The sequence below is a fragment of the Gluconobacter sp. Dm-74 genome, from assembly GCF_018256135.1.
Classification (GTDB): Bacteria; Pseudomonadota; Alphaproteobacteria; order Acetobacterales; family Acetobacteraceae; genus Gluconobacter; species Gluconobacter cadivus.
The window spans coordinates 10238-120876 of the sequence record NZ_JAERLX010000009.1 but is presented as its reverse complement, the minus strand read 5'-3'; the positions used below and the strand labels follow the sequence as shown (position 1 = coordinate 120876).

At 58.8% G+C, this 110639-nt stretch carries 121 protein-coding genes and 3 pseudogenes (1 of these 124 cut by a window edge); 61 read left to right on the top strand and 63 right to left on the bottom strand.

Annotated elements, in window-relative coordinates:
• The 3 genes in view from JK208_RS12580 to JK208_RS12570 are tightly spaced (at most 35 nt apart) and all read right to left on the bottom strand, a layout consistent with a single transcriptional unit that may run on beyond the window.
• Positions 1-965: the 5' portion of a hypothetical protein gene (locus JK208_RS12580; protein WP_211503453.1), read on the bottom strand. 721 nt of this gene lie to the left of the window's left edge; the window shows 965 of its 1686 coding nt (coding positions 1-965); it begins with the start codon at positions 963-965; its stop codon lies beyond the left edge, outside the window.
• A gap of 21 nt (positions 966-986) precedes the next feature.
• A complete protein-coding gene (locus tag JK208_RS12575; RefSeq protein WP_248845612.1) occupies positions 987-2123 on the bottom strand; it encodes a hypothetical protein in 1137 nt (378 codons plus the stop codon).
• 35 nt (positions 2124-2158) lie between these two features.
• Positions 2159-2731, bottom strand: coding sequence for a hypothetical protein (locus tag JK208_RS12570; RefSeq protein WP_249198572.1), 573 nt, complete (start codon positions 2729-2731; stop codon positions 2159-2161).
• Positions 2732-3248: 517 nt separating this feature from the next.
• On the opposite strand from JK208_RS12570, the gene JK208_RS12565 reads away from it, so the two are divergent.
• From JK208_RS12565 to JK208_RS12425, 29 genes are all read left to right on the top strand, one after another.
• Positions 3249-3986 carry a hypothetical protein gene (locus JK208_RS12565; protein WP_338085340.1) on the top strand — a complete coding sequence of 246 codons (738 nt, stop codon included), beginning with the start codon at positions 3249-3251 and terminating at the stop codon, positions 3984-3986.
• Positions 3986-4633 (top strand): DotI/IcmL family type IV secretion protein, encoded by a 648-nt coding sequence (locus tag JK208_RS12560; RefSeq protein WP_099287111.1) that lies wholly within the window; start codon positions 3986-3988, stop codon positions 4631-4633. The genes JK208_RS12565 and JK208_RS12560 overlap by 1 nt, the downstream gene beginning before the upstream one ends.
• Positions 4634-5560: a DotH/IcmK family type IV secretion protein gene (locus JK208_RS12555; protein ID WP_099287112.1), complete on the top strand. Its 927-nt coding sequence runs from the start codon at positions 4634-4636 to the stop codon at positions 5558-5560.
• Positions 5557-6804, top strand: a complete 1248-nt coding sequence (locus JK208_RS16155; RefSeq protein ID WP_338085341.1) for a DotG/IcmE/VirB10 family protein — start codon at positions 5557-5559, stop codon at positions 6802-6804. The genes JK208_RS12555 and JK208_RS16155 overlap by 4 nt, the downstream gene beginning before the upstream one ends.
• Positions 6805-6861: 57 nt before the next feature.
• On the top strand, positions 6862-8088 hold the full coding sequence (locus JK208_RS12545; protein WP_249202141.1) for a hypothetical protein: 1227 nt from the start codon (positions 6862-6864) through the stop codon (positions 8086-8088).
• Between the two features lies 1 nt (position 8089).
• On the top strand, positions 8090-8635 hold the full coding sequence (locus JK208_RS12540; protein WP_062106755.1) for a hypothetical protein: 546 nt from the start codon (positions 8090-8092) through the stop codon (positions 8633-8635).
• 53 nt (positions 8636-8688) lie between these two features.
• A complete protein-coding gene (locus JK208_RS12535) occupies positions 8689-9090 on the top strand; it encodes a hypothetical protein (RefSeq protein ID WP_062106757.1) in 402 nt (133 codons plus the stop codon).
• Position 9091: 1 nt separating this feature from the next.
• On the top strand, positions 9092-9634 hold the full coding sequence (locus tag JK208_RS12530) for a hypothetical protein (RefSeq protein WP_082780044.1): 543 nt from the start codon (positions 9092-9094) through the stop codon (positions 9632-9634).
• Entirely contained in the window at positions 9634-12792 is a 3159-nt protein-coding gene (locus tag JK208_RS12525; RefSeq protein ID WP_244901429.1) for a type IV secretion protein DotO, read from the top strand. The genes JK208_RS12530 and JK208_RS12525 overlap by 1 nt, the downstream gene beginning before the upstream one ends.
• Positions 12793-12806: 14 nt before the next feature.
• Positions 12807-13760: a TrbG/VirB9 family P-type conjugative transfer protein gene (locus JK208_RS12520; protein WP_244901430.1), complete on the top strand. Its 954-nt coding sequence runs from the start codon at positions 12807-12809 to the stop codon at positions 13758-13760.
• On the top strand, positions 13757-14671 hold the full coding sequence (locus tag JK208_RS12515) for a toxin co-regulated pilus biosynthesis Q family protein (RefSeq protein ID WP_211503457.1): 915 nt from the start codon (positions 13757-13759) through the stop codon (positions 14669-14671). Before JK208_RS12520 ends, JK208_RS12515 begins: the two co-directional genes overlap by 4 nt.
• Entirely contained in the window at positions 14668-16356 is a 1689-nt protein-coding gene (locus JK208_RS12510) for a pilus assembly protein PilN (RefSeq protein WP_099287117.1), read from the top strand. The genes JK208_RS12515 and JK208_RS12510 overlap by 4 nt, the downstream gene beginning before the upstream one ends.
• On the top strand, positions 16353-16967 hold the full coding sequence (gene pilP / locus JK208_RS12505) for a type IV pilus biogenesis protein PilP (protein ID WP_099287118.1): 615 nt from the start codon (positions 16353-16355) through the stop codon (positions 16965-16967). Before JK208_RS12510 ends, pilP begins: the two co-directional genes overlap by 4 nt.
• 7 nt (positions 16968-16974) lie before the next feature.
• Positions 16975-18171: a type 4b pilus protein PilO2 gene (gene pilO2, locus JK208_RS12500; protein WP_099287119.1), complete on the top strand. Its 1197-nt coding sequence runs from the start codon at positions 16975-16977 to the stop codon at positions 18169-18171.
• A gap of 70 nt (positions 18172-18241) precedes the next feature.
• Positions 18242-19885, top strand: a complete 1644-nt coding sequence (locus tag JK208_RS12495) for a GspE/PulE family protein (RefSeq protein ID WP_099287120.1) — start codon at positions 18242-18244, stop codon at positions 19883-19885.
• Positions 19882-21006 carry a type II secretion system F family protein gene (locus tag JK208_RS12490; protein ID WP_099287121.1) on the top strand — a complete coding sequence of 375 codons (1125 nt, stop codon included), beginning with the start codon at positions 19882-19884 and terminating at the stop codon, positions 21004-21006. The genes JK208_RS12495 and JK208_RS12490 overlap by 4 nt, the downstream gene beginning before the upstream one ends.
• Before the next feature lie 75 nt (positions 21007-21081).
• Positions 21082-21588 carry a type 4 pilus major pilin gene (locus JK208_RS12485; RefSeq protein WP_099287122.1) on the top strand — a complete coding sequence of 169 codons (507 nt, stop codon included), beginning with the start codon at positions 21082-21084 and terminating at the stop codon, positions 21586-21588.
• 6 nt (positions 21589-21594) lie between these two features.
• Positions 21595-22071 (top strand): type IV pilus biogenesis protein PilM, encoded by a 477-nt coding sequence (gene pilM, locus JK208_RS12480; RefSeq protein ID WP_099287123.1) that lies wholly within the window; start codon positions 21595-21597, stop codon positions 22069-22071.
• A complete protein-coding gene (gene pilV, locus JK208_RS12475) occupies positions 22068-23582 on the top strand; it encodes a shufflon system plasmid conjugative transfer pilus tip adhesin PilV (protein WP_099287124.1) in 1515 nt (504 codons plus the stop codon). The genes pilM and pilV overlap by 4 nt, the downstream gene beginning before the upstream one ends.
• Positions 23579-24370: a DUF1796 family putative cysteine peptidase gene (locus tag JK208_RS12470; RefSeq protein WP_099287125.1), complete on the top strand. Its 792-nt coding sequence runs from the start codon at positions 23579-23581 to the stop codon at positions 24368-24370. Before pilV ends, JK208_RS12470 begins: the two co-directional genes overlap by 4 nt.
• On the top strand, positions 24367-25074 hold the full coding sequence (locus JK208_RS12465; RefSeq protein WP_244901431.1) for a transglycosylase SLT domain-containing protein: 708 nt from the start codon (positions 24367-24369) through the stop codon (positions 25072-25074). The genes JK208_RS12470 and JK208_RS12465 overlap by 4 nt, the downstream gene beginning before the upstream one ends.
• Before the next feature lie 5 nt (positions 25075-25079).
• The gene (locus tag JK208_RS12460) at positions 25080-25517 is read left to right on the top strand and encodes a DotD/TraH family lipoprotein (RefSeq protein WP_099287126.1); all 438 of its coding nucleotides are present in this window, start codon (positions 25080-25082) and stop codon (positions 25515-25517) included.
• Complete coding sequence (locus tag JK208_RS12455; RefSeq protein WP_099287127.1) at positions 25510-26445, top strand: type IV secretion system DotC family protein; 936 nt, start codon at positions 25510-25512, stop codon at positions 26443-26445. The genes JK208_RS12460 and JK208_RS12455 overlap by 8 nt, the downstream gene beginning before the upstream one ends.
• Positions 26445-27578 carry a hypothetical protein gene (locus tag JK208_RS12450; RefSeq protein WP_211576408.1) on the top strand — a complete coding sequence of 378 codons (1134 nt, stop codon included), beginning with the start codon at positions 26445-26447 and terminating at the stop codon, positions 27576-27578. Before JK208_RS12455 ends, JK208_RS12450 begins: the two co-directional genes overlap by 1 nt.
• The gene (locus tag JK208_RS12445; protein ID WP_086649709.1) at positions 27575-27937 is read left to right on the top strand and encodes a hypothetical protein; all 363 of its coding nucleotides are present in this window, start codon (positions 27575-27577) and stop codon (positions 27935-27937) included. The genes JK208_RS12450 and JK208_RS12445 overlap by 4 nt, the downstream gene beginning before the upstream one ends.
• Before the next feature lie 2 nt (positions 27938-27939).
• Positions 27940-29049 carry a type IV pilus twitching motility protein PilT gene (locus JK208_RS12440; protein WP_249202147.1) on the top strand — a complete coding sequence of 370 codons (1110 nt, stop codon included), beginning with the start codon at positions 27940-27942 and terminating at the stop codon, positions 29047-29049.
• Positions 29049-29297 (top strand): IcmT/TraK family protein, encoded by a 249-nt coding sequence (icmT, locus tag JK208_RS12435; protein WP_086649711.1) that lies wholly within the window; start codon positions 29049-29051, stop codon positions 29295-29297. Before JK208_RS12440 ends, icmT begins: the two co-directional genes overlap by 1 nt.
• On the top strand, positions 29294-29665 hold the full coding sequence (locus JK208_RS12430) for a hypothetical protein (protein ID WP_211576406.1): 372 nt from the start codon (positions 29294-29296) through the stop codon (positions 29663-29665). The genes icmT and JK208_RS12430 overlap by 4 nt, the downstream gene beginning before the upstream one ends.
• Before the next feature lie 441 nt (positions 29666-30106).
• Positions 30107-32356, top strand: a complete 2250-nt coding sequence (locus JK208_RS12425) for a type IV secretory system conjugative DNA transfer family protein (protein WP_211576405.1) — start codon at positions 30107-30109, stop codon at positions 32354-32356.
• 41 nt (positions 32357-32397) lie between these two features.
• Here JK208_RS12425 and mobF read toward each other — a convergent pair whose 3' ends face one another.
• From mobF to JK208_RS12400, 5 genes are all read right to left on the bottom strand, one after another.
• On the bottom strand, positions 32398-35601 hold the full coding sequence (mobF, locus tag JK208_RS12420; protein ID WP_211576404.1) for a MobF family relaxase: 3204 nt from the start codon (positions 35599-35601) through the stop codon (positions 32398-32400).
• Entirely contained in the window at positions 35598-35876 is a 279-nt protein-coding gene (locus JK208_RS12415) for a hypothetical protein (protein ID WP_061928996.1), read from the bottom strand. The genes mobF and JK208_RS12415 overlap by 4 nt, the downstream gene beginning before the upstream one ends.
• Before the next feature lie 101 nt (positions 35877-35977).
• Positions 35978-36808, bottom strand: a complete 831-nt coding sequence (locus JK208_RS12410) for an IS5 family transposase (protein ID WP_194261973.1) — start codon at positions 36806-36808, stop codon at positions 35978-35980.
• 91 nt (positions 36809-36899) lie between these two features.
• The gene (locus JK208_RS12405; RefSeq protein ID WP_086649715.1) at positions 36900-37283 is read right to left on the bottom strand and encodes a type II toxin-antitoxin system PemK/MazF family toxin; all 384 of its coding nucleotides are present in this window, start codon (positions 37281-37283) and stop codon (positions 36900-36902) included.
• On the bottom strand, positions 37273-37509 hold the full coding sequence (locus JK208_RS12400) for a BrnA antitoxin family protein (protein ID WP_231100982.1): 237 nt from the start codon (positions 37507-37509) through the stop codon (positions 37273-37275). The genes JK208_RS12405 and JK208_RS12400 overlap by 11 nt, the downstream gene beginning before the upstream one ends.
• 302 nt (positions 37510-37811) lie before the next feature.
• Between JK208_RS12400 and JK208_RS12395 the strand changes: the two genes are divergently transcribed.
• The 4 genes from JK208_RS12395 (at position 37812) to JK208_RS12380 (ending at position 41057) form a co-directional block, all read left to right on the top strand.
• Positions 37812-38693, top strand: coding sequence for a hypothetical protein (locus JK208_RS12395; RefSeq protein WP_202258774.1), 882 nt, complete (start codon positions 37812-37814; stop codon positions 38691-38693).
• Positions 38694-38785: 92 nt separating this feature from the next.
• Positions 38786-39595, top strand: coding sequence for a hypothetical protein (locus tag JK208_RS12390; protein ID WP_237469137.1), 810 nt, complete (start codon positions 38786-38788; stop codon positions 39593-39595).
• Entirely contained in the window at positions 39592-40416 is an 825-nt protein-coding gene (locus JK208_RS12385) for a hypothetical protein (protein ID WP_211576403.1), read from the top strand. The genes JK208_RS12390 and JK208_RS12385 overlap by 4 nt, the downstream gene beginning before the upstream one ends.
• The gene (locus tag JK208_RS12380; protein WP_249202140.1) at positions 40413-41057 is read left to right on the top strand and encodes a hypothetical protein; all 645 of its coding nucleotides are present in this window, start codon (positions 40413-40415) and stop codon (positions 41055-41057) included. The genes JK208_RS12385 and JK208_RS12380 overlap by 4 nt, the downstream gene beginning before the upstream one ends.
• 161 nt (positions 41058-41218) lie before the next feature.
• Here JK208_RS12380 and JK208_RS12375 read toward each other — a convergent pair whose 3' ends face one another.
• Both JK208_RS12375 and JK208_RS12370 read right to left on the bottom strand, forming a co-directional pair.
• The gene (locus JK208_RS12375; protein ID WP_211576402.1) at positions 41219-41440 is read right to left on the bottom strand and encodes a hypothetical protein; all 222 of its coding nucleotides are present in this window, start codon (positions 41438-41440) and stop codon (positions 41219-41221) included.
• 92 nt (positions 41441-41532) lie between these two features.
• Positions 41533-42189, bottom strand: coding sequence for a hypothetical protein (locus JK208_RS12370; protein WP_202258770.1), 657 nt, complete (start codon positions 42187-42189; stop codon positions 41533-41535).
• 249 nt (positions 42190-42438) lie between these two features.
• Here JK208_RS12370 and JK208_RS12365 point away from each other — a divergent pair, with 249 nt between their 5' ends.
• Positions 42439-42606 carry a hypothetical protein gene (locus JK208_RS12365; RefSeq protein WP_167383468.1) on the top strand — a complete coding sequence of 56 codons (168 nt, stop codon included), beginning with the start codon at positions 42439-42441 and terminating at the stop codon, positions 42604-42606.
• A 348-nt stretch (positions 42607-42954) separates the two neighbouring features.
• On the opposite strand, the gene JK208_RS12360 is transcribed toward JK208_RS12365, so the two are convergent.
• The 12 genes from JK208_RS12360 to JK208_RS12310 all read right to left on the bottom strand — a co-directional run bounded on the left by JK208_RS12360 (position 42955) and on the right by JK208_RS12310 (position 49790).
• On the bottom strand, positions 42955-43131 hold the full coding sequence (locus tag JK208_RS12360) for a hypothetical protein (protein ID WP_158093569.1): 177 nt from the start codon (positions 43129-43131) through the stop codon (positions 42955-42957).
• Positions 43132-43283: 152 nt separating this feature from the next.
• On the bottom strand, positions 43284-43409 hold the full coding sequence (locus JK208_RS16090) for a hypothetical protein (RefSeq protein WP_255376059.1): 126 nt from the start codon (positions 43407-43409) through the stop codon (positions 43284-43286).
• On the bottom strand, positions 43402-43680 hold the full coding sequence (locus JK208_RS12355; RefSeq protein ID WP_211576401.1) for a hypothetical protein: 279 nt from the start codon (positions 43678-43680) through the stop codon (positions 43402-43404). Before JK208_RS12355 ends, JK208_RS16090 begins: the two co-directional genes overlap by 8 nt.
• Positions 43681-43708: 28 nt before the next feature.
• A complete protein-coding gene (ssb, locus tag JK208_RS12350; RefSeq protein ID WP_086649723.1) occupies positions 43709-44203 on the bottom strand; it encodes a single-stranded DNA-binding protein in 495 nt (164 codons plus the stop codon).
• Positions 44204-44943: 740 nt separating this feature from the next.
• Positions 44944-45759 carry a hypothetical protein gene (locus JK208_RS12345; protein ID WP_237469133.1) on the bottom strand — a complete coding sequence of 272 codons (816 nt, stop codon included), beginning with the start codon at positions 45757-45759 and terminating at the stop codon, positions 44944-44946.
• A 744-nt stretch (positions 45760-46503) separates the two neighbouring features.
• On the bottom strand, positions 46504-47214 hold the full coding sequence (locus JK208_RS12340; RefSeq protein ID WP_086649731.1) for an HD-GYP domain-containing protein: 711 nt from the start codon (positions 47212-47214) through the stop codon (positions 46504-46506).
• 54 nt (positions 47215-47268) lie between these two features.
• Positions 47269-47688, bottom strand: coding sequence for a hypothetical protein (locus JK208_RS12335; protein WP_086649732.1), 420 nt, complete (start codon positions 47686-47688; stop codon positions 47269-47271).
• Between the two features lie 2 nt (positions 47689-47690).
• Positions 47691-47999, bottom strand: coding sequence for a hypothetical protein (locus tag JK208_RS12330; RefSeq protein ID WP_099287131.1), 309 nt, complete (start codon positions 47997-47999; stop codon positions 47691-47693).
• Entirely contained in the window at positions 47983-48270 is a 288-nt protein-coding gene (locus JK208_RS12325; protein WP_086649734.1) for a DUF2312 domain-containing protein, read from the bottom strand. The genes JK208_RS12330 and JK208_RS12325 overlap by 17 nt, the downstream gene beginning before the upstream one ends.
• A gap of 10 nt (positions 48271-48280) precedes the next feature.
• Positions 48281-48757 carry a transcriptional regulator gene (locus tag JK208_RS12320; RefSeq protein ID WP_086649735.1) on the bottom strand — a complete coding sequence of 159 codons (477 nt, stop codon included), beginning with the start codon at positions 48755-48757 and terminating at the stop codon, positions 48281-48283.
• A gap of 78 nt (positions 48758-48835) precedes the next feature.
• A complete protein-coding gene (locus tag JK208_RS12315) occupies positions 48836-49366 on the bottom strand; it encodes a hypothetical protein (protein ID WP_086649736.1) in 531 nt (176 codons plus the stop codon).
• Between the two features lie 70 nt (positions 49367-49436).
• On the bottom strand, positions 49437-49790 hold the full coding sequence (locus JK208_RS12310) for a hypothetical protein (protein WP_202258760.1): 354 nt from the start codon (positions 49788-49790) through the stop codon (positions 49437-49439).
• 991 nt (positions 49791-50781) lie between these two features.
• Between JK208_RS12310 and JK208_RS12305 the strand changes: the two genes are divergently transcribed.
• A complete protein-coding gene (locus JK208_RS12305) occupies positions 50782-52122 on the top strand; it encodes a hypothetical protein (RefSeq protein ID WP_202258756.1) in 1341 nt (446 codons plus the stop codon).
• Between the two features lie 68 nt (positions 52123-52190).
• Here the strand turns inward: JK208_RS12305 and JK208_RS12300 are convergent, their stop codons facing one another.
• The 7 genes from JK208_RS12300 to JK208_RS12270 form a co-directional block, all read right to left on the bottom strand.
• The gene (locus tag JK208_RS12300; protein WP_349291993.1) at positions 52191-54212 is read right to left on the bottom strand and encodes a UvrD-helicase domain-containing protein; all 2022 of its coding nucleotides are present in this window, start codon (positions 54210-54212) and stop codon (positions 52191-52193) included.
• On the bottom strand, positions 54205-54888 hold the full coding sequence (locus JK208_RS12295) for a hypothetical protein (RefSeq protein ID WP_211570510.1): 684 nt from the start codon (positions 54886-54888) through the stop codon (positions 54205-54207). Before JK208_RS12295 ends, JK208_RS12300 begins: the two co-directional genes overlap by 8 nt.
• 10 nt (positions 54889-54898) lie before the next feature.
• The gene (locus tag JK208_RS12290) at positions 54899-55870 is read right to left on the bottom strand and encodes a DUF3991 and toprim domain-containing protein (protein ID WP_211576400.1); all 972 of its coding nucleotides are present in this window, start codon (positions 55868-55870) and stop codon (positions 54899-54901) included.
• Positions 55871-56304: 434 nt separating this feature from the next.
• Positions 56305-56571, bottom strand: coding sequence for a hypothetical protein (locus JK208_RS12285; protein WP_202258750.1), 267 nt, complete (start codon positions 56569-56571; stop codon positions 56305-56307).
• Positions 56568-57395 carry a DNA/RNA non-specific endonuclease gene (locus JK208_RS12280; protein WP_194258314.1) on the bottom strand — a complete coding sequence of 276 codons (828 nt, stop codon included), beginning with the start codon at positions 57393-57395 and terminating at the stop codon, positions 56568-56570. The genes JK208_RS12285 and JK208_RS12280 overlap by 4 nt, the downstream gene beginning before the upstream one ends.
• A gap of 80 nt (positions 57396-57475) precedes the next feature.
• Positions 57476-57721: a hypothetical protein gene (locus JK208_RS12275; protein WP_086649742.1), complete on the bottom strand. Its 246-nt coding sequence runs from the start codon at positions 57719-57721 to the stop codon at positions 57476-57478.
• Between the two features lie 90 nt (positions 57722-57811).
• Positions 57812-58051: a hypothetical protein gene (locus JK208_RS12270; protein WP_086649743.1), complete on the bottom strand. Its 240-nt coding sequence runs from the start codon at positions 58049-58051 to the stop codon at positions 57812-57814.
• 282 nt (positions 58052-58333) lie between these two features.
• Between JK208_RS12270 and JK208_RS12265 the strand changes: the two genes are divergently transcribed.
• Entirely contained in the window at positions 58334-58852 is a 519-nt protein-coding gene (locus JK208_RS12265; protein ID WP_086649744.1) for a hypothetical protein, read from the top strand.
• Here the strand turns inward: JK208_RS12265 and JK208_RS12260 are convergent.
• The 15 genes from JK208_RS12260 to JK208_RS12190 form a co-directional block, all read right to left on the bottom strand.
• On the bottom strand, positions 58834-59367 hold the full coding sequence (locus JK208_RS12260; RefSeq protein ID WP_211576399.1) for a hypothetical protein: 534 nt from the start codon (positions 59365-59367) through the stop codon (positions 58834-58836). The two genes, JK208_RS12265 and JK208_RS12260, sit on opposite strands and share 19 nt — an antisense overlap.
• Entirely contained in the window at positions 59364-59612 is a 249-nt protein-coding gene (locus JK208_RS12255; RefSeq protein ID WP_086649746.1) for a hypothetical protein, read from the bottom strand. Before JK208_RS12255 ends, JK208_RS12260 begins: the two co-directional genes overlap by 4 nt.
• A 34-nt stretch (positions 59613-59646) precedes the next feature.
• Complete coding sequence (locus JK208_RS12250) at positions 59647-60102, bottom strand: DUF3085 domain-containing protein (RefSeq protein WP_086649747.1); 456 nt, start codon at positions 60100-60102, stop codon at positions 59647-59649.
• A gap of 77 nt (positions 60103-60179) precedes the next feature.
• The gene (locus JK208_RS12245) at positions 60180-60356 is read right to left on the bottom strand and encodes a hypothetical protein (protein WP_158093570.1); all 177 of its coding nucleotides are present in this window, start codon (positions 60354-60356) and stop codon (positions 60180-60182) included.
• Between the two features lie 246 nt (positions 60357-60602).
• On the bottom strand, positions 60603-60977 hold the full coding sequence (locus tag JK208_RS12240) for a hypothetical protein (protein ID WP_143412435.1): 375 nt from the start codon (positions 60975-60977) through the stop codon (positions 60603-60605).
• Positions 60978-61047: 70 nt separating this feature from the next.
• Positions 61048-61662 carry a hypothetical protein gene (locus JK208_RS12235; protein ID WP_211576398.1) on the bottom strand — a complete coding sequence of 205 codons (615 nt, stop codon included), beginning with the start codon at positions 61660-61662 and terminating at the stop codon, positions 61048-61050.
• Between the two features lie 68 nt (positions 61663-61730).
• Positions 61731-62399 (bottom strand): LPD29 domain-containing protein, encoded by a 669-nt coding sequence (locus JK208_RS12230; RefSeq protein WP_158093571.1) that lies wholly within the window; start codon positions 62397-62399, stop codon positions 61731-61733.
• Positions 62400-62759: 360 nt separating this feature from the next.
• Positions 62760-62900 carry a hypothetical protein gene (locus tag JK208_RS12225; protein WP_158093572.1) on the bottom strand — a complete coding sequence of 47 codons (141 nt, stop codon included), beginning with the start codon at positions 62898-62900 and terminating at the stop codon, positions 62760-62762.
• A 170-nt stretch (positions 62901-63070) separates the two neighbouring features.
• Positions 63071-64930, bottom strand: a complete 1860-nt coding sequence (locus JK208_RS12220) for a ParB N-terminal domain-containing protein (RefSeq protein ID WP_211576397.1) — start codon at positions 64928-64930, stop codon at positions 63071-63073.
• A gap of 41 nt (positions 64931-64971) precedes the next feature.
• Positions 64972-65397, bottom strand: a complete 426-nt coding sequence (locus JK208_RS12215; RefSeq protein WP_086649752.1) for a hypothetical protein — start codon at positions 65395-65397, stop codon at positions 64972-64974.
• Positions 65398-65587: 190 nt separating this feature from the next.
• A complete protein-coding gene (locus JK208_RS12210; protein WP_211576396.1) occupies positions 65588-65896 on the bottom strand; it encodes a hypothetical protein in 309 nt (102 codons plus the stop codon).
• Positions 65893-66234 carry a hypothetical protein gene (locus JK208_RS12205; RefSeq protein ID WP_211576395.1) on the bottom strand — a complete coding sequence of 114 codons (342 nt, stop codon included), beginning with the start codon at positions 66232-66234 and terminating at the stop codon, positions 65893-65895. The genes JK208_RS12210 and JK208_RS12205 overlap by 4 nt, the downstream gene beginning before the upstream one ends.
• Positions 66231-66866, bottom strand: a complete 636-nt coding sequence (locus JK208_RS12200; protein ID WP_099287143.1) for a hypothetical protein — start codon at positions 66864-66866, stop codon at positions 66231-66233. Before JK208_RS12200 ends, JK208_RS12205 begins: the two co-directional genes overlap by 4 nt.
• Positions 66867-67001: 135 nt before the next feature.
• A complete protein-coding gene (locus tag JK208_RS12195; RefSeq protein WP_211576394.1) occupies positions 67002-72143 on the bottom strand; it encodes an Eco57I restriction-modification methylase domain-containing protein in 5142 nt (1713 codons plus the stop codon).
• A gap of 122 nt (positions 72144-72265) precedes the next feature.
• Positions 72266-72535, bottom strand: coding sequence for a hypothetical protein (locus tag JK208_RS12190; protein WP_228120869.1), 270 nt, complete (start codon positions 72533-72535; stop codon positions 72266-72268).
• A 333-nt stretch (positions 72536-72868) separates the two neighbouring features.
• On the opposite strand from JK208_RS12190, the gene JK208_RS12185 reads away from it, so the two are divergent.
• Positions 72869-73366, top strand: a complete 498-nt coding sequence (locus JK208_RS12185) for a MucR family transcriptional regulator (RefSeq protein WP_194263244.1) — start codon at positions 72869-72871, stop codon at positions 73364-73366.
• A gap of 2 nt (positions 73367-73368) precedes the next feature.
• Here JK208_RS12185 and JK208_RS12180 read toward each other — a convergent pair whose 3' ends face one another.
• Positions 73369-74184, bottom strand: coding sequence for a phosphoadenosine phosphosulfate reductase family protein (locus tag JK208_RS12180; protein ID WP_249202139.1), 816 nt, complete (start codon positions 74182-74184; stop codon positions 73369-73371).
• Between the two features lie 151 nt (positions 74185-74335).
• On the bottom strand, positions 74336-74713 hold the full coding sequence (locus tag JK208_RS12175; RefSeq protein ID WP_211576414.1) for a hypothetical protein: 378 nt from the start codon (positions 74711-74713) through the stop codon (positions 74336-74338).
• A gap of 341 nt (positions 74714-75054) precedes the next feature.
• Here JK208_RS12175 and repA point away from each other — a divergent pair, with 341 nt between their 5' ends.
• Positions 75055-76269 carry a plasmid partitioning protein RepA gene (repA, locus tag JK208_RS12170; RefSeq protein ID WP_211576412.1) on the top strand — a complete coding sequence of 405 codons (1215 nt, stop codon included), beginning with the start codon at positions 75055-75057 and terminating at the stop codon, positions 76267-76269.
• Positions 76270-76411: 142 nt separating this feature from the next.
• Positions 76412-77467: a plasmid partitioning protein RepB gene (repB, locus tag JK208_RS12165; RefSeq protein ID WP_211576393.1), complete on the top strand. Its 1056-nt coding sequence runs from the start codon at positions 76412-76414 to the stop codon at positions 77465-77467.
• Here the strand turns inward: repB and JK208_RS12160 are convergent.
• Together JK208_RS12160 and JK208_RS12155 are read right to left on the bottom strand one after the other, a co-directional pair.
• Entirely contained in the window at positions 77464-78489 is a 1026-nt protein-coding gene (locus JK208_RS12160; protein WP_211576392.1) for a replication protein RepA, read from the bottom strand. The genes repB and JK208_RS12160 overlap by 4 nt on opposite strands.
• A gap of 484 nt (positions 78490-78973) precedes the next feature.
• Positions 78974-80422, bottom strand: coding sequence for a site-specific integrase (locus tag JK208_RS12155; RefSeq protein WP_211576391.1), 1449 nt, complete (start codon positions 80420-80422; stop codon positions 78974-78976).
• A 112-nt stretch (positions 80423-80534) separates the two neighbouring features.
• Between JK208_RS12155 and JK208_RS12150 the strand changes: the two genes are divergently transcribed.
• Positions 80535-80981, top strand: coding sequence for a hypothetical protein (locus tag JK208_RS12150; RefSeq protein WP_211576390.1), 447 nt, complete (start codon positions 80535-80537; stop codon positions 80979-80981).
• A gap of 67 nt (positions 80982-81048) precedes the next feature.
• Here the strand turns inward: JK208_RS12150 and JK208_RS12145 are convergent, their stop codons facing one another.
• Entirely contained in the window at positions 81049-81789 is a 741-nt protein-coding gene (locus JK208_RS12145) for a hypothetical protein (protein ID WP_349291995.1), read from the bottom strand.
• 801 nt (positions 81790-82590) lie between these two features.
• Between JK208_RS12145 and JK208_RS12140 the strand changes: the two genes are divergently transcribed.
• Positions 82591-82932, top strand: a complete 342-nt coding sequence (locus JK208_RS12140) for a type II toxin-antitoxin system RelE/ParE family toxin (protein ID WP_062268948.1) — start codon at positions 82591-82593, stop codon at positions 82930-82932.
• Entirely contained in the window at positions 82929-83225 is a 297-nt protein-coding gene (locus JK208_RS12135; protein ID WP_062268946.1) for a DNA-binding transcriptional regulator, read from the top strand. Before JK208_RS12140 ends, JK208_RS12135 begins: the two co-directional genes overlap by 4 nt.
• Before the next feature lie 148 nt (positions 83226-83373).
• On the opposite strand, the gene JK208_RS12130 is transcribed toward JK208_RS12135, so the two are convergent.
• Together JK208_RS12130 and JK208_RS12125 are read right to left on the bottom strand one after the other, a co-directional pair.
• On the bottom strand, positions 83374-83538 hold the full coding sequence (locus JK208_RS12130; protein WP_349291991.1) for a zinc-binding dehydrogenase: 165 nt from the start codon (positions 83536-83538) through the stop codon (positions 83374-83376).
• A gap of 125 nt (positions 83539-83663) precedes the next feature.
• Positions 83664-84653 (bottom strand): NADPH:quinone reductase, encoded by a 990-nt coding sequence (locus JK208_RS12125; protein WP_211576389.1) that lies wholly within the window; start codon positions 84651-84653, stop codon positions 83664-83666.
• On the opposite strand from JK208_RS12125, the gene JK208_RS12120 reads away from it, so the two are divergent.
• Both JK208_RS12120 and JK208_RS12115 read left to right on the top strand, forming a co-directional pair.
• Positions 84643-85107 carry a helix-turn-helix domain-containing protein gene (locus JK208_RS12120; protein ID WP_349291990.1) on the top strand — a complete coding sequence of 155 codons (465 nt, stop codon included), beginning with the start codon at positions 84643-84645 and terminating at the stop codon, positions 85105-85107. The two genes, JK208_RS12125 and JK208_RS12120, sit on opposite strands and share 11 nt — an antisense overlap.
• Positions 85108-85319: 212 nt before the next feature.
• On the top strand, positions 85320-86402 hold the full coding sequence (locus tag JK208_RS12115; RefSeq protein WP_211576388.1) for an IS5 family transposase: 1083 nt from the start codon (positions 85320-85322) through the stop codon (positions 86400-86402).
• Positions 86403-86620: 218 nt separating this feature from the next.
• Here JK208_RS12115 and JK208_RS12110 read toward each other — a convergent pair whose 3' ends face one another.
• The 3 genes and pseudogenes from JK208_RS12110 to JK208_RS12100 all read right to left on the bottom strand — a co-directional run bounded on the left by JK208_RS12110 (position 86621) and on the right by JK208_RS12100 (position 89957).
• The gene (locus JK208_RS12110) at positions 86621-87178 is read right to left on the bottom strand and encodes an NADPH-dependent FMN reductase (RefSeq protein WP_211576387.1); all 558 of its coding nucleotides are present in this window, start codon (positions 87176-87178) and stop codon (positions 86621-86623) included.
• 194 nt (positions 87179-87372) lie between these two features.
• Positions 87373-88327 (bottom strand): annotated as a pseudogene (locus tag JK208_RS12105) (IS481 family transposase).
• Positions 88328-88928: 601 nt separating this feature from the next.
• Positions 88929-89957 carry an amidohydrolase family protein gene (locus tag JK208_RS12100; protein ID WP_211576386.1) on the bottom strand — a complete coding sequence of 343 codons (1029 nt, stop codon included), beginning with the start codon at positions 89955-89957 and terminating at the stop codon, positions 88929-88931.
• A gap of 161 nt (positions 89958-90118) precedes the next feature.
• Here JK208_RS12100 and JK208_RS12095 point away from each other — a divergent pair, with 161 nt between their 5' ends.
• The 3 genes from JK208_RS12095 (at position 90119) to JK208_RS12085 (ending at position 93674) form a co-directional block, all read left to right on the top strand.
• Positions 90119-91042 (top strand): LysR family transcriptional regulator, encoded by a 924-nt coding sequence (locus tag JK208_RS12095; protein ID WP_211576385.1) that lies wholly within the window; start codon positions 90119-90121, stop codon positions 91040-91042.
• Positions 91043-91564: 522 nt separating this feature from the next.
• Positions 91565-92470, top strand: a complete 906-nt coding sequence (locus tag JK208_RS12090; RefSeq protein ID WP_211576384.1) for an NADP-dependent oxidoreductase — start codon at positions 91565-91567, stop codon at positions 92468-92470.
• Entirely contained in the window at positions 92460-93674 is a 1215-nt protein-coding gene (locus JK208_RS12085) for a TCR/Tet family MFS transporter (RefSeq protein ID WP_211576383.1), read from the top strand. The genes JK208_RS12090 and JK208_RS12085 overlap by 11 nt, the downstream gene beginning before the upstream one ends.
• Positions 93675-93902: 228 nt before the next feature.
• Here the strand turns inward: JK208_RS12085 and JK208_RS12080 are convergent, their stop codons facing one another.
• The gene (locus tag JK208_RS12080) at positions 93903-94439 is read right to left on the bottom strand and encodes a TetR/AcrR family transcriptional regulator (protein ID WP_249202137.1); all 537 of its coding nucleotides are present in this window, start codon (positions 94437-94439) and stop codon (positions 93903-93905) included.
• 138 nt (positions 94440-94577) lie between these two features.
• Between JK208_RS12080 and JK208_RS12075 the strand changes: the two genes are divergently transcribed.
• Positions 94578-95633, top strand: a complete 1056-nt coding sequence (locus JK208_RS12075) for an aldo/keto reductase (protein WP_211576381.1) — start codon at positions 94578-94580, stop codon at positions 95631-95633.
• Between the two features lie 186 nt (positions 95634-95819).
• On the opposite strand, the gene JK208_RS12070 is transcribed toward JK208_RS12075, so the two are convergent.
• A complete protein-coding gene (locus JK208_RS12070) occupies positions 95820-96398 on the bottom strand; it encodes a TetR/AcrR family transcriptional regulator (RefSeq protein ID WP_249202136.1) in 579 nt (192 codons plus the stop codon).
• Between the two features lie 71 nt (positions 96399-96469).
• Between JK208_RS12070 and JK208_RS12065 the strand changes: the two genes are divergently transcribed.
• Positions 96470-96871 (top strand): nuclear transport factor 2 family protein, encoded by a 402-nt coding sequence (locus JK208_RS12065; protein WP_211576380.1) that lies wholly within the window; start codon positions 96470-96472, stop codon positions 96869-96871.
• 384 nt (positions 96872-97255) lie between these two features.
• Here the strand turns inward: JK208_RS12065 and JK208_RS12060 are convergent, their stop codons facing one another.
• The gene (locus JK208_RS12060; RefSeq protein ID WP_211576379.1) at positions 97256-97891 is read right to left on the bottom strand and encodes a hypothetical protein; all 636 of its coding nucleotides are present in this window, start codon (positions 97889-97891) and stop codon (positions 97256-97258) included.
• 601 nt (positions 97892-98492) lie between these two features.
• Here JK208_RS12060 and JK208_RS12055 point away from each other — a divergent pair.
• Complete coding sequence (locus tag JK208_RS12055; protein WP_099287325.1) at positions 98493-98834, top strand: type II toxin-antitoxin system RelE/ParE family toxin; 342 nt, start codon at positions 98493-98495, stop codon at positions 98832-98834.
• On the top strand, positions 98831-99127 hold the full coding sequence (locus JK208_RS12050) for a DNA-binding transcriptional regulator (RefSeq protein WP_099287326.1): 297 nt from the start codon (positions 98831-98833) through the stop codon (positions 99125-99127). The genes JK208_RS12055 and JK208_RS12050 overlap by 4 nt, the downstream gene beginning before the upstream one ends.
• A 157-nt stretch (positions 99128-99284) precedes the next feature.
• Here JK208_RS12050 and JK208_RS12045 read toward each other — a convergent pair whose 3' ends face one another.
• Positions 99285-99854 (bottom strand): cytochrome b, encoded by a 570-nt coding sequence (locus JK208_RS12045; protein ID WP_061276397.1) that lies wholly within the window; start codon positions 99852-99854, stop codon positions 99285-99287.
• Between the two features lie 196 nt (positions 99855-100050).
• Here JK208_RS12045 and JK208_RS12040 point away from each other — a divergent pair, with 196 nt between their 5' ends.
• The 5 genes from JK208_RS12040 to arsH all read left to right on the top strand — a co-directional run bounded on the left by JK208_RS12040 (position 100051) and on the right by arsH (position 103615).
• Positions 100051-100746 (top strand): VIT family protein, encoded by a 696-nt coding sequence (locus JK208_RS12040; protein WP_035379753.1) that lies wholly within the window; start codon positions 100051-100053, stop codon positions 100744-100746.
• 77 nt (positions 100747-100823) lie between these two features.
• Positions 100824-101177, top strand: a complete 354-nt coding sequence (locus JK208_RS12035; RefSeq protein ID WP_003618728.1) for a helix-turn-helix transcriptional regulator — start codon at positions 100824-100826, stop codon at positions 101175-101177.
• The gene (arsC, locus tag JK208_RS12030) at positions 101174-101596 is read left to right on the top strand and encodes an arsenate reductase (glutaredoxin) (protein ID WP_061487225.1); all 423 of its coding nucleotides are present in this window, start codon (positions 101174-101176) and stop codon (positions 101594-101596) included. Before JK208_RS12035 ends, arsC begins: the two co-directional genes overlap by 4 nt.
• Positions 101596-102891 carry an arsenic transporter gene (locus JK208_RS12025; protein WP_099287327.1) on the top strand — a complete coding sequence of 432 codons (1296 nt, stop codon included), beginning with the start codon at positions 101596-101598 and terminating at the stop codon, positions 102889-102891. The genes arsC and JK208_RS12025 overlap by 1 nt, the downstream gene beginning before the upstream one ends.
• A 25-nt stretch (positions 102892-102916) precedes the next feature.
• A complete protein-coding gene (gene arsH / locus JK208_RS12020) occupies positions 102917-103615 on the top strand; it encodes an arsenical resistance protein ArsH (protein WP_061487227.1) in 699 nt (232 codons plus the stop codon).
• A 94-nt stretch (positions 103616-103709) separates the two neighbouring features.
• Here the strand turns inward: arsH and JK208_RS12015 are convergent, their stop codons facing one another.
• The 4 genes and pseudogenes from JK208_RS12015 to JK208_RS12000 all read right to left on the bottom strand — a co-directional run bounded on the left by JK208_RS12015 (position 103710) and on the right by JK208_RS12000 (position 107107).
• Entirely contained in the window at positions 103710-105035 is a 1326-nt protein-coding gene (locus tag JK208_RS12015) for a HAMP domain-containing sensor histidine kinase (protein WP_062020861.1), read from the bottom strand.
• Positions 105032-105700, bottom strand: coding sequence for a response regulator transcription factor (locus JK208_RS12010; protein WP_062020857.1), 669 nt, complete (start codon positions 105698-105700; stop codon positions 105032-105034). Before JK208_RS12010 ends, JK208_RS12015 begins: the two co-directional genes overlap by 4 nt.
• Positions 105697-105894, bottom strand: a pseudogene (locus JK208_RS12005) (efflux RND transporter permease subunit); the annotation flags it as partial. The gene JK208_RS12010 and the pseudogene JK208_RS12005, both read right to left, overlap by 4 nt.
• A 133-nt stretch (positions 105895-106027) precedes the next feature.
• Positions 106028-107107, bottom strand: coding sequence for an IS5 family transposase (locus JK208_RS12000; protein ID WP_099287329.1), 1080 nt, complete (start codon positions 107105-107107; stop codon positions 106028-106030).
• 72 nt (positions 107108-107179) lie between these two features.
• Between JK208_RS12000 and JK208_RS11995 the strand changes: the two are divergent.
• The 5 genes and pseudogenes from JK208_RS11995 to JK208_RS11975 all read left to right on the top strand — a co-directional run.
• Positions 107180-107875: pseudogene (locus JK208_RS11995) on the top strand (IS3 family transposase); the annotation flags it as partial.
• 42 nt (positions 107876-107917) lie between these two features.
• Positions 107918-108499, top strand: a complete 582-nt coding sequence (locus JK208_RS11990; protein WP_058989288.1) for a DJ-1/PfpI family protein — start codon at positions 107918-107920, stop codon at positions 108497-108499.
• A 26-nt stretch (positions 108500-108525) separates the two neighbouring features.
• Positions 108526-108849: a ribbon-helix-helix domain-containing protein gene (locus JK208_RS11985; RefSeq protein ID WP_099287330.1), complete on the top strand. Its 324-nt coding sequence runs from the start codon at positions 108526-108528 to the stop codon at positions 108847-108849.
• 372 nt (positions 108850-109221) lie between these two features.
• A complete protein-coding gene (locus JK208_RS11980) occupies positions 109222-109704 on the top strand; it encodes an Hsp20 family protein (RefSeq protein WP_099287331.1) in 483 nt (160 codons plus the stop codon).
• Between the two features lie 79 nt (positions 109705-109783).
• Positions 109784-110125, top strand: coding sequence for a hypothetical protein (locus JK208_RS11975; RefSeq protein WP_143412438.1), 342 nt, complete (start codon positions 109784-109786; stop codon positions 110123-110125).
• A 48-nt stretch (positions 110126-110173) separates the two neighbouring features.
• Here JK208_RS11975 and JK208_RS11970 read toward each other — a convergent pair.
• On the bottom strand, positions 110174-110639 hold a 466-nt coding region (locus tag JK208_RS11970; RefSeq protein WP_249202135.1), incomplete at its 5' end, for a phosphate-starvation-inducible PsiE family protein.

Here is a 110639-nt window from a genome sequence, read left to right as displayed (position 1 = left end):
GCTGGCTTCTTGGTCTCCTGAGGCTCTTCTTTTTCCGCCTGATCGGCCTTACTCTGATCGTCACGATGTACCGTACGATCTTCCTCTGCAGCACCTTGTGACCGTGGCGCTTCCATTTCTCCCTGCGACCCAGAAGGGGAACGGTCGCCCTCGAATTCATCATTTTCCCGAAAAGGACCGGCCTCTTCCTCAAGAGACTGTAGATATCCTTCGTCCTCAAACGGGTCATTCGGAGGAAGGCCAGGCTCTAGGATCTCGCGCTGCCTCTGGGGCGCTTGCTGAGGCTCTTGTGACTCGCTCTCGCTTTGGGCACCAGGAGGCTCAGGCTCCGTCACAGTCGGCTGTGGCAGTTCAGCGGAAGCCGGTGGCTGAACTTCAGGAGAAACTGTCCCCTCCGGCGCGGGCTCCGGCGCCAATGTCCCTGCTGGCTCGGACGGCTGCGCATCCAGGCGAGGTGACGGCTCTGGCTCGATCTGTTGCGCACGGGCGGGAGTGCCCGACAGTGACATGGTGATGCGATAGTCCAGAACGGCAGCCAGCCGTGCAGCCGCAACGGAAGCCTGTTCTTCCGGAGACATTTCGGACATCTCAAGCGCTGTTTTACGGAGATCACGGACGAGATCTCGATCTTCAAGCGAGCCAGCCTGCGCCAGAAGGGCTTTGATTTCTTCGTTCTCCAGCCCCGGCAGATCTGTGCCATGGGCCTTCAGGCCAGCCGCGAGAATGGGCGGGATCTGCGGCTCTGCACCGGTTCCGCTCAGAGCCTTCCAGTCCTGGACAAGCCAGGCCACCTGAACCGTGAACTTTGGATCGCTTTCCAATGCAGGGTTTTCCTGCAGTCGTGCCGTCAGGTCAGACAGATCTTTCGCAAGCCCGCGCTCAGCTGCGGGGATGGTGGACTGATGAGTATCAAGGGCCTGCAGGACGTAGCCTAACGGCCCTTGCTGAGTAAGAGTACCCGACATGGTCATTCCTATTCGAGACATTCAGGGGAGTGTTGTGGTGGGAACTGGCAGAGGCGAAACCGCCCGAAGCCTTTGCTCAGCGGAGGTCGCGAGCCTGTTGGCCTCCATCAGCGCCCGGGTCTGGTCCAGTTTGAACTGCTGCCAGGCAATCCAGTTACGCTGCGCGTCCAGCAGCGCGATCTGGACCAGGACCGATTTGTCGGAGGGCATCGCCTGCAGATCTGCCTGCCAGTCAGTGCCACTGTATTTCCGGTTGATTTCCAGTTCAGTGGCTTCGCTTTCGGAGCCAACCGACGTGTTGGTGTAACCCTCACGGACTGCCTCTGCCTTTTGGGCAGCACTCAGCGTCACGGTGTTCGCGTGCCACCCGATAATGTCGTCTCCGACGTGATGGGCGAGCGAAATGGCGGCATTATAGGCACGGCGACCCGGAAGGGCGGACTGCCCATCCACAGAGGTCAGGGCGCTTCCGCGCAGCGCGGCAGGCGCAACCGGCTGGATCAGTGTCGTAACATAATCATTGGCGCGGTCGATCGAGGCCTGATCCTGATAAGCCGGGGGCGTTAACAGGCTGGTGGCGTCCTGATCTGCATTCTGCTGGTCTGCGGATGCGAGCGAACAAACACCCGCGTCCGCTTCTGCATCCGAGCAGTAAAGCGTGAAATGGCGGTTATTATTGGCCTGTGCGCCCTGCCCTGCACCTTCCCAGGACGGCGTTCCTTTACCGGCCTGTGTCCGCTTGTCCTTGCCGCTATCAAGAGCCGTCGCGACGGCCGCACCATTTCGCGCCGCGACAACGGCAGCCTGCCCTCCCTCCAGATTGAGGCAATCCTGTCTGTTGGTCTCATGGTTATCGCGTTGCTGAGCTGCCCGAACGTCTCGGGCAAGTTCGGCCTGAACCATGTTGTTGGCGTCAGCTATCTGTTCCTGCGCGCCAACCTGCGCCTTCATGTAGTTGCTTAGCTGCGTAAAGCCGTCTCCGAGACTGCCGTTAATGAGGCCGAGCGTGCTGTTCAGGACTTTCTGGGCCGTTGTTATGACGCTGTTCATCGCGCCCTGGAGCGTGCTGATTGCGCCCACGATCGCAGCTGAATCAAAAAAGGCGTAAGCCGGTTTCGGGGCAGCAACGGTGGCGAGCGTGAAAACAAGAAGGCTCACACCCCCCAAGCGTCCGGCTCTTTCAAGGAGGCGCGTCATTGGGTCACCTGGGAGATGCCAGTGCTCGAACCAATCGCTTCAAAACTGTATCCAGACGGAAGCTGGCTCTGCCCGGTGACGTCCCAGCTCTGGTTACCGGTCGTATTCGTCCCGGCATTAATCAGGCTGTCGCCGCCGCCGCCAAAATTCAGGTTCGGGCAAAAGCTCCCGGCCCCAAGACCAAGATTGAAGTTCGTATCCAGCCCCGTCACAGAAAGACCGCAATGGGCGGAACTCTGGAGGCTGTCCCATTCTGATGAAAGCTGCGAGCAGATCTTGCCCATTGCCGCCTCAGCAAGAGATGCGACGTTCAATCTGTTCGTCACAACATCCAGCCCAACGCCGTTGAAGAAGTTCCCAAGGCAGGTGAACTTCGTTACGGATTTGGGCTGATGGATCGTTGCATCGTCTGCTTTCAGGTCTGCAGCAAGGCCGGTTGCCCCTGCTTGCACCAGTGTCTGGCAGCCTGTGGAAGAGTCCGCCCCGAATGCCGGAGCAATCAGACGGAAGCCCAAAGCTGCGAACAGCGGTACATAAGTTAGACGTCCACGCTCTCGACCGGCTTTCATTGCGGCGCAATCCGAGGTGTTCCTAAGGGACGCTTGTTCAACTGCGGGGCAGGCTTGACGATCGGTGCAAGAATTTGCCTTGCGGTATCTGCTGTCAGCCACCCTTTTTTGGGATTTTTCGGCTCTTTCGTCTCACCAGGCACTTTGACCCTCCAAAGCGGTTTCCATGTGAGCGACTTTAATGATGCGAGATGTGAGTGCGCGCCGCACCGTGGCGTCCACAGGTGACTGGTCTGGCAGTGGAAAACATAGTCGCGAGACGTTCCGTTTGCGTCACAATCGAGGCCAAAAACTGAAACGTGAGCTATGCAAAATGGGAACGGGGGTATTCCCAGAACGCGGACGCGGCCATTTTCGGTACTCCGCTGCCCGTTCCACGCACTGTTGCAAAAATACACAGTTCCCAAAAAACGCCGCTCTTGCGGTAACATTTTGAGACGCATCCGGTTAGGCTGAATGACGATAAATTAACGATCTACCGGATGTATAGAATACCATGCAGGCAAGGAATAACGAAGTGACGTTCCATCATAGCATGGTTCTTCCATGGGCTAATGTGCCTACCGAAAGAGTATCTCGCCTACTGACAGGTACAAAAGTATTAATAGAACGTAAAAAAACTTCGTTAAAGCGCTCGAACACCAGAAGGTTATGGTCTCAGGATGAGACGAACGCGCTCGTAAAATGCTATCCGACCGACACGGCGATCACAGTCATTGCCGAAAGGATCGGAAGAACTCCGCAGGCTGTCACGAACAAGGCAAAGCGCCTCGGGCTCCGGCGTCCGCTGACGCTCAAGCGCCAACGTGCGGCAGAAGCACGAAAAAACCAGCTTATTGCTCCCAAGCTCGATCAGGGTCTCGCATCTGCAACATTAGGGGTCTTCCCGAAAACCGCGTCTGGGAGAGCCATCTGGAACACCCATTCTCTGCATCTTCTGGCCGATCTCTGGAAGCGGCTCTACTCACCAGCCTTTATCTCTGAATACTTCGGCCTGAAGTATAATACTGTCTGCATGGCTGCGAAGAGAGCAGGCCTTCCAAGCCGGGCCGGTTTCACTTTGTTACGGAAATCTCCCACCGAAAATCCATTTTCTGTTGCCGAAAATGCAACACTCGCCAGTCAGATGATCGCGCGGACCTGTGGCATCACGAACACAGTTTTCTTCCAACACCCGAAAGACCGTCGCCAGCAGCATTACAGCTACCTTGGCAGTCGCCTCGTCGAAAAACGCGCATCCGGATGCTTTCACTGATGCGTAATGCGTCTGCTGCTATCAGCCGAAGACTTCTTGATCCCGAGTTTCTTCAGCGCGTCATCAAACGTGGACTCATCGCGTTTTCAGGAAGTCTCGTGCTGAACGTCATTCTTGGATTGGCGCTCACGGTGTTGGTAATGAAAACACCGCATGTTCGCTACATTTACCATGACTCACTTGGGAAACCCCGCGAGCTAATCGTCACGGATCAACCTTATTTTTCGGATTCCGAGGTGATCAATTGGGCCGCCAGGAAAGTCACCAATCTCTATACGATGGATTTCGTGAATTATGCGAAGCATCTGGACAACTCTGCCAAAGACTTCGACCTTCCCGCATGGAATGCCTGGGGCCAGTCCTTCTCCGGGCCGGGTAATATCGAGTTTATTAAGTCCAAACGTGTTTTCCTGACTGCCACACCGAAGAGTGCGCCATCGATACGTTCCGAAGGAAAAACAAGAACGGGCGACTATGAGTGGCATGTTTCATTTCCGATGCTGCTCAAATGGGAAAATGCGTCGGGCTCGACCACCAATCTTCTGGCGGTTGACGTAACCATCAGGCGCACCAACAGTCCCGAGCATCCTGATGGGCTTGTCATCACCGAACTCAATGCGCCTCGCGCCGCCGATAACGGGGGCTGAATGCACGTCGCAATCAAAATGGTTCTCGGGATTCTGCTACTAGCGGTTCCCGACACGGTGGTCTGCGCACAGACCACGCGGGACAGCAATGGAGCGCCACGGGTTGATCCCATTTATGAGGGTTTGCCGCCACCGCCGAGTGCGATGCAAAACCTCTATGACCGGTTCGATCAGGGCCAAAGAAACCTTGATGCGCAAGACGACCCGCATCGGCTCGCCACTCCGGCATCCCGTTCGGTTCGTGTGTCCCTCGCTCCCGGCGCTCAAACCAACATTATCAGAATTGCGCAGGATTATCCCGCAGCGATCACGTTTCTTGATGAAACAGGCCAAGCATGGCCAATTGCGTGGAATATTGCCACCAACAAAAGCGGTGGCTGCGATGCACAGGGACAGGGGCAAAACTCGGCCGTGCGGAGTGTGGGTATCAACGCCTGCGTACCGGAAGCGGGGTCTAATGTTCTGCAGCTCACGCCCATTTCGCGATATGCCCACGGTGGTCTCCTGGTCAACCTCAAGGGAGCCCCAAAGCCAATATCATTTATGGTTATCAGTGGCACGGGAACCTACGACGCGGACCTGACTGTGCGGGTTGCTGCACGCGGACCAAACGCAAAAGACGCCCCGAACCTTGAACCCGACGCGCCCGCCACAGGTGATCGCAATCTGGACGCGATGCTCGATGGCGCACCGCCCGCTGATGCTGTTCCATTAGTCGTTTCTGGCGTGAGTCCGGATCGGATCAGAGCGTGGAAGCTGGGGGACAAAATGTACCTCCGCACGGATTACACGCCGATTTCTCCAGCTCCAACCGCTCATGAATCTGAATACGACGTCGGAATCTATGAGATCCCGCAGACATCAAAGGTGCTGTTGTCCTCAGGTGCCCGGATTGTCTCAGCTACACTTTCGGAGGATGGCCCGTGACCGACGCCCCATCAGGACCGAGCTCGGCCGCTCGCGGCTTTGCAACCAGTATCAAGTCCTCCCGCCGCCCCGCCTTTGCGGCTGCGGGCCTCCTGCTTTTCGCCGCGGGCGGGTGGTACATCATGAGCCACGGATCTGCGCCGAAACCGAAATCGGCAGCGTTGCAGACCCCGAACCTTGCGCCACCTGCGGGAGGCAATAATCATTCCGACAAGCTGGACAGCGCGACGCTCCAAAAAGAAAAGGCCGATGCCGATGCTGCTAAGGCCCATGGAAAATCTTTTGCGAGTGCGCTGACAACAAACAGGCCTCTTGGGGACGATAAGGCGCCACTTTTGAATGGGATGCCCGGTACGGGTTCGGCAACACAAGCTGGCGTCACCCCGCCTGGTACAGCCCACACGTCGCCACCGCCCGCAGTGAACCAGTTCACGCGCGCTCCAGCAGGAACAAAGGCCGCCCCAGCACCACCGGCCAGCCGTGTGCGGCGACCGGGAGAACTTTCCGAAGCGCAGGAGGTCGAGCTTTTGGCAGCATGGAGCGGACGGGCGGGCTCATTGGACATGGAACTTCCGGCCGAATCTGTCGCAGCGAGCGCCCATAAGCAGGCGAACGCCTCTTTTACCCAAGAGCCGCAGTCCTCTCCATCAAGCGCAAGTGCTGCACAACAAAATGCGGCGACGGTAAAACCGGCAACCCACAGGCTCCTTGCCGCAGGACGAGGCGTCTATGGTCATTCCGTACTCGGCATCAATAGCGACTATCCCGGCACGCCCGTACTCGTCGAAGTTGATTCAGGACCACTGGCCCACGACAGGCTGTCTGGCTCCTTTGAACGCAAAGACGAACGGCTGGTTATCAAGTTCGATAAACTTATGATCGGGGACAGCGATCCTTTGCCGGTCTCGGCTTATGCTGTGGCACCCGACACCATGGAAACGGGCCTCGCTTCGGAAGTTCAGGAGCATCTCGCGACGCGCATCTTTCTTCCGGCCGCTGCTGCTTTTGTCGAAGGTCTTGGCAACGCCATGCAGAACTCAAACACAAACAGCGTCACAAGCGGGCTTGGCGTAAGTTCGTTTACGCATCTGACGTTGCCTCAACAGCTTGCCGTCGGTGCCGGACGGGCCGGACAGGAGATGGGCCAGCTCCTGCAAAAACAAACGCCGCAGAACCCCACGGTCCTTTTGCACAAGGACGATCCTATCGGAGTGATTTTCACGGACCCCGTCGACGTCCCCTGACTGCACTCACAACGGCCTCTGGCATCCTGCAATCACGATACAGGAGGGACCATTAGCATGCGAGGAAACGCAATGCGCCGTGAGGACACAGGAGGGGTCGTTGAGATGCTGCGGCCCCAGAAGCGCTCCCCAGACCAGCCCGGCACACAGGCCGAAGACGCCCCGATACCACAGGAGACGGAGCTGCCGGGTACCCGGGCGCATGCGCCAGAGGCAGCGGCAGAGAACGGCCGCAAGCCTCGGAATGCGCAAAGTAACGAGGAACATCACGTCACGCGCGCGCCACGAACTCGGCTACTTGTCGGAACGGCGCTGGCGTTGCTCGGGACAGGAGGTCTTCTTGGCGGTGCTGTGGCCGTCGGTGCGCATTTCGGCGTTCCAATCCCTTTCGTAAATGACACGGCACGCGTATCGGTACCCTCCAGATCGAACGTGCCTGCCGTGGCTTCTGCTCGGAAGGAACCCTTGGCGCTGACGCCACCAGCGCTCGGCACGCCCGATGTGTCAGAGAAACAGGCCCAGGAGCCATCGGTAGCTCAAAGCGACGACCCTTTCGCAGGCGAGGGCATGTCAGCCCCTATCGACCCCCCTGCCGCCCCGAAGCCTGCGGCAGTCAAAGCGGCTCCGACCATCTCCACGACGCCCGCTGTCGCGGACCAAACGCCGAACGCCCCAGCGGTTCCCACGAGCCAGGCGGCACCTGCGCCTCAGACACAGCCAATCGTGTCAGTAGCTTCGGCCACAGCACCCGTGCCTTCTGTCGCGTCACCTGCATCCTCGTCTCCGGACGCAGCTCTCGAGCTCGAGATGGCCAAGCAGCTGAAGGCGTTGGACGATCATGTCGCGGCCTTGCAGAAAACCGTCGATGCCATGCAGGACAATCTGACGGGGGCGCTAAACCGCGGTCTTGGCGAGTTCAAGGGACGTCTTGACGAGCTTCAGCATCACGAAGACCAGACAGATCGCGCACTCCAGGCGAGCCAGTCCGCGCTCCTCCATCCTGCTCATGACCACAGCAACGCCGCACCCATTGCGTCTCGGGTCGTAAATGTCGCGCTGCCTCACCCTTCCGCCGAACCCAGCGCGCCGAAACCCGCCCCTGTTCATCTGCCCCAGTACACAGTGCAGGCAGGAGCGCCAGGAATTGCCATTCTTCAAGATGAACAGGGCAATGCCAGTCGCGTCGAGGCCGGCTCCGTTATTCCCGGTTGGGGACCCGTCATCACGATCACGTCTTCAGGCTCACGATGGGTCGTGCGCACTCCAAAAGGCCTGATCCACTAAAATGGAAGGGCTCTTCGACTTCGCTCAGGATCTTGGTGCCGCGCTGTCCTGGCTGCTCCCGTTTCTCTGCTACGTCGGCGGAGGCTGCTTTCTTCTGAGCGGCGTTATGGGCATTTTTCAGCGCTCATCCATCAGTAACGGATTACTCTCCAAGGGCGTGGTTCCGGAGATGATGATCCTTGTCGGTGCGACTTTCCTGTCGTTTCCCGAGTTCCTCAATATGGGAAACCGAACCCTCGGTTTCGAGGGCAATGCGGGCATCGGCACACCGACCAAGATGAGCTTCTCTTCAGATACCCTGATGACGGCGGCCCAAGGCGGCCCGCTGGCTGCCCTGACGGCCATCCTCAATGTCTTTCATGTCTATTTCGCAGCCTATGGCGCGCTGATCGTCTATTTCGCGATCGTGCGTCAGATGGGCCGGGCGAAAGGCGCGAACAACAGTTCCACCGGCCTGAACATGGTCATGGGAATAGCGGGATTCCTCGTGATGAACGCAGACGTCCTTGGTCCTGCACTCCTCAAAGAACTGAAGCTTGTGCAGTGACCCCACACCTTCACCCTACAGTTGACGCCGAGAGCGTCTATTCCGGAGTCATTATGACACAGACCTCCCACACACACCTGAAGCGTTCCCTGATGGTCGCGGCCCCTTCGCTTGCCGCATTGTCATCTCTTGCTTTCGCTTCCGCAGCCCATGCTCAGGCTATTGACGACATCACGCGTGATGCAACCCAGAAGGGGATGAACGCCTTTGGCATGGCGCTGAACGCCTTCTGCTTTATTGGCGGTGGCATTCTGCTTGCGATGGCGGTTTTCGGCTGGTGGCAGCATCAGCGGAATCCGAACGCAGGATCAAAGCCGGGCATGATCATGGCTGGCTTTATCTGCGGTGGCATCCTGCTGGCTTTTCCGTTCCTCGCCAAGACTGCGTCCTTCACGATGTTTGGTACCGCACCGAGCGTCACAGGCGAGCAGCAGCAGATGAAGTTCGACAAGTAAGATGCCGTCGTCCCGTCCACTCGTCTCAACCGGCAAAAACAAGCTGATGGTCGAGGACCTGAAGGCACCATCTAGCGGGCACTGCACCTGCTGCGAGCACATGCTCGCGGTAGTCAGCGTGGCAGGCAGACCCCTCTGCCTGACCTGTGCTCCGGCCTTTGCCCTTGATGAGCCAGGTATAGACGATGTTGCGACCCTGATATGGCTTCCCCACCTGGATCAAGGTGCTCTGGGGCGTTGCGTCACAGCGCTTCATGTAGCGGCAAGAGCAACTGACCATACCGTACACGACCAGTCGCTTACTGGTCAGGCGCTCAGCGCAAAGCGTGCCTTCGAGGCGCTTCTCTCCTGCCGCCTCGGGGCCGTGGAGAAAATCGGAACGGACCGCCCGTCTCTGTATCGATCCGCTCTGAAGAGCCTCTCTCGTAACCCTCTTCCGGAAGCCCATGAAACAGGACTGCGGATCCTCATGAAGGGCACGTGGTTTCCAGATAATCCGCGCCGCTATCTCGACGCGGCTCAAGAATGGGCAGTGGCACGCTGATGTTACGTAAAAAACCTGCGCACTCAGACGAGCAGGAAAGCCCCCGTCTTCCCCGGTCCAGAGCCTCCTTCCTTGATGGTGTCCTGCGCTGGATTGCCGCCGCCTCTACCTATCTGCACCGGGACGTGACATCGTTCTGCGATCTGGCAACCTGCGATCAACGCGGCCTGATCACGTTCCAGGGCGATTACGCCACCGTCATCAGCCTGCGAGGAATGCGGCGGATTGCCAACGGCGCTGAAATCGCCGCGGCATCCTCGCGACTTCGTCTGGCTCTAGGTAGTCAGTTCAGCCGACCCGGGCATGCGTTGCAGTTCTGCTATGTCGCCGATCCTGAGGGTGTCGGTGAGAGCATCCGGCGAAACCTCGATGAACGACGGACCGTTGCAGGTGCGCTGAACGCCGATTTCGAAGATATCTTCACGGAACGACAGAAGGTGCTTCCGCCCTTCATGCGTCAGGAGCGCACGTATCTTGTGCTCTGGACAAGACCTGCATGCCTGTCATCGCAGGAGGTGTCACAGGCGAAGCGCGAGCGGGCCAACCGCCTCAAGGGTCTGCCGCCGCTTGGTGATGCACAGAACCCACTTTTGGGAAGCCTCGAACTCGGCACCATCCATCAGACCTTCGTTCAGGGCACTTGCGATGCTCTGAGTGCTGAGGCTGTGCAGGTCGATATTCTCAGCCCCGAAGAGGGTCTTCAGGCCATTCGCCACGAACTCTACCCCGATACGATAGGCTCTTCGTGGACCCCCTCCACGCCGCTTCGCAGCCCGGGTGAAACCATTCCGGAGACTGAAGCGCCCCCTGATGCGTCGGCGGCCTTATGGCCCCCGTTGCGCGAACAGCTCTTTCGTGACGATGCTGCCACTCCTGATTTTTCGACCGCCCGAATAGGTGTGTTCGACTGGAGCCCCATCGAGCTGACGCGTGTACCCGAAATGCCGGTGCCGGGCGTCAGCAACAAGCCGGTTCCGACTTTTACCGAGCTTGCGGCACGTCTGTCGGGTCGTCGCATACCATGGCGCGCGACAGCTTTGATCGAAGGCGTGCGACCGGGTTACATGATGTGGAAGGATACGATCGCTCAGTTCCTGAAATTCGGCTCCAACACCCCCATCAATTCCGGGTTCGAAGAGCTGAAGGCCATGCGTAACAGCCAGAGTGACAGCATCGTCAAGCTGCGCATGGCCTTCGCCACCCGCTCGAACGCCGGTGACACCGAGACACTCCGCACCCGCGCCTCAAGGCTGGAGCAGGCCATCCAGTCCTGGGACAGTGCTCAGGCCAGCCGCGTGTGTGGAGATCCGCTTGCGGGTGTGCTGTCTTCCGTCCTCGGGATCGCCCTTGCCTCGACCGCACCTCCGACCCCTGGCCCGATGTCCCAGATTCTGACGATGATGCCATGGGCCAGGCCAGGGATGCCCTGGGCCGACGGCGCAATGCTGTTTCGTGCGAACGACGGCACCGTGGTTCCTTATGACCCTGCTGGCTCAGGGCGCGAGGCGGTACTTGACCTGTTCGTAGCGCCTTCTCGTCGCGGCAAATCCATGCTGGCCAATGCCCTCCTGCTGGCCACGGTTCTGAGCCCTGCTGCAATGACAGCTCAAGGCGCCAAACTGCCCCTGATCGGCAAGATGGACGTTGGAGATTCGTCTTCAGGGTTTATCGATATGGTCAAGGCCGGCTTGCGACAGGAAGACCGGCACCTTGCAATCCATATTCCGTTTCAGCTGATTGACGAACACGCTTACAATATTTTCGATACCGAAACATGCTGCCGGGCACCGCTGCCCTATCACCGCACGTTTCTGACCAATTTCATCGCGCAGATCTGCAAGCCGCTGGATGGCTCAGACTTCGAGGGCATGAACCAGCTGATCGACGCGCTCATTACGGCCGCGTATGAATACTTCTCTGACACGGGACCCTCTGTGCGGCCAAAGATGTACCGTGAGGGCGTTGATCGCTCGGGCATCGACGCGGCTCTTGCGCACCATCGTCTTGTGGCGACGCGGAATACGTCCTGGTGGGAAGTTGCAGACCTGCTGGCAAACGCCGGCGACATGCGCATGGCGCACCGCGCAACACAGTTTGCCGTTCCGGTTATCGGCGATCTCGTCGAGGTCGTGCGTGAAGAGCGCATCCGCATGGAGTTCGACAAGACGAACCCGACAGGCGGCGCAGAGTCCTCCATTGACGTCTTCCGACGATACCTCAATCACTTCGTCGCAAAATTTCCAAGTCTGACAAAGCCCACACGTCTGGATCTTGGAGATGCGCGGATTGTGGTCATCGACATTGACCGGGTCGCGCCGGAGGGTCAGGGAGAGGCACAGCGCCAGACAGATCTTATGTATCTTCTGGGGTTTCAGATCGCTTCGCGCAACTTCTTCCTACATCCAGAGGATGCCCAATACGTCCCTCTCCATGTGCGTCCGTATCATCGCAAGCGTTTCGAGGAGTTTCGGGAAAGCTTCAAGCGGATTGAGTGCGACGAGTTCCAGAGAACCGCAGGTGCCCCGTTCGTGCAAAAGCAGTTCGAAGAGGCGGCACGGCGCGGCGCGAAGCTCAACGTAAAAATCGGCCTTGCCAGCCAGAAGCTCGCCGACTTTGGGGACTATCTCATCTCTCACTCGACCGGTCGCTTCATCCTGGGGGCAGGCGACGAAGACGAAGCCAATGAGATCTGCACACGGTTCCGCCTGAGTTCAGCTGCGCAGGCCATCGTACGCAATGGACTGAACGGCCCTCGCGCCGATGGAAGCGGTGCCCCACTCATCTGGCAGACGCGCGTAAATCACGAGCTCTACGAGTTGTTCGTTCTCAATCTCATGGGGCCGATTGAACTCTGGGCTCTCTCCACCAGTCCAAAGGACACGGCGCTGCGCCGCCGCCTTTATGACGCGTTAGGAACGACGGAAGCACGTCGACGCCTCGCAAGGGTTTTCCCACGGGGGTCGGCCGAGCAGGAAATCGAGCGTCGCGAAGACGTCCGGATGAAAGCCGGTCAGGATTCAAGCACCGCCCTCGGCGGCGTGATCGAGGACATTGCCAGAGAACTCAGGGATGGTGTTGGGCTGGGTACGGTCATCCGGATGCCTTCTGAAGACGAACTGTCCGCACTCACAAAGGAGTCCGCCACACTAACAGCATGAAGAACGCTCTTTTCATGCTTCCGCTCGTCGGTCTTGCAGCGCTCAGCGGGTGTGCGGGTGAGAATACCGAGACCCCGGTGACAGTCGATGTTCCGGGGATGCCGTCACCCGAGCTGGCCCTGCAAAAAAGCCTTGATCGTATCAACGGCTTTTTGGGGAGCCTGAATCAGAGGATCGATACGCCGGTTCGACAAACAACCGCGCTTGCTGTCACGCCCTCCCACCCGATCAATCTCGCGCCACAAGCCCAGGCATCTTCGCCGCCGGTAACATCCCCACCGGCTGCATCGCATGAAGCCAGCCCGCTTGCTGGCAAAGCGGGCCTGACGTGGTTCGCTTACGGCGATGGCTATGCACGGGTGCGCTGCGCGCCAAGTGCCCTCTGCATTCTTCGCCTTCAGCCGGGTGAGACAGTCGCAAGTGAGGCCCTTGCTGTAGAGCCAAAAGCCGGATGGCGGACAGATCTTGTGCGTGGAACACACGGCATTCACGCTGCATGGGCCGTCGCACTCACGCCTGACCCGGCCGCCAGGCAGTCCATCCTGCGCTTCTCGACCAGTCGACGCTCTTATATCGTCATTCTTGATCCCGTCGGCCCTTCAATGCGCAGCATTGCCTACAGCTATGCTTCGGGCGATCCGCAGACGCAGCCCGAGCCGCCGCCGTCGCCAGAGGCGCTGGCCAGGCGGAATACGCCAGATTTTGACTTCCACATGACGGGCAGCAGCCCGGGATGGAAGCCTCTGCGGATCTACCGCGAGGGCGATCATACCTACATTCAGTTTCCGCCCGGTGGGATCAACCGCGCCCCTCGTCTGGTTGTGCTGTCACCCTCCACCACCGCAACCCAGCCGTACCGAACGGTCGGTGACTCTTACGTCGTCGATCTACCCGTCACTGACGCCCTGTTGATCGGTAACGACCCCGGCTCTCCTACAATTCGCATCTCTCATGGAGGAAAGGCATGACGCGCCGTCCTTATGCTCTCACAGTGGCGTCGCTGCTCGCTTTCTTGAGCGCTTGCACCGAAGTTCCGCCGTCACAAACGTCCCACATCAGCGGAGCGGGCTTTCGAGACACGTCCGCCCTCACCGTCTTCATTGCGGACATCCTTGCACATAGTCTGGATGCAGGGCGAACAGTCCTGCGCCTCGCACCCTATATCGGCCCGGATGACGCTCACGCCCAGACCCTGCTGACGGACACCCTGCGCGAGCGGGGCTTCGCTCTCTCACCACAGGGCATGCCATATCCGGGGGCGCAGACCGTGCGCTATGCCGTCTCTCCCCTAGGGGCGGATCTTCTGGTGGAACTGGATGTCGAAGATGCTGTTGCCACCTGTCTTTACGGACATGACAACGCCGGAGCTTTGAGGCGCAAGGGCAGCTGCAGCCTTCGGAGCGGTGCGTCCCTGACGCTCCAGATCCCTGAACAGGACGTTCTGGTTTCGGGGCCGCCTGCCCCTGAAAAACCTCAGCAGACGCCACTACCCGGTCCAGTCCAGCTGGCCCCACAAAACCCCGTCATTCAACCCCATCCGGATGAGGTCGAAGCCAAGCCACTCCCTGTCCGGGCACCCGTGGATCCGGAGCATCCGGCGCTGGTGAAGCTTCAGCCCCCTGCGGAAGTCTGGACGCTTGTGGAAGGGCAACCCATCCGGGACCAGATGATGGCCTGGGCTGACCGCGCTGGCTGGAAGATCAGCTGGCCAGCCTCCCTGAACTGGATGGTGCCGGCCATGACGACCTTCAACGGTGATTTCAAAACCGTCATGTCGTCCGTCATCCAGACAGTATCGGACGAAGGGAAGTCCATTCGGGCGGAGTTCCACACCCCTAACAGATACCTCGTTGTAACTTCGCCAGGAGGCGGCCGATGAAACTACGCACCACATTCCTGGCAACACTGGCAGCCGGCACACTTCTCTCCGGATGCCAGGACTTCCAGGACGCCCAGCATCGCGAAGCCGATGTCATGAACACGGCCGAGCGTCAGCACGTCCCGAACATCCCGGTCATTTCAGAGAGCGACAAGCCCTGGCTTCTTGGTGACGCGATTAAGGATGTCGATCCCATTCCAGACCTCCTGAAACATCCCGCCGCCATAACGATCGCGCGCCCCACGTCGCTTCGGGACGCGGCCATTCTGGCCAGCCGCCTGACAAGCGTTCCTGTCAGAATCATGCCGGATGCGGAGGATGCTGACGATGGTAGCGAGATCGGTACGGCGACACCACAATCCGTCAGTTTCAATGGAACCAATCTTCCCCCTCCCCCGGTGATGTCTGCCATGTCAGCCGCTTTGGGAAACAAGGGAAAGAGTGCCAGGCAGAGCTGGAACGGTAGCGGCGACTGGCTGAAGTATGACGGCACACGGGAAGGCGTATTCCAGGCTCTCGCCACGCGCTTTGGGGTGTGGCAGCGCTTCGTCGACGGTCATGTCGAGTTTTACCGCACGCTTACCAAGACCTTCACCGTGCCTGCCTTTGCGGGCGACACACAGGCAAACACGTCCATCATAGCTTACACGGGTGGTGGCTCGGGATCGTCAGGGTCATCGTCGGGAAGCTCGGGTGGCGGCGGGGCATCTACCGGCTCGGGAAGCTCGTCGGGTCAGTCTTCAGGACAGTCTTCTGGTATCGCCTCGGTATCGAGTACCAGTAAGACCAACCGCTGGAAGACCATCGAACACACCGCGCAGATCGTGTCAGGAGGAGCAAGCGTGGTCGCGGATGAAGGCCTGGGCACGCTGTCCGCCACTGGCACGCCCGACCAGATCGCGCGTGTCGACGACTGGATGAAGAACCTGAACGATGGCCTGATGAAGCAGGTCGCCGTCGAGGTCCATGTCTACACTGTCAAAGTGTCGCATGAGAGCAACTACGGCTGGAGTCCGCAGCTTGCCCTCAAGAATTACGGCAAGGCGTTCGGAATGGCGGCGATGCCTGCTGCAATTCCGGCCCTGCAGAGTGCGGACACACCATTCAGCTTTGGTGCGTCCATTCTCGATACGGCGACCGGAGCAACAGGACAGTTCTCAGGGACCAAGTTTGTCGTCCAGGCGCTTCAGCAGCTCGGAAACGTCACCGAACAGTATGATCGGGGCGTGGTGACGACCAACGGCGTTACAGCTCCGTTCCAGAACGGTATCAACACGACATATCTTGCGAATACGACGACGACACTCGCGACCAATGCCGGATCTGCCAACTCGCTGTCTCCTGGGGTCATCATGTCCGGCTTCATGGGGTCGGTGACGCCAAAGATCGTCGATAACCGCATTCTTCTGAGGGTGAATTTCCTCCTCCAGACGCTTCTGTCGATTCAGACCATTACGTCCAATGGTTCCAGCCTTCAGGCGCCCAAGAGCTCGAACACGTCGCTTGATGACACAGTGGCTCTACAGAACGGCTCAACCCTCGTCCTGAGCGGCTATGTCGACGATGCAACATCCCGTACGCGCAACGGTGTCGGTTCAGCCCTGAACTGGGTCACAGGTGGCGGAGGCGACGCCCAGGTTTCCAAAACACATGTTGTCGTCACAGTCGAGGCTCGCACCCTATGAAACACCTCATCGCAGCAGCGGTCGCTTTTACTCTGCCCGGCCTGGCGCAGGCGGCGACACTGGATTGCGCAAAGCACCTCAATGAGCCGGCCGCTGGTGAGGTTCTGAGTATGGCTCAGATTGATCAGAACAATGCCTGTCTGACGTATCTTCAACAGGCAAAGGCAGCGTCTGACCTGACAACGGCTATCGCTGCGAACGAGCGCAAGCAGAATGAGAAACAGGTGCAGGGACAAGCACCCCGGGCGGCGCTTGATACGCAGCTGGCACCGCCCCTCTCGCCACCTCCGCGTGAAGGATCGAACGACGACCATCCTCTCCCAAAGAGCCTGCCCAAGCCTCCCACCTATGACGCCCTGCTGGTTGATCCTTACAATCACACGGCGTCTGCCATTCTCAGGTTTGCAGACGGAAGCACCTCCGAGGTGTCAAAGGGGGTTACACTTCCGGACGGAAGCGTCGTGCTCGCGGTGACATCTTCGGGCGTCCAGATCTCTTCCAACGGGTCCAGAAGCCGCCTGAACGCAACCGGAAGTCAGCCGAGCGGCACGCAGATCATTGCCATTCCGGGCGGGTCGAACACGCTCCCTCCACCGACGTACTCGCGCTGAGGGTCCGATGGCATTCTTTATTCGCAACGAGAGACGGGTCTGGGTCGGCGATCTGAGATGGCGCAGCTTCGAGCGCGCCCCGTCCCTGCTGACTGTCCACAAGGTGGCTGCCGAATTCAGCAGCAATTACTATGTGCAAAGCCGGACTTACCCTCAGCACGTTGGGTTCCTGTCCGCTGAGACCGTCGATACCAAAGAGCCATTTCACAGCCTCGCGCTGGCCATCAGCGAGAAATTCGGGGGGAGATACTACGGCGAATACGAGGTCGGGATTGACCAGTTCTGGATCATTGCCACCGACGAAGAAGGGCTACCTCTGCCGGGGTCAGACGGCGTCTATCGTGAAGAGGCGATCGAAGCTGTTCGCTCGACCTTCTCCGGCTATCCGTTCGACCAGAGAGATCTTCTCTCGTCCCGCGAATTTGAAGCGCTTTTAGAAGATCTGCCAGACGCTCCTCTCAAGGTCCGGTCAACCTCGCTCGCCCCCATTTATACGTCTGCGGCCGTTGTCATCGGCCTTCTCTTTCTTACCGGCGTAGCATCGTATTTCTACCATCTGCACGTTCTGGACCAACGTCGGGAACTCGCCCGCAAGGCTTTGATAGAGAGCGCGAAACGGCTTCCCAAAGTCGTCGCGAAGCGTGAGCCCCCTCCATCGGAATGGATCGACGGATGCGTGTCGATGATCCCCGCCTCTCCGTATGCGTCCGGCTGGACCCTGGACCATGCGTCCTGCAAAGGCGACGTGATCGATCTGCACTGGTACCGAACTGGCGGCAGTATGGCTGATGCCCCAGAGGGTGAGCTTATGGACAACGGAAACGCCATCGTGACGCACCGTCCCCTGTCCTACAGCTTCAAAAAACGGCAGGACACGATAGCGGGCTATAATGAACGAACGCTTATCGGCATCCTGCAGCGCAGCGGGGTCATTCCGGCGCTTAACTCGTCAAAGCTCAATCTTCTGGTGAACGGAAGACAGGTGCCAACAGAGACCACCCGAATGTCCTTCAGCCTTCAGACTGATCCGCGGGACATTCCTTGGGACGCCTTTGAGAACCTTAGGGTCACATCACTTTCACGGACTGTCTTGCCCGCCCAGTCGGCGTCGCAGACGGGTTCCTGGCAGATGCAGGTTTCTTTTACGCACACGCTTGCGCCTGTCACTGCCACGCCAAAGCCATCCCTCCGGACCTCGAACTAGGTCACAGGAGCGGGGCCGACTATCGCCCGGCCCGCACCTAGCGCAGCGCCAGACCTGAAAGACCATTGAAATGCTCGCTTTTCTGAAAAAGACAAAGCCAAAGAAAGTCGGGACATCGTCGAATGTTCTGACAATTCCAACAGGGTTGCGAAGCCAGATCCATCTCGATCCGGTGAATCAGGCTGTCTATGTCAACCAGAGATTGCAGCGTTCAGCCGACGCTCTCGACTGGATTGCCAATACGCGCAGGCATCCCCAGCTGGATTGCCTGAAGGTTATCTGGGAGCCGATCAGTGACGTGACGGCCCGCATTCAGAACGCCCATGAAACAGGAAGCCTTTCGGACACAGAAGAAAGTGAAGACGCCGAAGTTCGGGATGAGGCGCTGGCTCTTCTTCGCGAAGGAGCCGAAAGCGGTGTGTCTGATATCCACCTCCACCGCAAAGAGCGCCACACCGAAGTCCAGTTTCGAATCAACGGTTCACTCGTGGTTGCCCATGAGCTGACGAACGAGCATGCGGATCGTCTTTTGCGGGCGATGTACACGATGGCGACCTCCCGTGACAGCGCATACAGCGACCTGTCGTTTCAGGACGCGGCCATTGCTGGCGATATTCTCAAGGGAACAGGGCTCGCCAACGTCCGTATTGTCAAAGGCCCGTGCCTTCCGGTTTCGGAAGGTGGAAAGTTCATGGTCATCCGCCTTCAATACGTGAAATCCGGAGGCAATCGCCGTAGTCAGCCGCAGCAGCAGACTACCTTCCGAACTCCGCGCAGACCTGAAGGTAAGCTCAAACTGCTCGAATACGGCTTCACGCAAAGCCAGGTCGACCGCATCCTGAACATCGCCGTCTCGCCTTCAGGCGTCCTCATTTGTACCGGCCCCACCGGATCCGGGAAGACGACCCTGCTCTACGAGATCGCATTGCACAAAGCCCGGACCCAGCCGGAGCGGCGCCTGGTCGAGATCGCCCAGCCTGCTGAGTATCCCATGCACTGGGGTATCCAGCTTGATATTTCGAATGCCCTGACGTCCGAAGAAGCGGGTCGTGAGTTCCGTGCACGCCTACGGACCGCGCTACGTATGGATCCGGATGACCTGTCCATCGCAGAAATGCGCGATAGCGAAGTCGCGCTGACCACGTTTGATTCCGCGCAGACAGGCCATTTCGTGATGAGTACGCTCCATGTGGACGATCCGTTCGATTACCCTCTGCGGTTTCAGAACATGGATTTCGAACGCCTGAGTTTCCGCACGACCTGCAATGCCTCCATCGTCCGGGGCGTCGTCGCGCAACGTCTGCTTCCTGTCCTCTGCAAACACTGTTCGCTTCCATGGACCGTCGCTGACGAGAGACTGCCACGCAGGACCTGCGAAGCTGTCCCGACATGGGGCGAGGATCTCAGCGCGGTCCGCAGAAAAGGGCCAGGATGCCCTCATTGCTTCGGTACTGGCATCTCCGGTCGAACCACGGTTGCCGAGGTTGTCGAAACGGACGAGCAGTTGATGTCTGACTTCGTCAATCATGGCGTAGCCATCGCCCGGCATCGGTTCAGAGCCCGGCCCGATGCCGATCCGTCGATGGTCGAGACAGCAATGGGCCGTGTCTTCCAGGGGCTTGTCGATCCATTTGCCGTGACGGCAACCGTTGATCGGATCCGAACGCGTGACGCCGTCATGAGCGAACGACTGTCAGGGGCAAAACTGCCATGAGCCTTCGGATTGTCTACACGTCTGCGGCGGCTGAAAAGCCGCGGCTCACCCAGGACCTTGCACAGTGGATGGATATTCACGTCGCCTTTACATGGCGGACACGGGCGCGACTGTATCGGATGATTGCCATCAGGCTCAGGCAGGGATCGGAGCTGGAACGCATTATGCTCCTGTATATCCGTCAGCAGGAGCGCAGGAAAAAGACCTCCGTGCCACGGATCCTGAACAAGGTGCTACATAGAATGGCCGCTCAGGGTATGAGCTTCGCCGAGGCGCTAAGGCCTTACGTCCCTCATGACGAATACATGATGATCCTCTCCGGCGAGAAAGGAGACGACATCGCCTCTGCAATGGACCTCCTGTGCGATATCAAAACCCGGGTGGGACGCATCATGCGGGCGGCGAGGAGTGCGATTGGCCAGCCCCTGATGTATGTCGGGATCATCTTCGCGTTCCTTTATACGATCGCGAAAATGGTCATTCCCTCGCTACTCATGAACGGCGGCATGAAGATGAAAGCGAGTACGTCACAGGATATGCTTGTTTTCGCCAGTAGTCTCGCGACCGGCCTGAATGGTGTCCTGATCCTCAGTGGGCTGGTTGGGGCATTGATACTGCTCTGGCTTAGTCTCACAAAGCTGACAGGGCCTCTTCGGGTGTTCCTTGAGCGCACAGCGCCTTGGTCCATCTATCGCAATATTCAGGGTTACATCTGGATCTCGAGTTTTATTGCCCTGGTTCGGGCCGGGATGACAGATACCGAAGCCCTCACCCATCAGATGCAGGTTGCCACACCCTGGCTTCGTGAACGTCTCGAAGCCATTCTTGACCGTCTGGGTCCACGGGGCATGTCCCTGCCCGAGGCTATGGAAGATTCCGGGTTCGCCTTCCCGTCCCCGGAAGTCATTGACGACATCGAGGCAAGCTGGGGCGGCACCGGAGCTTATGACCGTCTTCTGCAGTCAAGTCGCGCCTGGGCTGATGAGATCGAGTTCACGACCCTGGAGCAGGCGGCAGCAGCGAAAGGCTTTGCGAACGCAATGATGATGCTGATTGCCGGTGCGTTGATCGTAGCGTCCAACAACATCGGTTCAGGCATGAGCGATATCGGCCCGATGTAAATGATATCCCGATTGCGTCCGCACTCACAAAGACCCGTTCGATAATGCTCCCAGGACTATATCAGGGGAATTATCATGGATCAGATTGTATCACTCCTCATCAAAGCCGGCGCTGTCCTACTTGCGCTAATTGCTGTTCTGGTGGGTGGTTATGCCGTCTTCGCCAAAAACAATGGCAGCACGGCCGCCGCGGAGCAAAGTCAGCTTGCTACCAACATCAGTGGTTACATCAATGGCGGGATGACCACCCGCAACTACACAGGGCTGGACAATTCCGTCGCCATCAAGGCGGGCCTGGTTCCGAAATCCATGCAGAATGGTGATGGAACGACCATTCTTGGCCCGTGGGGCAATTCCCAGGTGACGATTGCCCCATGGAACCAAGGGCATTCCGAAGCCTGGACGAATGTTGACGGAGACGCTTGCGCCACGTTCGCCCGGAGCCAGAATGCGTACGGCGTCACTATCAATGGTACCGAAGTCATTATGTCGGACTCTAATGCCGCAGTGAATATCGCGAATGACTGCGATGCGTCATCCGGGACCACACAAGTCAATGTCACCTTCGAATACTCGAACTGAAGGCGTATGGCCTACGTCATTCTGGCATTGGCTCTGGTGATCATGGCCGCAAGTTCAATGGATGGCCTTAGGGTCATCCAACGACAGAATCTGCCGTCCCCCCTGGTGTCAACGACCGAGACTGCGCAGGCCTGGCTTGCCTACAAAGCGGCCCTGCTTCTCTACCTCGAAAACCATCCGGCAACCCGATCCTCTGTACCTCTCAGCGCGTTGACCCTTGGGAACAACGCGGCCCTGGTCACAGCCGCGCAAAACAGCATCACGGGCACGGGCCAATCGGTCTCGGTCATTGCCTGGATGCCTATGGAAGCCGCCGACATTTCGCGGGCAATCCTGCTCGCGAATGGCGATCTTTCCCTTGGAACAGCGCGAAGCGGGCACTGGTTCACCCCAGCGTCAGGTGACATGGGAGCCCTTCCGGTCGCAGTGCCAGATGGCGACGCCGTTTCCTACATCAGCCTGAGCGGCACGGGATATCAATGAACACAATCGTCGCACTGATGATCGCCACGGTCATCGGAATCATGATCCTGCCGCGCTATTACTCCATGGTCGAGAATGGCACGCGTCAGGGAAGCCTTGCGGTGACCGCTGGCCAGTTTCAGGACCTGATCCGGGCGGCCGGACAATATGAAAACGCGCACACCAGCGAACTGACGGCTGCTATTCCGGTCGGCGGGACCACGCAGATTGCGCTGTCAACGCTCATCAGTGAGCACGACCTCCCGCCTGCATTTACGGCGACAAATCCGGATGGACAGGCCTGGAGCGTCTATATTCAGCAACCCACCTCCGGTGTGCTGAGTGCTGTCATCGAGAGCAGCGGCGGTACATCCTACATCCCAAAGGACGAAGTCTCTGTCGCGGCCATGACTGGCCATCAGGGTGGCTTTGTTCCCTATGACGGCATGCTTGGTGGACTGACGGCTGACACGGCATACGGCGCGAGCGGAACCTGGCGTTTCAATATGGCGGGCCTCCCCAACCCTGGCCCCGGGCATCTTGTCGGTCTGGTCTCTGCCAGTGCGGGGTCATCGGACGCTGGCGTGACGACGAACGACTATCTGTATCGGACCGCTGTGGCCGGCCACCCCGAGCTGAACACGATGCGGGCGCCTCTCGATATGGGGGGCAATAACCTAAATAACGCCAATGATGTCAACGCAACGCGAGGCGTCTTCGCTGGTGGGAACCCGAACGGTGGCTATGGCGGCGTAAAGGTGGCGAGTGCGTATCTGTATGGCGATGACACCAATGCCGCCGTGCGAACTCCAGGTGCTGTCTATCTGCAGCACTATGACGGCTCAGCAGCCAATCTGATGGCAGGTGAAGGGCATTTCAGCTCCAACATTGGCACTTACGGCCTAGATCCGTATGTGGGTCTGCCAAGCGGCTGGGGCGGCGGCGTTCATAGCTGGGATGGTTACTACGAAGGAAGCTTGGGCGTCGGTACAGGTGGAGGTGTTCGTACCTACATTAACAATCAGGGGTACGTGAGCATTGGCGACCGCCTTGATGTTCAGAACTCGGTTCGCGTGGCGCAACTGGGATGTGCCTTCAACGTCGGCAACGCGTGTTTTTATGGAGACAATGACAACGTAGCGATCCGAGCGCCCGGAACGACATACATTCAGCATGCCGACGGCAGTGCGGCCGATCTTGGCGCGGGAAATGTTTCAGCTACCACTGTCAGGCTGGGGACCGATAATGGCAATGCGTGGCCAGGAAACGGGTGCAGTCCGAACGGCGCGTTAGCGACCAAAAATGACAACTCGGGACTGCTTCTGGTGTGTCAAAGCGGTGTCTGGCGTGCACCACAGGCCCAGATCTCAGGTTATGTGCCGACCACAACAAACGGCTTTTCCGGTTACAACCGGACAAACAGCATCACGGGCGGCTACAGCTGCCCAGCCGGCACAGCAGACCTCGGGATCGAGACCATCTGGTACGGCAATTATGGATACTCAACCCTTCATCTGTGCAGCGCCCAATGAGCAACGCCCTCACGCTGCCTGAGACCGTGAACACGCCTGTGGTTTCAGGCGTGAAGAGCGGAACGTATGACTTTACGCCGGAACTCTTCATGTCCTTGCGCACAACCCTGCGTCGATACAAGCATCGACGTTCTTCCAAGATGCCGAATTACGGTGTCAGAACGATTGGGGGGCATCGAGTCAAGCATGTGATTCCTCTTGGAACACACTGTCTGCCAGCAACCATTCTCCGGAACGCCGACCTGCGCACGGGCGCGCTGCCCTTCGACTGGGTCCACGCAACCCCCGGGATGATCCGGCACTGTCTTGAAACCGATTTCGCAGATTTTCTTCCAAAACCGGGCGAAAACGGTCACGCTGCGTTCCGTGATCGCTTCGGGGTGAAGGACATGTTCCCCCATAAGGATCCGCAGGCCCCGGAAGATCGCAGATACTATACGCGGTGCATCGACCGGCACCGGCGTTTGATGAGGTCAAGAAACGGAAAACTGTTTGTGATGATCTCCCGGCCTTCCAATCCCATTGGCTGGCATTTCAGGGAGCTGGTTGACCTGATCAGCCGTCTCACGCCCAACGCCGAGCTTCTGGCGATTCAGCTTCTCCCGCAGCGCGGCAACGGTGAAAGCGTGGGCCTTGAACTGTCTCAGGAACAGAATGGATCACGCCTGTATGACTTCAGGCCCGTGTCCGACGAGAGCGCTCTTGGCTATTTCCCTGACGTTCTCGACGAACTCATGATCCTGCGGCTGATCTATCAGTATCACCTGCATCCGATCGCTCTCCCGTGACAGCGCTTCCGCCCTGTGCCGGACTGGCCGCACACGCCTATAGCGTGCCTATCGCCTCCATTGAGCGTGTCGTAGATCATGCGTCGGGACCCGGCCTTGGTGTCATGAAAATTGACCCTCGCTGGTTGCCGATTCTTCAGCGCGCCGGATTTGATCCCGAAGAGGTCCGATCCAAGGCCTGCATGAATATTGCGGCCGGAGCATGGATCCTGGCATGGGCCGGCACAGCCCGTTCGTCGCCTGAGGTTCGGGAACGGGACCAGTCGGCGTCACCCCCTGCCACGGGCTTTACGGGGTCTCTCGGGGCATGCATCACCCATGCAGCCAAACAGTATCATCTGCCCGAACTCCTCTACCGAGCCATTTTACTTACTGAGGGCGGTCGGGTCGGACATATCAGCCGAAACACGAACGGCACCTATGACATGGGCCCTGCCCAGGTGAACTCGATGCACCTGCCAGAACTCGACCGCATGGGGATCACACGCGATCAGATCATTAATGATGGCTGTCTGAACATCCACATCGGTGCCTGGGTTCTGGCAGGTGCACTGGGAGGCCACACCCCGGACAATGCCGCAGAGTTCTGGCGTCGGGTCGGCAACTACAACTCCAGCACTCCCCGATACAACGTCGCGTACCAGCGCAAGGTCTGGAAAAATGTGCAGCTCGCTGCGCACTCACAAACGTCTCCGCCATCATAGGCAGCATGTGGCAAAACCCTCTCTGCCGACCTTTCGGCCTTACCCTCCTGCTACTGTCAGGCCTCTGTGCCTGCAGCGAGCAGCCTCGGCCGCCTGTGCGCCCCTTCGATCAAGACATGAATCATATTCTGTCCGCCTTAGACCAAATTGGCGCCCTCCGTTTTCCTCTCGTCCGGGCGGGTTCGGTTCTTCCAGCCGAGATGAACCGGCCTGTCAGCTGGCACTGGCAGGGTCCGCTCGATGAGGGCATCAGGCTAATTGCCAGGCGGGTTGGCTATGAGACCGAGATTCCGCCATGCCCTGCACCACCGATCATAGCTGTGGATCAGCAGGCGACCACGTTCGGTCGCTTGCTGGACGAGATGGCCTCCGCGTCATCCGGCCATGCCGACATCTGGGTTGATATCCCTCACCACGTCATAAGGATTACCTGGAATGCATAAGCCTCGGCACTCCGCCTGTCGGGTTGCCCTTCTTGCGGCCTCACTCTGTGCGTTCAACGCCTATGCGCACGCCGAGCCACCTCAGGATCTTCCTGTTCCGGAAATACCCGAAGGAAACCCGGAGGCAGGTGACGCCATAAATACGCCCGTCACCGGGGCTGTCGAAGCCCCTGATATCCCAGACGTGGACAGGCCATCATCACTCGAAGCGATGATGGCCGTGCGTCCCGGCTACTCCCCCAAACAGGAAAGCGGGAATGGGCGCGACAGTGCTGTCCGTAGTGCGGCGTGGGCCTATGGCGCCCAAGGCGGGCGGGCCGCAGAGTCCTACGCAATCAATGAACTCCTGCGCCGATATTCCCATATTCTGGACCAGAAAGTGGATTTCCGCACTCTGGTGCTCCCAGCTGGGAACGGTCAGACCCTTATCCGACCACCCGTGGTCACAGAAGCGCAAATGGCAGTCGCTCTCGATCCAAGTGGCCAGACTGCCCGGGAGACAGGCACGATTTACCAGATTACACGCCGCGCTCAGCTTGTGACGGCCGTACCGCAATGGCGCACATGGCTTGTACGCACTGTTTCACCCCCTTCTCCGCCCGCCGACGCGGTCCGGCCGCGCACCCCGCATGAAGTTGAGGTCTGGCGATCTGGCGTTGCTTATGGCTGGGCAGCAGGACAAAGGCAGGCCGTCGAGATCTTTCTTGATGACCTGTCGCGCATGGAGCGCGATGTCATGGGCATGGGTCGTTACAGGGTACTGCTGCGGGCCGGAAAAGTGGCAGCCCCGGAGGTCTCCCAGCTGCACCGCGACGTTCAGGGTGGAGCTGATCTGATGCGCCTTGATGACAGAGAGCTTCGCATCCGCAGTCAACCTGGCCTCGATGCCAATCGGGCTCACTGGCACGTTTCCGAAGGAGATCAGTGATGCCAATTAACCCTGCTCCCAACACGAGATCTCACGACCCAGAGCGTATTGCCAGCCTTCTCATTGGCGCATGCGTCGGCATTGCTCTGTGTTTGTTCCTGCTCTGGTTGAAGTTCCACACCCAGATCGTCGAAGCCGTCTTGTTCGTGCAGGGCTATGAGCTACGGCTGATTGGACTTTGCACACCGCGTTATGATGCAGTCCTTGCTAATCTCGGAGAGGCCATCCCCGAACGTGTCTCTGCATCGACACTTTGGGAACTCTGCACGCTGACCGGGTCGGTTCTCCGATGGCCGGCTCTTGCTCTCATTATCATCCTCGCAGCCCTTTGCCTGACCCGCGCTCCGTTGGAACGTCACCGCAGGCGGTTCGGTCTCGAAGGTATGCAAAAAGCACTTGCTGAGATTCATCCCCTGGGCGCGGCGTGGCTCGGCAAAGGATTGAAGCTAATACGCCCCGCGCCTCCTGAAGCGCCGTTGGCGCCTCTCGATCCGGCGTTGAACCTTGAGGAGTGGAGGGCACGGTACGTTCGTGGAACATCATTCGCCGAACGGCGCGAGACCACCTTCCAGGCACTTCAAGCGCAGCTTGGTAGCCCGTGGCGTGGCCCTCTGGAGGCGACAGTGGCGGAGAAATGTCTATTTCTCTGCTTCTCGCTCTATATCCAGAGACGAAAAGTAGAAGCACAAAGCGTTCTGGAGCGCCTCTCAGTGCAGCTACAGGGTTCATTGAAAAATGGGGCGCCGTCCAGCTTCGCGAACCTGTCGAAATCCTTCGTCTCTACCATTGATAAGCAACTGAAGAAGGAAGGCTTTCGCTCGACCTTAAAGATCACAGAGCAGCACGCTTTCACACGACCGGCGCTCCTCTCTCTTCTGCAGGAAGCGCGCCTCAAGGCAGGGGTCGTCAACCCGGGCCTTTTCGCAGCCATTCAGTTCCTTGACCGCGACCTCTGGCTCGTTCTGTCAGCAGCGTCCTACCCGCGCGACGGACTCCCACCTTACGTGATGGCCATCGCCGCCTGTCCGGAAGCCGCAGCAGCACTGGCACACTGGAAAGCAGAATGTCTTGCCGGACGCCCACTGACGCCCCCCCAAATTTCCAGCCTTCTCGAGACCTTCTGCAGACCATGACTGATTCCGTAATTTTCGCTCTCATGCCCGATTTTATCCGCGCCCGCATTGCGGCTTACACGCTGCGGGACTGGGTGGCAGAGCACTATGCCGTGCCAGCCCTTCAGCTCGATCGGGCGATGACCCTGACGCTTGTTCAGCTCGACCATGTGGCGTCTTGCAAAACCTATTACGGGTATGACGTAAGCCGCGCGCCGTCTTCTCTTTTAGAGCCGATCTCGGGGTACATGGAGGCACTGCATCAGAAGCACGGTCCACAAGAGCAAAGCGACAACTTCCCAAAGACTCTCGTAAGGACCCATCAACAGGTCATCCACGAATTCGAGACACTGAATCGTCTGGGAAACAAAGCACGGTGAGCATGTTCTGGCCGCATGACGGAGAAGCTTTGCGGGGCAATACGCTGGATCAGTTCCTGATCTGGTGTTCCGAAACCGAGTGCTCCCGTGTCGAAATCCAGTCTGACATGCCCGTCATGGTGCGTCTGCATGGTGAAAACCATCAGGTAACGCGAGATGTCAGTCTGCCGGGTGAAGTCGAGGATGCGGTTAACTACATCTTTCGCTCGGCGACGGGGGTGACGAACCTCAAGAACGGGGATCCGATCGATGTCGGCCATACAATCTGGCCAGATCGCAAAAAGAGGCGATACCCGTTCCGCCTGAATGCCGTCAGCTCGCAGGTTGGTGCCGACGCAGGCATTTCGATGACGTTTCGACCCCTCGTTGACATCCCCCGACCGCTGGAGGACCAGCAGGTCGAGCCCCAACTGATGGACGCGCTTCATGGAGAACAGGGCATTTTCCTGATCTGCGGCGCCACGGGCTCGGGGAAATCAACGCTGATTGGCGGCATCAACCGGGCCCGGCTTGAAGACCCGGATATTCACTGCAACCTGATCGAAGCCTCAGCCCCCCTTGAGATCCTTTATGATCGCGTTTTGCGCCGTAACTCAACGGTCACGCAGCTCGAAATTCCGCGTAACCTCAGGAGTTTTGCCGAATTCGTCCGCGCGTCCATGCGCCGAGAACCAACCGACATCGTCGTGGGCGAGTGCCGCGATCCCGAGACCATGGAAGCGTCAATCCAGGCCGGGATCTCTGGCCATCGCCTCCTGAGCTCTCTTCACACGAACAGCTGCTCTTCAACGGTCCGACGTGTTCAGGCACTCTGCCCCGCTGATCAGCGGGACAGCCTGACAATATCGTTCGTCGAGAACCTCCGTCTTCTGGTGAACCAGAGGCTTCTCAAATCAACCGATGGCAAGAGGACACCCGTTCGGGAGTTCCTGCCTGTGACCCGGGCCATTCGAAGCCGTCTGCTGGATGCACCCCGGGATCGCTGGCCGAACATCACACAGGCCGCCGTCGAAGAACACGGACAGACTTTCGCTCAATCCATCGCGGCGGCCGTGAAACAGGGCAGAATCTCACCAGCCGTCGCCGCAGATGCCATGAAAGAAGAAAACTGATGTGGCGCTTTACCGCGGATCCTGTCCGCCTTCTCATTATCGACGCCCGTGCGCTTGCACCATTCGCCCTGTGGATCGCCCACATGCGGGAATGGACATTCATCTTTGCCGTTATCGGAGTGCTTTTCTTCAGTGTGCTGGCATGGCTCGGCCTCACGCTTCCTGTAGCCGTGCGGATGTTCCGGGTCATTCTGTGTGGCCCCGTTCGCCCTCGTCTTCCCTCCTGGAAAAAGCGTGATTACGCATGAGCGATCTTGATGACCTGGTGCGATGCTGCACCGCTCTTATTGAAACACAGGGATACCGTTTCGAGACTGGCATTCCAGGCGTTGGCGCTCTACCGGCATGGCGTGTGAGCCAGACAAACGTGTTTCTTCCGGTACTGCTCAGGCTCGCAGAAGAGTTCTGGCGATCAGAGACAAAAGGGGCGGGCTTCGGGCTCAAGCTCGAGCCCGATACTCTGAGTATGACGGGCTACACGCTGACAGGGCTTTACCATGTCCCGCTGTCGATCGCTCTGCTCGCGCTCAATGCGGTGCTCAGAAGAACTGCCGATCCTGAAGGCTGCATCACCATAGAAGCTCTGACGACCTACGCCCAGACGGCCACGACCTGATCTGCACTCACAAACGCCTGTCGGATACTGCACAGGCGTCTAATTGTTGAGGTCCGCAATGATCATATCTGTTCCACCTGACACACAGTCCGTTTCTATTCGTCGTGAAGGGGAACGGACCATTATCGTTCTTGACCAGGACATTCTCTCAGAGTTATCCGCCAGTGCCTGCCCTGTAGAGGCGGCCCCCATCACCAGCGTAAGACAACCGCGCAGAGCTAGACGCTTCCGCCTTCCTGTCCTCGTCGGCGTCTGTGTGATTGTCATAGGGGCAGCCGCAGGCCACCGGCTATGGGCTTCCGCCAAAAATAGCCAAGCGCATCCTGTTGCTGCACTGCAAGTCCCTCAACTGGTGGGCCCTGCTCCCGCGACCCGACGTTCCATTCCGGCCGCGTCGCAAGCCGCGCCCGTGCCAAACAACGCGTTCGGGTTGGAATAATCATGGCGATGATCAGACGCCGTATTGACGGGCCTCAGGACTTTCACGAGCAAAAGGGGGGGCTGGCATTCCGCGATACCCGCGGCGTGCCACATCAGGTCGCAGAAATCCTGCGAACCGGGTTCTCGTCCATCGGGCTCGTTGCAATGGCTGGCGTATCCGTCGCTGTCCCAGCACTGACAACCGCCATTGTGCCGCTGGCCATCGCCTATGCAGGCTATGTTCTGACACGGCCGGTGACGTTGCCTCTGCGCTTGCCGGCAAACGCGAAGGGGAAGGACTACGGTAATCCGCAGCCAGACCCCAAACGACCTGGCGTCGAAATCCCGGGCAAGCCTTCGGGAGACTGGCTGCTCGGCTGGGATGAAGTCACCGCCCAACAGGTGTGGCTATCGGGCAATGATATGACGATGCACGCCATCCTGCCTGGATCCACAGGATCCGGCAAAACGCAGTTCATCTACAGTCTTCTGTGCAATGCGCTGGCACAGGGGGGCGGGTTCACGATTGTCGACGGCAAAGCCTCGAACAACCTTGCCTTCTCCGTCGCGGCCATGGCGAGACGGTGGGGTCGGGAAGCCGATCTGCGCTTTATCAACATGATGGTCTCGGCTGGTGACAGAAAGACCAACACCTGGAATCCCTTTTCCTCCGTCAACGCTGAAGGCATGACGGAGCTTCTGCTCACGCTTTTTCTTCCGGAGGACAAGAAAGGCGGCGGCGGTAACTCCGCGCATTTCCGGGACAGGGCCGAGGCGCTTATTCGTGGCATGTCCTATGTCTTTGTCTGGGTCCGGGACAACCTTGGCATTCCTATCATGTCCGAGACGATCCGGACGATGTTCTCTGATATCGTCAAACTGCGCGATCTCTACCAGGATAAGATCTTCACCTACTATGATGCGGACTCAGGCGAGGCGCGCAAAGTCGAACTGCCTGCAGAGTTTGACGGTACTCTACTGAACCCTGTCCGCGACTACGTGACGGAAACAGGCGGCTTCTCGAACACCAAGAGCGTGGGAGACCAGGACAAAGTTCGCGAGCAGCATTCCTATGTTGTGGGTGGTTTCGGCAAAACGTTCACCCAGATGAGTTCCACACTGGGACATATCTTCCGGTGCAACATCGGCGACGTGGACTTCCGGGACGTCATTTTCAATCGACGCATCCTCGTCGTGCTTCTCCCCTCGCTCGAAAATCACCCGGACACGAACGCCGCACTCGGCAAGGCGGTCATCACGGCGCTGCGTTACGCACTGGCGGCAGCACTCGGAACCTCCATCGAGGGTGACTATGAGGATCGCGTCGTAAATCGTGCGTCGTCCTCTGCTGTGCCCTATCCTTTAGTCTTGGACGAGGTCGGTCAATTCGCGACACGCGGGATCGACGCAATGATGGCGTTGGGGCGTGAACTGAATATTTCCCTGCTTCTGGCTTTTCAGGAAGTAGGCACTCTCGAAGCAACGCTCGGGAAAGACCTAACCGTTCCGCTTCTCGGCAACCCAAAGCTCAAAATCTTTGAAAATGTAGAGGACGCTGGTCCTACCCGGGAGTGGATCGAAAAGTCAGGCGGAACGATGCCCGTCAGCGTCCTTCCCGGCTTCGACAGTTCCAACCCTCTCGGCGTCTATGCAGACCAGCAACGCGCAGACATTCGGGACGTCAAGCGGATCTCCTGGAGCGATGTACAGAACCTCCGCCCCGGGCAAGCCATCATTCTCTTCCGAGGCAAGCGAATTTACACACGATTATTCCACGCAGGAATCAAACCAGAAGGCGTGAACAGGGTGTTCCCCACAGTTTCAGCGGCTCCAGCCCTTCCGGCACCCGTATCACAGGAGCCGACTACAGAAGCTGCCGAGGTGGCTCACCGGCTTCAGGAAGGGCGCGACCGGATCGAAAAGGCTGATCTCCGGCCATTAACCGGAGTTCTGGGAGATCTGTATCAGCGCCTCGGCGTCGTTCTCAAGACGGAAGGTACGCCCTTGCAGGACGCACAGGAGCTCCTGACCCTGCTTTTCCCTGATGAGACCCCGGCAGACGACAAGCCTTTCGCAAAGCTGTTTGAGACCCTCGTCCCTCCGTCCGCTCAGTTGCCCCGAACAACGGAACCGCTTCATCCGCATCTGGACAAAGCATTGCTGGCAGAACTGGTTGCGTTCGAGACAACTCTCGGACAGGACGAGCGTGCGGCTGTTGAGACCGTCACGCACGCCCTGAATCTTTACGCGCGTGGTCAGGAACTCGCCTGATATCTGAGGCGGCATGTCCCCAGCCGCCTCTGTTTTCCAAACTACATACCGCGTCCTGCACCACGAACCCGCGTGCGATCGCGCTCCCGCTCTTGTTCCTGTGCAGCAGCGCGAGCCTGCCGCAGCCGGTCTTCGGCCTGCTGCGCTCTCCGACGCTCCTGCAGATCTTCAACCCGCCGCGCTGCATTCAGGGCGTCCTGCGCGGCATAGCCGGCCTTACGCAGCTTGCGACTGACATCATCCCATTGCGCGCGCGGCACATCCCGGATCGGGGCTTCCTCAACCTGACGACGCACCTGACCGCCCGGTGACTGCCCCTTCTGGCGCGCGCGCTCATTGACGTGGTTCTGTCGGATCCAGCGCGTATTGGCTTCCTCATGCACGAGACGGGCTTTCGCAAGATCGACGGCCAGGGATTTGTAGGGATGACGGCCCATGTCAGACGCCAAGCGGTCATACAGATCGGTGACCGTCACCGGCCGGATGTCGCCAAGAGCCCGCGAGAACGTCTCGGCCTCCCGGAGAGAGCCCTCCGATACGGCCGTCCAGCAGCGATGAACATGCCGGCTTTCGGCAACATAGGACGTAAAGCCTGTCATGGCCGAGGATCCACGCGGCATGGCGTTGATATGCTCGTCGGACGTCACACCCTGCGCCGCATCAACTGTCATAGCGTGACCAAAGCCCAGACGGATGCGTCCGGTCTTCGGGTCGGCCAGCCGGGTCCAGGGCACGAGCCCTTCCCGTCCCTTTGCGTTCTGTAGAACCAGTCCCTCATCAGACCAGCCCCTGACGGTCGTGAAGTCACCATTCGAGCCAAGATCACGCCAGCGGCGCCCATGGGGGGTGTCCACCCGGACGCTGGTTTTTGCAAACAGCCGAACCCTGTCACCGACTGCGAGAGGCAGCTCATAGGTGACGCCACGCTGATCGATGGCGGCCTTGACGATCTCCGCCTGACCGATCTCGCCACGCTTGCGCAGCCGGTCGCGGACGGCACGGCTAAGATCCATAACGTCTTCGTTCGTCGGCGCAGACATGGTGATGCCCCGTTGCGATCCGGCCTGGGCCAGCATGTCGCGGCGTCGAAGATACAGGTCAGCGATCTGCTCGACGACCTGATCATGATCGCCGCCCACAAGTCGGATGGTGCCGTCCTTGCGCTTCATGTCGATTGCTTCACGCGCCCGCGCAATATCGGCTTTCTTCTGCTCGTCCTCAGTCTGGCTCAGATCGCGGCCGGGACTACGGAACATGCTGGCGATCTGCCGACCGCGCGCGGACTTCTGGCGGATTGTGCTCAACAGCTCCGGACGCGCTTCTTTGGGCATGACACGCAAAAGCAGTTCAACAGCATCACCGGCCTCGATCGCCTGGGCCTGTTCGCGGTCGCCCACCACCCGGAGGGCAAAGCCCTTCTCCTGCTGAAGCTGGAGGATCTCGAGCAGCTGACGCGGGGAGACCTGACTGACTTCATCAAGAACCAGAACGGACTGCCGATCGAGGACGATCTTTCCCTGCGCAAGGCCGTCCAACAGAGGTGTCATCGCGTAGGTCTGGGAAATGCCCGCATCCTTCAGCGCATCGGCCTGACGCCAGGCAATGGCCGCGCCAATGACGGTGCGGCCATCCTCCTGCCAGGCATCGACCAGAGGCTTGAGAAGCGTCGTTTTGCCGGAGCCGGCGACACCAATCAGGAAGCCCAGTCCGCCCGCCTGACCAAGCGCATTGATGGCTGCAAGCTGCGCAGCGCCGTGTGCCGGTTCGCGTGTGAAGTCGAGACCCGACCGGGCAACGGCAGCGGAAATCTGCTCGTCACTGAGCGCGCCGTCCCGCGTCCGCGCAGACAGGCCGGCAAGACGGGCCATGTCCTTTTCAAGGGCGATCTGGGCACTTGTCGCGACCCGGAGGCGGCCATCCTGCTCGCGCTCAAGGAAGCGGACCTGTTGGCCGTCGATCTCAATGCCGCGCTCCTGGATCAGATCGGCAATCCGCTCGATGTCCCGCATGTCTTCAATGCCAGCCGCAATGAGACCCCGTGCGGCATGGGTCCGGAACGTGTCCCGGTCGAGAACAGCAGCTGTCCGAAACTCCTCAGCCAATTTCTTAGCCGCAATCGCATAGGCCTGCTCGTAGCGCTCAGCGCGCCCTAATGGCTGGACCTTCTCATTGGTCAGGACAGTATCGTGATACCACCCGATTTCGTGAGCCTGCTCAAGCCAGAACTCCCTGTCGTTGCTGCCACTGTACTTCTTTGAGCGGTAAGCGAGATTTGCGTTGTGAAGGATTGAAAACTTCCGCTCGGCCGACAAATCGTTCCAGTCCAGGCCCTGCCGTTTGGCATAGGCTTTTCCCATTTTCTCCGCCTGGGAATGCCGCTTTGAAAAAAGCTCACAGGCTTCTCGCGGCACACTATCAATCGCGATTGCGCGGCCACTCTCGTCGACGTGTACCGCGATACCGAGCTTGCGAAGTTCGCTTGCAAGTTCCGCCTGAAAATACGCCCCGAACATGAAAGACGTCGCACTGGTAATGCGAGCACTGTCCAGCGAACCCAAATGGCCGCTTTCGGTCGCTACGGCATTCAAAAGCAGATTGTGAATATGCGCCTGTGGGTCCCCCGGCACCGGAACTTCCACCGCCGCCGTGGGGCCTTTTGCGCCATCCTGAATCTTCATGACCGGTCGTGCCGTGTAGTGCCGGAACGATACCCACGCGACTTCCCCCCGTTCCAGCGTGGCTGTCTTTCCTGACCCTCTGCGCGCCACGCCAACCTCTTTGGCAATAAACGCCATAGCCTTGTCGTTGGCCTTGTGAATTGCGCTCCAGATGAGCGCCCGCTCGGCATCCGTCGACGCAAATTCAGCGGCAAGCGTCACTGATTTATCGGGTGACGCTGTGAAGTCGATGGCCGAGTGCTCACGCTTCCGGCCTGTGTTGGCCCATTTTTCACCTGTGTCAGCGCGCTTCGCTTCGAACAGATTGGCCAGCGCCTGGTCTGTCGGCACCTTCATGACGTCAATGCCTAGCGCATCAGCGATCCGGGGGCCCATATCTGGCGACCACATTCCCCGCCCATCACGTCCGGTATAGTAGGTTGTCAGCCGGTCACCGTTTTCACGGGTCGGATCACTCCGTTCCCGTTCAAAGCGAGCATCCTTCTCCGGCTCGGACTGATTCTCTCTCAGATAAGCGACGATCAGCTTACCGGCACCTGCCGCAGAAATCTTCCGGTAAGTGATCATCTTCCAGCCGGTGCAGAGAAGGTGGAAGCTTCAAGCCGGCCAAGCTGCGCCGAGATTGTCTCAAGGGCGGCACCCTGCTGTTCCATGGCCTGAGCCATGCGCGCGACGACCTCGACCAGGCCCTCGCCTTCTTCTGCTTTCTCTGGAGGGCTGACCATCTGGTGGATTTGGGCGAGCGTCTCCCCGATCTGATCCAGCCGTTGCAAAACGAGGAGTTGAAACGGCGCTTCGCGATCTACCGGTTGCGGGAGGTCAAATACGTTTTCGTCTGGCATGCATCGTCTCCGTGGGCAAAGGAGACATTTTGCTCGAGGTGGTTGTGAGTGCTCGCCGACAAAAACTGTCGCTCCGAGCCCACATCGTCTCAGAGCCTGACTCAAAAAGCGGTCTGAGTGATTTTTCGCAGCAATCTGCGGATATGAGCAACGATGAGCCATGCTTGTGAGGCTTGGAGTGTTGCCTCGACATCTCGGTTGAGACGGCGGCATCTTCCGAGCCATGCGAATGTCCGTTCCACGATCCATCGCTTTGGCAGCAGGACAAAACCCTGAGCACGGTCTGAACGCTTTACAATGTCCAGCACCCAGTCTCCCATTCGTGCCAGAACCTTTTGCAGTTTCTCCCCTGCGTATCCTCCGTCTGCGATGAGACGACGAAGCCAGGGAAAGAGTGGCCTGATTTTTTCTGCGACCAGAGGGGCTCCGTCGCGATCCTGAATATTTGCGGCATGCACAACCGAGACGATTAGATGCCCCAGGGTATCTGTCGCAATATGCCGTTTTCTGCCTTTGATTTTCTTGCCTGCGTCATAACCTCTGGGGCCGCCATTTTCCGCAGTTTTCACGGATTGGCTGTCAAGAATGCCGACGGAAGGCGTGGCCTCACGGCCTTCCTGTTCGCGTGAAAGCATCACAAGAACATGATTGATGGCCTCCCAGCGCCCTTCGCGCAGCCATGCGTAGAAATACCCCTGAACGGTCGTATAGGGTGGGAAGTCATGTGGCAGGGCACGCCACTGGCATCCCGTCGAGACGATGTACAGCACCGCCTCAACAACCCGCCGGAGTTCCGTTCTTCTGGGACGGCCATACCGCTTTTGGGGTGGCATTAACGGTGCCAGAAGCGCCCATTCCCGATCACGTAGATCACTTGCATATGTCAGATCATCGCGACGATACTGACGACGGGTGATTTCAGTCCAGGCCACAATTCACTCCTTCTCTTCGCAAAGACGGAGGAATCACAAACCACTGAAATCACTCAATTCATTTTCGGTCAGGCTCTCAGAGACTATCTGCCTAGCCGTCGCATCCCACCAGGAGCGCAATCTGACGTCTGATGGCAGCAAGCTGATCAGATCTCACTTTGCTGCCTGTCACGGTGACACGTTGCTTGGATGTGGTGGTGAGCAGAGCACTGACCGCCCAACAGGGTTTAGAACAACCGTTCTCGGATGTTGGGTCGATCCGTACTGCCAGATCCGGAATGACGAGGTTCTCATCGTCGGTCAGCGGCACAAGCATCACGTTCGGCCACTCAGGCGGAAAGAGGTCGTCTTCGACAACAACAGCCGGCCGACGCTTGTTGGGCTCCTTCGGCAGCGCATCGCCGCGCCAGTCTGCCAGCACAATTTCTCCAGGCGAGAAGATCGCTGCCATGGCGACCGGCCGATCAGGAGCCATGGGTTCCGCCAGCCTCTTCAAAAAGCGCCTGGGCGGAAGGCGTCGCAGCGACGTAGCGGGCAACACGCGCACTGTCCCTGCGGATACGGTCTCGGCGCGCACTCTTTGCCCCTGTCTCCAGAAGATCACGGATGAGTTGGCTCAGAGGAATACCGCGTGCTGTTGCTTCCTGCTCCAGGTCGGTGCGCAACCGCTCGTCCAGACGGATCGAAAGGGGGGATGCCATGACACACTCCATACATTCAGAACGTCATTAATGTAGCGCACTGTCGTAGTGCAGAACAACATATTTGGCAGAGCAGAATGCGATGAGAGGTCTTCAGCCCGGGTCAAACCCTGCCCCGCCGGATGCAACACCCGCAGGGTGGCGCGAAGCGCAAACTGAAAGTTTGCATTTGTGTATGGAAAAAGAAAAAACCTGCAACGATCTTGCCTCGATCTTAGGACGATAGCGCAGCGGTAACGGCACGATCTTTGACACGATGTGCCGCTGGTGCTAGGCGTAGCTCAACGAGGAAGGACGTAGACATGAGTGCAGCGATGGCGATGGGGGGAACCGACGGCGCAATGTTCACCGCATTGCTGGGCTGTCAGCGCGGAACGTGGGCACACTCGCCGCTGTACCAGTGGATGACGAACAATTACGAGGCGATGTCGAAGGCCATCACAGGTAAGAAAGTCCGCTGGCAGAAGATGAGCGAAGCAGCGGAATCCGCTGGCCTGATGAACGTGAATGGGGAGCCGCCGAAGCCTGCCACGGTCCGCAGTACGTGGTATCGTGTTCGCAAAGCTGTCAGTGCCATGCACAGCGCACAAGAAGACGCCCGCAACAAGGCTTCTGCGGCTCGTGCCGTGGCCCGCGCTGCCTCTCAGGCACACAAATCAGATGATGCGGATGGACGGGAGACACTGAACCGTCGCATGGCAGAAGCTGACGCGGATCTGCGGGAAAAGCAGTTACAGGACGCCCGCGATCGTAGCCGCTCAGTCCTCTATCCCGAAACGACCTCAGACGTACGGAGTGACGCCGCCCCGTCAGAAGAACGTGAGGCCGCACCTGCCGTGAAAATCGGGAGGGTGGCCGAGTTCATTGTCATGAGAAAACAGGCGCCACGCTATGGCAGGGATCAGGATATTCCTCTGCCACCGCCCTATGTTGGTCCACGTCCCGCAGGAATGCCGAAGGATTTGCCACTTGAAGCCCTCATGCCGCTTGATGCTTCTGGGCGAACTCCCGAGGGCAAACTCGACTTCGAGCAGATGCCGGGTCTGCCGCGCCGATCCTTCTTTGACAGAGACCGGGAATGGGCACTTGCCTGCCTACCCATGATTGAGGTCATCCCCCCGCGCGAACGGAGTAAACCTCTCAAAGCGATGTTCTGTCTTTTAAAAATGAAGATCGGACGCTAGTCCGCGTCCACCTGCGCTGTCTGCACTCACAACGGGATCTGGGAAAATGATCGAGCCGTCTCTGGCGGATCATTCAATGTCAGGAATCCAATGTGACCGAAAAACCAAAACGCCTTTCAGCGCCTGAGCTGCATGAAGCGATTACGAAGTCTCTCGAACTACGCTCCCTGATCAAGGCCGGACGTGGAAATCTCGGTGGAACGACTTGCCTCGCTCCGCTTGCGGAGCGGGCCATTTTTCAGGGGCGACCTCTTCTTTTGGGGGACGGAGATGTTCGTAACCCCGGCATTTCCCTGTTCAAGGAGATTTATAAAACTCACGGGCTTCCTTGCCCTTCGAATGAAGAAGCCGGCCACCTGAAAGAGTGGTTTGCCAACAGTTTCAACGAAGCGGCGATGCGCCAATCATCCTTGCTAATCGACATTGGGGGTGGTGACAGAACATTGGAGGAATGGGCGGCCGAAGATGACATCATCGGTGCAGCGGATGCCGTCGGTGTTCCGGTAACAGGCCTGTTCATGTGTGGCTCCCAGCCCGGTGACATCGCCTATCTTGAAAAGCTGTGGGCCAGCGGTCAGTTCCGGCCCCGCCGTGGCATCATCGTCCTCAACGAATGGACCGTTCCAGCCGGACATAAGCCGGACACTATTTTCAATCCGATCATGAACGATGAGCGCCTTATGAACGTGGCGGGGATGGAAACAGAATTTCTGCGGATTCCAAAGCTATCCTGCATGAAAGAAGTGCTGGCGAGTGGCCTAACCTTTCATGACGCCGCCGCGGGTAAGCCGGGACAGGACGGAACGCCCCTCGGCCCGATGCGCCAGTGGCTTGTCAAAAACTGGCTGGAGAAAATCGAGGAAAACATTTCGGATGCGGGCATTGAAGACTGGCTGCCATGAGAAGGAGCCGCAAATCCGAGCCGGATCTGCTCGACCGGCTAAAAACAGGCGCCAATCCCTTTGGAGGGATTGGCAACCGGAGATTTCTCGACCTCCTCGCTGACGGAGAGCAACACTTCGTCTGTTACAATGCGGTGGGGGAAGCTGAGCATCTTGATGTGACCGATCTCGGCGTCACCATCCGCTCCCTCTCAACCATCCGGTTTCCGGTGGGGGTATCGTTCTGGGAGTGGGAACCCAACGGAACGGAGCGGCTTCCGCCGCTTCGAAAAAACAGAGTGCCGACCCGGTGTGGATTTCTGGTGATTGCGGATCAGTCGGGGCAACGCGGGATACTGCACTACGCGGACTATCGTCCGCGCATGAAACTACACGGCAGACCCATGGCCATAGTCTATCCTGTCTCGTTGACGTTCGATCTTCGGGACGACTGCGCTGCACCGGACACGCCACTCTTTTTTGGCGATGAAAGTCACTACGCCCATCAGCCCGATCTTCCTCCCGAGGCCCTCACGGCTTTCGATGTTGAGGCAAGCCCGAAGGATGCGGCGGCTCTGATGAGCCATTTCGGGGCGATGCCCTCCCCGCTCTACAAAAATAATCCTGAGCAGGCCTTCCCTCAGGATGTGTCTCTGTTCTCGTCAAAAGACTGGGAGCTTTTCCAATCCTTGGCCAATGACCTGATCCATGAGGCCACGCCGTTCATGTGCATGCAGCTGCTTATTCGTGCATCGCATGTCCGGAGCTGGACCACTGAACAAGGCACGGGGATGGGGCTTCGGAAGATTACGCTGTACGATACTGAGGTCCTGACGACATGAGTGAGTTCACAGACAAGGCAACTTTTGACGGACTGGCCGAGGCGGGTCGGTTGATGGAAGAAGCGGCCCGGCTTGATGGCATTGATGAACATTCTCCCCTTGGGCGGTGGATCCGAGCCCAACGCAAGGGCATGGATGCTTTTGCGCGGGTTGTGCTGTCATGCGCCTCTGAAATGCAGGATTTCAGGGGAGAGGCCCGCGGCATTATCGAGATGGCCAAGCAGGAACAAAGCACTCTGCGGGACCAGTACATCGAAAGCCGCAGGCAGGTTGAAAAGATGGGGGAAGTCGCGGAGCGGAATATCGAGAAACAGGAACTGTTTCGAGACCGCGAATTACAGGCCACTCTCGGGCGGATTGTCTCTGGCGTGACGTCGGAACTTCGCGACAAGGTTTTCGATCAGTTACGGACAGAGATTCCGACGCATGAGCGCCAGTTTTACAAGGAAGCGCGATGGCGCGCCTATGTACGGATGGCGCTGGCCGGTGCGGTCCTTATCGGTCTCGGCTTTGCCTCTGGTTACACGTATGACGGTTATGCAGCGCAGGTCGGACGTTATTGCGAGGAGCATCAGGCGTTCGACACGAAGGGCGCATCATGGTGTCAGATCGTCCCGCCGCCGATCCTGCCGAAGTCCTGAGCAGGCTCTTGCGTACCCGCTCCAGGGCGAAGCCCTGACGCAACATACGTCACAGCCGCGCCTGCGCGGTTGTGTCCATTTTGGCGCGGTCTGACCGGACAACAAAAAAGGCGGCTCCCCAGGGAGCCGCCTTTTGCGTGTGTGGACCTGGCCGAGGCCGATCAGGCGAGGCCGTTCGACGCGGCCCGGATCTCGTCAGGGGTGGCACCAGCGGCGCGCGCCTCTTCTGCGGCCTTCTCGATGCTGGAATCGAAGCGGGTATTTTCCAGAAACGTCATGAGGGCGTCCGCGATGGCGAAGCCCCGCGCAAGGTGCTCCAGCCGTCTCAGGGGGAAGCTCTTGGCGCTGGCGTCGGGGACATAGGGGGCGAGTGCGTGAGACATGGGACAGGCTCCACGACCGGGCGGGGCCGGTCGCTCTTCGATGTGCAGAGGGACAGGAAGAGGCCGCGCCCTGTGGGCGCGGCGGGCTTGACTTAGAAGCCCATGGCGTCCGCCTGAACGGCGGCGACGTCACGGGAGAGGCTGCGGCCATTGTCGCGGGTGTAAGGCTTCCAAGCCTGACCCATGAGTTCTTCATAGGCAGCGCATGCGCCAGAAGCGACGCAGGCCAGCGCGTATGCCTTCGCGCCGTTCTCGGCGGCAATACGGCGCAGGCCGTCCACGCGGTTTTCTCCACCGTCCACGCCCAAGCGGTCTTCGTCGCGGTCGGCGTTCTTGAAACTGTCAGCCGCGTCAATGGCAATCATACGGCGGTTTTCGTAGAAGTTCGCGGCGCCATAGGCGGAACGGATGAGGCCATCCACCACGCGGTCAAGGTGCATCCGCAGACCGTTGAAATTCTGCTCGCCCCGAATGTGGGTCACGAGGATGGGAAACATCAGTTCGTATTGCTCGCGCACCATGTTGGACCCTGCCCCGGTCAGCTCGTCAACGTCACCCGCTTCGACACCGAACGCGGGCACGATTTTTGACATCTGGTCGTCAGAGGGAACAAGACGGAGAATGTCGGCCAGAGACGGCGCGGCAAGAGCCTTGGTGCGGCGTTGTGCTTCACTGAAGCGGCGAACAGCGGCGGGGGAATAGTTGCCCTGAGAAGCGTTCTGGGACATTGTGTTGGATGCGTCGGACATGAAAATTGCCTTTCTAGTCTAGCGAAGTCCCGTTCGGTGGTAGGACACCGTTCGGGGCGCTTTGTCTTGAGGGCCAATCCCTCTCGACAAGTAAAAGATAGCCTTTCCAGCCTTCTATGACAAGATAAAAAGCGCATAAAACCGCCATAAAACGCGGTTAATTTTCGCATGACAAGTAAAAAGATTACTTGATTACTTTATGAAGACCTGTCGTTTTCCTAGACCCATCCTGCCCGTGCGGCGAGCACATTGACGGCGACGAGAGTGGAACGACAGTGGCGTTTTCCTGAGCCCATCCTGCCACCGGCCAAGACGGGCGACGGGACAGGCCGTCAAGCCCGGAGCGTCCTGAGCAAGGGTGGCTGGCCTGCGGCTGATGCGGGGTCGCGTGCGGCCCTGCAGCAGACGCGGGCCTGACACCTGAAGCCGAGGGTCGCGCAGAGGCTTTACGGACTGGCACGGCGACTGTCAGACTGAACGCTGGATGCGAGGACGCTGTCGTGGAACGTCCCTCCCGGGCGGTCCTTCAGGACCGTTCGGGAGGGACGAGGAGCCGTCTCACGGTCGAACGTGCCAGACCAGAACCGTCCGTTCATGGAAAAGGATGCGGGTGAACCGTTACCCGGACGGGCCGAGACGCGGGGTCCAGACGCCCGGTTGAGGGCGGCTGGACGCTGTGGCTCGGTCGAACTTGGCGACGCAGGAGCCTAGTGAGATAGGGTGAACGAACCCTTCAGGGCCGCCCCGACCCTTCCTTTGCTTTTTCTACCTACGGCCCTGATTTGCGCCGGAAGAGTCCCGCGTCAGGAAGAACACACCCCCACCCACGGCAAGTACCAGCAGGCCTCCCCGGATTGGATGCAGAAAGCCCTGCCAGATCAGGAGAAGAATGGCGACCTGAATGATCAGCGCACTGATGCGAATGACGGTTTGTCGAGACATGGAGCCAGTCTAGTCTTTTTTGCTGTCCTGGCGCAGCCCCCCTGTGGGGGGCGAGCACTGGGGGCATCAAAGCTCGCGCCGTCGAGGCGCGCCCGCCTGACTAAACCGGGCGAGCGGACAAAAAAAAGCGGCCCGGAGGCCGCCTGTCGGTGTCACTGATGGGACGTTCGCAACTTTGCGAGCCGGGTGGCAATCGGTCCGATCGCAAGGCCCAGACCGATGGTGAAAACAGCGGCAGGAAGAAGAATAAACAGGATACTCTGGGTCACGTTATCCATTGATTTTCGCCTCCGTCTTCTCCTCAGGATAGGGGATATAGGCCAGAAAAGTCAAAGAAATTGCCTCAAGCGCGGCTCCCAGAAAAAAGCAGGTGACGGCACGCATGGGGGTCAACGGTCCTGTCCCGGAGATGAGTGGGGTCACGATGCCGAGCCCCCACGCGCTGAGGGCGAATGTCTGAAGGACGCTGGCAATCGCCTTGTAGCGGTCTTCCTTGTGTTTGGAGCGCTGCGGCGGGGGCAGCAGCGCCATGAGGCGGTCTTTGTTCATCTTACGCTATGCCCCTTCCCCCCGGCCCTCAAAATGGAATTTCGTCATCGAGGTCGTTCCCGCCCGGTGCGTCCCAGCCCGCATTGCGGTTTCCGTTGCCAGACGATCCCCCAGACCGGCCGCCACCGTTTCCACCACCAAAGCCGGCATCGCCCTCATCGCCATTGCCTCGGTTGCTGTCGATCAGCACCAGCTCACCCCGGAAACGGTCAATGACAACCTCTGTAGTGTAGTGCTCCTGACCGCCCTGATCTGTCCATTTACGGGTGCGGAGTTCGCCTTCGATATAGACCTTGCGGCCTTTGCGAAGGAACCGCTCCGCCACGTCACCAGACCGCTCATTGAAGATGACGACACGGTGCCATTCGGTGCGCTCACGGCGCTCGCCGCTCTGGCGATCGTTCCATGTGTCGGACGTCGCCAGAGGAAAACTCACGATCTTGGAACCGGACTGCGTATGACGGACTTCGGGGTCTTTACCAAGGTTGCCAACGAGAATGACTTTGTTAACGGAACCAGCCATAAGAGCCTCCAAGAAATAGGGAACGTATCAACTGGACTGTTTCGGCGTTATTGCCTCCGTCCATGAATAGATATTAGGTTTTTACTTGCTCACGGTCAACGAAAAACCGCAGGAAACCGCCGTTTTCGAGGAAATAAACTCTCCAAAATTGAAGGTTTACTTATTGAATACTTAATAGACATTTGATGTTTTCCTAGACCCATCCTGCCCGTGCGGCGAGCACGCCGACGACGACGAGAGTGAAAGGGAGGTGGCGTTTTCCTGAGCCCATCCTGCCACGGGCCAAGACGGGCGACGGGACAGGCCGTCAAGCCCGGAGCGTCCTGAGCAAGGGGGGCTGGTTTGCGTCTGATGCGGGACCGCGTGCGGCCCTGCAGCAGATGCGGGCCTGACACCTGAAGCCGAGGGTCGCGCAGTGGCTTTACGGACTGGCACGGCGACTGTCAGACTGAACGCTGGATGCGAGGCCACCTCCATGGAACATGCCTCCGCGGACGGTCCGAAGGACTGGCCGGGGAGGTTGAGGAGCCGTCTCACGAACAGATCCCTCAGACCAGGACCGCCCGTTCATGGAAAAGGATGCGGGTAAGCCGTACCCGAAAGGGCCAGACCCGAGGTTCAGACGCCCGACTGAGGGCGGCTGGACGTCGGGGCTACGCGGAGCTTGGCGACGAAGGAGCCTAGCGCAGTAGGGCGAACGAACCCGTCAGGGCCGCCCCGATCCTCTCTTCGCCTCCCCTTCACATCACCCACGGGTCAGTCTCGAAGAAAGAAAACACTCTATCCCCTCTCTCCCCCTCTGCTTTCTTCATCTTCCTTCTCAAAACTCTGCGCTCCTGGCGCGCTTTCCTCCTTTTCTTTTCGCTTGCCTTCCACCAGCCCCGCAGGACATCACGCAGTTCCGGGCACTGTGCGCTGATCTGCCCATAGGACTGACGCCGGAACCGGGCGACGCCACCGAAGCGGTCGATCCCGGTCAGCAGGGTGCTCCTGCCGATCTCCGGATAGAAGATCACGCCAACGCCATCCTGCGCATCTGGTGTTGAGGGCAATCGAAGGAAAAGGGTAGCGAAGGCGTCCGTTGTCTCAACCCATCGCGGCACCGGTCCTGCCAGTTGGCGCAAAGGCATCAGGTCAAAGTGGGGACAGTTCTCGGCTATGGCAGTCGCGAGAGGCGGAGACCTGTGCCAGAAGCTGGCGCTACATCCCGGCCAGTCTTTTGTGGCGTCAGTCGGAAAGAGGATTCCGAAGACTGTGATGAGATCCGCTTCATAGACAAGCTCGCCGCCCTGCCATTTGGCAAAGGCCGGATCATCGAAGCAGTCGAAATACTCCATTCCCCGGATGCTGACGTCTGGATATTCGTCAGACAACCCCAGCCCATGACCAAGAAATGAGGTCCCGATCCCGCTTTCGAGGGTCATCACGAGTGTTGTTTCATCCTCCCACGTCATGTGTTCGGGTGCGCAGGTCCGGTAGGCGCGCTCTCTGGCGATCTGGCGCAAACGGTCCTGTGGGCCGGTGAGCGTGAAGACTGTTATGACGGGAGTAGCCATGGAGAACATCCTTTTTCATTTTCTGGATGCTTTCCTGCCGGCGCAGACGGCTGGCCGGGACAATGGCGCGCCCTCCAGGGCGCGGGCCGCGTGCGGCCGGACCATTGTGGCGGCCAGACGGCCTGTGGCTGGCCCCGTTTCTCTTCTGACCCTCCCGGCCTCGCGCTGGCGGGGATCTCATTTTGCCTTGAGCACTGGCCCATGGGGCTCAGAGCGCCCCGACTGCCGTTCGACAACCATATTCCATCCCGGAGTGCCTCAGTTCAGAGACGAGGAGGCTCATGACTGTGAAGGCGTTGCCCGCTCAGGGCAGGAAACTCTAGAAATCATACAGTCATATGCCGGAGACATCAGTGCGATGTTTAAAGGGACACTTGCCAGATAGAAGGAGCTCCAGCACCAAATGACGACGTTGTCCAGAATTGTCCTCGACACCACGAACATGATGCTCAAGATCCATGCAGCCTACCGACATGATGACATCTGACTGACGCCCTCCAGAAGGACGTCAGTTATCCAACCTCGTATTTCAGACCGGTTGAGCGCCTCAAATCGGTCCTCGACCCTACGGCAGCTGGCGCCCGGACAATGCTACATCCGCCTGAACATAGAGTGCCTCAATCACGCACAGACCCTCCTCTTTCCGCTTTTCTGTAAAGAGGCGGTCGGCAACGTCAGCGAGAAGCTTCAGGCGCTCCGTGCAAGACGGGGCGGTGTTAGCTGCGGGCGGAAGAGTAAGAGGCATCATGGTGTCTCGTTTCGAATTTTGAGGCTACGAGATGTTACGGGGGACTGGCCGGGGACGGGCTGATACCCGTGAACGGGCTGCGCAACCCCACGACGGATGGTTAGCAAATCATCAAAGAAGGTAAGCGCATGCCCCACCAGATCGGGATCAAACGCGCCGCCCGCATGCTCCTGAAGAAAGGCCTTCACCTGACGCGGCGACCATCCTGCCTTGTAGGATCGGGTAGAAAGCAGGGAATCAATTACATCGGCGAGGCCGATGATGCGCGCAGCCAGAGGGATGGATTTTCCCTTCATTCCGAACGGATAGCCGTCACCGTCGTAACGCTCATGATGCAGGAGGACAGCCTCATGAACGACAGTCGGAATATCTTCGGACAGATGAAACAGCGCTCCGAGACCAAGGGATGGATGCTGTCGCATCACCAGCGTCTGACGGGCATTGAACACGCCCTGATGATGTAAAAGGCTGTCCGGCAGGAGCAGTTTGCCCGCATCGTGCAGTCGGCCTGCCAGTTCAAGGGAGCTGGACGAAAGTCCACTCCCTGCCAGATGGCCGAGCAGACCAGCGAGGCGCCCGACCCTCTGCCCATGTCCGTCGTCACCCTGAGCAATCTGTGCCAGGAGCGAAGTAAGAGGCGGACCCTGCCGCTGATAGGACGCAGGCAGTCTCACGACCTCTTTCAAAAGTGTCTGCAGTTCAGGCATTTTCCCTCTGCCGGTTGTGTAGGATCACTTTAGGAGCGGCCAATGTGAGTCCGATTATCCCGGATGGATCATGCTGCGGACGAGGCCGCCAAGTGCCATGGCAATGCACGCAACGAAGAGTTTGATCCGCGCCTTGGGGCCATAACCATGACCGGACACCATCCCTGCGGTTCTTTCAGCGACTTTCGTAAGACCGACAGTGCCAAAGGCCAGAGCCATCCACTGCCAGAACGAAAGCGTCAGAACGGGCTGACCCAGCCCGGACATGCGCCAGGCCCCCTGCCCTGCAAACTGGTCCAGACCGAAAAATCCATCGGCCGCATTCACCAGAAGGAAGAGACTGACCCCTGCTAGGAACCTGACACCCGACGCGCGACGAAGAACTGTTTCAGCAGGGCGGGCCTGCCCCACCGTCGACCGGTATCGGACACGGGCAATCAGGGTCGGGGTCCAGTCCGCCGAAAAAAGGGGCATAGTCAGAACCCCACCGGCAAAAGACGAAACACAGAGAGCACCAGGCCAAGTCCGGCAAACATTATGCCGCGCCTGCGCTCAAACCCGTAGTCGCGGCCATTGTCCCCGATCTCGGGAGCTCCCGGCCCTATCATCGTTGCCAGGCAACCGGCGACGATGAAGACCGGCCCCATGACGGCACCAAGCCGGGGGATGACGAAAGCGAAGAGGAGAAGTCCCACACTTGGCCAGCAAACAAGGATATCCCCGGCTGTCTCTGCGAGACGATGGCGCAGCGGCGTATCCTGCATCGTGTCAGAACCCCAGCGCACGGCGGTAAATGTCCAAAAGAGTTTCCTGTTCCTCGACCTCTGAAGGATCCTGCTTGCGCAACCGGATGATCATCCGAATAACCTTGACATCGAAGCCGGCTGATTTGGCTTCGGAGTAGATGTCCTTGATGTCACCACTCAGCGCCTTGCGCTCTTCTTCGAGGCGTTCGACCCGCTCGATGATGGATCGCAGTCGATCGGCTGCGATGCCGCCTGCGACAGCACCCTGATTGTCCTGAGAGCCATCGGGGAAGGATACGCGTTGCAACATGATTAACCTTTCAGAAATCGGGTGAGAAGCAGATGGGAGGCAAGGGGCGGAGCAACTCGCGATGACCATCCGCCAGGGCTTCGAGCCAGCGGGACTGCCGCTCCGGGAGATATCCCTGTTCCTCAAGGACGCGACGAAGGGCGGTTCGGTGTTCACCGAGGCGCTCTGCAAGTGTGCGTTCAGACCAGCCAATGGTCAGAAGGGCGCTGGTCATCGCGTAACCATTCAGGGGAGGCCTGTTGCCTACGGGCGGAACGGCCCGTGCCAGCGGATGGCTCAGACGGCGATGCAGCATCCCAAGAGCCGCGAGCCACTTGAGAAACTCCGGGTCAGGAATACCCTGCCCCGATTGCCAGCGCAGGATCCGGTCCTTTGAGACGCCGGAGCGACGGGACGCCTGACGCACCCCCCATCCGATTGCCGAGAGCTCACCGGAGATCGACAGCGCTGCACGCCTGTGCCCCGGACGAACGGACCGTGAATCCACATGTCCTGCCCGTGGTTGCCCACAGCGCTGTCCACTGGTTTGGGGGATAACCCGCAAACGCAAGGCCTCGGTCATGCGTCAGCCATGCCGAGCGATGTCGGTGAACGTCCTGTCCTGCGCACCCTGCCGGATGTGTTTGGCCATATGTGGCGAAACGATCCGATAGCGGTTAGGTCGGCGCGGATCCAGTCGTTCTTCGATCAATCCCGCCTTTTCCAGGGCTGCAAGGGACTCCCGGACCTGACCAATGGCAAGGCCGAGCCATGTCGCAATTTCACCGGCTGTTTCGTGTTCGGTCAGAGAAGCAAAAACAAGATCCTCGATCGGCGACGTCTTGACGGTTCGTGTCGCCGGCATCCAGGGCACCCGGGCATAGACACTATGACCGAGGGCCGCGATTTCACCGGCCTGGGCCAGCGTCGTCAACGCCATCGGCAATGCGCCAGCCTGCTCCGGAGTCAGGTTCGCGCGAAGTTCGAGCACATTATATGGCCCCCGGTTGAGGCAGGTCCGGACGTGTTGAAGCACGGACTGATAGACTTCACGCTGCGTCTCCGCCTTGAGCTTGCGAAAGACCCGCGCCTTAGGTTGATGACCTCCAAATTTCACTGTGATGCCCCGTCGTCCATAGCCACGCGGTCACTATGCGTAAGGCTGTTGTGAGTGTGGTCAGGCGACGTCACCATTGGCCTGCCGCTCGCGTGCAGTCATAGGCTTTCTGGAGATTGACCAGTCCGATAGCGATCCAGAGCGGCACGAAGACAAAGACATACCAGCGCGGAATGAAAGCCTTCGTCTTCCACAGGCGCATGATGTCGACGAACAGCACGGTGATGCCCAGGGAGAACAGGATCGCCTGCGCAAGCATGGTCCAGACCATCTGGATGTCGAAAGGAAAAACAAGCCAGCCAAAGCCGAGGAGCATGGTCGCGAGGACGCCCACGCCCCCAAGCAGCCAGGGGGACGATAGAGAGAGAGAAAGGGACGATTTGGGCAGATCTGACTGCCCGATGGAAAGTGTGTGCTCGGTCATACCGCGCAGTATGACGACAGCGTTTGTGAGTGCAGTTCAGAGGATGAACCGGAGGAGCTTGAAACGACAGACCCGACTTGACGTCTACAGACCATCAGCCCGAGATCTGACAGCTTGTAACGCCGCGTCGGAACGCGCCTCACTACAGCATTACCCTCAACATCCGACGGAGATAGCAGGCCCTCTGATGTGGATCCCTCGGGACGGCAGTCCGCATCCAGATCGACGTGAAACCTTTCGATCGGGCTCACGGCATAGACACGGTTGTCTTGCAGGAAAACGAAAGGGGGGTCTCTACCTTAATCGGTCAGCGTTTTAAGCGTGCCTTGAACAATACCAGCACATCCGTTCATGAAACGCACGACTGCCTGAATCTGCTTCTACGTCGGATCTTCATAGCGCAAAGGCCGAGCCTGCCTGCTCTATTATGACGTCTCTTATTCCCGCACGCGACTCACTCAGTCTTCGCCGTGGCTGATCAAATCCTCCCGGATGTGACTCTAACCCACTCCCGTCCGCCAGAATAAAGGTTATGCGCCGCAGAAGGACTTGCGTGCGTGTTTGCCCGTTTTTAGTGTCCTATAATGTGCCATTCTCTTCCCCTAATCCGACACTTTTCTGACCGTAGAGGTCACAAGAAAGCTCAGGTAGCTACGCCCCGCTTACTAGCTAACCTTGGGCATCATCCCTTCAAGGTAGACACCAGCCGCGATCCGCAGGAAGAGAAGGCCTACCACCGCTTGCGGCGCATGGTCCGTTTTGGCCGATCCTTCGACAGTGTCCCTCCCCATCGTGCCTGCAACAAGCTGCTCACAGCGCCTTTTCATAAGAAGGGCCCCTATCACGCGAAAATCGACACCCCGTCCGTCACAGCCATCAAGGCGTGGTGCGGTAAGCCTGTTTCCAACCTTGATAGTATCCCCGAAACCATGCGTTTGAGAGGTCACTACCGTTTTTGGCGCAGTTCCGGGCGCCAAGTAAAGGAAGTTCGATGAGACAGACACCACACCAAAAAGAGGTTGCGCTTCTTCGCGAGGTTATCCTTGGTATAAGAATATTGCCGCCAATACAGCCTGATCATCTTACACAAGAATTTCTTCAGGTTGAGGAGATCGGCATAGCTCAGCCTGAGATAGATCGGCTAATAGTTGTCCTAAAGCAGTCGTCGAGCGCTTTTTTTGATTTTCTAGAAAACGTAGCCAGCCGTTTTCCTGCGATGGCGCGCGGCACGATTGTGTATGATATTCGCACAGCACTGCTAAAGGCTTTAGCGGACTATGTTAACAGAGATGCGGCGTCGATTGGGCCACGCGACGTAGAGGCCATAGAGGCTCAACTTGTGACTTGGTTTGACCGGTTATCGACGCCACGGCGTGTATTTGTCCCTTGCATAATTTCACCTTGGCGTGCGCCACGGTTTTCAATCGGGCCAGCCGACTTCGTCTTTATCGATGACATTCAGCGCAGTGATTTCTATCCGAGAGAAGATGACTGGTTGGGACGTTCACATTTCGATAAGATGATTGGAGTGATGAAGAAGGGCCGCGCCAACTGGCTTGCTCGCATTTCTGTCGAGGGATGTGAGCGTTCCAAGGCAGAAGAGATCGGCAATGTGTCAGCGGCGTTGGCCGTTGTTGCCATTCAACTCACTGTTTCCCCGTCTTTTGGAACGAGGAACATGGGTACGCTGGACACACACAGAGGTTTAACAGTCCGCACGACTATTTCGGAAGCGGACGGGTATTATTTCGCAAAACGTTCCAACGTAGAACCTGGCATGCCGATTGGAGATGGGACACTGGCCGTCTTTCTACGAAATGCGAAACCCGCGATTAAGGCTGTCGGCCGTCTCGTGAATTCATTCGCAACTGGCAATTATCAGCTCCCAAAGCTCGAACGAGCATGGTGTGATGCGGCTTACTGGCTGCACGAGGCGCTCGCCGAGAACACTGATACTGTTGCTATTGTAAAACTTGAGACGGCGCTAGAGGTATTAACGAAAGCAGAAAGTACCAGCGGGAGCCAAGCTCGTGTTGAGGCAATTCTTTTGACTTTTTACAGCCTGAAACCAAACGATCCCGTCACAAGCGATTCAGTAGTAACGGCCAGGCAGTTCGCAAAGCAGATCGTCCGTGATCGTTCTCAAATTCTCCATGGTACATATTCAACGCTCCATTCAAATATGGAGATGAGCCGAAGCGGCGCTGAGACGTTCGTTATAGGGGTAATTCGCCGCGCTGCCGAGGAGCTGGAGCTTTACGCGAACTCGCTGTCACCAAGTGATGATATATCCGGGTTTCTTGCATGGGTAAGAGCGAAACAGGAGTCTTGATTGAGCCAAGGCTGACCTTCCTGTTGTCAGCCTTGGCAGTCGGCATTACCGGTACGATCTGCTCTCAGTCAAAACCCCATCGCCTCTCTCTGAGCCTGCCGATTGAAAACCGTTCCCCGTTGGAACGCGGGACGGCGCTTGAGATCCCGTCCCCAGCCATCCCGCCGCGCCTGAAGCGGGATCTCGTCAATAAAACAGCTCGGATTGGCCTGCTCTCCTCGACGAAACTCGCACCAGGACACACTGACGCGCTGGCGGCCGCGGGTCAGTGCGACATAGGCCAGTCGGCGTTCTTCAGCCGGGTCAATGTTCGTGCGTGACGGAAATAGCGTGTCTTCCCATCCGATCAGAAAGACATGCCCGAACTCAAGGCCCTTTGAGCCATGAATCGTCATCAGCTTCACCCGACCGACACTGTCATCATCCCGGCTTTCCGACCCGAGGGCCGCATGATCGAACAGCTCTTCCACCGAGGTGAACTCGTTGGCGAGCGACAGAAGCTCGTGCAGATTTTCCAGCGCCGTGCGTCCATCCTCCCCGGCCGCCTGATGCATCGCGAGATATCCACTTTCTTCAACCAGAACCCTCAGACGTTCACCCAGACTTGGTTCGTCGCTACGTGCCCCTTTCAGAATGACGTCCAGGAAGCCGCGCAGCTTGTCAGCAGCCTTGCCCGTGCGTCCCTGCACCGTGCGCTCCGCTGCATCATAAAGCGAGATTGCCTCATCGTCCGCGACCTGCTCGAATTTTGCCATGGCTTTGGCCCCGATCCCCCGGGCGGGCTGATTGACAATCCGTCGGAAGGCCTCGTCTGACTGCCGCTCATACGGAAAACACGTCAGACGCAGGAAGGCCAGCGCGTCTTTCACCACCGCGCGCTGCCAGAAAGCGGTGTCATTGACCAGCTCATACGGGATCTTCGCACGTAGCAGAGACTCTTCCAGCAACCGGGAGAGATGGTTGAACCGATACAGCACCGCCATGTCCTCATAAGGCACGCCTTCCAGGGCACGACGTCCGATCTCGGCCGCAATCCCGGAGGCCTCATCCTGACTGCCGGTATGCCGCAGAATATCCACTGGCGCGCCATCTCCAGACGCGGTATAAAGCGTCTTCTCCAGACGGCTCGTGTCATGAGAGATGACCGCATTGGCTGCGGACAGGATATGACCGGTCGAGCGGAAGTTCTGCTCTAGGGCAATCAGACGTCCGGTCGGAAATTCCTTGAGAAAGCTTCGGATAATCCGGACATTGGCCCCACGCCAGCCGTAAATTGACTGCGCATCGTCACCCACAACGAAGAGCTCGTTGTGGTCTTTGGACAGGCATTTCAGCCAGAGAAACTGGAGCCGGTTCACGTCCTGGAACTCATCGGCCAGCACGCAGTCAAACCGGCCCGCCCAGTCGCGCCTGTAGCGTTCATCGCGCAGCATGGTCACGGTAGGCCATAGCAGCAGGTCTGCAAAATCCGCGCGATTGCTTTCGCGCAGCATCGCCTGATACGCAGGATAGAGCACGGCCGCATCCCGCCAGACCATGATGTCATCACCCTCAGTAATGGCATCCGTCGCAATCCGTCCCTCGACCCAGGTGACGGCGTCCGGGGGAAGCACCATGTTTTCCTTGAGCATGGCAATGCGCGAGCTGACGGACTTCACACGCTTGCGGAATGTCTCTCCATCGTCAGCATTCATGACGCCAGCTTCAATCGCCTTTTCCAGAAGGCGGCGCACGATCTTGGTACTGTCTTCGCTGTCACAGACGTCGAAGCCCGGACGCAGCCCGGCAATATCCGGATCGGTGCGCAGCTGGCGGCGCCCGTGCGCATGGAAGGTCCCCACCCAGTACGGCGCCTGCGCGATGTTCAGCGCCGCCGCGATCCGCGTCTTCATCTCCCCGGCCGCCTTGTTGGTGAACGTCACGGCCAGAATGCGATCCGGGGCCATGCGACGCTTGACGACACGATCGACGATCCCAGCCACCAGCGTCTTGGTCTTGCCAGTCCCGGCACCTGCAAGAACAACAACAGGCCCCGTCTGACGTGCGGCCTCTGCCTGGGAGAAAGTCAGTCCGGAGAGATGCTTATCCACGACCACGTCCCTGCTCCCGGGTGCCATGAAGAACTTCGCACCGGCTCGCACGGCGGCCATCGAGGCTCAGGACCATGTCCGGCTCCACCATCAGATCAAACTCACGCCCGAAGTCCCACGTTCCGTCTGCCAGAACCGTTCCCCCGACGATGAGGCCGCGCAACACGTCGCCGCCGAATGCGACCTCGGCGTAGGTCTGCGGAAAGGGCGGCTGATTGTGCAGCAGGGCCCAGGTATGCCAGACGCGGGTCGTCTCGGCGTCGGCATGCCAGGCGGCGGTCAGTTCTGCGACATGTCCCAAGAGTGTTACGGCATCCGGACGGTCAGGATGACGCGTGCTTCCGGGAACGGTGCCGATCAGAACAAGCTGCTGCTCTCCCGCCTGACAGGTCAGGAACCTGCTGCTTCCGGTCGGAGACTGAACGAACAGGACGATGCGTCCGGAGAGATCCCAGCCTGCGGCACTCCAGCGTCCGCCAACAACGAGACCCTGGCTCCGTTCCCCCTCAGGACCGTATTCCACCAGAGCCCAGGGGATGCGACATCCCAGGTCTGGCATCAGGCGCAGATAATGGTCCGCATCCGGGTGCGCCAGAAAAGCCGCTCTCAGGGCGTCATTTTTTTCGTGGCCGGGAAACAGAGCCTCCATTTCCCGTCGTGCCTTGTCATTCGTCATCAGTCTCTCCTCAGGCAGCGCGGGCGGCGGCCACAACAGTCTTAAGGGCGTCGTTGAAATCTTTGCAGCCCCCGTGGGGAATACGGCGGATCACACGGACACCGGCTTCACGGCCCAGCTCTGCAAGGCGCGCGGCGTAGCGGTTGCCGGCCTCATCATTATCGGTTGCGGCCACCAGAACGGCTGCCGGATCTTTTGCCATCTCAGTCAGTTCGGCCGTGAGGGCTTCGACCGTCTCCGGTCCCATGCCGCCTGCGGTCGAGCAATAAAGAGTTTCGCGCGTGCGCTCACTGTCGAGGGCGGCATAGGACAGGGCATCAATGGCGGATTCACTCACCACCAGACGGCGGACCGTGCGCGCGAGGCCGGGCTGAAACCGGAACAGCGTTTTGACCGTACCCGACAGACACATGCCCTTGGTGTCCGGACCACGTAGTTCCGCACCACAGATGGTCCCCCTGGCATCGCGGTGGCAGAACCAGGCGGCGTGGTAACCATCCCGAACGCATCCGGTCATGATGGCACGACGCAACACCCATTCCGGGAGGCAGCGCTCCTCTGTGAGATATGCCCACACCTTCGTGCCGGACGTCAGTTCCTTCTTGCCATGCCAGCGCTCAGCCGGGGCAGCATCTGGCGTTTTGGCCTGGCGTTCACGGACATATTCTGCCCCCTTCGGCGCAATACCCACCAGCTGACCCAGCTCACGGCAGGCCTCATGAAACTTCAGACCGGGTGTCAGGCGCTGGATCAGGGCGAATACATCCCCTTTTTCGTCCGATCCCGTATCCCACCAGCCGCGGCCTTCATGGTTGACAATGATGGTCTCACCCTTGCCCGCCCGGTACTTCAGAGCGTTGCGCGTGCTTTCGGGCTTGTCGAGAAGATAGCCATGGCGCTCAAGCAGCAGAGCACAGGAGACACCTTTGACGATGTCGGTCCGGTCACTATCAGACAGTCTGAACGGCTCAAAGCGTGCCATGATCGTCATCCTTTTCGTTTCGGGACGGCGCAACGGTCAGAACCGGCCTCAACGCCCCTGTCATCTGGGTTTAATTTAGGAAAAATCCGCAAATATTGCAAGTAAAAACGGCTGTTTTCTGCGGGTTTATAGGGTTTTATTTGCCGTGACCTTGCGCCACACAAACATCATCTCCACAAACTTAACGAATACTTAAACAAGCCTTTCGTTCGACCCGTGCCGGAGGCAAAAGGGGCGAAAGCAAGCGCAGCGACGCCTTTCGTCCCGACACTTTCAGGTCCGTCACAAACGCAGCGCAGGACAGGATGCCTTCTCAGGGGACCCGGCTGCACGGAGCAACCGAAGGGCGCGGAGGAAGCTGGGGTGGAAGGTCGTCTTGTCCGGAGTGAGGCTTGTGGCACTCCAGACCTTTCCCGTAAGGAGCCCCCAAGCCGTCAGGCACAGTTCCGATCCGTGAAGGGACTGGGCATCACGCTCATCTGCTGTGCGCTCCGCACCCGCTCGGGGAGATGCGCCGATCCCTCTAGCTCGTGCGCAATGGCGTCGATCTGAGCCTTCAGCGCCTGAATATCCTGCAGGCCAATCCGGTCCCTGCGAATTTCAAGGCGCCCGTACACGGCAATGCGTTCCGCCCCGTTCTCGATCGTCAGATCATCGATCTGAACGCTTTCGCCTGCATCCAGGAAAGGAATAAAGCTCATGGTGTGGTCTCCAGCAAAGGACCGCCAGAGGCGGGCCGGATACGGACAGCGTAGGGACTTTTCAGAGGGCGGGGCAGCGACATGGCCGTCTGGCGGATCTCATCTGGGAGCGACGGGAATGGATCCACACCGGTCGCTTTGGCCAACGCGCCAATGCTGATGATCGTACAGGTGGGCTGGCTGGTGTTTTGACAGAAATACGCGCCCGCTCCGTCTTCGGCGGGGTCGTAAACAGCCTTCCACGTCGCCACCGGCACAAAGACCTGATGTGCACCAATGGTATTTACCGAAGCTCCGAAAGCCGGTCCCGTGACGACATAAAGTTCTCCATCTCGTCGTGCGAGACGACGCACAGCCATTTCCACGCCTGTCCAGATGCCTTCGTTCAACTCAGGCGTCTGGGGGACAACATTGGCGAGCGAAAAACTCTGCTCCTGCGCCTGCAGAGTGGGCTCGTCAGCAGAGCACACCATATGGCCCCGGTCGTAGTCCGATCTACGGTAATCACTCAGCTCGGCCCGGTCTTCAAAAGACAGACGCGGATCGGCATGAAAAAACCGGACGACCCGCCCAATCTGCATGCTGCGCTCCAGATCTTCCTCGGTCAGGTGTTCGGCCGTCCATAACGGGCCATGACTGATGCCCGAATGCAGCACAGCAAAAGCGTCATTGCACAACAGCACGGTCTTCTGCCCAAGCGCCGCGTTAGTCAGAACCGGGAGCTGATTATCTCCTCCAAAAGCGGAGCACTCTGCAGCCGCTGCGTGGGTTATGCCTGCCCATAGCAGGCTCGCCAGGGTCAGCCCTGTCATCGGCAGTCGCATGGCCCATCCTTTTCTTCCCGAAGGCTTCTGTCTCACGGCGCAGGATGGCACGGCCTGTTGTGAGTGCAGGATCGCGCCCGTCAATGGGAGACACTCATAAGTGTGCGCTGCGCTGAACGATGGGCAGCGCTGGCATCACGGCGCAGTGCGGCGCGTAACGCCGCTCCAAGACGATCATCATTCGCGTCGTCAGCGAGATGATCTGCTTCCGCGTAAAAGCGCCGTGCGCGGCCAATGGTCTGGCCTGTTGAAACCGCCCTGTGAAAGACAGGCGCTTCAAGTACGGGAAGAAAACTGGACGCGGGCGTATCGCTCTGGACCTGCATGGTGCGGTTCCTTTCTATTTGTTTGCCGGATGCGGGCCGCACTGCGGCCCAGATATTCGTGGAGGAAGGAGGAGATCGGGAGGCCTGGTCTCAGTCCCCGGTCCGAGGCAGGGGAGCGCGCTTCACGGCCATCCCATCACTTGCAAAACAGAGCATTCCGTTGTGCCGGTAATGATTGCGTCGCACCTTGCGGTACACGCCTGACAACTCCGCACCGCCTATGCAAAACGTCTCGTCAATCTGGAGGTCTGCGAACAGAACCGTGTCCGGTCCGAAGACTTCTGCCTTTTTTCGGGCTGCTGTCAGATCCGTTTTCCTGCGCTTGGACATACTCTGCCTCTCTCGGATTATTTCGTTCCCGATCGGCAGCCTCGTGGGGCGGACGGCGTGGCAAGGGCGGCGCTATGCGCCGGGAGCGGAGCGACGCACCCTTGCTGCGACGCCTGCCCCATGAGAGCCCCTTCCCTCCCTCCTCTTTCTCCTTCCCGCGCGTCTCCTTTCAGCCCCCAAGAGGTTTTCGCGAGGGCCTAATAAGGCCAGTATCTCATTGTTTTTGTTGACTTTTATTTATGGTGCGCTTTACGCTTGCACCACAACAAAAGGAGGACGCCGATGAGTGCACAGACAGATCAGACCGCCACGGTGATCCGCTTTCCACAGGAGCGGCGTCGCGCGCCAACCCTGGACGCGCTGACCGACGCAATCCTGCCCGAGACGCAGTTGCGGTCGCTTGCAGAAATCCGCGGCGTGACACCGCCCCGACAGGTTGAGCGCCTCCACGCGTTCGGACGTGAGAGAGCGCGACAGATTTTTGGAGCCACGGCGTTGCCCGAAACCCGCGAGGCCCGTCAGCACATGGCGTCTGACTGGCTGACCCTTCTGGTCAGTCGGGCCCTGGCCCGGGTTGCCGACGCACGATCTCTCACGGAACAGGCGGAGCGCCGCGAGATCGAAGATCCGCAACGCGACGGCATCTATGACGATCTTGCGCAGTCACTGCGCGCCGAGATCGTCGCCTGGGAGACGGCCCAGAATATTCTCGGCGGATGGGAGGTCGTCCAGGCACTGATTGACGATCCGGACTCCTGCGCCGTCACAGACAGCGCAGCGTGTCAGAGCAGACCCATCTGAACAGGCTGCTGCCGGGACAGAGGTGCAGATAGCGCCGGAGCCAGTGAAATGCGGCCTGCATGATCGGCCGGCACGCCGTGACGGTCGAGCAATCTGCGCAACAGCGCCTGTTCGCCCCGGAGCGTTTCCTGCCGCAGTTCAGCGCGATACAGGTCAAGCACCTGATGCTCGACCAGAAGTGCCGCGATCCGGCTTTCCACGTCTGACCAGGTCCAGGCGGGAAAGCCGATCCCGCCGCGCGCGACGATCTGATCGAGGAAGGCGAGACGCCCCTGCGTCGAGCAGAAATACCGTCCCGCAAAGCCGTCCCGGTTAAAGCAGGCGATAAACCCCCACATCTGGCTGACGCGCTGGTACAGCGCCTTGCTGAACCCCTCCTCCGGCAATCCTTTCGCAACAAAGGCGAGGATTGCATTGGCCAGTTTGGCTTTCTCCTGCGGTGAACTCCACTGAGTGGCCGTCAGGCCCTCGGCCTCAATGCGGACGCGCCGCAGGTGTGGCAACAGCAGGCTCATACGTGAGCCTCCTGTGCGAGCGCGGAGAGCGCCTCCGCGACCGCGCCTGCCAGTTCGGGTCGGCGCGCGATCAGCCAGCCCGTCAGGGCGGTACGATCCGCCGCGTCGACAAGGGAGACGACGCGATCGACATCGCAGCGCCGCAGCTGCTCCACGCTGTCAGCAGCCACGGCAACGGCCGAGGCCCAGATCTGATCGCGGGACCACGGACCCGCAGACACCGTTTCAGGCGTAGCATCGGACATTCTTCTTCTCCTGAAAGATTTCGAGGACCCTTGGTCAGGCCAGGAATTCGAGTGTTTCCGGAGTGATGTTCATGCGCAGTGTGTCGCCTGACGCCTGCTTGAGAGCCTGCCGCACAAGCGCTGCGTCCAGGAACTCGCATCCGTCATCCCCGCCAAAAGCCTGGCGTTTCACGTCATGAGCCCTGCCCGCGTTCTGTTCCGGGTCCGCTTCGCGCGCATACGCGCACAGATTGGGCTTCTGACCGTCATCGGACGGCAGAAGGGGAAGCCCGTTCGACATCATGTAGATCCCGTGATCGCCAACCAGCCACAGACCCGCAGAGATCTTTGTGGGATCGACGTCTTCCTGAAGGCCCCATTCACGCGCGCCATGCCCGGGCTTGCGCAGGCTTTTGTCAAAGAGCTGGGTCAGCGTGGCGCGGCGCTCGGACGCGGTCTCGGCATGGGCAAGAAGGCGCTCGATCAGCGCGCGGTCGAAAGTCACGATCATGGGTCATTTTCCTTTGATCAGAAATGAAAAAACCCCGCTCGATGGCGGGGCGCTGGGACGTTCGGAGGTGAAAAAGCTCAGCCCTGACTGTGGCTGCGATGGGCGGCGGAGGCGAGGTAATGATGGGGCACCGGGCCAGCCAGAAAGCTCGGCAGGCACGTAAAGGCGAAGACCAGGGCGAGAAAACCGAAGAACCCACCGGCCAGTCCGGCAACGTCCTTGATGTCCTGAAGGGTCTGTTGGGAAATCTGCATGAAAGGTCACTCCTGTTGCCGTCATCTCTTTTCTCTGATGACCTCTCCGGCACAGGCACAGGATGGCTGTGATGGCACAGGCGCCGCGCAGCGGCGGGATCTCCACGACCCGGAGCCCGTCAGGGCGAGGACGCGTGGAGACCCACCCTTTGCCAGCGCAGACAGCCTGTGCTGCCCCTCTCTCCTTCTGCTTCTTTTCCTCTTTCTTCTTCCTGCTCTCCCTCCACGCGGGTGACGATACGCGGTTCAGATGTGTCCATTTTGGCGCGCGGATTTCTCCTGCCCGGCCTCATCCACCAGCTGATAGGCCGTCAGGGTCATGTGGCCTGTCCAGCGATGCCTCAGGACGATCATGGGAACACCCTCGACCGTGCCATGCTCCCCGCGGCGACTGGCCTCGACGATCTGGGCGCGCGTGACGCGCGGCGGCTGCGTCCGGGTTCGGAAATCCGTCTCGGCCGCCTGTCGATCCGAATAGGGGCCGTGCCAGAGCTGGGCGGCTTCTTTCGGCCAGAACGACGTCACGCGCAGATAGACGCGCCCATCCGGTGCCACGCCAAGATGGACCCTGCGACGATCCAGAAGACAGGTCTCGATCTGGAGAAGGTTTTCATCGACCATGGAAAACTCGCTCGTCTTTTGAACTGTTGGATCTGGCAGGGGAGACATCATTCGCTCCCCTGCATTGGCCTCAGGCGGCCAGCTGATCCGCGAGCGAAGCTGCGATCAGGACGGCGGCGGCCAGGGCAGGATGCTGGTGGGCGCGATAGCGCGACACCAGAGTGTCCCGGGTCTCGTTGCCCAAAGCAGCCGCAGGCGCGCCAATGGTCTCGAGACTGGCGGCGACTTCCGCGGCCCACCCCTTGAAGCCGAGATGGCCGTCCTCAGACAGGCGTTCGGCCTCGGTGAGCGAGACCTCGCGCGGCTCTGCAGCGTCCATGAGGAATGGCGTGTAGCGTGCTCCCCATGAGGCCACACCTGGCGTGCCCTCGTGAGGTACCGGATCTGCAATCGTGGTCTCGAGCCATTCGGAGGTGCCAAGCTCCTCTGAATCATAAGCCGCGTCGAAGCCGCGCGGCTTGCGGCTGCCACGATTGACCGTGATCATGATCTTGAAGGACTTGCCGGGATGCTGAAGCGCTGTGTCGCGGCCGAAGCTCAGAATGAGTGGCTTGAGGCCATCCACCGACTTCGCCTCGACGGTGCGGCGTTCACCCAGATGGGACATGAGCGCCATCGTGGTGCTGGTGAAATAGCCCTCACGCTTTGCGGTGGCGGGCGTAGCACTGAGCGTAAAGAAAGCCATGTCGATCTCCTGATATGACAAAGGCCGCCTCGCGGCGGCCTGAAGAACTGTGAAGGGGTGAGGTAGGGTCAGAAGACGTATTCGGCGCTGCCAAAGACGTCCTGCCAGGGGCTCCGGCTTTTCGAGTGGCAATCCGACGCCGCATCATAGAACCCCGATCTGAACCGCTTTCTGATGTCGTCAACAGTCTTCTGCGCCGCATCGTCCAGCGGGGCATCGCAGCCGATCAAGACGGACCCGTAGGAGGATTTGCGCACCCGGAATTTGTGTTTTGGCAGGGCGGCTTTCAGCAGACGGCGGATGTTCTTTCCTGCCAGCACGCCGCTCTGGTCCGATCCCTGCTCCAGATGGGCGTATTCAGGAGCGGTGCGCAGACGCTCGATTTCGGCCGCATGCGCCGCCTCAGCCTGATCTTTCTGTGCCTGCTTTTCAGCGCGGCACGCTTCGGCATGAGCGTGCAGCTGCGCAATTTCCTCAGGGCTGGCCTTGGGCTCGTCGTGGAAGATCGTCCACTGCACACCGTGCAGAATGCTCTCGGGCAGCTTCTTGCTGATACTCCCGCAGGCAAAGACGATATCAAAGCTGGCATTGCCTCCCGCGGCGATGAAGCCGCCAGCAAGGCGTCTGATTGTCTCGGGACGAGGCGTGCCATGGACCGCAGACACGACGCCCCGGCCTCTGTTGTACAGGATGGTGCTGACGCGGGTGCCTACGGTGACAGTCGGGTGTTCGGACATGCTGATCTCCTTCTCTTCATGTCTCTTCAACTGTCCTCTCCGGGGTCAGGGCCTGACTGGCGGGGCAAGGGCGACGCGTCAGCGGCGGTCCCGCAGGCGTTAGCCGAGGACACCACCCCTTGCGGCGACAGACAGGCTCTGGCACCCCGCCCTTCTCTCCTCTTTCTGTCTCTTTTCTCGTCTTGTTTCCTTGCGCGGGCTGTCCTGCCCTGTGGAACAAGGCTGCGTCTCACCGCATGAAAAAGGGCGGAGCCATGCTGACTCCGCCCTTGAAAATCGCAACCGGTTCGTCCAAGTTCAGAGGTGAGCCGTGAGGGGCTTCGCAAAAAACACCTCACGGCCCGGTTTACCTTAAGTGATTTACTCGGAGAGGCTCTTCAGTGCGGTGGCAACCGCCTGAAGGGTCTTCTTCGTTTTACGAAGGATCTTCGTAAACCACTTACGGTCCACCACGATCACGAAGATCATGGCTTCCCCTTTCACTCTGACGACTGTGGGCAAGCGACCCCCGACCCACATCCGGTTACGATTTTCGGGGGCCGCGACGTCTGAACCGTAACCTGAACAGACGTTTCGTCGCGCGGACTCATCAGGCGACCCCAATCTCCTGTTGTGCCAGATCAGGCGTTACGCGCAAGTCTGGCCCGGAACGTGGCCGCAATCGCGTTGCCTCAGACCCGAAGGATCTCCAGCCGCCCTCCCATGGCAGCCTGCATGGCCACCAGTTCCTGCGGCACCACGAGGTCCGGGGCTTCTGTCGGCTCATCCTCCGTGACGTGCGGATCGCCAGCGTCTTCTCCGCCCTCGTCCATCACGTTTTCCAGATCCTCCGGATCAGCGCACTCCAGACCGTCTTCATCCTCGTCTTCCAGATCGTCTTTCAGGGCGGCCCATTTCGCGCGGCGGGCCTGCCTGTTTCGAACCTCCTCGGTCCAGACGCCAGTCGCCTGCGCAAAACCTGCGGCCTCCGGGACCCAGTGTCCGTCTCCCACGGCATTCAGTAGGGCAGCGCGCATCTCCTTGCCCGTGTTGAGTGGCGCGAGCCCATGCGCCTGAACCGCCTTGGTGATGCCGGGCTTGCTGTAGGTCTTCAAGAACGCCTCATCAGCCATGGTCGGCATGTGGGCGTCCGCGTTGAACAGACAGCCCAGCAGTTCGGCTGCCATGCCGGAGCCGGAGTGCATACTGACCTCGCAGTTCATGAAGCCCGCGAGGCTATCCAGCGCGTGCCGACGGATCAGCGCTTCATCACGCACCAGCTCGCCCTCCGGAAACAGCGCTTCCATGGCGGTCTTCACCGCGTTCTCCTGAGGCGAGCTGCTCTCGCAGCCGTAAAGATGGACGTTGTTCGCATTCAGCGCGAGCAACAGCCCGGCCACCAGATCCCACGGATCCGCGTCTTCGTTCTTCGCCTGCAGGGCCTTCTTCAGTGCGAGGGTCCGTACAGAGCCGATCATCTTCAGACCCGTGCCGGAGATGTCCGCGCGCTCTTTCTTTGGGGGTGGCGTCTGCTCCACCACGCGCGGTTCGGAGCGGACGGTTTCTTCACCCGTGTAGCGGAACGTCCGCTCTGCGATCTTCAGGGTACTCCGATTGAGCCAGTAGCCAACAACATCGGTCTCCTGCTCGCCCATCCAGTTCGTGACGAAGTTATAGCCCTGAGGGCGGAGGGGAGACCCATACTCGTCCGTCTCGATCGCGAGCGTTCCTTCGGGGCGATGCTCGGCAATCCAGTCTTCCTGCGCCGCCCGAAACGCCGAGGCATCCGTGACGTAGCGATTGTCCTCATCGCCCTGCCCGAACAGATCTTCGATCCAGATGATGCCATGTTTTTGCGCCAGCGCATCGTCAAACCGGGCATCCCGCGCGTACCACTCGTCCTGCTGCAGGTGCCAGGTAAAGTCGCGCCAGTTCACGATGTCTTCTGGATCGTCGGCATTGAGACGATATCCGGCCGGGTCCTCTTCCTCCTCGACGCTCTCGGCGAACATTTCAGCCCAGGCGGCGGCCTGATCCTCCAGCGACGACAGGGCCAGAGTCCGACGCTCTTTCAGGTCCGGGCCACGGCCAATCTCGATGGCGTGCAGGATCGGCGGATGCAGTCTGGCCAGAAGAGAGAGGCCCTTGAGATAGGCAGGCGTGATCATCAGCGCCATGCACAGCTGCTGATCCGTATAGCCAAGCTCTTCGCGCATCCGGGTCACGGCACGCCACTGGTCCGGCTCGGTCATGCCCTCGCGGATCATGTTCTCACTGGCCGCCGCCAGATCCTCCAGACCATTGTCGATCTTTGTGACATGGACCTGAATTTCTGTCAGACCGGCATAGATCGCCGCTTCCGTCCTTCGGTGGCCCGCGATGATCATCAGGCTGCCGTCCCCCAGCTCACGCACGCGCGGCGGATGGACAAGCCCGACTGCGCGGATATTCAGCGCCAGCTGACGAATGCTCGCCTGACCGGGCTTCGTCTGACGGGGATTGTTCGGGTTCGCGATCAGGGTGTTGGGATCGACAAGGCGCAGTTCGTCCATGATGGGCTCCAGTGATGTCGTAAGGGTGTCGTGGTGGGAAATCAGGCGATCAGGCTGTGCGCGAGGTGGGAGACCACACGCTCGATGTGCTCGACCTCCAGCTGTCGCGTTGCCAGCGTCAGCGTGGCCGTGCCGTAAGACCCGTCTTCGTCGGTGTCGTAATCGGCCTGCACGCGCCGGATAACAGTTTCGACGCAGTGCCAGACCACAAGGTCAAAGCTGTTCGGAAACAGAGGGGCAATCGTCTGGTCAGGTCCAAGCGCTGCAACGGCCTTCTCCAGGGACAGGTCTTCGAACAGATCCGGGCTGTCGTCCGCCGTCACATGAAGTGTTGTCCACCAGCCTTCTTTGGCTTCGTACTCAACTTTGACCGTCTTCACGCCATGCGTCCGCATCGCCTCAAAGATCAGCGCCAGATTTGCTCTTAGAGCCACTTCGGCCGCGGGTTGTCCTGCCGGGTCTGACACGCCGCTCTCCTTTTTTCTGTTGTGATGTTCTCGGCGCGGGCACAGGGCGTGGCTTCGCGCAAGGCCGCGCGTCAGCGCGCCCGGCCTGAGCCTTGCGCGGAGCCGCGACCTGTGGCGGCTCCCTCTCTCATTTTTCGTTTCTTTTCCCGTCGCCTTCTCTCTGTCCTGAGACAGGCACGGCGGTGGCGGTTCAGTCGTAAAAAGGCAGCGTCTCGTCGATCGGGCCGTCTCGATCGAAGTGGATGTAGTAGCAGTCCTGCTCCCGGGCCTGAGCCATCAGGGCGGCCAGTTCCGGAGACACGTCATGAGGGACGTCCTCCGCCTCGGTGGGAACATGAATCATCCAGCCATACGGCCCGCCAAGACAGCTTCGCCCTGCGGTGCCTCCGCTTCTGAGATAAAGCTCGCACGCGTCGCGCTCTGCAACCGGAAGATGCCCGGTACTGAGATCCAGGTGCCGGCAGACGGGGCCTGCGGACGTCAGAAGGACTTCGCTCATGCCCCGCTCTCCTGCCGGACAATGAACGGTGTCAGACAGGACGCCCCTGTCCAACGATGAAAGGCCAGAATCATCTCGCCATGCTCACGCGTCTTCGAAAGTGTCCCATTCTGACGCTTGCGTCTGACATCCTCGGGCGTCAGTACCGGCAGCGCATGGCGGTCCACGAAATCGGCTTCGGCCTGAGCGGCATCGCGATACGGGCCGTGCCAGTCATTCCGGTTGACGGGATAAGCGTCCACGGTGCGCAGAAGCACCTCACCGCTCGGATACGTGAAAATTTCCACGCGCAGGCCACACAGGACTTTGGAGACGGTGGTCTGGTCCATCTGGCTCATGCCGCGCACTCCACGAATGGGGTCAGACCTTTCATGATGGAGTGGCGCTCGTGACACGGTCCATGAACTGTCGCCCGATTATAGACAGGCGCATCGTCCAGATTGGAATATGCCAGAAAAATGGCCGCATCCCTCGGGTCACGCAGCAGGTTCAGCCAGGACCACACCGGAGTTTCGCCTGTCCTCTCCGGAGCCTTGATCGTCGAGAGCTCGTCCACACGCTTCTGGAGCCACGCGGAGACCGGCCCCTTGCGAAGCGCGAAATGTCCCGTGCAGGTCATGCCCCGATCCAGAAGCGCCTGCGCGCCCACAGCGTCCCGCAACACAGTCCGGCACTTGCGGATATAGGTTTCTGCCTGCGTCTCGCTGGCACCGGAGAAGCGCATCCCGCCCCCTTCACAGGAGGCGGCATATTGCACGACTTCGCGCATGATCTCCCAGCTCTGTCCCGCGCCAATCAGGGACCAGCTTCTCGCGCGGAGCGACCCCCGCCCCTCATAGACATTGTTATCGCCACCCAACTCCATCAGCAGATACTGATCGGCATAAAAGCTGCTATCCGCGACATGAGGGCGCAGGGTTTCTGCTGGAAGTCGCACGGCGGCGAGGTCATAGACGATACGATAGGACATGCTCTCTTCCTCTGATGTCTCTTTCAACCTCTTCGCGGATGCAGGGGCTGCCCGGTGCGGCAAGGCCGCGCGTCAGCGCGCCCGGCCTGAGCCTTGCCGCACCGGGCGGGCCATGCCCGCCCCTTCCCCCTCTCCTTATGCTGCCGCTTCTTCTTCCTCTCCTCCTCCCCCATTGTCGTTGATGCTCAGGCTTTCCATCGCGGCCAGCGCTTCGGCGGCCTCCGCCTCCCGACGCGCTGTATCCTCGGCCAGATCCGCCTCCAGAGACGCCATCTCTTCTTCCTTCTCCTCCAGAAGTGCGGCCTCGCGGAACGGCATCCCGTCGCGGGCACGGTAGCCGGGCAGCTTGCGCTCCGTCTCGGCAAGCAGCCGCTGCGCATCCGCAAGCTCGCTGTCGAAGCGCAGCAGGGTGTTCTCGATGCGGGCGATAAAGCCAAGCGGGGCGGTGTCGTGATCAAAATCGATCCCGATCATCCGGTCCTCGGCCACGATTGCGATGGTCGCCTCCCATTCGGTCTGGTCCATGAAGGTCGAACTCCAGGTCTCGCACACCAGCTCGAAGCCGCCGATCTCGCCGAGTGTCCACCGGCCCTTCGTTTCTGCGCGTTTGGCCGTGCGCGCCTGACCCATCAGCCACTTGCCGGCATCCTGACGTTCGGTCATCACATCCGACTTGCGCACAAGCTGGAACGCTTCGCCCCGTGTCGACTGGCGTTTCGCGATATCTGCCCGGATCTTCGGGATAAACGTCTCCGCAGTCCTCTGATCGCGCTCGGCCCGCTCGATCGCACGACGCACGTTGAACTGGTCGTCGTAATGGGCGGCCTTGAGACGACGCAGTCGGGCCAGTTCTGCTTCCAGTCCTGCCTTCTTCATCAGGCGCTCGTCGCCCGAAGCGAGTGCCTTCGCCATGGCAAACTGGTTCGCACTCTCGCCGATATCCTCCAGACGGCGGATTGACCGGTCTCCGGACATGGCCAGACACAGGAAACGCTGCTTGCGCTCCAGAAGCTGCCAGTTTGTGGCATCCACCGAACCCTTCAGGGCATAGGCGTAAATCTGGATCACAGGGTTCTGGTTGCCCTGGCGTTCGATCCGTCCCTCACGCTGGATGATGTCGGCCACCAGCCAGGGCACATCGAGATGGTGCAGGGCAATCAGACGCTGCTGTGCATTCACGCCCGTGCCCATTGTCGCACTTGAGCCGATCAGGATGCGTTTGCGCCCGGAATTGAGATCCCGGAACAGCCCCTGCTTGGCCGCACTCTTTTTGTAGTGCTGCATGAACGCGATCTCGTCGCGCGGCACGCCCATCCGCATCAGCTCGTCGCGGATCCACAGATAGGCCGAGAAGCCCCGTTTCTCCAGCGCCGCTTCCGTGCCCAGATCCGAGAAGATCATCTGCACGGCCCCGGGCAGGTCATACGGCTTGCCGGTATCGGGATCGGTGTAGCGGTTTTCGCGCGTCGCCTTCCAGATGTCGAAGACCTTCGCGATCATGACGTTCAGCTTGTTGCTGGCGTCGTTGTCTTCCGAAGGTCGGACAAAGCGCAGATCAATCGCCGCGTGACGCGCATCGTTGATCACGGACAGGATGATATCCTCACCCTTCTGCGGCTTGCCCTTACGCTCCTCGATCAGCTTGATCCGCGCTTCCAGTTCCTTCTGGTAATCGCGGAAAGCGGGTCCGCTGTCAGCGACGATGATCTGGCGGCTTCCCGTGGCGATTTCAGGCAGCTTTACGTACTGGCGCAGATCGTCCTGCTGCACAACGTCCGCGAAATGCCGGTACATGGCCATCAGATCGGCCACGTTCACGAACTCCGCAAACCGCGTCACAGGCTTGTACAGCCCGCTTGGCTGAAGCTCGAGCTCCGTGCGGGTCTCCCCGAAATTGGCGGCCCAGGCGTCGAACTCGTGCAGGCCGCGCTCGATCAGGGCGTCGATCTGCTGGAAGCGCTGCACATTGTACATCTCGCCCAGAGTGTTCGTAATCGGCGAACCCGAGGCCATGACAAGCTCGCGACCGGGATTGATGCGACTGAGATAGCGGGCCTTGACGTACAGGTCCCAGGCCCGCCCGCTGCCGTTCGGATCGACGCCCTTGAGGCTGGACTGGTTCGTACCGAAGCTCAGTTTCCGGAACTGCTGCGCCTCATCCACGAGGATCTGGTCGATCCCGATCTCGCCAAGATGCACCAGATCGTCCTTGCGGCTGGCCAGCCCGTCCAGCTTGGCTTTCATCCCCTCCTTCATGCGCTCGATGCGCTTGCGGGAGATGCGGTCGTCGGCGTCGATCTCGCACAGCAGGCTCTCGTAAGACGCGATCTGCGCCTCGATCATCGCCTGCTCAAACGCGGTTTCGACCGGAATGAACTTGAAGGCGTCATGCGTGATGATGATCGCATCCCACTGTCCCGTGGCTGCACGGGCGAGGAAGCGCTGACGCTTCGCCTTCACGAAGTTCGTCTCATCCGCGACCAGGATTTTCGCGGTCGGGTAGAGCATCAGGAACTCGCGGGCCATCTGCGCCAGACAGTGTCCCGGCACCACCACCATGGCCTTCGAGATCAGGCCGAGACGTCGCTGCTCCATGATGGCCGCGCACATCGAGAAGGTCTTTCCCGATCCAACCGCGTGGGCCATGTAAGTGTTGCCCGTGGCGATGATGCGCCAGACCACCCGCTTCTGGTGGGCGCGCAGCTGGATCGTGGTGCTGGCCCCCGGCAACTGCAGATGCGCGCCGTCAAAGGCGCGGGGGACGAGGTTGTTGTAGGTGTCGTTATACAGCCGCACCAGACGCTCGGCGCGCTCCGGGTCCTGCCACACCCAGGCCTGGAAGGCCGTCTTGATGGCGGCGAGCTTTTCCTTGGCGGCCTCGGTCTCCTGCGCATTCAGGGTCCGGTGCTCGCCGCTCTCGTCGCGCCAGGTGTCCCAGATCTGCGGGATGGCCTGATTGAGCGCATCCTCGATCAGTTCCCCTGCGGGACGCCGCTCGGTGCCCCAGACGGACGTCGCCTCCGCCTTGCCCCGGAACGGTCCCTTGTCCAGGGTCCAGGACGCCACCTCCTTTGTGTGCCACACCCCGGCATCGACCCCGATGACCTCGGCGATGAAGCCCTCAATGTCGGCGGTCGGGATCCACGGTGCCCCCAGACGGGCCGTGATGTCGCTCGGCCGCAGATCCTCGGGCTGGGCCTCTTCCAGCGCAGCCACGGCCCGGGCAAAGCGGGGGTCAGTCTCGGCCGCCTTGCGGGCCTGCGCCAGTTTCGTGCGCACCGCGCCTGACAGCGCCTCGTCGGCTGGCACCCAGACATCGCGCCCGGGCTGGCTGCGTCCGGCATCGAGATAGATGGCACTGCCCAGCTCGGCGATGACCTCATCTTCGGACCGCCCCAGCAGCTCGGCAATGCGCGGGATCTCCACCACACCCGTCTCATGCAGGCAGACCGCAAGCGCGTCATGGGCGCTGTGGACCTCCGGCTCCAGCGTCGCCTGGATCACACGCTCGGAGAACAGCGGCCCCTGTGTGCCGACCTGCCGGTCCTCGTCGTACTCCTCAATCGAGCTGACCAGCCAGACATCCGGATCGTCATAGAAGGGCTGGAGGTTCGGACGCCGCTGCGTCGTGCTCTCGTCTCCGGTTTTCGGATCAACACGCGTGCTGGTGATTGTCAGGTTGATCGGACCGAACTGTCGCACGAACGTCTGATAGGCGCGCCTGAGGTCCGCCTGGAGCGCACTGTAAGGCAGGTTCTCCACCTGGGCGCGCAGGACCGCACGGGCGGCATCGCGGACGGGAATAAGGCCTTCGATGATACGCGCGTGCTTCTGGAAAATACCGTCCTTCTGCTCGCCTTTCTTGACCTTCACCGGCACCGACTGGCCGTCAATGATCTGGTGCAGCGCGCCCTTTTCGATCAGGTAGCTGCCTTCCTTGAGGCTCGCCCCCTCCCCTGCCGTGCCGACATCCGCACGTCGGCTGTCCCGCAGCGCCTCGACGTCAAGCGTCTGCGGCACCGGGAAGCGTGCCAGTCCGGCCAGACGGGAGAGTGCGCTCGGAAGCGCATCCTCAAGCATCAGCATCGGGTTTGCAGTGCAGGTGTATTCCGGCCCGTACTGCCCGCTTGTCCAGCCGTGGCGACCAAGCACCTGCTGTCCGTTCTCCGCAAAATAGCGGTTGATGCTGAGCGGTCCCTCCCCCTCGTCCGTGTCGGACAGGTCCGTGACCTCCAGCCAGGCGGTCTCGCCCGGGCTGTCCCCGACCTCGCGACGGCGCAGGACCAGCACGTCCACGACCACGTCAGTTCCGGCATCATCCCGCATCGCGCCAGCCGGCAGGCGTACCGCCCCGACCAGATCCGCCGTTTCGAACAGGTGCCGGCGCGCAGTGGCGTCGCGCTTGTCCATCGTCCAGCGTGACGTCACGAACAGACCCATGGCACCGGGACGCAGGCGGGAGACGGACCGTGCGATGAAGTAGTCGTGCAGGGATAGTGCGAGGCGTCCCAGCTCGTCGGTCCCGCGTACCGTACGATTGCTGAACGGCGGATTGCCGATCACCAGATCGAACTGCTCGGCAAGCTTGGCTTTGGTGAAATCCTCGCTGCGCACCCACTGGTTCGGAAACAGCTTGCGGGCGATGCGGGCGGTCAGCGGATCGTTCTCGATCGCCGTCCAGGCCGTCTTCGGGGCCAGTTTCTCAGGGATCGCGCCCATGAACAGACCCGTGCCACAGCCCGGCTCCAGCGCGCGTCCGCCGCGGAACCCCATCTGTGCGACGAGGTCCCACAGCGCATGCACGATCAATTCCGGCGTGTAATGGGCGTACTGCGTGGCCCGCGCCAGTCCGGCCCGCTCCTGCTGGCTCGTCAGCGTCTCAAGCTGCACCCCGATCTCTTCCCAGCCCTGGCGGAACGCTTCGCCCGGACGGGGGAAGAGGCTGTTGGCCAGCTCGCCGGCACCAAATCCCGTGAACTTCGCCAGCACCGCCTGTTCCTGAGGCGTTGCATTGCGACCTTCGGCCTCAAGTTCGGACAGCAGTCGGATCGCCGTCAGGTTGTCCCGCGCCCGTGCCTTCCATCCCTGGGCGAGCCCACGCGTCCCGCGGAGGCAGAAGTCGACCTTCGGTGCGATAACCGGAGTGCTGACAGCCTGCGCAACGACCTTGGCTGCCTCTTCAAGAGCCTTGTCGCCAGGCAGCTCACCCCAGAAAAGATTGGCGTTCGCGCCCCCAAGGGCGGATGTGTCGAAGAAGCTCAGCTGTGCCTTGCTCATGGGAAAACTCCGGACAAGCGGCCGCGCCCGGTGCTGCGCGCGGCAGACCGGGGGGCCAGAAAAACGGGATGATGGAATTGCGGGACGAGCCGCGCCCGGCTCAGGCGCGCGGCATCAGGGGATCAGAGCGGTCCGAACCGAAGGCTGATCTGCTGGCGTTCACTGTCGGAAAGGCGCGCCAGGGCCTCGCGATGGTATTCGGAGCCGCAGCGCGCCTTCTGTGATACCCGCCACCAGGCGTGCTGGTCCGAACAGGTGACGCCTCGGATCTGGGTGTCCATGTTTTCGGGACCGCAGCCTTCGAGGATGGTCCAGCCCTCCTGATGGGCCTGAACCAGACTGAACTGCGATTGTGTGTCCGGGGACGTAAGGGCCAAGCTCGGCATCGTCATCTTTCTCCTTTCCTGACCCTTTCCGGCAACCGCGGCGTCGTGCTGGGGGGCAAGGGCGACGCGTCAGCGTCGGGACCGCCCGGCCCGCAGCGCCAGCGAGGACACGGACGGACCCACCCCTTGCCGCACAGGGCGATCCCGTGGTGCCCCCCCCTTTCTTCCCTTCCCTCTTTTTCTTTTTTCTTTTGCTTTCGGCTCTTCTGCAGGTCTGAAAAAACTGTGCTGCAAGTGTGAAGACGCTGTTAACCGGAGTAATGTATTGTCGTGGCTGACTTGCAGTCACCGTTCACAGAAACGATTTACAGCTCACCATCATTACACTTGAGGGATTTCATGACTGACCTGACACCCGCCACAGAGCCCCCTCACTCTGACCTGCGTTCCCTGACGGCCGAAATCGTGGCCGCCTATCTTTCAAGAAACGATGTCGCACCCGACATGCTCCCGGGCCTGATCCGTTCCGTTCATACGGCCCTGACCGGTCCGGCGGTCTCAGAGGCCGCGGTCGAAGAGGCTCCGGTTCCCGTGGTCAACCCGAAGAAATCGGTTTTCCCGGACTACATCATCTGCCTGGAGGACGGGAAAAAGCTGAAGATGCTGCGCCGTCATCTCAAAACGGCGTACAACATGACGCCTGATGAATACCGGGCCCGCTGGGGCCTGCCCCCCGAGTATCCGATGGTGGCTCCCGGCTATTCCGCGCAGCGCGCGGCTCTTGCCCGGGAAATCGGTCTGGGCTCCAGAACCCGCGCCTCTGCGCCTCAGGAAGAAGACCTCCCTCCGGTAAAGAAGCTCCCCGAAAAACGGCGGGGCCGTCCGGCCCGCGCCTGAAACTAGAGGGGCCCTCCTCCGTTACCGAAGGCACCGGCCGGGAGAGACCAGTTTTCTGTCAGAACCGTCTGTAACGGGCGGTCTGACAGGCAGGCTGCGAGCAGATCGGGCCGCGACCGGGCCGCTTGATAAACCGTCCCTTCGGACGACAGCTGCTCGAGCCCCCTGTCACGTTTGATCGTGCAGCCGAATTCCTTTTCATATCCGTTCAATTTCGCAAACCGGTTCGCATCCATCCATTTCAGGGTGGCGAACTGGTCTGCATTGCCGAAGATGCAGAACGCGCAGGACAGGCGCGAAAATCCGACCTGATACGGATAGGCCGGCATCACGCGCCAGCGCCTCAGGATCGCCCAGACCTCTGCTTCGGACCACTGATGTACCGGCCTCCAGTGGTCGACATGCCGACGCCGCCGCGTCCCGTTTCTCGTGTCGGTACGGTGAGGCTCAAAGGCCGCATATCGAGCCCGTGCGGGACTTTCTTCGGCACGCTCGCCTGTCACGACCAGGGTACGGCGGTTTAGGAACCTGTCCTGTCCGCGAAGGGCACGATCGGCCACGTCGACCTTGAGGCTTGCCGAACACCAACGCACGGACAGGCTGGCCGAGATCTGGGGAAAGCGCAGCCGGGTTCCGTTATGGCCCTGCCCGCCGGCGACGACGCGTCCCTGCGGGGTCTCGAAGACCACGGGCGCGGTCGGCATCTCGTGGCGGAGCATCTCGCGCTCGAAGACGCCCTCGCGCCAGGACCGATAGAGTGGCAGTCCGAAGTCGCGGGCCAGAGCTTCGACATACGGAGCGGTGGAGGGCCAGTCCATGAAGGATCCCCCCTCCCCGTCCACATCGTGGTGCCACAGTTCGATGCGTTCGGCCGGAGCATTGGCTTCCAGCAGGGCGAGCAGACAGGCCGTGCCATCCTTGCCCCCGACACTGCGACAATGATGCTGTCATAAGACGCGAGATCCGGGCTCATGATGTCCACCGACTGACCGGGGCGCCTGTCCGCACCGAGCGGCACATCAGGGCGTGGGCGATCGGGCGTTCCCGCAGTAGCAGCGGCTTTTCATGGCGGCCATCCCAGGTCAGGCCGTCGCACCGTTTGAGCAGCCCCATCTGCACGGCGGCCTTGTCACGACAGGCGCACACGCGTTCATTGCCACCAGAGCGGCGGCGACACGGTTCATCCGCAGGAGCGCCGCACCCCGCGCAGGCAATCGTGAGCGCGGGATCGCCGTCCTCCCAGTGCATGTTACAGCGGCGGCAGGTTGTAGGCTCCTGCGTGTCGGTCCAGCGCATCGGAGGCCGGCCACGGGGGGTTGGAACATAGGGAAACTGGTAGCGTCGCATGATGCTCGATCCATCTCTGGTTCTTCAAACATCCTTGCGACGGCCTGTCGGGCGACCGGGGTGCAACAGTGCCGCGCAGCGGCAGGATTGGCGTCAACCGCACCCACGCGCAGGCGGCGCAGCCGACGAGCATGGGGAGGACGGACGGCGACCCACCTGTTCCAGCACGGGCGGCTGACAGGCAGCGGTTCTCTCTTTCGATCCTCCTTTATCTATTCAGGCAATTTCGCATCTCCTTAGTTGACAGCTGTCAACTGGTTTCGTTAAATGCGGTTATATCACATCACTGCGCACCGGACCGCACCCAACGCAATATTGCGCATCCAAAAGAAAGCCAACGAATGTCCTCTCAAGCTAATATCGACCCAAACCTGGCCAGCGGCGTAGACGAATTACTTTCGCAGCAAGCACAAGCTCTCTCTGAGCGTCTTCAGGCGCACCGGCTCGAACTTTTCCCCCCAAATGCCTCAAAGACACTTCGGTCGTTCCAAATCGGGGAAGTCGCCAAACTGTTGGGCTTAGCGCCTGGATATTTGCGGAACTTGGCACTTGAGGGAAAGGGCCCGCTTCCTGCCATCGGCAACGGTGGCCGGCGTCACTATACAGCCGAGCAGATATCCGACTTGCGTCGCTATCTCGATCAGAACTCACGCAGCCAGAAGCGATATGTTCCTTGCCGTAGCGGAAGCGAGAGCCTGCAGGTTATCTCGGTTGTTAACTTCAAAGGTGGAAGCGGAAAGACCACATCCGCAGCTCACTTAGCACAGGGTCTCGCGTTGGACGGCTTGAGAGTTTTGGCGATTGACCTTGACCCTCAGGCTAGCCTTTCGGCGCTACATGGCTTTCAGCCAGAGTTCGATGTCCATGCGAATGAAACATTATATGGAGCCATTCGCTATGATGACGAACGGCGTCCACTGTCGGATCTCGTACGCAATACGAACTTTCCGGGATTAGATATCGTACCAGGAAACATTGAGCTCATGGAGTTCGAGTATGAGACGCCTCGGCTATTGGCGTCTTCTGACCAAGCTGGTGCAATCTTTTTCTCACGCGTCGACGAAGCCCTGCAGGATGTCGAGGATAACTACGACGTAATAGTCATCGATTGCCCGCCTCAGCTTGGCTATCTCACCATGTCCGCTGTGTGCGCAGCGACAGGGCTTCTCGTAACTGTGCACCCTCAAATGCTAGACGTAATGTCGATGTGTCAGTTTCTGCTCATGATGGGCGACGTAATGACACATCTGCGCGACGCTGGTGCAAACGTGTCTTATGACTGGGTCCGATATCTTCTTACGCGTTACGAACCTTCTGACGGCCCCCAAACGCAGATGTCGGGATTCATGCGGACGGTGTTTGGGGACCACGTCCTCACCAATCCGATGTTGAAAAGCACCGCTGTCTCTGACGCAGCAATCACCAAGCAGACGCTGTTCGAGATCGAGCGTAAGCAATTTACCGGCTCAACCTACGATCGTGCGCTCGAATCTGTAAACGCAGTTAACGGCGAGATTAGGGACCTGATTTTTAGGGCGTGGGGTCGCAAAAGCTGACCTCCATGGCAGGGGGACGCCAAAGTTGACAGCTGTCAACTTTGGCTGGTCGCGTCAAAAGTTGGCAGCTGTCAACCAAAGTGCGCACCAATTCAGATTTCGCAGAACTTCTGCACGAAAACGCAAATAGGGAACGAGAACAATGGCAAGAAAGCATAATCTGGGTGGTCTGGTCTCCGCGCAATCGTCGGTTCCGAGCAAAACGCAAGCGGCCTCACCGACATCGCTATCAGGTTCCTACCGCAGTAGCGGAGCACTTGGGTCGGTAGCAAAGAGCCTTGGGTCTCTTCGCCAAAAGGCAGACGAAGCCGTTGAGCTAGAAATTCTCCTAAAGACAGGAGCGACCATCATCGAGCTCTCGCCAGACCTCGTCGAGACGTCCTTTGTCTCAGATCGTATGCCTGGAAATGAGGAGGCATACCTTCAGCTACGAGACGCGATTAAAAGCACAGGACAGCTCTCACCAATTCTGGTCCGCCCGCACCCCACTAAAGCGGGTCATTATCAAACCGCTTATGGCCACCGTCGTCTGCGCGCTTGCCGTGAGTTGGGCTTGAGTGTCAAAGCCGCAGTGAAGGAGTTATCGGACCACGACCTCATTATCGCTCAGGGGCAGGAAAATAGCGCGAGGGCAGATCTCTCCTTCATTGAGAGAGCGACATTTGCCCGCAGCCTCCTTGAACGAGGATATGAACGCTCTACAATTATGACTGCTCTCAGCACCGACAAAACAACGCTATCGCGTATGCTTTCGGTGTCCGGAGCTATTCCGCATATCTTAATTGAGTGGCTTGGACCTTGTCCGACCATTGGCCGCCCACGCTGGCAAGAACTGGCCGAAAGTCTCAAGGCGTCGCCAAACCAGACATCGTGGGAGACGTTTATCGATGCTTCCGAAAAAACGGAGGATGTAGATAAATTCGCCGAGCTACTTGATCAGGTTCAGGATCGAGCAAGACAAGCGCGCCAGTTGGAAAAGCAGAGCATTAAGCCGGTGAATAAAGCTGCTCCAGCGGCGAGTTGGGTGTCGACCGACAAAGTCCTCACGATCGATCTTGAGGCAAAAAAGCGGGCCACAAATCTTGTATTCAAATCGGCTGACGCTTCAGAATTTGCAAGCTTTGTCATGACTGCAGTTCCTGATCTTTATGAGCGGTTTAAAGCACAGACGACCGAAAAGGATAAAGCCAAGAACTAGGAGGAAACGGGAGGCGGGGAGGGCGATAATACGAGCCCTCGCTCGGTCACAGCGACCTTTGCAGAACGATAAGCGGCGAGGGCAAGCCCCAAAGGTTCCTTGAACTCAGCCTTAAATGATTTGAGAGTTTTAAATTCGGTACCGAACTGCTTCCACAGCGAGCCCCAGCCTACAGGGGTATCCCCTTGCAGGGCATGTAATCGGAAAGCTAACCACAGATACGCATCAATAGCTCTTGGCGAATTCTGTATGTCACGAATGGCCGCGCGGTCGATAAGAATGGGATGCCTTCGCAGCTCCCGATAGAAGGCCTCCGACAACACGACTGTTTCAATCATGCGAGTATTTCTTTTCGTTCTAGGGTCTACCTCCCCGACGTAACGAAACGACTCAACGAGACGTTCATTGACGACAACGCCTTCGCGGTCGTTTCCAAATTTAAAGTCAACGGTGCAGGTCGCCAGCCTTTCGATTTGCTCGACCAATTTTTTGCTAATAGGACCTCCGCGACTAAGCCCCATCCTTTTGAGTAAAGACGCAGGAGATTTTGCTAGCGAGATTTCCCGTGACCCCGTTTCAAGAGCCTCGGACTGCCAGTCGATTAAGAGCAATCTAGCGATTGTCCCGCACGGAACTGACAGTTTTTCAGTTGAATCGTCATCTCGCAGTCGAACACCTGGTCGGACTAGCAACTGAGCAAAGTCCGTTTTTATTAGCCAGTCTTCACCTGGTTTTCGTTCTCGGTGGGGAAGTCCGGCAAGACACCATGCGCTATAACTATAACCTATTGAACTGCCACCCTCGATTTCGCGAACCAAAGATGACGCGGCAGCATCGACAATCTTACGCCCGGATCTGCCTGCAACGACGTCAAGTATCGGGTCAGTCAGAGCTGACGCTTCGCTATCTTTTTCTAGCGAATGGCTCTGAGCGATTTTGATAGCGTCTTGAGGGCCATGTGCCTCCACCAGCTCGTGGATTGATCTGAACAGATCGTGCTGTGACTTAGCGTTAGAGTGCATAATGCGATTTCCAGCAGATCCTCAATAAGCTCAGAAACACACATCATCAGGGCCTTGTCGATGTGTTCGTTGCTTTCCCTCCTAGATGTGTTCGGTGCCTACCTGCTACACATAGCGTGGTTGTGTTTCTTGCCGACGAAACAATAAAAAAATTATATTGTTATTATATTGTTTCGTCGGCAGAGAACACGTGGGTAACTCCGTAACCAACTGAAAAAACGTCTTGTTTTTTTTCCCCAAATTAGCGCCGTAGGCAGAAAACACTTCACCGATCTTGGCTTTTAACGTCACCTCCTGAAGAAAACCGTGCCGGTAGGCAACGAACACAGGGAAAACCCTGCCGCCTGCGGGAAGCATTAAACACAACTTTTGGCGGTTTTTCATGGTCGGGAACGAACACATCGACAGGGGCGCACGATTCGATGGTAGGCAGTGAACACATCTAACGGTGTGAAACAGATAGCCGCCTTCAGGTAGCATGACGTCAAAACCGACTGCGCCCTGGATGCTTGGTCATGGCGTCCTCGACCTCGATATATTTCTCCACCACACCGAAGGTCTGGTGCCGCGAGAAACGCTTGAGCGAGACCAGGTCCGTGCCGTCACGAGCTCCTGTGGTGATCGCTCCGCGTCGCAGGCTGTGCCCGCTGAAATCGCCTGTCAGTCCCGCATCGAGGCAGCGCTTCTGAATGATGCGGGCCACAGACCGGTCAGACAGCGCCTCTGAACCCATGGCGGGCAGGGCAGGGGGCTGACCCGCCTCGGCAGCAGGCGGGAGCCACACGCGCCGGAAAACCGGTCCCTTGGCCTCGTTCAGTTTCGCCTTCCGAAGCCAGGCTTCATAGGCCCGAACCGGGCACAGGGCAGTAATTCCGCGTGGGATGGCGACTTCGACACCCTGACTGGTCCGATCGCCTTTGGAGCGGTCCAGCCGGATCCGCATCCCGTCATCATCGAGCGCCACGTTGTCCAGGCACAGCGCCGCCACTTCGGACCGTCGGAGGGCGCCGGCAAAGCCGAGCAGAAGAATGGCCTTGTCGCGGAGGCCCACCAGCTCATCCGTATCGATCTGCTCGATGACCTCGCTCAGCAGATCCCAGGTCAGCCCCTTGACCTGACGGGACGCACTTTCCGTTGACGTCCTGCGGATGCCCGCAACCGTTTCGGACACAAGAGCATGGGAGGTCGGGACGGGAACCTGGGCAACATGGTGCAGATAGCGCAGTGCAGCACGGTGCAGATCCACCGTCGCGGGTCGCTTCTTCTGCAGCGCAAGATCAGCCAGATAGGCGGCGACATCCTCGCTGCGGGCGGGCAGGGCAGGGAGCCCATGTCCTGCCGCCCATGCGCACCAGGAGCGCACGGCCGATCGATAGGTGCGACGTGTGTTTACTGCCTTCGCGGCGCGGGAATAGGTCTTTGAGGCGCGCTCCGCCGTCACCAGCGTCCCGTCATAGTCGGGCAGGGCCTCGTCAGTCAGGGCATCGAACCACTGCAGGACCGCGCCAGACTGCTGACCCAGAGGAGAGGCCAGCGGCGCCAGCGTGGCCGCCTGCGATCCCGCCTTGCGCCGTCTGGCGGCCTTCGGCCTGAGCCATGCGACGAACACCGGTTCGGGTTCGAGATCCAGAGCGATCGCCAGCTCGTGCCCGGAGGGCAGGGCGGTCAGATGGGCACTGGCGATGGCCAGTGCCTCCTCGGCCGTCTCGACTTCGGTGGACAGGACCGTGTCTTCGGCAAATTCGTTGTCGCGGTATTCGATGCCGCGAATGACCAGAGAGAGACGAGGGGAGAAGCGACCGGTCGAGAGCAGGGCCACCGCTTCTGTCAGATCGCCGGCAGGAAGCTGCTGCCGGGTCTTCTGGTCCAGCCGGTCCAGGAGGGCCTCACGGGCAGCCTTTGCCGAGCCTGCGATGTGAAGATGGCTGAGCATGTACGCCTCCGCGAAACCAGAACCTGGCTTCTGATAGCACGAAGCCGGGGTAGGGCAGAGAGGAGAACAAACACTGTCCAACGCAGGCCGGAAATGTGTTAACGAAGACTGAATGCCGATCCGACCGGAACTGAAAGCGCTTTACCCTCCCAACTGGCCCGAGCTGAGCCGACAGGTGCGGTTCGAGCGGGCAGGGGGTCTCTGTCAGCGCTGCGGCCGGCCGCATGGACATCACCTTCAGGTGCTGCCGGGTGGCCGGTGGAAGCATCCGGAGACGGGGCACTGGTTCAATGGCCGGGGCAGGCGGATCTCGCCTCCGGACCTGATCGAGCATCTGCAAATGCGACAGACGAAGGTGGTTCTGGCAGCGGCCCATTTGAATCATGATCCCACCAGCAACCGGCTGCGCAATCTGCGCGCGCTGTGTCAGCGCTGCCATCTGCTGCACGACCGGATGTATCATCTGGCTCAACGACGCCTGACCTTGCGACGGCGCCTGGCGCTCGGGGATCTGTTCGAAGGTCTGTATCGGGCCGGGGTCCCGCCTCTGGGCCTGTAACGGGTCAGATCAGGCAGCCGTCTGGAATGCGACGGGCCTTCAGCCGGCGGGGGAAGGGGGCTGTTTCCTATCGCTCACCGATCAGATGTTCAATGTGCGTAACGTGCCCGGCCCTGATGCCAACGCGCGTCTGCGCCTGCCGCACGAATTTCCGGTTCAGCTCGCGGGCCAGCGTTTCGCCGTCCCTGATCGGCACAACACTGTAGGTTCTGATTGCCCAGGAAATGTCGCACTGCCAGTCGGTATGGCGGCTGCGCGTATGCCATTGCTTCATGGCCTGGTCTCCGCACCGCGCCGCTTCGGTGTGGCTCCAGCCATTCACCTCTGCCATCCAGGCCAAAGCAGCATCCTGCCTGCCCTCGGTCATGGTCTTTCCCCAGTGACGCACGCCATGACAGTCAGGGCAGAGGGAAATCACCCCTTTGAGGGTCTGGATCCGCCGCTCGTCGTCATACGCCCACCCTTCGTCAGCCTCGACCGGCCATTGGGGACCCCGTCCTCCGCACACCCGGCAACGGGACCCGGAGCGCGCATAGGCATCCTTCCGGATCCGGTTCCAGTCTTCGGGCGCCAGGAAGGCGCGCAGATTAAAGCCCCACAGAGCCTGCGGCACCATCCACGGACGGATGTAGGGAGGCTTGCGGTCCGGCCGATACCGGTAAGGGACGAAAGGCAGGAGAGCGTCGAGCTTGTCCCGCTGCGCCATCCAGCACTTCTGCTCCCCGTTGAACGTGGCACCGCCCCGGGCTGCTTCCTTACGGCGCTCAAACGGGACGCAAAGAGGAATGAGTGTCGTCAAGGCAATCACCACAAAAGGGACGGCCGGACGTGGCCGTCGTGGAAGGAGGGAATGTCGAGGCGCTCGGGATATATCCCGTCATTGCTGACGGGCCGACCCCGGATCACCCTCTCGCTATAATGGCTACAGTACTAACTCTGCCACTCACCGCAATCGGCAGTTACTCGCCCACTTAAATCGTTATTGTTGTTTAGGGTAAGCAAATAAGAACAAAAATAACTGATCCAAAAAGTATTCTAATTGATATCTTCTTATCTTTTTCGTTATTAGATATATATGAGAGTATCACATACAACATAGACACACCGAGGGCTATTAAAGATAGAACTAAGGAGTATCTATTATATGTTTTGTGGCCAACGTGGAAAAACGTATACAAAATATAACATATTAACAACGTAATAGTACTCGCAATATCGATCCTAGCTAAGAGCCTCGTGTAATTGGAGAGTGAAAGGCGGGACTTCAGACGCATTGGCTTAACCTCTTACTTGGACGACGGACCTGCGCCGTCGCGACATCTCTGAACATATCCGCGAGCGTTGTGAGTGCAGAACAACCTCGTAAACGCGCACTTGTACGTGGGGTACACGCCTCGAAAAGACCCTTTCGGATCCTGTTTTTGTGCCCCTTACCCTATGTCCGATAATAAGAAAAAAAATGGACATAGATTTTATGGCGGAAAACTGCGGATTTCTGGCATTTCTTGAGGTTTTTGGACGGTTGTTTGTCTAAATGCCCATCACGCCCTTCATTTCTCCGAACTATACGTCATTGACCTATCCGCCAATGACGTATAGTTCATTGTGAATGTCAAAGCTGCAGACTGTTGTCGAACTGCCTGAATTCATAAAGCGGGCAAAAGCCCTAATGTCAGACGACGACCGGACGGCTCTGATCGACATGCTCGCTGCGATGCCAGATACTGGCATTTCTTTAGGTGGCGGTCTGCGAAAGGTCCGCTTTTCACGCGAGGGTGGTGGGAAGAGGGGAGGGTATAGAACTCTCTATGTTTTTGGTGGAAGACAGATGCCTCTGTTCCTGCTGACCGTATTTGCCAAAAACGAGAAAGACAATCTGACGCGATCTGAACAGGCCGCCCTGGTAGAGTTGAGCAAGACGCTTGTTGCGAAATACGGAGAACCATCATGAGCGCTTATGACAGCATTCTGCAGGGGCTGAATGAGGCCCTCGCCTATGCGGAAGCTCCGACCGAAAACAGCCTGACCCATCAAGTGTGTGTTCCGTCGGTTGACGTGGCGGCCATCAGAACGCGGACCGGGCTCTCTCAGGCACAGTTTGCCAGAAGCATCGGGGTCGCCAAGGGGACCCTTCTGAACTGGGAGCATGGTCGTCGTCAGCCAACCGGACCAGCCCAGGTTTTGCTGGCGATGTTGGATAAGCGACCTTCGTTAGTGAGTGAGCTACTTTCTGCGGCTCGCTGAGGAAACACAGGCCCGATACGCTCATTCAAATGACCACTATGGGGGGGTAAGCTGACGGTCCGACTACGGTTCATCTGAATGTGCAACTGGACACGCCAGGACAGCCGTCATGCCGTCGGAGCAATATAGAGAACCATTATCGCGTGGGTCAGTCCGAGAGGGCAATGACGATTTTCCCGACATGGCTACCAGTCATGAGATGGTCAAATGCCTCCCTTGCCCGAGCAAAGGGAAACACACTGTCGATCACAGGCCTCAGGCCGGACGCGGTCCATGCGCGCGCAAGGTCTTCCAGCATCGGTCTGTGACCCACAGGGGGCGTTACATAGAACGGGCACAGATATCCGCTAAAGCCCGGAATCCCCGAACGAGACGGTCTGATGGAAGCCGAATGACAGCTGTGCGGCGAGGATAAGCCGGAGTTGCCTTGCCGTCTTATCAGTCGACCACCCGAACAATTACCTTGCCAGTGACGGCCCCTTGTTCGAGAGCGGTGTGTGAGTCTGCTGTGCGGTGGAGGGGCACGATCAGGCCAATCACAGGCTTGTAGGCTTTTGCTTCGAGACAGGCGGTGATGTCGATGATAGCAGCCTGCTTGGCCGACAACGGCACGGTGTAGATATAGACGAACCGGAAGACGGCACCGGCGATCATCGCGCGCAGCAGCGGGATCGAACTTTCATCCGCCGCGTCGCGCATCGCGTAGGAGCTGATGACTCCACCGTTCGCCAGACAGGCGAGATCCAGGTCGAGGTTCTCGACGAGATTGACTTCGACAATCCGATCAATGCCTTTGCCCGCCGTGGCGTCCCGTATCCTGGCCGGGACGTCTTCGCCGCGCAGGTTGAGGACTAAATCAGCTCCAGCTTCACGTGCGATTGCCTCGTGCTGCGGTTTACGGACCGTCGTCGCAACCCACGCTCCCGCCCATTTGGCGAGATGGATCGCGGCCGATCCGACCACCCCGGCACCGCCATGAACCAGAACCCGCCGGCCCTTGAGGTCTCCGTCGGCAAAGAGGCAGCGATGCGCGGTCAACGCCGGAATGCCAAGAGATGCGCCGATTTCATACGACGTCGTGGCCGGCAGCGGCACCGCATTGGCGGAAGGAACGACGACATAATCAGCCGCTGTTCCCTCGGCACGACCTGCCTGCGCTTCAAAGATCCACACACGTTCCCCAATCCTCGATGCCGGGACGCCCATACCCACAGCTTCGATCATACCAGCACCATCCTGGTGAGGAATGATGCGTTCATAGGGCATAGCAGACGAGAACCCGGTCCGTGCCTTCATATCGGTCGGATTGACGCCCGACATGTGTACGCGCACGAGAACGTCGCCCGCCTGGGGCGAGGGCGTCGGGAGATTGCCGAGGATCAGGACATCGTCCGCCGCACCCTGGCGGTCGTAGTAAATGGCACGCATGATCAATTCCTACTGTTGGAGGACGCCACAAAGCGGACGCTACAGAGCAGAAAATCTTCACATGCAGGCATTTATGCAAGAAGGCACTTATTTGATATATAGGGATAAAGAGTATACTGCTGGCCTTATGACATCAGATCCGAAGCCTTTTCGCTGTGCCGTCGAGGTCACAGTCGAAGTTGCCGGCGGCAAATGGAAGCCGCTGATCCTTCATTATCTCCTCGGCGGGACGAAGCGGTTCGGTGAACTACGCCGCCTGATTGGTGGGGTGACGCAACGCTCGCTCACGCTCCAACTCCGGCAGTTGGAAGAACATGGCGTGATCCGTCGTGAGGTGTTCGCGGAAGTGCCTCCCCGGGTTGAATACTCGCTCACGGAGCGGGGCAGGACGCTTGCGCCGGTCTTGGAAGCGATGAAGCTGTGGGGCGAAAATCACGCGGCTCAACAGCTATAGGCGACCGCGCGGGTCTGACAGAGCCCAATCCTCGCGCGCCATGTAGCCATGTCCGCGTCGGGGAAACTCAGGGCTGCGCTCGGCGTCCGAAACGAGGTGTGGGCCGTCTGTCTGTTCAACATGGACGGAGCAGGCAGGTGGAGGGTTCGAAAAACTCTCTGGTTATGAGGCCCTGTGTGTGATTCCATCGTTCATCTTACGATGAGGGATGGATGATGATGCAGCCCGGTTTTTTTGATGTTGAAGATCGCCTGGCTCGTCTGAGTGGGCTTGGTGACCAGCTCGAAGCGTTTTCCCGGACTGTGGATTTTGAAGTATTCCGTCCTGACCTGGAGAAGGCTCTGGCCTATGCGGACGGGAGCAAAGGCGGCCGTCCGCCGTTTGATCCGGTGCTGATGTTCAAAATCCTGGTGATCCAGACGCTGAATAATCTGTCCGATGAACGGACGGAATATCTGATCAATGACCGCCTGTCCTTCATGCGTTTTCTTGGTCTGGGGCTGTCAGATCGCGTGCCCGATGCCAAAACGGTCTGGCTGTTTCGCGAGCGTCTGACCCAGGCTGGTGCGATTGAAAGGCTGTTTGAGCGGTTTGACGCGATCCTGCGGAATGCGGGTTATTTGCCAATGTCAGGGCAGATCCTGGATGCAACGCTGGTCGCGGCTCCCAGGCAGCGCAACACAAATGCTGAGAAAGCGGATCTGCGTGAAGGGCGGATCCCACAGGACTGGCAGGACAAGCCGTCAAAGCTGTCCCACAAGGACAGGCATGCGCGGTGGACGCTGAAGTTCACGAAAGCAAAGCGGCAGGAGGATGGGACGATCCCCGCAACAGATCTTGCCATCCCATTCTTTGGCTACAAATCCCATGTCTCCATCGACCGAAAATTTCGGTTGATCCGGAAATGGAAAACAACCGATGCCGCCGCCAGTGATGGTGCGCGATTGAGAGAGGGCTTGCTGGATAAAACCAATACGGCCTCAATAGTCTGGGCAGACACAGCCTATCGCTCAAAAGCCAACGAAGACTTCATGGAGAAGCAGGGCTTTGTCTCGAAGGTCCACAGGAAAAAGCCGCATCTCAAGCCTATGCCTCGGCACATCCAGAAATCCAACGCCGGAAAGTCCGTTATCCGGTCACGTGTCGAGCATGTCTTTGCTGATCAGAAGTCACAGACCGGACTGTTCATCCGGACAGTGGGTATCACTCGTGCAACCATGAGGATCGGGCTGGCCAATATCGTCTATAATATGCGCCGCCTTCTCTTCCTCGAGAGGATTAACGCCCACGCGTAGCAGTCCAGCGGATGATCGTTCCCGATCTGCTCAAAACGCAGAGCGAAAGCCACCCCAGGAGCCATCAATCAGCACGCCAAAACTCTGAAATCAGGAGCCAGACGCATCAATCAACGGTTCTTCGATCTCTCCATTTCCCGCTTGACGCCCATACGCCACGAGGCAGGCTCCCCGAATCATCAAACGAATTTCGCCTGATAATATGAACCACTGCTCGATTACGTCGAAGAGGACAGAATTTCAGAGAGCGCTGTCCAACCATCCTGGACTGAAGAAAGAACCGCTTCAAAGGTCACGTCATCAAGAGGAGCATTTTCTCGAATCATGGCGTTTGAAAGGGTGATCGCAGGCATTGGAAAAACCGGCCTCATTTTGAGCCCGTCGGCGACCTGACATAGTTGTGCTGCGCACTTCCCGCCCCCATGACCGCCATAGGTGACGATCATCAAGGGTTTTCCTTTCCACTCGAGATAGCAGTGGTCGATTGCATTTTTTAAAGCAGCCGGATATCCCCAGTTATATTGGGGCGTCACAAAAACGAAGCCGTCCGCTTGCGCTACCTTCTCGCTCCAGGCTTTTGAATGAGGTTGCTCGTAGAGACCGAGGGCCGGAATACCGGGTTCATCGTCCATGGGCAGTGGCCATTCCGCGAGATCGACGATCTCGATGGCGAGATTGGTCTTTTTCTTTCCGACTTTGGAAACCCATCGTGCGATGGCGGGGCAATGACGCCCGGCTCGCACACTTCCCATAATCACCAGAACCCGTTTCGTCATTTTTCGGCCAAACCTCCAGATATGTTCGCGTAATTGGCGTTCACCCTACTTGAAGCCGCTCTCCTGCCGCACGGCGAAATCGCGATCGGCATCTCCGGCACTGACGTGCGCTGAGCAGGCGATCGCGAACAACAGAAGCGTAAGGCAGCGGAATACTATAGCCGCCTCCGGCCTCTATGAAAATTTTGACGTCCTTAGGTGCTTGGTCCCGTGGTTTGATGGGTTGGATTGAGGATGAATTTTTCTGGCTCTGAAGTCAATATTTTGCAGACATATTCGTAAGGCGTGAGCCCACTGAGTGTCTTGAGCCTTCGCCCAAAGTTATAAGCCGCCATGAAGTCGTTGAGGTGTGTCCTCAGTTGCTCATGGGTGTCGTAATGGAAGCGCTTGACGGTTGCTTCCCTGATTGTCCGGTTCATCCGTTCAACCTGACCGTTCGTCCAGGGATGATTGGGCTTTGTCAGACGGTGTTCGATCCCGTGGGCTTCGCAGATCATGTTGAAGCGCATGAGACGCGACCAGGCTGTATTGCGATTACGAGGCTGCTCAGCGAACTGGATGCCGTTATCGGTCAGAATGGTATGGATCCGGTATGGAATGAGGCTCAGGAGATGTTCGAGGAATTCCCAGGCCGTCTTCCGATTGGCTTTTTCGACCAGTTATGTGACAGCGAATTTGCTGATCCGGTCGATAGCAACGAAGAGATGCAGCTTGCCTTCAGCGGTCTGGACTTCGGCAATATCGATGTAAAAAAAGCCGATGGGATAGCGTTTGAAGCATTGTCGTTTTGGCTTGTCTCCCTCCATGTCCGGAAGTCGGGATATTCCGTGACGCTGAAGACAGCGGTGCAGGGCCGAGCGTGTTAGCTGGGGAATGCTGGCCTGCAGGACATAAAGGCAGTCATCCAGCGATAGCAATAATGTATGGCGCCGAAACGCCACGATCATCGCTTCGTCCGTCTCGGACAGGACCGTTGATCGCAGCTCCCTGGGACCGGTTTTCTGATCCTCAACCGTCTGACGCTTCCGCCACTGTTTTCGGGTTGATTCCGGACTCCTCGCTCAGCGCCGCGAGCGAAGCCTGCGATCGCTGTATTGCTGCTCGCACGGCGTGCGTGGTCGTGGCGCTCCCATGACGTATCTGTCCCATAAGGCTTCCTTCCACTCTCGTGAAAATATCACACCATCAAACTACGGGACTAAACACAAGCGTGGTCCCACGGCTTTCCACCCGGTCACCGACTTGGGCAAAGATAAACGCATTTGTGCCATCGAATGCGTGTTCCTACAGACTTCAGGTCATTACCCAAATGATTGGTCGGACCTTTCTGCGTCGGGATTATGAGTGACCAAAAATGTCGCCTTCTCTGACGCGGGAGTTCATATCACGGCGCTGTGTCCCGTGTCATTCCGTGCAGATACTGGTCCGGACGTTCGATCGTCAGGATCGAGCGTTCGATCGCGAACTACGACACTCCGCTCGAGACAGGCTGCACGACACGAGATGGATGGTACGCAACTGGGATATCCGGCGAAACGCGCCGCCGCAGTGATTCAGCTTGTTGCGTCGAATGTTCCCTCCACAGTAACTCCTCCTGGGGAGCGAAGCTCTGTGTCTGGTTCGTGAACGTATCTTTCGTCTGGAAAGAAAAAATTCTGATTGGGAGGACCTAACCCGATCGACAGACAGCTGACGTTTTCGGTGAGCGGTGGCGGCTGTCGGAAAACAGATTTTCCGAACCAAATATCAATTAAAAGGCGACTGCTGTCATAGCCGACGTGCCGGCTGTTGGGAACTCGCGGGGCAAATTTTCTGTCAGCCGCTCCCAGTTTCCATGCGCAAATGCCTGCCTGTCGGCCCCATCCAAACCGCAGTTTTCGAGAAAACCTCGCGCGTCGCCGCCGGGGCGATATTGATAAGGATAGTCGGTGGAGAACAGCAGGCGGTCACGACCGACGATCCGTTCTGCCTGTTTCAGATAATGCGGCAGGAAGATGCCGCTCGCCGTGACATACAGGTTGCGGCGGAAATACGTCGCCATGGGATGGTTCAACCCGGAAACGCGATCCATGTTAGCGATACGCTCGGCATAGAACATGACCAGTTCGCCCCAGTGACCCAGAATAACCTGTAGGTCAGGAAAGCGGTCGAAATGGCCTGCCAGCACCAGACGCAGGAACTGGATGCCAGCGTCATAATGCCAGCCGAGACCAAAACAGGAAAACGCGGCGTCCACCTGCGGGCTGAACCCGGAATAGTAGGCATCCCGGACCGCCTTTTCCGGTGCTCTCGGATGAAGCAGGATTGTCGCCTTCAAGGCCGTAGCACTCTGGAAGATCGGGAGCAGGTCGGCGTGGTCCAGATTGTGATGACCCACGCGCCCGCACAGCATCGTTCCCTTGAAGCCGAGTTCCCTGACGCAGCGTTCGAGTTCCAGGGCGGCTTCGTCGGGCATCGCAACAGGCAGCGTCGCCAGCGCCTGAAAGCGATCCGGATGGCGGGCGACCGCCTCCGCTATGGCATCGTTCACGCGGCGCGCCAGATCGATACTGTTGGGTCCGAGGTCGTGCAGTGACGGCGTGGTGAGTGACAAGACCTGTACGTCCAGCCCTGTTTCGTCCATGAGTGCCAACCGGTTTTCGGCGAGATCAGCCAGCCGCTTTTCAAGCGGGCCCCCGTGAAACGCGACGCTCGGATCGGCGGCTTCAAGACCGATGGCGGACCAGGCGTCCTTCACCTCGGGTGTCAGAAAATGCTCTTCGATACCGATTAGCTTCATGGAATGGCTCCTTTTCGCAGGCCCCCGCCACGACGGGAGATGCCTGTTTTCACTTCATCGAAAATAGGTGCGGAACCCGAGAGGGCGCCAGACGCATCCGGATCAATATATCATTGCGTACGACGCTATCTGTTGCCGATCATTGTCGATAGGCTCATCGCATGGAGAACATGGATCTCAATCTTCTGAGGGCGCTGGACGTGCTGCTCGACGAGGCCAGCGTGACCGGCGCGGCCCGTCGGCTTGGGCTCAGTCCGTCCGCCATGAGCCGCACGCTGACGCGGCTCCGCTCGGCCACCGGCGATCCGTTGCTGGTGCGGGCGGGGCGGCATCTCGTGCCCACGCCCTATGGGACGGATATTCGTGATCGCGTCCATGTCCTGACCCGTGACGTGCAGGCCGTTTTGCGTCCGCAGCATCGGGAAGTGGATTTGAAAGCGCTGGATCGGACATTCGTCCTTCGTGCCAATGAAGGCTTTCTGAATGTCGTCGCAGCACCTCTGGTGACGGCCATCATGAAAGAGGCACCACGCGTTCGTCTGCGGTTTGCGCCCAAGCCAGACAAGGATGCGTTGCCGCTGCGAGAAGGACGGATCGATCTGGAAATCGGTGTCAGGGGTGTGTCTGCTCCGGAAATCCGAAGTCGGCTCCTGTTCCGGGATATGTTCGTTGGTGTGGCACGCATCGGCCATCCTCTTTTCCTGGACGGGGATATCAGCGTGGCGCGCTACGCCGCGTGCCACCATGTCGTGACCTCGCGACGAGGGACGTTCCGGGGACCGGTTGATGACGCGCTAGAGCAACTGGGGTACCAGCGCACCGTGTCGGTCATCGTGCCCGGATTTCCGGATGCGCTCGAGATCGTGCGCCAATCGGATCTGGTGACGCATGTGCCGCGGTCGTGTCTCACGAACCTCTCCAATGATCCTGCAGAAATCTTGCGTCTGAGACCATTCCAGCTTCCCGTGAAGACACCTGAAATCGTCGTTTCCGCTATATGGCATCCCAGGCTCGACGCCGATCCTGCCCACCGCTGGCTTCGCGAAACGGTATATACGGTTTGTCGGAAAGTTCTTGCTCACTGACGAGGTCCGCTTTCGGAAAAGCACCCTACGGTCTCGAATGTCCGAGAAGAGGGCGTAAGCGGACCTGCTGCTTACGCCTCTCATCTCGGACATTGTGCTCCTACGGTAAATTTCCGAATAGCCGACATATTATTGAGCGTTCAGATAACCATACCGATCCGGAATAAGATGACTATGTAAATTTATAGACGGCTTTTTGTGGCCCGTCTGGCAGACAACGGTCACGGAAAAGCGGCGTAGTCCAAACCGCCGCCTTTCGTTCATCGCACGCATAAACCGCGATCTGACAAGCTGGTTCCTGAAGCCCTACAGACCTGTACCGGACATTGCTGCATCCGCCCGACGCTGCTAGATATCAGTTGTCGCGAAAAGCGGCTGCCAGCGCCACGCGGCGTGTATAAGGCAGCCAAGCACACGTCGATCATCTGATGATCCGGCCAGCGTCTCCAAAACTCTCGCCAGCAGCCTTCGGCTGATGGCCTCATCCGCAGCCTGGAATGCTGTGGTAGATGGAGCGTGAAGATGAAGGCAGTCGAGTTCAATGAATATGGTGGCCCGAACGTACTGCGCCTGGTCGAGGTCGATATACCTCGCCCCGGATCAGGCGAAATCCGGATCAAGGTCCATGCCGCTGGCGTGAACCCTTCGGACTGGAAGCGGCGCGAGGGGCAATATCGTGCGTTCGAGGAGATCGACTTTCCTGCCGGCCTCGGCGTGGAGGGATCAGGAATCGTGACCGAAGTCGGTCCAGGCGTCACAGACGTAGCGATCGGCGATGCCGTGTTTGGTTTCGGCAATGCCATGATGGCTGAACAGGCGATTATGACGCATTGGGCGCGGAAACCGGACGTGATCTCCTTCGAAGTTGCGGCGGGTCTCCCCGTCATCTCTGACACCGCGACGCGCGCGCTCGATCAGGTCGGCATCCAGGAGAATCAAACCCTGCTGGTGAGTGGCGCCGCGGGCGGTGTCGGCACGGCCATCCTTCAGCTCGCGGGACTGCGCGGCATCACCGTGATCGGCACGGCGAGCGCGGGCAAGCAGGAGTATCTTGCCAGCCTCGGCGCGATCCCCACCACCTATGGCGAAGGTCTTGCCGAGCGTGTTCGCGCGCTAGCACCGTTTGGGATAGACGCCGCCATCGACGTTGCCGGTTCTGGAATCATCCCGGAACTGATCACCATCGTCGGCGACGCTTCTCATGTCCTCTCGGTCGCCGACTTCTCGGCCGAGGAATATGGCGCGAAGTTTTCACACGGGCCGCCCGTCGATCCTGCGCGGCTGTTCACCACGATGGCGCAGCTCTGCGCAACCGGCGCATTCACGCTGCACATCGAAAAGACTTTCTCTCTCGATCAGGTCCGGCAGGCACAGGAAACAAGCCAATCCGGAAGCGTCACGGGCAAGCTGGTCGTTCGTGTCGACTGATCAGCGCGCAACGCGACACTCGCTCACCGTCATCTATGCCACGGTCGCGCTTGACGCTGCGGGGATCGGGGTCATCTTTCCGATCCTGCCACGGCTTATTCAGGATGTGACGCACACGGGCGATGTCGCTGCCTACGTCGGGTGGCTCGCATCCCTTTACGCAGCGATGCAATTCGTCTTCGCGCCTGTTCTGGGCGCGTTGAGCGACCGGTTGGGACGGCGACCAATCCTGCTCGTCTCATTGGCAGGGGCGGCAGCCAACTACGTCGTAATGGGGTTTGCCTTCGAGCTCTGGATGCTGCTGCTCGGGAGGGCCGTAGCGGGGCTAACGAGCGCCAACGTATCGGTCGCTACGGCCTACGTCACGGACATTACGCCAGAAGAGTTACGTCCTCGCCGGTTCGGCATGATGAGCGCAATGTTCGGCGCCGGTTTCATCGTCGGCCCGGTCCTGGGCGGAGTACTCGGCGAGCACTGGGTGCGCCTGCCTTTCCTCGCAGCGGCCCTACTCAATGCCGCCAACCTGCTGCTCGCGTTCGTCACCCTGCCTGAGTCACATCCCCGATCAATGGCCCGATTCGATCCGAGTGCCCTTAACCCTTTGGCCCCCCTGCGCTGGCTGTTTTCGATGCCGAGGCTTCTGCCTTTCGTGCTCGTCTATTTTGCACTGAGCGGCGCGGGCGAGGCTTACGGCGTCTGCTGGGCTCTGTGGGGCTATGACGCTTTCCGCTGGAACGGCTTCTGGATTGGCTTGTCGTTAGGCGCGTTCGGCGTTTGGCAGACACTGGTTCAAGCCGTGCTGCCTGGACGGGCAACGAAGCGACTGGGCGAGCGCAAAGCGATATTGACCGGTCTCGCCTGTTCCTGTGTCGCTTTGGCCGGCTTGGCGCTCGCCTCCCGCGGGTGGATGGTGTTCCTGATCATGCCTGTGTTCGCGTTGGGCAGCATCGGCACGCCAGCCCTTCAGGCTCTCGCCACCCGGGCCGTGGACAATGACCGCCAAGGGCAGTTGCAGGGCCTGCTCGCCTCGACGGTGAGCCTTGCATCGATCATCGCGCCACTTGGCTTCACGGCGTTCTACTTCACGGTGCATCAACAATGGCCCGGTGCGATCTGGTTGGCGGTAGCTGCTATCAACCTGGCGGCTGTGCCGCTCGTGCTGTTCGGCACGAGCCGAAGGTGCAAGGCACTGGATCGCAGCTGAGAAAACCGCTTGGCCGGGTCGATAGCTGCGATCCTTGCACAGCGGTTTCTGAAACAAAGGTTCAGCGGGAAAGCTAGAAGAGCGTTGGATGGGCTATGATGCGGCCTTCACAAGCTTATCACCGCCTTGATTCGTCCAGTGGGGTGGCAAGGTTGTCGTTTCCCCGACTAGAGTCGATGAAACCCTACGCAGGAGACGCAGGGAGGTCGAGCGGCTGTCCTTGCCTCATCACGTAATCTGTTTGGTTCGCCCGCTGGCTTTCGGTGTCATGATAGCCGTTGTGATGACATCGAAAAATCGGCTGTTGCGTGCCGCAAATGAAGGCTGCTCTCCCAGCCACCCAAGAGCACCAATCAGCCCAAATAAATCCGTCCCATCGATATCCTTGCGCGCCGTTCCTTCGGCTTGAGCACGAGCAAGGAGCCGAGCGCCTGCCGACCGCAGGTTGGTGCAGGAGATATGGAGGGCGGAATTCTCGTCTTCCAGGGCAATGGACATCATGCTGACGACACCATTGTAGGCTCCCATAAATCTCACGGCATCGCTGAGCCACGAGAGTAGGGCGTTCGAAGGCGAAGCGGATTTCTCGAGCCTCTCTGCTGTCCCGGTAAGTTCATCGAGAGCTGCTCGCAGCAGAGCCTCAAACAAGGTTTCCCGGGTCGGGAAATGACGCAACAGTGTGGCGAACCCGACCCCCGCTCGACGGGCAATGTCTCGCATGGAGACGTTTACACCATCTTCTGCGATGGCCTCACGTGCGCTCATGAGAAGGCGGTCGTAATTTTTTCGGGCGTCAGCTCGCATGGGTTCCGCTTGACAAGTGGTTCAGTGGTCCGTTTATCTGGGCCAGTGAACCACTTGTAGCGTAATTGCTCGCGGAAGGGCATGAGAATGTCAGTTAATATGCGATACAAACTTTTGGGCGAACACACCGGCCTGAGGGTTTCTGAGCTTCTGCTCGGGACCGCGAATTTTGGCCGCGCCTGGGGTGGACATGGTGCGGAGCCGGACGAAGCGCGCCGCATTCTGGACACTTATGCTGAGGCGGGTGGGAATTTCATCGATACTGCCAACGGTTATCAGGAAGGACAGTCCGAGGAATTTCTGGGAAACCTGCTTGCGGGACGACGCAACGAATTCGTTCTGTCCACAAAATACTCAGTAAAAACCAATGCGACGTCCGGCATCCTCGAAACCGGCAATAGTCGTCAGGCTATGGTGTCATCCGTCGATGCAAGCCTGAAGCGGCTCAAGACCGACCGCATCGACATTTACTGGGCGCATGTTTCGGATGGTGTTACGCCGCTTGAAGAAATTGTGCGGGGGTTCGATGACCTCGTACGTGCTGGCAAGATCCTCTATGCCGGGCTGTCAAATTTCCCAGCATGGCGCGTGGCAAGAGCTGCAACGATCGCGGAGATTCGCGGCGCTGTTCCAATTGCGGGTATCCAAGTCGAACACAGCCTCGTGCAGCGCGCAACCGAGGATGAATTGATTCCTGCCGCCCGGGCGCTTGGCCTCGGTGTGGTGGCCTTCTCGCCGCTCGGTGGCGGTGTCCTGACCGGGAAATATCGGGCAGAAGATGCTACAGAGCGGCGCAACGAGGCCTGGGCCGGTGCCGGCTTCCAGCCTGAAAATACGCCACAACGCACGGCCATTATTGACCGTCTGTTTCAGGTCGCGGCAGAGATGGACGTGACGCCAGGAGAAGTCGCCATTGCCTGGGTAGCCGCCAAGGGCTCGTTTCCGATTATCGGCCCTCGCACACTTGCCCAACTCGAAAGCAATCTGGCCGCCACCAAGTTGGCGCTGTCATCCGAGCAGGTAGCGCGCCTTGACGAAGTGAGCGCGACCCCGCGCAGCTACCCCTACACCGTGCTTGACGATCCCCGGATCAAGGACCTCATTACCGGGGGCCTGGACGCCAGGGTAAACCCTCCTGTAAAACCCGTCGCCTGAGAAAGCATGTGAGGGCTGTCGGCGGCTTGGGCAGTCCTGGCACCTCAGGCGGTACTGAAAAAAACTTTCGTCGGCTGTAGGACGTCAGCTTACGGATCTTCGCCCTTCCAAGCCGATAGCCTGTCCTCCCGGCTTAGCTGTCGATTTTCCTAGAGAGTTCCAAAACAGGCCGCCAGTGGCAGCTTCTTACACAATACGGATGACGCCTTTTCCTCGGGCAGCCTGAAGTCGCCGAATTGTCTCAACAGACAGACCTTGAGCCAGCATTTCATCGATAAGATCAATATGCAGCGCAGACAGTAAGGCGTGGGCACTATAGATCGCATAATCTTCATCAACCTGATTTGATGCCTCCATAATGAAGTTTTTCGTCTTCGCGTGCATCCATCGATAATGCGGAGATTGCAGTAATCCCCCGGTGGCTTCTCGGGCATGGATCAGATGCCTGTTCGCAATCTTAAACATCAAGATGGCATCGAGAAATGCAATAAGGCGGTCCAGGGGGGTAGCGCTTCCGTCAAATGGTGGGACACCGGTCGTCACTCTTTCTTTAAGAATGGCGAGCTTTGTGGCCCACAGCGCGTCCAGAAGGCCGTCCCGGTTACCAAATGCTCGAAATAAGGTTCCTTTCCCGACAGATGCGGCTGCGGCGATAGCGTCCATCGTCACTGAACCCGGCAGCTTACTTTGAGCGAACAGCATATCTGCGGCTGCCAGCATGCCTTCAAGGGCGACGGGCGGCCGCCCCCGATTTTTATGTTGCATTTCGGACTCTCGGTCCGTTATAGGTAAAGCCTCTGAACTCATAGTCTTTAATTTATGCCGGAGAGCACTGCATGTCACCAACATCTGTCCTTCCTGACTGGCTCGAAACAGCATTTGAAGCGCTTGAACGTGGCGATATCGACGGCTGGATGTCGATTTATGATGCAGATGCCGTGCATGAGTTTCCATTTGCTCCGGACGGCTCTCCGACCCGTTTGACGGGACGGGATGCTATCGCTGCATACATGCAGCGTCTCCCGACGTTCATTCGCTTCGGCTCGCTCAGCGATGTGCACGTGCGTGAAGTGGGCGATGAACTGATCGTGGAAGCCACAGGCCACCATCACAGGATCTCGGATGGCGCTCCCCGAGACATCAGCTATGTCTGGTTCATCACAAGACGTGCCGGCAAGGTGACGTTGATCCGGGATTATATGAATCCGCTCCAGTTGGAGCGCATCGCCTCGTCCTGATGTGAGAAAGGCGATGTCCGCTTTTGCGTTCTGCGGGCGGATAGCAGACCTTCTGCTTACCCCTCCTAATTCGCCTGTCTGCTCAAGAGAACCAGAACAGACAGGCGGCAGTCGCCTTCATGTCGGGCGTATGTGCCTATGAACGGCTTGCTGCATAGCAGACATGAGCAGCGCGATCTCTCGCGATCGAGTTGGAGTGGAAGAGGAGGGTTTGCTTTCAGTGCATAAATACAAAAGTAGACATGGCATTGGAGTAGAATGTGCAACGCCTAGGCATTCCATCGCCCTTGAATCCGAATAGATCGTTGCGTTTAATTATTCAGAGACGTATTTTAGCACTAAACGTGGTGTTACTGAGCCGCGATTGCTTTATGAGCGCAATATCTATTTCGGCCAATCATCTTCGCCGATCGCAAATACATGCCAATGAAATTCTTTCTTTAGCTTCGTTTCTATAACTGATTTATATGCCGACGTTAGCGTTCCCTCACGTGCACGCCTCAACATGGAAGCTACATCTTCGCGCCTCACCGAGTTTGATTTCAAAATCTTTTCATATACATCGCGTTGAGCAACAATAATTTGCCACTTTCCTGGCGCGCATTCGAGTGTATTTAATGTGGCGTTATCAATTTTCTCGATAGATACGTCCCTAAGTTTTTTGAAATCATAGTATAATGCAGCAAGTTCTTGGGAGGTATTGGTACCTCTTAGAAATTTAACCTCTATCATTACAGCCGCTGTGCTGCTCTTTGAATTCTTAAAAAATACAAAATCGAGTGTCTTGGGTGCCCCCGCCCTAGGTGTTGCTTTCGTTACGGGCACCTGAGCAACTGCCTTCCAACCTCGGCCAAAACCGATTTCGAACAACGGAGGATATAAAAAATGCTCGCTGTATAGAGTTCTCGCCGAAGTTGCTTGTTTAAAGGTTAGCCAAGCAGCAGTCCCCTCAACCAAGCGTCGCACTAGCTTTTCTTCCAGTTTTCTTTGTCTTTCTATGGGGAACGTCTTAAGGGCCATAATTTATTGTGATTCCGATCTGGTTTTTGTCAAGTAGACCAAGGGGAGAGTTTCTTATTCAGTACAATACCACCTATTTTTCTATTCGTGGGGTATTGAAAAAGCATTCTTTCTAACACTTCACGGCTGCTTTCCGTTACGCCGACAATAAGCTCTAATGACCGTCTCGTGCGCACAGTATCCGTCACACTTAGTTGAATAAACGACGGGAAACATTGTCCGGGGCATCCAAAGCGGACAGTCTGTTCCCCCCCCAAGTCAGCCGCAACACAGAGAAACGGTTCCAAGCCTGCGTGAGTTGAAATGTCTCTCGCAAAGAGGGCCAGAGACGATCAGGCTGTCTTTCCGGGAGCAGACTTTGTCCTTGCATGAGCATCATTGGAACACGCCTCGAAAAGACCTTTGTGGGTCTTTTTTGTGCTTCACCCCCTATGTCCGATAAAGTAAAAAAATGGACATAGATTTTATGGCGGAAAACTGCGGATTTTTGGTATTCCTTGAGGTTTCTGAACGGCTGTTTGTCTAAATGCCCATCACGCCCTTCATGTCTCCGAACTATACGCCGTTGACGTATGAGCCAATGACGTATAGATTTTTGTGAATGTCAAAGCTGCAGACCGTTGTCGAACTGCCTGAATTCATAAAGCGGGCAAAAGCCCTGATGTCAGACGACGACCGGACGGCTCTGATCGACATGCTCGCTGCGATGCCAGATTCTGGCATTTCTTTAGGTGGCGGTCTGCGAAAGGTCCGCTTTTCCCGCGAGGGTGGTGGGAAGAGGGGAGGGTACAGAACTCTCTACGTTTTTGGCGGAAGACAGATGCCTCTGTTCCTGCTGACCGTTTTTGCCAAAAACGAGAAAGACAATCTGACGCGATCTGAACAGGCCGCCCTGGTAGACTTGAGCAAGACGCTTGTTGCGAAATACGGAGAACCATCATGAGCGCTTATGACAGCATTCTGCAGGGGCTGAATGAGGCTCTCGCCTATGCGGAAGCTCCGGTCGAGGACAGCGTGACCCACCAGGTCCGCGTTCCGTCGGTTGACGTAGCGGCCATCAGAACCCGGACCGGACTCTCTCAGGCACAGTTTGCCAGAAGTATCGGGGTCGCCAAGGGGACCCTTCTGAACTGGGAGCATGGCCGTCGTCAGCCAACCGGACCAGCCCAGGTTTTGCTGGCGATGTTGGAGAAGCGGCCGTCGTTGGTGAGTGATCTGCTTTCCGCGGCTCGCTGAGAAAACATAAGTCCCGATACGCTTATTAAAATGGCCGCTATGGGGGGGACAGCGGAACATCTGTTGTACAACGGAAGCCGAAAAAAGCTGACGTTGTTGGCAATCCAGCATCACGATGCTGCCCAATCATGAAAATCAGATAGGTTCCCGATCGCAATCACTGACTGAGTGAGGAACCCCGCGGCAGCATGCGTCCAAGCACTTTGTCTTTCAGGACAAACTGATGAAAAAGCGCCGCCGCGCCATGGCCTGTCGCAAGACCCATAATCAACCAGGCGTTCCAGTAATGTAGCGTCTGAAACCACGTCACGGTTTCCGCCGGGAACCGCGCGAACGGGGATGGAATCAGGAGGCCGAAAAAACTCATCGTCTGCCCGGCACCCCATCGCCAGAGATAGCCCAGCAAGATTTCCGCCAGAAGCAGCACATAGAGCGTGTACTCTGCTCCAAGGGCGAATACCCGGTCCACAGGCACGAGAAGGTCCGACAGATGCCGGCCTTTCGTCAGACGCCAGACAATGCGGAACACCATAATTGCGGTCAGCAGGATGCCGGCTGTCAGATGCGCGACCACCATCAGATGATGGACGGGTTTTGTTGGCCAGTTCCAGGTTTCGCCAAGAGCAAACTGAAGCAGCACCAGAAAGGCCGTCATCCAGTGAAGGATGATCGTCGGCCTGTCGTAACGCAGCAGGCTATCTGTGATGTCCGGCGTTGAATAAGGCATATACGTCTCGGCAAAAAAGAACCCTGAATCCACTTCCGTATCATGCTTACCTGACAGGATTCTGAACAGAACAGATTTTCCTAAAACATAAATAATATTGAAAATAACTCGCAATATCAGAATGAAATATCTGTTGTCGCGGCAAATGATGCATCTTAACCTTTATTTGTATTCACCAGAAGCAGCAGGTCATCTTATGTCGCGTCTCCATCCTTTGGCCGAACGTCATGCCGTCGAGAAACTGGGATGGCTGCGTGCGGCTGTTCTCGGCGCCAATGACGGAACGCTGTCGACCGGCAGCCTCATCGTCGGCGTTGCCAGTTCTCATGCGACACGCGGCAGCATTCTCGTCGCGGGACTGTCCGCGCTTGTCGCGGGCGCCCTGTCCATGGCGGCGGGCGAGTATGTCTCGGTCAGTTCCCAGGCCGATTCCGAACACGCCGACATCGCCCGCGAGAAACAGGAACTGGTCACGGACTGGGAGGGCGAAGTCACCGAACTGGCCGGGATTTATCAGAAGAGAGGGCTGGATAAAGACCTCTCGCGCAAGGTCGCCGTTGCCCTCATGAAGCATGATGCGCTCGGTGCCCATGCAAGGGATGAACTGGGTCTGTCCGAAGCCACGGCGGCACGCCCCATACAGGCGGCATTCGCCTCGGCAACCGCCTTTTCATCCGGAGCACTACTGCCTGTGCTGGCGGCGGTTCTGACGCCCGTGGCGTGGGTGTCCTGGGGCGTGTCCCTGACGTCCGTCGTGGTTCTCGCTGTTCTGGGGGTCGTTGGCGCGATTGCCGGCGGCGCAGCGCCTCTGCGCCCAGCACTGCGTGTGACGTTCTGGGGTATTGTGGCAATGATCGTCACGGGCGGGATCGGCCGCCTGTTCGGCGTGTGAAGCCGCGTTCCAAGCTCTGAACGAGGCATGTCCTGGGTAGTCTTGACTTCATCCCATATATCCGTGATCGTCGATTTATGGATACAGAATCCGCACTCTCGGCCCTCAACGCGCTGTCCCAGTCCACGCGGCTGGAGATCTTCCGCCTGCTGGTGCGCCACGAACCGGACGGGCTGCCCGCCGGGGACGTCGCGCGGCACCTCGATGTCCCGCAGAACACCATATCGGCCCATCTCGCCACCCTGACGCGCGCTGGCCTGCTGACCTCGCAGCGCCATAGCCGGCTGATCGTCTATCGTGCGTGTCTTCCGCGCCTGCGCGACCTGATGCTTTTCCTCGTCAGGGACTGCTGTGCGGGCAGCCCCGAACTCTGCGCGCCCCTGATCGCGAACCTGTCTTCCTGCAGCCCGAGCCCGGCCTCCTGCCCATGACCGTCACCATCTACCACAATCCGGCCTGCGGCACGTCGCGCAACGTGCTGGCACTGATCCGCAATAGCGGCGAGGAGCCCAGGATCATCGAATATCTGAAAACGCCACCCAGCCGCGCGGAACTGGTCGATCTGATCGCCCGTATGGGGGTTCCGGTGCGCGCGATCCTGCGGGAAAAGGGCACGCCCTTTCACGAACTCGGCCTCGACAACCCGGCCCTGAGCGATGATACGCTGATCGACGCCATGATCGCACACCCGATCCTGATCAACCGGCCCATCGCCGCAACGCCACTCGGTGTTGCGCTCTGCCGTCCGTCCGAAACGGTGCTGGATATTCTTCCCTCCCCACAGCGCGGCGCATTCGCCAGGGAGGACGGCGAGAAGATCGTGGATGAGGCCGGAAAGCGGATCGTCTGATGCTGGCCCTCGCCATTTTCATTGCAACGCTGGTCTTCGTCATCTGGCAGCCACGGGGTCTCGGCATCGGCTGGAGTGCGATGGCCGGTGCCGCCGTGGCACTGGCGACCGATGTCATCCACTGGCACGATATTCCTGTCGTCTGGCACATCGTCTGGGACGCCACCTTCACCTTTGTCGCGCTGATCATCATCTCGCTGCTTCTGGATGGGGCCGGGTTCTTCCATTGGGCGGCCCTGCATGTGGTGCGCTGGGGCAAAGGGCGAGGCCGGACGCTGTTTCCCCTCATCGTGCTACTGGGGGCGGCCATCGCGGCCGTGTTCGCCAATGACGGTGCGGCCCTGCTGCTCACGCCCATCGTCATTGCCATCCTCACACAACTCCGTCTGAACCATGGCGCGGCGCTGGCCTTCATCATCGCGACCGGCTTTGTCGCGGATACCACCAGCCTGCCGCTGGTGATTTCCAATCTGGTGAACATCGTCAGCGCCAATTTTTTCGACATTCCCTTTGACCGCTACGCCGCGATCATGGTCCCCGTCGATCTGGCTGCCCTTGGCGCGACACTTGCCGTCCTGTGGCTCTATTACCAGCGGCAGGTGCCCCAGACCTACCCCGTCTCTGAACTGCCAGCACCTGTCTCGGCTATTCGTGACCACCTTGTGTTCCGCGCGGCTTTTCCGCTGCTGGCCCTGATTCTGGCAGCTTATTTCCTGACCGCGCCATTTCATATTTCGGTCTGTATCGTGGCCTGCCTGGCTGCCGGCATCCTGCTGGCAGTCGCCGGATATGGACGGGTCATTCCCATCCGCCGGGTGCTCCGGGGCGCGCCGTGGCAGATCGTGATCTTCTCGCTGGGGATGTATCTGGTGGTCTACGGGCTGCGCAATGCCGGGCTGACCGATCACCTTGCGGCGGCACTGGTCTGGCTTGGCCATCAGGGACCGTTCATCGCCACGATCGGCACCGGCTTTCTGGCGGCTGTTCTGTCGTCAATCATGAACAACATGCCGAGTGTGCTGGTCGGGGCGCTGGCGATCCAGCAGGCCCGTGACATCACGCCGCTGACACGCGACCTGATGATCTATGCCAACGTCATCGGCTGCGACCTCGGGCCGAAATTCACGCCGATTGGTAGTCTCGCAACACTACTGTGGCTGCATGTGCTGGCATCCAAGAACCATCGGGTCACATGGGGGCAGTATATGAAGGTCGGACTGGCGATTACGCCGCTCGTCCTGCTGGCAACACTCGCGGCGTTGGCCCTATGGCTGCCCCGGATCAGTCACCCGTAATACACGACAGGACCGATATATATATATGACCGAACCTGAGCTGCCAGCCTTGCATCCGGAGTATCTCGAGCGGGTCGATCTCGCGCGGCTGGAACCGCAACCGCGTGTGGATCATCCGCCGCGCATCCTTCTGCTCTATGGCTCTTTGCGTCCCCGCTCGTTCAGTCGCCTGCTGGTGCTGGAGGCAGAGCGCATTCTGAAAGTCCTCGGCGCCGAGACACGGGTGTTCGACCCGACCGACCTGCCGGTAGCGGATTCCGTGCCCGCGACCCATCCGAAAGTGCAGGAACTGCGGGAACTCTCGATCTGGTCGGAAGGCCAGGTCTGGTGTAGCCCCGAACGGCACGGCAACATCACTGCCGTGTTCAAGAACCAGATCGACTGGCTGCCATTGTCCGAAGGCTCGATCCGCCCGACGCAGGGCCGCACGCTGGCCGTCATGCAGGTTTCGGGTGGATCGCAGAGCTTCAATTCCGTCAATGCCCTTCGGGTGCTGGGCCGGTGGATGCGGATGTTCACCATCCCCAACCAGTCCAGTGTGCCGATGGCCTATACCCAGTTCGGTGACGACGACCGGATGAAACCGTCTCCCCTCTATGACCGCATGGTGGATGTCATGGAGGAACTGATGAAGTTCACATGGCTATTGCGGGACCGGGCCGACTACCTTGTCGATCGCTACAGCGAGCGCAGATCAGAACACTGCCTGCCTGAAAAGCTGTGAGCCGGGAAATGGCGGAACAGTTCGATGTGTTTAGTCCCAGGATTTGATGGATAGAGCGTCAGAGTTCCTGGTCCGTTCAGACGTAATCTTTGATCTAACTGACCTGCAATCGAACTGTCACCAGGACGCCTCTGTCCGTTCCAGGTATAGGCGAACTCACCACCATGTCTGCATGCAGCTGCTGAGCTATCTGTCGCGCAATCGCCATGCCGAGGCCGCTGCCTTCGGCATCGGTCTCTCCTCTGACGAAAGGCTTTTCCATATCCCGCAAAACTTCAGATGGCAGCGTTTCGCAATCATTGCAGATCAGGACTTTATGATCTTGCGTGATGATCACACTGACGGCTTGCACAGATGAACCATGAAGAACGGCGTTTTCGAGAAGATTGCGAAACAGGATACCTGTTGCATCCATATCGCCCCGGATCATGAGATGAGATGCTCCAGAAAATTCAATCGTCTGGTTTTTTTCCCGCTCAAGTTCTTCTGCCAGAAATCGAATGACAGGCACCAGATCGAACATGCTCCCGGTGAGTGCGATCCCTGATGTCGCTCGTGAAAGCTGAAGCAGCTTTTCCATCATCCGGCCAATTCTGCGGGCCTGCTGCATGATGATCGTTGCACGCTCTTCATAGTCCGACCCTACAAGAAAATTCCTGAGAACCTGAACCTGTGCAAGAAGCGCTCCTACTGGATTACGCAACTCATGGGCCGCGTTGGCCGCAAAAGCGCGCTCTGTCGAAAGCGCCATTTTCAGACGTTCAAGCAGGAGATTGACGGCCGAGTGAATGGACACCAGTTCTTCGGGGAGATCCAATGGGGGAACGGGTGCCAGATTCGATCCTCCCCGGCTCCTGATTTCCTGCTGAAGGCTGGTCAGAGGACGCATGGCGCGACGGACACGCCAGCGGACCAAAATCCAGATCGCCGGGAAAAATATTACCATTGGCAGAACTGAAATCAGAATAGCCCGCCTGACAGCTTCATTTCTGTGAAAAGTCGGCTCACCCACCAGAATGTAATGGCGACCAGACGCTGATGGTACGACATACACTCTGAATAATGAGATGTTGTAAAATCCTGACTTCAGACGTGGTACGAATAGCGTCTCCGGCGCATTCTGTGACCTGACCTCAAGGCGACCGTCCGGTGTGGTGATCTGGTAGGCCAACGTTCGCCGGTTCACCCCGGGGAGTTGCGCGATCTGACCACCTGGGGTGGCAGAAGCCCTGTCGGTTCTGTCCAGTTCACTGATGACAAACTCCAGACGCTCGGCCACTTCCTGTAACGAGTTGTCAAGACGCTCCGTAACTTCATAGCGGGTAAAGGCCGCAACAAGAATACTGAGAAGCACCAGGGCACCAAGCACGATGATCAGTGTTCCGGACACGATACGGGACGCCAGACTCCAGCGCTTCATCGGGACGTGTTCTCCGCGAGACAATAGCCTCTCCCCCTGACCGTCATGATCAGACCCGGTCCGGTTTTCTTCCTTATCCTGCTGACGAAAACTTCAATGGCGTTGCTTTCCACATCGTCACTGAGACCATAAAGGGCGTCTTCAATCTGCTCACGACTGCAGACTGCTCCAGGCCGGCGCGCAAGAAGTTCGACAATAGCCCATTCACGCGCAGACAGATCGACTGTCTGTCCATCGCGTTCAAGCTGACGGCGCGCGAGGTCGATCCTGATAGTACCAATCATGACCACATTGTCTGGCAGGGCCGCATAACGTCTGGCAACAGCGTCAATACGGGCGACGAGTTCGTCGAGATCATAAGGTTTGACAATATAATCATCCGCGCCTTCTGACAGCCCCGCGATCCTGTCACTGACCTGATCCTGAGCTGTCGTGATCAGGATGGCCAGAGATGAACAGTCCCGCCGGATTTCCCGCAGCAGGGCCCGACCATTACCGTCTGGAAGACCAAGATCCAGAAGCAGGAAATCATAAGAAGAGGCGATCAGGGCTGCACGGGCATCGGTCAGGGTCTTGAACCAGTCGACGACGTGTCCGGCCTGGCGCACACGGTCTCTTACTGCCGAGCCCAGTGCAGGTTCGTCTTCGATAATCAGGATTTTCATGCAATGCGATTTTTCATGATACGCGCGTAGAGAGAGGGCAGCACAAGCAGGGTAAGGAGTGTCGAGGAGATCAGACCACCAATAACGACCGTAGCCAGAGGGCGTTCAACTTCGGCGCCGGCACTGGTTGAGACTGCCATGGGAATGAAACCAAGACTGGCGACCAGAGCTGTCGCCATGACCGGCCGGAAACGTGGAGGGATCGAAGAACTGTTTGTTGATGCGCTTGTCTGATGATTTTAGTTTTTTAGCGCTTTGATTGAGGGTTTCCGGGGTGACTTTCGCTCTGCGTTTTGAGCAGATCACGGTCCATCGCCAGTGGGAGGACTACGCGCTCGCGTTCAATCTTTCGAGGAAAAGGAAGCGGCGCATATTATAGACGATATTGGCAAGGCCGATCCTCATGGTGGCCCGGGTGATACCGACAGTTCGGACGAACAGACCCATTTGCGATTTCTGATCGGCAAAGACATGCTCGACACGAGATCGGACCACCGACTTTCCAGCATTCGATTTCTGGATATGCCGGGGCATAGGTTTGAGATGCGGCTTTTTCCTGTGAACCTTCGAGACAAAGCCCTGCTTGTCCATGAAGTCCTCATTGGCTTTCGAGCGATACGCTGTATCAGCCCAGACGCTTGAGGCCGTATTGGTTTTATCCAGAAGGCCCTCGCGCAGTCTGGCACCATCACTGGCAGCAGCATCCGTTGTCTTCCATTTCCGGATGAACCGGAACTTCCGGTCGATGGAAACATGGGACTTGTAGCCAAAGAACGGAATGGCGAGGTCCGTGGCTGGGATCGTCCCGTCATCCTGCCGCTTCGCTTTGGTAAACTTCAGTGTCCAGCGCGCATGACGGTCCTTATGCGACAGCTTTGCGGGTTTGTCCTGCCAATCTTCAGGAATACGCCCTGCCCGGAGGTCAGCTTTCTCAGCGTTCGTATTGCGCTGCTTTGGGGCGGCTACCAATGTCGCATCCAGGATCTGGCCGGACCTTGGCAGATAACCGGCGGTCCGCAGAGTGGCATCAAACCGGTCAAACAGTCTTTCAATAGCTCCCGCCTGGGCCAGACGCTCACGGAACAGCCAGACCGTTTTGGCATCAGGTACCCGGTCCGACAGTCCCAGACCGAGGAAACGCATGAAGGACAGCCGGTCGTTGATCAAATATTCCGTTCGCTCGTCGGACAGATTGTTCAGCGTCTGGATCACCAGAATCTTGAACATCAACACGGGATCAAACGGCGGTCGTCCACCTTTGCTCCCATCTGAATAGGCCAGAGCCTTCTCCAGATCAGGGCGGAACACCTCAAAATCCACAGTCCGGGAAAATGCCTCAAGCTGATCGCCAAGCCCGCTTAACCGGGCCAGCCGCTCTTCAACATCAAAGAAACCAGGCTGCTTCATCTGCCATCATCCCCAATCAACGCAGGAGAGATGGAATCACAGAGGAACCCTCAAATCCAGAAGGTTTTTCGAACCCTCCATCTGCGCCGCCTGGGACATGAAGTGGGGCGCAAGCGGGTCCGGCGGCTCATGGCGATTATGGGTCTGCGGGCGATCTACCAGAAGCCGCGCACGACAGTGTCGCATCCGGAGCATCGGAAATATCCGTATCTGCTGCGGGATCTGGTCATCGACCGACCCAACCAGGTCTGGTGTTCCGACATCACATATATCCCCATGAAACGGGGATTTCTCTATCTCGTGGCGATCATGGACTGGTTCACGCGCAAGGTCCTGTCCTGGCGTCTGTCGAACACGATGGACGCGGAGTTCTGTATCGAGGCGCTACAAGATGCGCTGATGCGCTACGGCACCCCGGAAATTTTCAATACTGACCAGGGCTCACAATTCACGACGCCCCGTTTTACCGGGCTCCTGGAAGAGCGTCAGATCCGCATCAGCATGGATGGACGTGGGCGCTGGCTGGATAACGTGTTCATCGAGCGTCTGTGGCGGTCGCTGAAATACGAATGCGTCTACCTGCACGCCTTTGAGACCGGATCAGAACTTCGAGTGGGGCTCACGAAATGGGTCACCCATTATAACGGGCAGCGTCCGCACGCAGCACTGGCTGGACGCACGCCCGATGAGGCGTATCATGACGCGCCGACGCCCTCTGGACTGCGTGTCGTTACCACCTATTACCCACAGTCCTTCTGCATACGGTAAGAAGGAGTCCGTCTTTTGAACCTCGATCGTCAGGATGATCTCATGGCTGGTAAACGTATTCTCATGCTCGCAGGTGATTTCGTTGAAGATTACGAAATCATGGTGCCATTCCAGATGCTGCTGATGGTTGGACACAAGGTGGATGTGGTGTCTCCGGGCAAGAAGGCTGGCGAGCAGGTGGCGACGGCCATCCACGATTTCGAAGGCCATCAGACCTACACCGAAAAGCGTGGCCACAACTTCACGCTCAACGCCACCTATGCAGACACGAAAGCAGATGATTACGATGCGCTGGTCATTCCGGGCGGTCGTGCGCCTGAACAGCTCAGCACCGATGAAAGCGTGCTGGACTTGATCCGGGCCTTTGTGACGGCTGACAAGCCGATTGCTGCCGTCTGCCATGGCCCGCAGCTTCTCGCTGCTGCCAATGTCATTTCCGGTCGCAAGGTTTCTGCCTATCCCGCCTGTCGTGCTGAAATGATCCTTGCAGGCGCAGACTATCAGGCGATTGCGATTGATGGGGCTGTGACGGACGGTAAGCTGGTGACAGCACCAGCATGGCCAGCACACCCGGCCTGGATCGGCCAGTTCCTTAAGGTTCTGGGCACGAAGATCGAAGCCTGATTGTTATCCGCAGGGAAAGACCCGCCATGTGTGAACTCTACGTCCGCGCCGACCCGATCTTTTACGAAAGCCGGACACGGTCCCTGCGGATCCATGGTGTCGTCACCACGATCCGGCTGGAGAACATGTTCTGGGATGTCTTGACGGAAATTGCCGCAGCCGATGGCATGACCGTCAACCAACTCATCACGAAGCTTTCGGATGAAATTCTGGAGCTTCGGGGTGAGCTGCCCAATATGGCGTCTTTTCTGCGGGTCAGTTGCCTGCGCTATCTGGACCAGGAGCGTCAGATCCAAAGCGTTCCGGGATCTGTGGCTGTTCAGCCCGTTCCGCTGCAAAGGGTCGGTTAAACCTTACTGTCTGAATCAAAAAGCGACCTAGTTGTTTAGTCCCGTGGTTTGATGGTGTGGTATTTTCACGAGAGTGGAAGGAAGCCTTATGGGACAGATACGTCATGGGAGCGCCACGACCAGGCCTCCGCCGGAGCGGCACTCAGCATGGTCGCGGCCAGCAACTTCCATCCTATGCTATCAGGCATTGTTCTGGTCCACTCTAAACACGCGAACGATAGAGGACGCCCAAACCTGCCTTTCTGCATTTTTGATACCTCTTGACACCATGCACGGAGTGCCCAGATTGAATCTGCCGGCCGCCGAAGGGGTCGGCAGACAGAACTATCAGTTTTGATCTTGTGTCCATGTTGCTCAAAGGAGGATATGGCTATGAGAGCCACCGTTGATTTTGCTCCCCTGTTCCGTTCGAGCGTGGGCTTTGACAGAATGCTCAATGCCCTTGATCTCGCCAGCCGGATTCCGACGGTCGATAACTGGCCGCCTTACGATATCGTCAAGACCGGTGACGATGATTATCGGATCGACATGGCGGTTGCCGGACTTGCCGAGGCCGACCTTACGATCACACAGGAGCGCAATACTCTTGTCGTGACAGGACGAAAGGTACAGGAGCCGCAAAGCGCCGCCGAATATCTCCATCGGGGTATTGCGGGCAGAGAATTCGAACGCCGCTTCGATCTGGCCGAGCATATGAAAGTCACCGATGCGCACTTCGAGAACGGACTTCTGTCCATTACTCTGAAACGTGAGATACCCGAAGCGATGAAGCCGCGTCGTATCGCGATTACGTCCTCTACAGCACGTGCGGAGGAAGCCATGCCCCAGATCGAGGCGCGGAAAGAGGCAGCCTGATGGCGTGACGAAAACTCTCCCCCGGCCACTCATCCGGCCGGGGGGGGGGGAATCTCGAAGGGTCATGAGCATGAAGAGGATGAAAATATCTCTGTCGTGCGCTGCTCTGGGCTTGTCTCTACTGAGCCAGTCGGGCGCACATGCTGGTGATATTGTCCGGACGACTGCAACATCGTTCGATGCAAGGGCGACTGAGGGAACGTCCACAATCCCCAAAACCGGGGCTCGCACTCATTACGAAGACGGCACGGGTGATATGCTGGTCGACAGCTTGAACGCAAGCCAGTTGGATCAGAACTACAAGGGGCCGGTCTATTATCCCGGACAACCCATTCCGCCATTCAGGCCCATCGACACAGATCATCTGGCACCGTCAGGGCCAGAGACGGGGAAGAAGACGTCCTCATCGCACGGGACGTAGCGGGGATTAAGTAAAGGCGGCGTTATAGACCGCCTTTACTTCGGTTTTTCAGGATGAAGACCGTTCAGTCTCACAGCGGGCCGCAGAATTATCTTCAAGATGCGCCTGTTCCCTGGCATCGCGCGCGACACGCGCATCCTGCTCGCGGACCAGCCAGTAGACGACACCCAGCGCCAGAACAGCCGCCGAGAGAGCGAATAGTTCCATGGCAGTCACGTCATGCAGATCCAGCAGGATGAATTTGCGGGCAATCGCCAGGAGGGCGATCAGGACGATGGTCCGCACCCGGATGACGTTCTCATGCTGGGCAAGAACGACCAGCAGGGAGTGTTTGAACTCAAGGGCGATGATAACAGTAAAGATCGCGCCAAAAATCGCCTGGAAGATCGTCTGGTTGATCGGATCGATTCCGACATAGACGACCAGATGCCATACCACGCCGATCAGATGAATCGTCGCGATGGCGGTGACCAGCATGATGAGCGCAATCAGGGTCAGAATGATCGCCTGTTCA

What these genes read in the sequence shown, in the direction of transcription:
- JK208_RS12570 (WP_249198572.1), bottom strand. Translation starts at nt 2,731, where the DNA reads ATGAAAGCCGGTCGAGAGCGTGGACGTCTAACTTATGTACCGCTGTTC.
- JK208_RS12560 (WP_099287111.1), top strand. Translation starts at nt 3,986, where the DNA reads ATGCGTAATGCGTCTGCTGCTATCAGCCGAAGACTTCTTGATCCCGAG.
- JK208_RS12555 (WP_099287112.1), top strand. Translation starts at nt 4,634, where the DNA reads ATGCACGTCGCAATCAAAATGGTTCTCGGGATTCTGCTACTAGCGGTT.
- JK208_RS12545 (WP_249202141.1), top strand. Translation starts at nt 6,862, where the DNA reads ATGCGAGGAAACGCAATGCGCCGTGAGGACACAGGAGGGGTCGTTGAG.
- JK208_RS12540 (WP_062106755.1), top strand. Translation starts at nt 8,090, where the DNA reads ATGGAAGGGCTCTTCGACTTCGCTCAGGATCTTGGTGCCGCGCTGTCC.
- JK208_RS12535 (WP_062106757.1), top strand. Translation starts at nt 8,689, where the DNA reads ATGACACAGACCTCCCACACACACCTGAAGCGTTCCCTGATGGTCGCG.
- JK208_RS12530 (WP_082780044.1), top strand. Translation starts at nt 9,092, where the DNA reads ATGCCGTCGTCCCGTCCACTCGTCTCAACCGGCAAAAACAAGCTGATG.
- JK208_RS12525 (WP_244901429.1), top strand. Translation starts at nt 9,634, where the DNA reads ATGTTACGTAAAAAACCTGCGCACTCAGACGAGCAGGAAAGCCCCCGT.
- JK208_RS12520 (WP_244901430.1), top strand. Translation starts at nt 12,807, where the DNA reads ATGCTTCCGCTCGTCGGTCTTGCAGCGCTCAGCGGGTGTGCGGGTGAG.
- JK208_RS12515 (WP_211503457.1), top strand. Translation starts at nt 13,757, where the DNA reads ATGACGCGCCGTCCTTATGCTCTCACAGTGGCGTCGCTGCTCGCTTTC.
- JK208_RS12510 (WP_099287117.1), top strand. Translation starts at nt 14,668, where the DNA reads ATGAAACTACGCACCACATTCCTGGCAACACTGGCAGCCGGCACACTT.
- pilP (WP_099287118.1), top strand. Translation starts at nt 16,353, where the DNA reads ATGAAACACCTCATCGCAGCAGCGGTCGCTTTTACTCTGCCCGGCCTG.
- pilO2 (WP_099287119.1), top strand. Translation starts at nt 16,975, where the DNA reads ATGGCATTCTTTATTCGCAACGAGAGACGGGTCTGGGTCGGCGATCTG.
- JK208_RS12495 (WP_099287120.1), top strand. Translation starts at nt 18,242, where the DNA reads ATGCTCGCTTTTCTGAAAAAGACAAAGCCAAAGAAAGTCGGGACATCG.
- JK208_RS12490 (WP_099287121.1), top strand. Translation starts at nt 19,882, where the DNA reads ATGAGCCTTCGGATTGTCTACACGTCTGCGGCGGCTGAAAAGCCGCGG.
- JK208_RS12485 (WP_099287122.1), top strand. Translation starts at nt 21,082, where the DNA reads ATGGATCAGATTGTATCACTCCTCATCAAAGCCGGCGCTGTCCTACTT.
- pilM (WP_099287123.1), top strand. Translation starts at nt 21,595, where the DNA reads ATGGCCTACGTCATTCTGGCATTGGCTCTGGTGATCATGGCCGCAAGT.
- pilV (WP_099287124.1), top strand. Translation starts at nt 22,068, where the DNA reads ATGAACACAATCGTCGCACTGATGATCGCCACGGTCATCGGAATCATG.
- JK208_RS12470 (WP_099287125.1), top strand. Translation starts at nt 23,579, where the DNA reads ATGAGCAACGCCCTCACGCTGCCTGAGACCGTGAACACGCCTGTGGTT.
- JK208_RS12460 (WP_099287126.1), top strand. Translation starts at nt 25,080, where the DNA reads ATGTGGCAAAACCCTCTCTGCCGACCTTTCGGCCTTACCCTCCTGCTA.
- JK208_RS12455 (WP_099287127.1), top strand. Translation starts at nt 25,510, where the DNA reads ATGCATAAGCCTCGGCACTCCGCCTGTCGGGTTGCCCTTCTTGCGGCC.
- JK208_RS12450 (WP_211576408.1), top strand. Translation starts at nt 26,445, where the DNA reads ATGCCAATTAACCCTGCTCCCAACACGAGATCTCACGACCCAGAGCGT.
- JK208_RS12445 (WP_086649709.1), top strand. Translation starts at nt 27,575, where the DNA reads ATGACTGATTCCGTAATTTTCGCTCTCATGCCCGATTTTATCCGCGCC.
- JK208_RS12440 (WP_249202147.1), top strand. Translation starts at nt 27,940, where the DNA reads ATGTTCTGGCCGCATGACGGAGAAGCTTTGCGGGGCAATACGCTGGAT.
- icmT (WP_086649711.1), top strand. Translation starts at nt 29,049, where the DNA reads ATGTGGCGCTTTACCGCGGATCCTGTCCGCCTTCTCATTATCGACGCC.
- JK208_RS12430 (WP_211576406.1), top strand. Translation starts at nt 29,294, where the DNA reads ATGAGCGATCTTGATGACCTGGTGCGATGCTGCACCGCTCTTATTGAA.
- JK208_RS12425 (WP_211576405.1), top strand. Translation starts at nt 30,107, where the DNA reads ATGGCGATGATCAGACGCCGTATTGACGGGCCTCAGGACTTTCACGAG.
- mobF (WP_211576404.1), bottom strand. Translation starts at nt 35,601, where the DNA reads ATGATCACTTACCGGAAGATTTCTGCGGCAGGTGCCGGTAAGCTGATC.
- JK208_RS12415 (WP_061928996.1), bottom strand. Translation starts at nt 35,876, where the DNA reads ATGCCAGACGAAAACGTATTTGACCTCCCGCAACCGGTAGATCGCGAA.
- JK208_RS12405 (WP_086649715.1), bottom strand. Translation starts at nt 37,283, where the DNA reads ATGGCTCCTGATCGGCCGGTCGCCATGGCAGCGATCTTCTCGCCTGGA.
- JK208_RS12400 (WP_231100982.1), bottom strand. Translation starts at nt 37,509, where the DNA reads ATGGCATCCCCCCTTTCGATCCGTCTGGACGAGCGGTTGCGCACCGAC.
- JK208_RS12395 (WP_202258774.1), top strand. Translation starts at nt 37,812, where the DNA reads ATGAGTGCAGCGATGGCGATGGGGGGAACCGACGGCGCAATGTTCACC.
- JK208_RS12385 (WP_211576403.1), top strand. Translation starts at nt 39,592, where the DNA reads ATGAGAAGGAGCCGCAAATCCGAGCCGGATCTGCTCGACCGGCTAAAA.
- JK208_RS12380 (WP_249202140.1), top strand. Translation starts at nt 40,413, where the DNA reads ATGAGTGAGTTCACAGACAAGGCAACTTTTGACGGACTGGCCGAGGCG.
- JK208_RS12375 (WP_211576402.1), bottom strand. Translation starts at nt 41,440, where the DNA reads ATGTCTCACGCACTCGCCCCCTATGTCCCCGACGCCAGCGCCAAGAGC.
- JK208_RS12370 (WP_202258770.1), bottom strand. Translation starts at nt 42,189, where the DNA reads ATGTCCGACGCATCCAACACAATGTCCCAGAACGCTTCTCAGGGCAAC.
- JK208_RS12360 (WP_158093569.1), bottom strand. Translation starts at nt 43,131, where the DNA reads ATGTCTCGACAAACCGTCATTCGCATCAGTGCGCTGATCATTCAGGTC.
- JK208_RS16090 (WP_255376059.1), bottom strand. Translation starts at nt 43,409, where the DNA reads ATGGATAACGTGACCCAGAGTATCCTGTTTATTCTTCTTCCTGCCGCT.
- JK208_RS12355 (WP_211576401.1), bottom strand. Translation starts at nt 43,680, where the DNA reads ATGAACAAAGACCGCCTCATGGCGCTGCTGCCCCCGCCGCAGCGCTCC.
- ssb (WP_086649723.1), bottom strand. Translation starts at nt 44,203, where the DNA reads ATGGCTGGTTCCGTTAACAAAGTCATTCTCGTTGGCAACCTTGGTAAA.
- JK208_RS12345 (WP_237469133.1), bottom strand. Translation starts at nt 45,759, where the DNA reads ATGGCTACTCCCGTCATAACAGTCTTCACGCTCACCGGCCCACAGGAC.
- JK208_RS12340 (WP_086649731.1), bottom strand. Translation starts at nt 47,214, where the DNA reads ATGCCTGAACTGCAGACACTTTTGAAAGAGGTCGTGAGACTGCCTGCG.
- JK208_RS12335 (WP_086649732.1), bottom strand. Translation starts at nt 47,688, where the DNA reads ATGCCCCTTTTTTCGGCGGACTGGACCCCGACCCTGATTGCCCGTGTC.
- JK208_RS12325 (WP_086649734.1), bottom strand. Translation starts at nt 48,270, where the DNA reads ATGTTGCAACGCGTATCCTTCCCCGATGGCTCTCAGGACAATCAGGGT.
- JK208_RS12310 (WP_202258760.1), bottom strand. Translation starts at nt 49,790, where the DNA reads ATGACCGAGCACACACTTTCCATCGGGCAGTCAGATCTGCCCAAATCG.
- JK208_RS12305 (WP_202258756.1), top strand. Translation starts at nt 50,782, where the DNA reads ATGAGACAGACACCACACCAAAAAGAGGTTGCGCTTCTTCGCGAGGTT.
- JK208_RS12295 (WP_211570510.1), bottom strand. Translation starts at nt 54,888, where the DNA reads ATGACGAATGACAAGGCACGACGGGAAATGGAGGCTCTGTTTCCCGGC.
- JK208_RS12290 (WP_211576400.1), bottom strand. Translation starts at nt 55,870, where the DNA reads ATGGCACGCTTTGAGCCGTTCAGACTGTCTGATAGTGACCGGACCGAC.
- JK208_RS12285 (WP_202258750.1), bottom strand. Translation starts at nt 56,571, where the DNA reads ATGAGCTTTATTCCTTTCCTGGATGCAGGCGAAAGCGTTCAGATCGAT.
- JK208_RS12280 (WP_194258314.1), bottom strand. Translation starts at nt 57,395, where the DNA reads ATGCGACTGCCGATGACAGGGCTGACCCTGGCGAGCCTGCTATGGGCA.
- JK208_RS12275 (WP_086649742.1), bottom strand. Translation starts at nt 57,721, where the DNA reads ATGCAGGTCCAGAGCGATACGCCCGCGTCCAGTTTTCTTCCCGTACTT.
- JK208_RS12270 (WP_086649743.1), bottom strand. Translation starts at nt 58,051, where the DNA reads ATGTCCAAGCGCAGGAAAACGGATCTGACAGCAGCCCGAAAAAAGGCA.
- JK208_RS12265 (WP_086649744.1), top strand. Translation starts at nt 58,334, where the DNA reads ATGAGTGCACAGACAGATCAGACCGCCACGGTGATCCGCTTTCCACAG.
- JK208_RS12260 (WP_211576399.1), bottom strand. Translation starts at nt 59,367, where the DNA reads ATGAGCCTGCTGTTGCCACACCTGCGGCGCGTCCGCATTGAGGCCGAG.
- JK208_RS12255 (WP_086649746.1), bottom strand. Translation starts at nt 59,612, where the DNA reads ATGTCCGATGCTACGCCTGAAACGGTGTCTGCGGGTCCGTGGTCCCGC.
- JK208_RS12250 (WP_086649747.1), bottom strand. Translation starts at nt 60,102, where the DNA reads ATGATCGTGACTTTCGACCGCGCGCTGATCGAGCGCCTTCTTGCCCAT.
- JK208_RS12245 (WP_158093570.1), bottom strand. Translation starts at nt 60,356, where the DNA reads ATGCAGATTTCCCAACAGACCCTTCAGGACATCAAGGACGTTGCCGGA.
- JK208_RS12240 (WP_143412435.1), bottom strand. Translation starts at nt 60,977, where the DNA reads ATGGTCGATGAAAACCTTCTCCAGATCGAGACCTGTCTTCTGGATCGT.
- JK208_RS12235 (WP_211576398.1), bottom strand. Translation starts at nt 61,662, where the DNA reads ATGGCTTTCTTTACGCTCAGTGCTACGCCCGCCACCGCAAAGCGTGAG.
- JK208_RS12230 (WP_158093571.1), bottom strand. Translation starts at nt 62,399, where the DNA reads ATGTCCGAACACCCGACTGTCACCGTAGGCACCCGCGTCAGCACCATC.
- JK208_RS12220 (WP_211576397.1), bottom strand. Translation starts at nt 64,930, where the DNA reads ATGGACGAACTGCGCCTTGTCGATCCCAACACCCTGATCGCGAACCCG.
- JK208_RS12210 (WP_211576396.1), bottom strand. Translation starts at nt 65,896, where the DNA reads ATGAGCGAAGTCCTTCTGACGTCCGCAGGCCCCGTCTGCCGGCACCTG.
- JK208_RS12205 (WP_211576395.1), bottom strand. Translation starts at nt 66,234, where the DNA reads ATGAGCCAGATGGACCAGACCACCGTCTCCAAAGTCCTGTGTGGCCTG.
- JK208_RS12200 (WP_099287143.1), bottom strand. Translation starts at nt 66,866, where the DNA reads ATGTCCTATCGTATCGTCTATGACCTCGCCGCCGTGCGACTTCCAGCA.
- JK208_RS12195 (WP_211576394.1), bottom strand. Translation starts at nt 72,143, where the DNA reads ATGAGCAAGGCACAGCTGAGCTTCTTCGACACATCCGCCCTTGGGGGC.
- JK208_RS12190 (WP_228120869.1), bottom strand. Translation starts at nt 72,535, where the DNA reads ATGACGATGCCGAGCTTGGCCCTTACGTCCCCGGACACACAATCGCAG.
- JK208_RS12185 (WP_194263244.1), top strand. Translation starts at nt 72,869, where the DNA reads ATGACTGACCTGACACCCGCCACAGAGCCCCCTCACTCTGACCTGCGT.
- JK208_RS12180 (WP_249202139.1), bottom strand. Translation starts at nt 74,184, where the DNA reads ATGGACTGGCCCTCCACCGCTCCGTATGTCGAAGCTCTGGCCCGCGAC.
- JK208_RS12175 (WP_211576414.1), bottom strand. Translation starts at nt 74,713, where the DNA reads ATGCGACGCTACCAGTTTCCCTATGTTCCAACCCCCCGTGGCCGGCCT.
- repA (WP_211576412.1), top strand. Translation starts at nt 75,055, where the DNA reads ATGTCCTCTCAAGCTAATATCGACCCAAACCTGGCCAGCGGCGTAGAC.
- repB (WP_211576393.1), top strand. Translation starts at nt 76,412, where the DNA reads ATGGCAAGAAAGCATAATCTGGGTGGTCTGGTCTCCGCGCAATCGTCG.
- JK208_RS12160 (WP_211576392.1), bottom strand. Translation starts at nt 78,489, where the DNA reads ATGCACTCTAACGCTAAGTCACAGCACGATCTGTTCAGATCAATCCAC.
- JK208_RS12155 (WP_211576391.1), bottom strand. Translation starts at nt 80,422, where the DNA reads ATGCTCAGCCATCTTCACATCGCAGGCTCGGCAAAGGCTGCCCGTGAG.
- JK208_RS12150 (WP_211576390.1), top strand. Translation starts at nt 80,535, where the DNA reads ATGCCGATCCGACCGGAACTGAAAGCGCTTTACCCTCCCAACTGGCCC.
- JK208_RS12140 (WP_062268948.1), top strand. Translation starts at nt 82,591, where the DNA reads ATGTCAAAGCTGCAGACTGTTGTCGAACTGCCTGAATTCATAAAGCGG.
- JK208_RS12135 (WP_062268946.1), top strand. Translation starts at nt 82,929, where the DNA reads ATGAGCGCTTATGACAGCATTCTGCAGGGGCTGAATGAGGCCCTCGCC.
- JK208_RS12120 (WP_349291990.1), top strand. Translation starts at nt 84,643, where the DNA reads ATGGCACGCATGATCAATTCCTACTGTTGGAGGACGCCACAAAGCGGA.
- JK208_RS12125 (WP_211576389.1), bottom strand. Translation starts at nt 84,653, where the DNA reads ATGCGTGCCATTTACTACGACCGCCAGGGTGCGGCGGACGATGTCCTG.
- JK208_RS12115 (WP_211576388.1), top strand. Translation starts at nt 85,320, where the DNA reads ATGATGATGCAGCCCGGTTTTTTTGATGTTGAAGATCGCCTGGCTCGT.
- JK208_RS12110 (WP_211576387.1), bottom strand. Translation starts at nt 87,178, where the DNA reads ATGACGAAACGGGTTCTGGTGATTATGGGAAGTGTGCGAGCCGGGCGT.
- JK208_RS12100 (WP_211576386.1), bottom strand. Translation starts at nt 89,957, where the DNA reads ATGAAGCTAATCGGTATCGAAGAGCATTTTCTGACACCCGAGGTGAAG.
- JK208_RS12095 (WP_211576385.1), top strand. Translation starts at nt 90,119, where the DNA reads ATGGAGAACATGGATCTCAATCTTCTGAGGGCGCTGGACGTGCTGCTC.
- JK208_RS12090 (WP_211576384.1), top strand. Translation starts at nt 91,565, where the DNA reads ATGAAGGCAGTCGAGTTCAATGAATATGGTGGCCCGAACGTACTGCGC.
- JK208_RS12080 (WP_249202137.1), bottom strand. Translation starts at nt 94,439, where the DNA reads ATGAGCGCACGTGAGGCCATCGCAGAAGATGGTGTAAACGTCTCCATG.
- JK208_RS12075 (WP_211576381.1), top strand. Translation starts at nt 94,578, where the DNA reads ATGCGATACAAACTTTTGGGCGAACACACCGGCCTGAGGGTTTCTGAG.
- JK208_RS12070 (WP_249202136.1), bottom strand. Translation starts at nt 96,398, where the DNA reads ATGCAACATAAAAATCGGGGGCGGCCGCCCGTCGCCCTTGAAGGCATG.
- JK208_RS12065 (WP_211576380.1), top strand. Translation starts at nt 96,470, where the DNA reads ATGTCACCAACATCTGTCCTTCCTGACTGGCTCGAAACAGCATTTGAA.
- JK208_RS12060 (WP_211576379.1), bottom strand. Translation starts at nt 97,891, where the DNA reads ATGGCCCTTAAGACGTTCCCCATAGAAAGACAAAGAAAACTGGAAGAA.
- JK208_RS12055 (WP_099287325.1), top strand. Translation starts at nt 98,493, where the DNA reads ATGTCAAAGCTGCAGACCGTTGTCGAACTGCCTGAATTCATAAAGCGG.
- JK208_RS12050 (WP_099287326.1), top strand. Translation starts at nt 98,831, where the DNA reads ATGAGCGCTTATGACAGCATTCTGCAGGGGCTGAATGAGGCTCTCGCC.
- JK208_RS12045 (WP_061276397.1), bottom strand. Translation starts at nt 99,854, where the DNA reads ATGCCTTATTCAACGCCGGACATCACAGATAGCCTGCTGCGTTACGAC.
- JK208_RS12040 (WP_035379753.1), top strand. Translation starts at nt 100,051, where the DNA reads ATGTCGCGTCTCCATCCTTTGGCCGAACGTCATGCCGTCGAGAAACTG.
- JK208_RS12035 (WP_003618728.1), top strand. Translation starts at nt 100,824, where the DNA reads ATGGATACAGAATCCGCACTCTCGGCCCTCAACGCGCTGTCCCAGTCC.
- arsC (WP_061487225.1), top strand. Translation starts at nt 101,174, where the DNA reads ATGACCGTCACCATCTACCACAATCCGGCCTGCGGCACGTCGCGCAAC.
- JK208_RS12025 (WP_099287327.1), top strand. Translation starts at nt 101,596, where the DNA reads ATGCTGGCCCTCGCCATTTTCATTGCAACGCTGGTCTTCGTCATCTGG.
- arsH (WP_061487227.1), top strand. Translation starts at nt 102,917, where the DNA reads ATGACCGAACCTGAGCTGCCAGCCTTGCATCCGGAGTATCTCGAGCGG.
- JK208_RS12015 (WP_062020861.1), bottom strand. Translation starts at nt 105,035, where the DNA reads ATGAAGCGCTGGAGTCTGGCGTCCCGTATCGTGTCCGGAACACTGATC.
- JK208_RS12010 (WP_062020857.1), bottom strand. Translation starts at nt 105,700, where the DNA reads ATGAAAATCCTGATTATCGAAGACGAACCTGCACTGGGCTCGGCAGTA.
- JK208_RS12000 (WP_099287329.1), bottom strand. Translation starts at nt 107,107, where the DNA reads ATGAAGCAGCCTGGTTTCTTTGATGTTGAAGAGCGGCTGGCCCGGTTA.
- JK208_RS11990 (WP_058989288.1), top strand. Translation starts at nt 107,918, where the DNA reads ATGGCTGGTAAACGTATTCTCATGCTCGCAGGTGATTTCGTTGAAGAT.
- JK208_RS11985 (WP_099287330.1), top strand. Translation starts at nt 108,526, where the DNA reads ATGTGTGAACTCTACGTCCGCGCCGACCCGATCTTTTACGAAAGCCGG.
- JK208_RS11980 (WP_099287331.1), top strand. Translation starts at nt 109,222, where the DNA reads ATGAGAGCCACCGTTGATTTTGCTCCCCTGTTCCGTTCGAGCGTGGGC.
- JK208_RS11975 (WP_143412438.1), top strand. Translation starts at nt 109,784, where the DNA reads ATGAAAATATCTCTGTCGTGCGCTGCTCTGGGCTTGTCTCTACTGAGC.